This is a genomic window from Streptomyces sp. NPDC107654 (genome assembly GCF_055639035.1).
Genome location: NZ_JBVKBI010000017.1, coordinates 57,672 through 157,254, shown reverse-complemented (window position 1 = coordinate 157,254; position 99,583 = coordinate 57,672). Strand labels below are relative to the sequence as shown.

The 99,583-nt window shown below is 73.0% G+C and carries 93 protein-coding genes, 3 tRNA genes, 3 pseudogenes and 1 riboswitch (1 of these 100 running past the window's edge); of the genes and pseudogenes, 59 read left to right on the top strand and 40 right to left on the bottom strand.

Annotation, left to right across the window (positions count from 1 at the left end):
• The 3 genes from ACZ7N4_RS27220 to ACZ7N4_RS27210 all read left to right on the top strand — a co-directional run.
• A partial coding sequence (locus tag ACZ7N4_RS27220; RefSeq protein WP_471362572.1) for a flavodoxin-dependent (E)-4-hydroxy-3-methylbut-2-enyl-diphosphate synthase occupies positions 1-610 on the top strand: 610 nt, incomplete at its 5' end.
• Between the two features lie 37 nt (positions 611-647).
• Positions 648-2,546 carry a 1-deoxy-D-xylulose-5-phosphate synthase gene (gene dxs, locus ACZ7N4_RS27215; RefSeq protein WP_471362555.1) on the top strand — a complete coding sequence of 633 codons (1,899 nt, stop codon included), beginning with the start codon at positions 648-650 and terminating at the stop codon, positions 2,544-2,546.
• Positions 2,543-3,928, top strand: a complete 1,386-nt coding sequence (locus tag ACZ7N4_RS27210; protein WP_471362553.1) for an aspartate aminotransferase family protein — start codon at positions 2,543-2,545, stop codon at positions 3,926-3,928. Before dxs ends, ACZ7N4_RS27210 begins: the two co-directional genes overlap by 4 nt.
• 9 nt (positions 3,929-3,937) lie before the next feature.
• On the opposite strand, the gene ACZ7N4_RS27205 is transcribed toward ACZ7N4_RS27210, so the two are convergent.
• On the bottom strand, positions 3,938-4,225 hold the full coding sequence (locus tag ACZ7N4_RS27205) for a hypothetical protein (RefSeq protein ID WP_471362550.1): 288 nt from the start codon (positions 4,223-4,225) through the stop codon (positions 3,938-3,940).
• A 177-nt stretch (positions 4,226-4,402) separates the two neighbouring features.
• On the opposite strand from ACZ7N4_RS27205, the gene ACZ7N4_RS27200 reads away from it, so the two are divergent.
• Together ACZ7N4_RS27200 and ACZ7N4_RS27195 are read left to right on the top strand one after the other, a co-directional pair.
• Positions 4,403-5,032 (top strand): helix-turn-helix domain-containing protein, encoded by a 630-nt coding sequence (locus ACZ7N4_RS27200; RefSeq protein ID WP_471362547.1) that lies wholly within the window; start codon positions 4,403-4,405, stop codon positions 5,030-5,032.
• Positions 5,029-5,151 carry a DUF6126 family protein gene (locus ACZ7N4_RS27195; protein ID WP_471362545.1) on the top strand — a complete coding sequence of 41 codons (123 nt, stop codon included), beginning with the start codon at positions 5,029-5,031 and terminating at the stop codon, positions 5,149-5,151. Before ACZ7N4_RS27200 ends, ACZ7N4_RS27195 begins: the two co-directional genes overlap by 4 nt.
• Positions 5,152-5,434: 283 nt before the next feature.
• On the opposite strand, the gene ACZ7N4_RS27190 is transcribed toward ACZ7N4_RS27195, so the two are convergent.
• Positions 5,435-6,232: a tyrosine-protein phosphatase gene (locus ACZ7N4_RS27190; RefSeq protein ID WP_471362542.1), complete on the bottom strand. Its 798-nt coding sequence runs from the start codon at positions 6,230-6,232 to the stop codon at positions 5,435-5,437.
• Between the two features lie 172 nt (positions 6,233-6,404).
• On the opposite strand from ACZ7N4_RS27190, the gene ACZ7N4_RS27185 reads away from it, so the two are divergent.
• The 3 genes and pseudogenes from ACZ7N4_RS27185 (at position 6,405) to ACZ7N4_RS27175 (ending at position 10,332) form a co-directional block, all read left to right on the top strand.
• Complete coding sequence (locus ACZ7N4_RS27185) at positions 6,405-8,477, top strand: alpha-galactosidase (RefSeq protein ID WP_471362593.1); 2,073 nt, start codon at positions 6,405-6,407, stop codon at positions 8,475-8,477.
• A gap of 524 nt (positions 8,478-9,001) precedes the next feature.
• Positions 9,002-9,397, top strand: a pseudogene (locus ACZ7N4_RS27180) (M23 family metallopeptidase); the annotation flags it as partial.
• Between the two features lie 149 nt (positions 9,398-9,546).
• Positions 9,547-10,332 carry an SGNH/GDSL hydrolase family protein gene (locus tag ACZ7N4_RS27175; RefSeq protein WP_471362591.1) on the top strand — a complete coding sequence of 262 codons (786 nt, stop codon included), beginning with the start codon at positions 9,547-9,549 and terminating at the stop codon, positions 10,330-10,332.
• Between the two features lie 66 nt (positions 10,333-10,398).
• Here the strand turns inward: ACZ7N4_RS27175 and ACZ7N4_RS27170 are convergent, their stop codons facing one another.
• Positions 10,399-11,019, bottom strand: a complete 621-nt coding sequence (locus ACZ7N4_RS27170) for a TetR/AcrR family transcriptional regulator (RefSeq protein ID WP_471362539.1) — start codon at positions 11,017-11,019, stop codon at positions 10,399-10,401.
• Between the two features lie 388 nt (positions 11,020-11,407).
• Here ACZ7N4_RS27170 and ACZ7N4_RS27165 point away from each other — a divergent pair, with 388 nt between their 5' ends.
• From ACZ7N4_RS27165 to ACZ7N4_RS27110, 12 genes are all read left to right on the top strand, one after another.
• A complete protein-coding gene (locus ACZ7N4_RS27165) occupies positions 11,408-12,592 on the top strand; it encodes an MBL fold metallo-hydrolase (protein WP_471362536.1) in 1,185 nt (394 codons plus the stop codon).
• Positions 12,593-13,148: 556 nt separating this feature from the next.
• The gene (locus ACZ7N4_RS27160) at positions 13,149-15,605 is read left to right on the top strand and encodes a sensor histidine kinase (protein ID WP_471362534.1); all 2,457 of its coding nucleotides are present in this window, start codon (positions 13,149-13,151) and stop codon (positions 15,603-15,605) included.
• 91 nt (positions 15,606-15,696) lie between these two features.
• Positions 15,697-16,131, top strand: a complete 435-nt coding sequence (locus ACZ7N4_RS27155) for a roadblock/LC7 domain-containing protein (RefSeq protein ID WP_471362532.1) — start codon at positions 15,697-15,699, stop codon at positions 16,129-16,131.
• Positions 16,132-16,133: 2 nt separating this feature from the next.
• On the top strand, positions 16,134-16,505 hold the full coding sequence (locus ACZ7N4_RS27150; protein WP_471362529.1) for a DUF742 domain-containing protein: 372 nt from the start codon (positions 16,134-16,136) through the stop codon (positions 16,503-16,505).
• Entirely contained in the window at positions 16,483-17,082 is a 600-nt protein-coding gene (locus tag ACZ7N4_RS27145) for a GTP-binding protein (protein ID WP_471362526.1), read from the top strand. The genes ACZ7N4_RS27150 and ACZ7N4_RS27145 overlap by 23 nt, the downstream gene beginning before the upstream one ends.
• Positions 17,083-17,143: 61 nt before the next feature.
• Positions 17,144-17,719, top strand: a complete 576-nt coding sequence (locus ACZ7N4_RS27140; protein ID WP_471362523.1) for a GAF domain-containing protein — start codon at positions 17,144-17,146, stop codon at positions 17,717-17,719.
• Between the two features lie 186 nt (positions 17,720-17,905).
• Positions 17,906-18,934, top strand: coding sequence for an L-threonine 3-dehydrogenase (gene tdh, locus ACZ7N4_RS27135; RefSeq protein WP_471362521.1), 1,029 nt, complete (start codon positions 17,906-17,908; stop codon positions 18,932-18,934).
• 45 nt (positions 18,935-18,979) lie between these two features.
• Complete coding sequence (locus tag ACZ7N4_RS27130) at positions 18,980-20,173, top strand: glycine C-acetyltransferase (RefSeq protein WP_471362518.1); 1,194 nt, start codon at positions 18,980-18,982, stop codon at positions 20,171-20,173.
• Positions 20,174-20,203: 30 nt separating this feature from the next.
• Positions 20,204-21,121: a LysR family transcriptional regulator gene (locus tag ACZ7N4_RS27125; RefSeq protein WP_471362515.1), complete on the top strand. Its 918-nt coding sequence runs from the start codon at positions 20,204-20,206 to the stop codon at positions 21,119-21,121.
• Positions 21,122-21,167: 46 nt separating this feature from the next.
• Positions 21,168-21,713: a transcriptional regulator gene (locus ACZ7N4_RS27120; RefSeq protein WP_471362513.1), complete on the top strand. Its 546-nt coding sequence runs from the start codon at positions 21,168-21,170 to the stop codon at positions 21,711-21,713.
• Positions 21,710-22,231 carry a GNAT family N-acetyltransferase gene (locus tag ACZ7N4_RS27115; protein ID WP_471362510.1) on the top strand — a complete coding sequence of 174 codons (522 nt, stop codon included), beginning with the start codon at positions 21,710-21,712 and terminating at the stop codon, positions 22,229-22,231. The genes ACZ7N4_RS27120 and ACZ7N4_RS27115 overlap by 4 nt, the downstream gene beginning before the upstream one ends.
• A 30-nt stretch (positions 22,232-22,261) precedes the next feature.
• Positions 22,262-22,621, top strand: coding sequence for an MmcQ/YjbR family DNA-binding protein (locus ACZ7N4_RS27110; RefSeq protein ID WP_471362507.1), 360 nt, complete (start codon positions 22,262-22,264; stop codon positions 22,619-22,621).
• A gap of 207 nt (positions 22,622-22,828) precedes the next feature.
• Here the strand turns inward: ACZ7N4_RS27110 and ACZ7N4_RS27105 are convergent, their stop codons facing one another.
• Together ACZ7N4_RS27105 and ACZ7N4_RS27100 are read right to left on the bottom strand one after the other, a co-directional pair.
• A complete protein-coding gene (locus tag ACZ7N4_RS27105) occupies positions 22,829-23,752 on the bottom strand; it encodes a transketolase family protein (protein ID WP_471362505.1) in 924 nt (307 codons plus the stop codon).
• 22 nt (positions 23,753-23,774) lie between these two features.
• Positions 23,775-24,482, bottom strand: a complete 708-nt coding sequence (locus ACZ7N4_RS27100; protein WP_471362502.1) for a transketolase — start codon at positions 24,480-24,482, stop codon at positions 23,775-23,777.
• 124 nt (positions 24,483-24,606) lie between these two features.
• Between ACZ7N4_RS27100 and ACZ7N4_RS27095 the strand changes: the two genes are divergently transcribed.
• Positions 24,607-24,680 (top strand) — tRNA-Pro (locus ACZ7N4_RS27095).
• A 120-nt stretch (positions 24,681-24,800) separates the two neighbouring features.
• On the opposite strand, the gene ACZ7N4_RS27090 is transcribed toward ACZ7N4_RS27095, so the two are convergent.
• The 5 genes from ACZ7N4_RS27090 to ACZ7N4_RS27070 all read right to left on the bottom strand — a co-directional run bounded on the left by ACZ7N4_RS27090 (position 24,801) and on the right by ACZ7N4_RS27070 (position 29,729).
• Positions 24,801-25,529 carry a hypothetical protein gene (locus ACZ7N4_RS27090; protein ID WP_471362500.1) on the bottom strand — a complete coding sequence of 243 codons (729 nt, stop codon included), beginning with the start codon at positions 25,527-25,529 and terminating at the stop codon, positions 24,801-24,803.
• 177 nt (positions 25,530-25,706) lie between these two features.
• Entirely contained in the window at positions 25,707-26,234 is a 528-nt protein-coding gene (locus ACZ7N4_RS27085) for an NUDIX hydrolase family protein (RefSeq protein WP_471362589.1), read from the bottom strand.
• Positions 26,235-26,250: 16 nt separating this feature from the next.
• Positions 26,251-27,426: an amidohydrolase family protein gene (locus ACZ7N4_RS27080; RefSeq protein ID WP_471362497.1), complete on the bottom strand. Its 1,176-nt coding sequence runs from the start codon at positions 27,424-27,426 to the stop codon at positions 26,251-26,253.
• Between the two features lies 1 nt (position 27,427).
• Positions 27,428-28,831, bottom strand: a complete 1,404-nt coding sequence (locus tag ACZ7N4_RS27075) for a type I glutamate--ammonia ligase (protein WP_471362494.1) — start codon at positions 28,829-28,831, stop codon at positions 27,428-27,430.
• Positions 28,832-28,916: 85 nt separating this feature from the next.
• A complete protein-coding gene (locus ACZ7N4_RS27070; protein ID WP_471362491.1) occupies positions 28,917-29,729 on the bottom strand; it encodes an SAM-dependent methyltransferase in 813 nt (270 codons plus the stop codon).
• 161 nt (positions 29,730-29,890) lie between these two features.
• Between ACZ7N4_RS27070 and ACZ7N4_RS27065 the strand changes: the two genes are divergently transcribed.
• Positions 29,891-30,757 (top strand): Cof-type HAD-IIB family hydrolase, encoded by an 867-nt coding sequence (locus tag ACZ7N4_RS27065; RefSeq protein WP_471362488.1) that lies wholly within the window; start codon positions 29,891-29,893, stop codon positions 30,755-30,757.
• Between the two features lie 58 nt (positions 30,758-30,815).
• Here ACZ7N4_RS27065 and ACZ7N4_RS27060 read toward each other — a convergent pair whose 3' ends face one another.
• The 5 genes from ACZ7N4_RS27060 to ACZ7N4_RS27040 all read right to left on the bottom strand — a co-directional run bounded on the left by ACZ7N4_RS27060 (position 30,816) and on the right by ACZ7N4_RS27040 (position 34,089).
• A complete protein-coding gene (locus ACZ7N4_RS27060; RefSeq protein ID WP_471362486.1) occupies positions 30,816-31,613 on the bottom strand; it encodes an SAM-dependent methyltransferase in 798 nt (265 codons plus the stop codon).
• Positions 31,614-31,679: 66 nt separating this feature from the next.
• On the bottom strand, positions 31,680-32,327 hold the full coding sequence (locus ACZ7N4_RS27055; RefSeq protein WP_471362483.1) for an HhH-GDP family DNA glycosylase: 648 nt from the start codon (positions 32,325-32,327) through the stop codon (positions 31,680-31,682).
• 12 nt (positions 32,328-32,339) lie between these two features.
• Positions 32,340-32,684, bottom strand: a complete 345-nt coding sequence (locus tag ACZ7N4_RS27050; protein ID WP_471362480.1) for a DUF3140 domain-containing protein — start codon at positions 32,682-32,684, stop codon at positions 32,340-32,342.
• A gap of 21 nt (positions 32,685-32,705) precedes the next feature.
• A complete protein-coding gene (locus ACZ7N4_RS27045) occupies positions 32,706-33,194 on the bottom strand; it encodes a Dps family protein (protein ID WP_471362586.1) in 489 nt (162 codons plus the stop codon).
• 85 nt (positions 33,195-33,279) lie between these two features.
• Entirely contained in the window at positions 33,280-34,089 is an 810-nt protein-coding gene (locus ACZ7N4_RS27040) for an alpha/beta hydrolase (protein WP_471362478.1), read from the bottom strand.
• 145 nt (positions 34,090-34,234) lie between these two features.
• Between ACZ7N4_RS27040 and ACZ7N4_RS27035 the strand changes: the two genes are divergently transcribed.
• From ACZ7N4_RS27035 to ACZ7N4_RS27020, 4 genes are all read left to right on the top strand, one after another.
• On the top strand, positions 34,235-35,422 hold the full coding sequence (locus ACZ7N4_RS27035) for a thiolase family protein (protein ID WP_471362475.1): 1,188 nt from the start codon (positions 34,235-34,237) through the stop codon (positions 35,420-35,422).
• A 76-nt stretch (positions 35,423-35,498) separates the two neighbouring features.
• Complete coding sequence (locus ACZ7N4_RS27030) at positions 35,499-37,010, top strand: long-chain-fatty-acid--CoA ligase (RefSeq protein ID WP_471362472.1); 1,512 nt, start codon at positions 35,499-35,501, stop codon at positions 37,008-37,010.
• A gap of 78 nt (positions 37,011-37,088) precedes the next feature.
• Positions 37,089-37,862: a sulfite exporter TauE/SafE family protein gene (locus tag ACZ7N4_RS27025; RefSeq protein ID WP_471362470.1), complete on the top strand. Its 774-nt coding sequence runs from the start codon at positions 37,089-37,091 to the stop codon at positions 37,860-37,862.
• Positions 37,863-38,221: 359 nt separating this feature from the next.
• Positions 38,222-38,995, top strand: coding sequence for a cobalt-precorrin-6A reductase (locus tag ACZ7N4_RS27020; protein ID WP_471362583.1), 774 nt, complete (start codon positions 38,222-38,224; stop codon positions 38,993-38,995).
• 105 nt (positions 38,996-39,100) lie between these two features.
• Here ACZ7N4_RS27020 and cobF read toward each other — a convergent pair whose 3' ends face one another.
• Entirely contained in the window at positions 39,101-39,892 is a 792-nt protein-coding gene (gene cobF / locus ACZ7N4_RS27015; protein WP_471362467.1) for a precorrin-6A synthase (deacetylating), read from the bottom strand.
• 97 nt (positions 39,893-39,989) lie between these two features.
• Positions 39,990-40,496: a DUF309 domain-containing protein gene (locus tag ACZ7N4_RS27010; protein ID WP_471362464.1), complete on the bottom strand. Its 507-nt coding sequence runs from the start codon at positions 40,494-40,496 to the stop codon at positions 39,990-39,992.
• Between the two features lie 105 nt (positions 40,497-40,601).
• Here ACZ7N4_RS27010 and ACZ7N4_RS27005 point away from each other — a divergent pair.
• Positions 40,602-40,675: transfer RNA gene (locus ACZ7N4_RS27005), tRNA-Pro, on the top strand.
• Between the two features lie 153 nt (positions 40,676-40,828).
• Here ACZ7N4_RS27005 and ACZ7N4_RS27000 read toward each other — a convergent pair.
• Both ACZ7N4_RS27000 and ACZ7N4_RS26995 read right to left on the bottom strand, forming a co-directional pair.
• Positions 40,829-41,509, bottom strand: a pseudogene (locus ACZ7N4_RS27000) (polysaccharide deacetylase family protein); the annotation flags it as partial.
• 65 nt (positions 41,510-41,574) lie between these two features.
• On the bottom strand, positions 41,575-42,270 hold the full coding sequence (locus tag ACZ7N4_RS26995; RefSeq protein ID WP_471362462.1) for a glycoside hydrolase family 11 protein: 696 nt from the start codon (positions 42,268-42,270) through the stop codon (positions 41,575-41,577).
• A 332-nt stretch (positions 42,271-42,602) separates the two neighbouring features.
• On the opposite strand from ACZ7N4_RS26995, the gene ACZ7N4_RS26990 reads away from it, so the two are divergent.
• Together ACZ7N4_RS26990 and ACZ7N4_RS26985 are read left to right on the top strand one after the other, a co-directional pair.
• Positions 42,603-43,679: an endo-1,4-beta-xylanase gene (locus ACZ7N4_RS26990; RefSeq protein ID WP_471362459.1), complete on the top strand. Its 1,077-nt coding sequence runs from the start codon at positions 42,603-42,605 to the stop codon at positions 43,677-43,679.
• Positions 43,680-43,778: 99 nt separating this feature from the next.
• Positions 43,779-44,195 carry an ATP-binding protein gene (locus ACZ7N4_RS26985; protein ID WP_471362456.1) on the top strand — a complete coding sequence of 139 codons (417 nt, stop codon included), beginning with the start codon at positions 43,779-43,781 and terminating at the stop codon, positions 44,193-44,195.
• Positions 44,196-44,416: 221 nt separating this feature from the next.
• On the opposite strand, the gene ACZ7N4_RS26980 is transcribed toward ACZ7N4_RS26985, so the two are convergent.
• Positions 44,417-45,439: a LacI family DNA-binding transcriptional regulator gene (locus ACZ7N4_RS26980; RefSeq protein WP_471362453.1), complete on the bottom strand. Its 1,023-nt coding sequence runs from the start codon at positions 45,437-45,439 to the stop codon at positions 44,417-44,419.
• A gap of 134 nt (positions 45,440-45,573) precedes the next feature.
• Here ACZ7N4_RS26980 and ACZ7N4_RS26975 point away from each other — a divergent pair, with 134 nt between their 5' ends.
• Genes ACZ7N4_RS26975 through ACZ7N4_RS26960 form a run of 4 tightly spaced genes read left to right on the top strand, consistent with a single transcriptional unit; the run spans position 45,574 to position 51,035 of the window.
• The gene (locus tag ACZ7N4_RS26975; protein ID WP_471362451.1) at positions 45,574-46,878 is read left to right on the top strand and encodes an ABC transporter substrate-binding protein; all 1,305 of its coding nucleotides are present in this window, start codon (positions 45,574-45,576) and stop codon (positions 46,876-46,878) included.
• Positions 46,879-46,885: 7 nt separating this feature from the next.
• On the top strand, positions 46,886-47,839 hold the full coding sequence (locus ACZ7N4_RS26970) for a carbohydrate ABC transporter permease (protein WP_471362448.1): 954 nt from the start codon (positions 46,886-46,888) through the stop codon (positions 47,837-47,839).
• Entirely contained in the window at positions 47,836-48,654 is an 819-nt protein-coding gene (locus ACZ7N4_RS26965; protein ID WP_471362446.1) for a carbohydrate ABC transporter permease, read from the top strand. The genes ACZ7N4_RS26970 and ACZ7N4_RS26965 overlap by 4 nt, the downstream gene beginning before the upstream one ends.
• Positions 48,651-51,035, top strand: a complete 2,385-nt coding sequence (locus ACZ7N4_RS26960) for a beta-xylosidase/alpha-l-arabinosidase (RefSeq protein ID WP_471362443.1) — start codon at positions 48,651-48,653, stop codon at positions 51,033-51,035. The genes ACZ7N4_RS26965 and ACZ7N4_RS26960 overlap by 4 nt, the downstream gene beginning before the upstream one ends.
• A gap of 73 nt (positions 51,036-51,108) precedes the next feature.
• On the opposite strand, the gene ACZ7N4_RS26955 is transcribed toward ACZ7N4_RS26960, so the two are convergent.
• The 4 genes from ACZ7N4_RS26955 to ACZ7N4_RS26940 all read right to left on the bottom strand — a co-directional run bounded on the left by ACZ7N4_RS26955 (position 51,109) and on the right by ACZ7N4_RS26940 (position 56,188).
• Complete coding sequence (locus ACZ7N4_RS26955) at positions 51,109-52,476, bottom strand: cellulase family glycosylhydrolase (RefSeq protein WP_471362440.1); 1,368 nt, start codon at positions 52,474-52,476, stop codon at positions 51,109-51,111.
• 525 nt (positions 52,477-53,001) lie between these two features.
• Positions 53,002-53,889: a carbohydrate ABC transporter permease gene (locus ACZ7N4_RS26950; RefSeq protein ID WP_471362437.1), complete on the bottom strand. Its 888-nt coding sequence runs from the start codon at positions 53,887-53,889 to the stop codon at positions 53,002-53,004.
• Positions 53,886-54,866, bottom strand: coding sequence for a carbohydrate ABC transporter permease (locus tag ACZ7N4_RS26945; RefSeq protein ID WP_471362435.1), 981 nt, complete (start codon positions 54,864-54,866; stop codon positions 53,886-53,888). The genes ACZ7N4_RS26950 and ACZ7N4_RS26945 overlap by 4 nt, the downstream gene beginning before the upstream one ends.
• A gap of 8 nt (positions 54,867-54,874) precedes the next feature.
• Positions 54,875-56,188 carry an ABC transporter substrate-binding protein gene (locus ACZ7N4_RS26940; RefSeq protein WP_471362432.1) on the bottom strand — a complete coding sequence of 438 codons (1,314 nt, stop codon included), beginning with the start codon at positions 56,186-56,188 and terminating at the stop codon, positions 54,875-54,877.
• Between the two features lie 455 nt (positions 56,189-56,643).
• Between ACZ7N4_RS26940 and ACZ7N4_RS26935 the strand changes: the two genes are divergently transcribed.
• From ACZ7N4_RS26935 to ACZ7N4_RS26915, 5 genes are all read left to right on the top strand, one after another.
• Positions 56,644-57,663 (top strand): sugar ABC transporter substrate-binding protein, encoded by a 1,020-nt coding sequence (locus ACZ7N4_RS26935; protein WP_471362429.1) that lies wholly within the window; start codon positions 56,644-56,646, stop codon positions 57,661-57,663.
• Complete coding sequence (locus tag ACZ7N4_RS26930) at positions 57,663-58,739, top strand: ABC transporter permease (RefSeq protein WP_471362427.1); 1,077 nt, start codon at positions 57,663-57,665, stop codon at positions 58,737-58,739. The genes ACZ7N4_RS26935 and ACZ7N4_RS26930 overlap by 1 nt, the downstream gene beginning before the upstream one ends.
• A gap of 4 nt (positions 58,740-58,743) precedes the next feature.
• Positions 58,744-59,649: an ATP-binding cassette domain-containing protein gene (locus ACZ7N4_RS26925; RefSeq protein ID WP_471362425.1), complete on the top strand. Its 906-nt coding sequence runs from the start codon at positions 58,744-58,746 to the stop codon at positions 59,647-59,649.
• A 2-nt stretch (positions 59,650-59,651) separates the two neighbouring features.
• Positions 59,652-60,554, top strand: a complete 903-nt coding sequence (locus ACZ7N4_RS26920; protein WP_471362422.1) for a sugar phosphate isomerase/epimerase family protein — start codon at positions 59,652-59,654, stop codon at positions 60,552-60,554.
• Positions 60,555-60,716: 162 nt separating this feature from the next.
• Complete coding sequence (locus tag ACZ7N4_RS26915) at positions 60,717-60,911, top strand: hypothetical protein (protein ID WP_471362419.1); 195 nt, start codon at positions 60,717-60,719, stop codon at positions 60,909-60,911.
• A gap of 47 nt (positions 60,912-60,958) precedes the next feature.
• Here ACZ7N4_RS26915 and ACZ7N4_RS26910 read toward each other — a convergent pair whose 3' ends face one another.
• A complete protein-coding gene (locus ACZ7N4_RS26910; RefSeq protein WP_471362416.1) occupies positions 60,959-61,963 on the bottom strand; it encodes a Gfo/Idh/MocA family protein in 1,005 nt (334 codons plus the stop codon).
• Positions 61,964-62,208: 245 nt separating this feature from the next.
• On the opposite strand from ACZ7N4_RS26910, the gene ACZ7N4_RS26905 reads away from it, so the two are divergent.
• Positions 62,209-63,240 carry a LacI family DNA-binding transcriptional regulator gene (locus tag ACZ7N4_RS26905; RefSeq protein ID WP_471362413.1) on the top strand — a complete coding sequence of 344 codons (1,032 nt, stop codon included), beginning with the start codon at positions 62,209-62,211 and terminating at the stop codon, positions 63,238-63,240.
• 9 nt (positions 63,241-63,249) lie between these two features.
• On the opposite strand, the gene ACZ7N4_RS26900 is transcribed toward ACZ7N4_RS26905, so the two are convergent.
• The gene (locus ACZ7N4_RS26900) at positions 63,250-64,410 is read right to left on the bottom strand and encodes a Gfo/Idh/MocA family protein (protein WP_471362410.1); all 1,161 of its coding nucleotides are present in this window, start codon (positions 64,408-64,410) and stop codon (positions 63,250-63,252) included.
• 162 nt (positions 64,411-64,572) lie between these two features.
• Between ACZ7N4_RS26900 and ACZ7N4_RS26895 the strand changes: the two genes are divergently transcribed.
• Positions 64,573-65,580 carry a LacI family DNA-binding transcriptional regulator gene (locus tag ACZ7N4_RS26895; RefSeq protein ID WP_471362408.1) on the top strand — a complete coding sequence of 336 codons (1,008 nt, stop codon included), beginning with the start codon at positions 64,573-64,575 and terminating at the stop codon, positions 65,578-65,580.
• On the opposite strand, the gene ACZ7N4_RS26890 is transcribed toward ACZ7N4_RS26895, so the two are convergent.
• Complete coding sequence (locus ACZ7N4_RS26890; RefSeq protein ID WP_471362405.1) at positions 65,570-65,914, bottom strand: cupin domain-containing protein; 345 nt, start codon at positions 65,912-65,914, stop codon at positions 65,570-65,572. The genes ACZ7N4_RS26895 and ACZ7N4_RS26890 overlap by 11 nt on opposite strands.
• Before the next feature lie 181 nt (positions 65,915-66,095).
• Between ACZ7N4_RS26890 and ACZ7N4_RS26885 the strand changes: the two genes are divergently transcribed.
• Positions 66,096-66,611 carry a hypothetical protein gene (locus ACZ7N4_RS26885; protein ID WP_471362403.1) on the top strand — a complete coding sequence of 172 codons (516 nt, stop codon included), beginning with the start codon at positions 66,096-66,098 and terminating at the stop codon, positions 66,609-66,611.
• A gap of 10 nt (positions 66,612-66,621) precedes the next feature.
• Here the strand turns inward: ACZ7N4_RS26885 and ACZ7N4_RS26880 are convergent, their stop codons facing one another.
• The gene (locus tag ACZ7N4_RS26880; RefSeq protein ID WP_471362400.1) at positions 66,622-67,200 is read right to left on the bottom strand and encodes a TetR/AcrR family transcriptional regulator; all 579 of its coding nucleotides are present in this window, start codon (positions 67,198-67,200) and stop codon (positions 66,622-66,624) included.
• A 220-nt stretch (positions 67,201-67,420) separates the two neighbouring features.
• Between ACZ7N4_RS26880 and ACZ7N4_RS26875 the strand changes: the two genes are divergently transcribed.
• Both ACZ7N4_RS26875 and ACZ7N4_RS26870 read left to right on the top strand, forming a co-directional pair.
• Entirely contained in the window at positions 67,421-68,851 is a 1,431-nt protein-coding gene (locus ACZ7N4_RS26875; RefSeq protein WP_471362398.1) for an MFS transporter, read from the top strand.
• Positions 68,852-68,894: 43 nt separating this feature from the next.
• Positions 68,895-68,968, top strand: a tRNA-Pro gene (locus ACZ7N4_RS26870).
• A 102-nt stretch (positions 68,969-69,070) separates the two neighbouring features.
• Here the strand turns inward: ACZ7N4_RS26870 and ACZ7N4_RS26865 are convergent.
• On the bottom strand, positions 69,071-69,955 hold the full coding sequence (locus ACZ7N4_RS26865; RefSeq protein WP_471362395.1) for a dienelactone hydrolase family protein: 885 nt from the start codon (positions 69,953-69,955) through the stop codon (positions 69,071-69,073).
• 325 nt (positions 69,956-70,280) lie between these two features.
• Between ACZ7N4_RS26865 and ACZ7N4_RS26860 the strand changes: the two genes are divergently transcribed.
• From ACZ7N4_RS26860 to ACZ7N4_RS26850, 3 genes are read left to right on the top strand one after another with little or no spacing between them, the layout of a single operon-like run.
• The gene (locus ACZ7N4_RS26860) at positions 70,281-70,547 is read left to right on the top strand and encodes a hypothetical protein (protein WP_471362392.1); all 267 of its coding nucleotides are present in this window, start codon (positions 70,281-70,283) and stop codon (positions 70,545-70,547) included.
• Between the two features lie 52 nt (positions 70,548-70,599).
• Positions 70,600-72,366, top strand: coding sequence for a sodium/solute symporter (locus ACZ7N4_RS26855; RefSeq protein WP_471362581.1), 1,767 nt, complete (start codon positions 70,600-70,602; stop codon positions 72,364-72,366).
• Positions 72,367-72,403: 37 nt separating this feature from the next.
• Positions 72,404-73,618, top strand: coding sequence for a sensor histidine kinase (locus tag ACZ7N4_RS26850; protein WP_471362390.1), 1,215 nt, complete (start codon positions 72,404-72,406; stop codon positions 73,616-73,618).
• On the opposite strand, the gene ACZ7N4_RS26845 is transcribed toward ACZ7N4_RS26850, so the two are convergent.
• From ACZ7N4_RS26845 to ACZ7N4_RS26815, 7 genes are all read right to left on the bottom strand, one after another.
• Positions 73,609-75,069: an amino acid permease gene (locus tag ACZ7N4_RS26845; RefSeq protein ID WP_471362388.1), complete on the bottom strand. Its 1,461-nt coding sequence runs from the start codon at positions 75,067-75,069 to the stop codon at positions 73,609-73,611. The genes ACZ7N4_RS26850 and ACZ7N4_RS26845 overlap by 10 nt on opposite strands.
• Before the next feature lie 199 nt (positions 75,070-75,268).
• Positions 75,269-75,967, bottom strand: a complete 699-nt coding sequence (locus tag ACZ7N4_RS26840; protein WP_471362386.1) for a GntR family transcriptional regulator — start codon at positions 75,965-75,967, stop codon at positions 75,269-75,271.
• 33 nt (positions 75,968-76,000) lie between these two features.
• Positions 76,001-77,002, bottom strand: a complete 1,002-nt coding sequence (locus ACZ7N4_RS26835) for a proline racemase family protein (protein ID WP_471362384.1) — start codon at positions 77,000-77,002, stop codon at positions 76,001-76,003.
• 11 nt (positions 77,003-77,013) lie between these two features.
• Positions 77,014-77,910, bottom strand: a complete 897-nt coding sequence (locus ACZ7N4_RS26830; protein WP_471362382.1) for a dihydrodipicolinate synthase family protein — start codon at positions 77,908-77,910, stop codon at positions 77,014-77,016.
• Positions 77,911-78,107: 197 nt separating this feature from the next.
• Complete coding sequence (locus ACZ7N4_RS26825; protein ID WP_471362379.1) at positions 78,108-79,505, bottom strand: FAD-dependent oxidoreductase; 1,398 nt, start codon at positions 79,503-79,505, stop codon at positions 78,108-78,110.
• The gene (locus tag ACZ7N4_RS26820; protein ID WP_471362376.1) at positions 79,498-79,800 is read right to left on the bottom strand and encodes a (2Fe-2S)-binding protein; all 303 of its coding nucleotides are present in this window, start codon (positions 79,798-79,800) and stop codon (positions 79,498-79,500) included. The genes ACZ7N4_RS26825 and ACZ7N4_RS26820 overlap by 8 nt, the downstream gene beginning before the upstream one ends.
• A complete protein-coding gene (locus tag ACZ7N4_RS26815) occupies positions 79,797-80,957 on the bottom strand; it encodes an NAD(P)/FAD-dependent oxidoreductase (protein WP_471362374.1) in 1,161 nt (386 codons plus the stop codon). The genes ACZ7N4_RS26820 and ACZ7N4_RS26815 overlap by 4 nt, the downstream gene beginning before the upstream one ends.
• 210 nt (positions 80,958-81,167) lie before the next feature.
• On the opposite strand from ACZ7N4_RS26815, the gene ACZ7N4_RS26810 reads away from it, so the two are divergent.
• From ACZ7N4_RS26810 to ACZ7N4_RS26770, 9 genes and pseudogenes are all read left to right on the top strand, one after another.
• Complete coding sequence (locus ACZ7N4_RS26810) at positions 81,168-81,290, top strand: putative leader peptide (protein ID WP_471362372.1); 123 nt, start codon at positions 81,168-81,170, stop codon at positions 81,288-81,290.
• 79 nt (positions 81,291-81,369) lie between these two features.
• Positions 81,370-82,299 carry a glutathione S-transferase C-terminal domain-containing protein gene (locus tag ACZ7N4_RS26805; RefSeq protein ID WP_471362370.1) on the top strand — a complete coding sequence of 310 codons (930 nt, stop codon included), beginning with the start codon at positions 81,370-81,372 and terminating at the stop codon, positions 82,297-82,299.
• A 39-nt stretch (positions 82,300-82,338) separates the two neighbouring features.
• Positions 82,339-82,451: riboswitch (SAM riboswitch) on the top strand.
• 356 nt (positions 82,452-82,807) lie between these two features.
• Entirely contained in the window at positions 82,808-83,794 is a 987-nt protein-coding gene (locus ACZ7N4_RS26800) for an amino acid ABC transporter permease (RefSeq protein ID WP_471362367.1), read from the top strand.
• On the top strand, positions 83,791-84,582 hold the full coding sequence (locus ACZ7N4_RS26795) for an amino acid ABC transporter ATP-binding protein (RefSeq protein WP_471362364.1): 792 nt from the start codon (positions 83,791-83,793) through the stop codon (positions 84,580-84,582). Before ACZ7N4_RS26800 ends, ACZ7N4_RS26795 begins: the two co-directional genes overlap by 4 nt.
• A gap of 62 nt (positions 84,583-84,644) precedes the next feature.
• The gene (locus ACZ7N4_RS26790; RefSeq protein ID WP_471362363.1) at positions 84,645-85,664 is read left to right on the top strand and encodes an ABC transporter substrate-binding protein; all 1,020 of its coding nucleotides are present in this window, start codon (positions 84,645-84,647) and stop codon (positions 85,662-85,664) included.
• Positions 85,664-86,475, top strand: a pseudogene (locus ACZ7N4_RS26785) (GNAT family N-acetyltransferase). Before ACZ7N4_RS26790 ends, ACZ7N4_RS26785 begins: the two are co-directional and overlap by 1 nt.
• Positions 86,424-86,603, top strand: coding sequence for a putative leader peptide (locus tag ACZ7N4_RS26780; RefSeq protein ID WP_471362360.1), 180 nt, complete (start codon positions 86,424-86,426; stop codon positions 86,601-86,603). The pseudogene ACZ7N4_RS26785 and the gene ACZ7N4_RS26780 overlap by 52 nt, the downstream one beginning before the upstream one ends.
• A gap of 130 nt (positions 86,604-86,733) precedes the next feature.
• On the top strand, positions 86,734-87,945 hold the full coding sequence (locus tag ACZ7N4_RS26775) for an LLM class flavin-dependent oxidoreductase (RefSeq protein ID WP_471362358.1): 1,212 nt from the start codon (positions 86,734-86,736) through the stop codon (positions 87,943-87,945).
• Between the two features lie 26 nt (positions 87,946-87,971).
• Complete coding sequence (locus ACZ7N4_RS26770; protein WP_471362356.1) at positions 87,972-89,354, top strand: NtaA/DmoA family FMN-dependent monooxygenase; 1,383 nt, start codon at positions 87,972-87,974, stop codon at positions 89,352-89,354.
• A gap of 114 nt (positions 89,355-89,468) precedes the next feature.
• Here ACZ7N4_RS26770 and absR1 read toward each other — a convergent pair whose 3' ends face one another.
• The gene (gene absR1 / locus ACZ7N4_RS26765; RefSeq protein WP_471362353.1) at positions 89,469-90,554 is read right to left on the bottom strand and encodes a beta-glucuronidase AbsR1; all 1,086 of its coding nucleotides are present in this window, start codon (positions 90,552-90,554) and stop codon (positions 89,469-89,471) included.
• Between the two features lie 95 nt (positions 90,555-90,649).
• Here absR1 and ACZ7N4_RS26760 point away from each other — a divergent pair, with 95 nt between their 5' ends.
• Complete coding sequence (locus ACZ7N4_RS26760) at positions 90,650-92,374, top strand: LuxR family transcriptional regulator AbsR2 (RefSeq protein WP_471362351.1); 1,725 nt, start codon at positions 90,650-90,652, stop codon at positions 92,372-92,374.
• A 27-nt stretch (positions 92,375-92,401) separates the two neighbouring features.
• Here the strand turns inward: ACZ7N4_RS26760 and ACZ7N4_RS26755 are convergent, their stop codons facing one another.
• A complete protein-coding gene (locus ACZ7N4_RS26755) occupies positions 92,402-95,005 on the bottom strand; it encodes a CHAT domain-containing protein (RefSeq protein ID WP_471362348.1) in 2,604 nt (867 codons plus the stop codon).
• 85 nt (positions 95,006-95,090) lie between these two features.
• On the opposite strand from ACZ7N4_RS26755, the gene ACZ7N4_RS26750 reads away from it, so the two are divergent.
• Genes ACZ7N4_RS26750 through ACZ7N4_RS26740 form a run of 3 tightly spaced genes read left to right on the top strand, consistent with a single transcriptional unit; the run spans position 95,091 to position 97,620 of the window.
• Positions 95,091-96,518: a S8/S53 family peptidase gene (locus tag ACZ7N4_RS26750; RefSeq protein ID WP_471362346.1), complete on the top strand. Its 1,428-nt coding sequence runs from the start codon at positions 95,091-95,093 to the stop codon at positions 96,516-96,518.
• 59 nt (positions 96,519-96,577) lie between these two features.
• The gene (locus ACZ7N4_RS26745) at positions 96,578-97,153 is read left to right on the top strand and encodes an RNA polymerase sigma factor (protein WP_471362343.1); all 576 of its coding nucleotides are present in this window, start codon (positions 96,578-96,580) and stop codon (positions 97,151-97,153) included.
• A 14-nt stretch (positions 97,154-97,167) separates the two neighbouring features.
• Complete coding sequence (locus ACZ7N4_RS26740) at positions 97,168-97,620, top strand: hypothetical protein (protein ID WP_471362578.1); 453 nt, start codon at positions 97,168-97,170, stop codon at positions 97,618-97,620.
• On the opposite strand, the gene ACZ7N4_RS26735 is transcribed toward ACZ7N4_RS26740, so the two are convergent.
• Positions 97,610-98,407, bottom strand: a complete 798-nt coding sequence (locus ACZ7N4_RS26735; RefSeq protein WP_471362340.1) for an N-formylglutamate amidohydrolase — start codon at positions 98,405-98,407, stop codon at positions 97,610-97,612. The two genes, ACZ7N4_RS26740 and ACZ7N4_RS26735, sit on opposite strands and share 11 nt — an antisense overlap.
• 202 nt (positions 98,408-98,609) lie before the next feature.
• Positions 98,610-99,583 carry the end of an NADP-dependent isocitrate dehydrogenase gene (locus ACZ7N4_RS26730; RefSeq protein WP_471362337.1) on the bottom strand. Its footprint extends 1,246 nt past the window's final position, so only the last 974 of its 2,220 coding nucleotides appear in the window; its start codon lies off the right edge, out of view; the stop codon is at positions 98,610-98,612.

Here is a 99,583-nt window from a genome sequence, read left to right as displayed (position 1 = left end):
CTGGGAGGCGTCCCTCTTCGAGGAGCACGACTTCCGGGACATCAAGATCTCCGTCAAGCACAACGACCCGGTCGTGATGATCGAGGCCTACCGCCGGCTCGCCGAGCAGTGCGACTACCCCCTCCACCTGGGCGTCACGGAGGCCGGCCCCGCCTTCCAGGGCACGATCAAGTCGGCGGTCGCCTTCGGCGCCCTCCTCTCCCAGGGCATCGGCGACACGATCCGTGTCTCGCTGAGCGCCCCGCCCGCCGAGGAGGTCAAGGTCGGCATCCGGATCCTGGAGTCGCTGGGGCTGCGGCAGCGGCGCCTGGAGATCGTCTCCTGCCCGTCCTGCGGCCGGGCCCAGGTGGACGTCTACAAGCTCGCCGAGGAGGTCACCGCGGGCCTGGACGGCATGGAGGTACCGCTGAGGGTCGCGGTGATGGGGTGCGTGGTCAACGGTCCGGGGGAGGCGCGAGAGGCCGACCTCGGCGTCGCCTCCGGCAACGGCAAGGGTCAGATCTTCGTCAAGGGCGAGGTCATCAAGACCGTCCCCGAGTCGAAGATCGTGGAAACCCTCATCGAGGAGGCCATGAAGATCGCCGAGCGGACGACCCCCGCTGACAGTTGAGTTGAGGCAGAGGCACGGACCGAGAGGGGGCCCGAGCGTGACCGTTCTGGAGAACATCCGGGGACCACGCGACCTGAAGGCGCTGTCCGAGGCGGAACTCGGCGTACTGTCCGAGGAGATACGCGAGTTCCTGGTGCACGCGGTGTCGAGGACCGGCGGTCACCTCGGCCCCAACCTGGGCGTGGTGGAACTGACCGTCGCCCTGCACCGGGTCTTCGAGTCGCCGGTCGACCGCATCCTGTGGGACACCGGCCACCAGAGCTATGTGCACAAGCTGCTGACCGGCCGTCAGGACTTCTCGAAGCTTCGCGGCAAGGGCGGACTGTCCGGATACCCCTCGCGCGAGGAGTCCGAGCACGACGTCATCGAGAACAGCCACGCCTCCACCGCGCTCGGCTGGGCCGACGGCCTCGCCAAGGCCCGCCAGGTGCAGGGCGAGAAAGGCCATGTGGTCGCGGTCATCGGCGACGGCGCGCTGACCGGCGGCATGGCCTGGGAGGCGCTCAACAACATCGCCGCGGCCCGGGACCGGCCGCTGATCATCGTCGTCAACGACAACGAGCGCTCCTACGCGCCCACCATCGGCGGCCTCGCCAACCACCTGGCCACGCTGCGCACCACCGACGGCTACGAGAAGGTCCTCGCCTGGGGCAAGGAGGTCCTCCAGCGCACCCCGGTCGTCGGCAGCACCCTCTACGAGTCCCTGCACGGCGCCAAGAAGGGTTTCAAGGACGCCTTCGCGCCGCAGGGCATGTTCGAGGATCTGGGCCTGAAGTACCTGGGCCCGATCGACGGACACGACATCAAGGCCGTCGAGTCCGCGCTGCGCCGCGCGAAACGCCTCCACGGCCCCGTGCTGGTCCACTGCCTCACCGAGAAGGGCCGCGGCTACGAACCCGCCCTCGCGCACGAGGAGGACCACTTCCACAGCGTCGGCGTGATGGACCCGCTCACCTGCGCACCCCTCGTCCCGTCGAACGGCCCCTCCTGGACGTCGGTGTTCGGCGAGGAGATCGTGAGGATCGGGGAGGAGCGCGAGGACGTCGTGGCGATCACGGCGGCCATGCTGCACCCGGTCGGCCTGGGGAGGTTCGCCGAGCGCTTCCCGGACCGGGTGTGGGACGTGGGCATCGCCGAGCAGCACGCGGCCGTCTCCGCGGCGGGCCTCGCCACCGGCGGGCTGCACCCGGTCGTCGCCGTCTACGCCACCTTCCTCAACCGGGCCTTCGACCAGCTGCTGATGGACGTCGCCCTGCACCGCTGCGGGGTCACCTTCGTCCTGGACCGGGCCGGCGTCACCGGCACCGACGGCGCCTCCCACAACGGCATGTGGGACATGTCCGTCCTCCAGGTCGTCCCCGGCCTGAGGATCGCCGCCCCGCGCGACGCCGACCAGCTGCGCGCCCAGCTGCGCGAGGCCGTCGCCGTGGACGACGCGCCCACCCTGGTCCGCTTCCCGAAGGAGACCGCCGGGCCGCGCGTCCCGGCTGTCGACCGGGTCGGCGGCATGGACGTCCTGCAGCGCGCCGAACACCCCGAGGTGCTGCTGGTGGCCGTCGGCGTGATGGCCTCGGTGTGCCTCCAGGCCGCCGAGCTGCTCCAGGCCCGCGGGATCGGCTGCACGGTGGTCGACCCGCGCTGGGTCAAGCCCGTCGACCCCGAGCTGCCCGGCCTGGCGGCCGGACACCGGCTGGTGGCCGTGGTGGAGGACAACAGCCGTGCCGCGGGTGTCGGTTCGGCCGTCGCCCTGGCCCTCGGCGACGCCGACGTGGACGTGCCGGTGCGGCGGTTCGGCATCCCGGAGCAGTTCCTGCCGCACGCCAAGCGCAGCGAGGTGCTGGCCGACATCGGCCTCACGCCCGTCGAGATCGCCGGGCGGATCAGCGCGAGCCTGGCCGTCAAGGACGTCGACGGCACAGCCAAGGAGAGTGAATGACCACCGAGTTCGACCTCGGCGCCCTGCTCGCCGAGCGCGGAGCCGAACGCTACGAGCTGCACGCCCGGCACCTCAACCCGCAGTTGCCGCGCATGCTGCACACCATCGGCTTCGACAAGGTCTACGAGCGTGCCGAGGGGGCGCACTTCTACGACGCGGACGGCAACGACTACCTGGACATGCTCGCCGGGTTCGGGGTGATGGGCCTGGGCCGCCACCACCCGGTCGTCCGCAAGGCGCTGCACGACGTGCTGGACCTGGACCTCGCCGACCTCACCCGCTTCGACTGCCAGCCGCTGCCCGGCCTGCTCGCCGAGCGGCTGCTGGCCCACAGCCCGCACCTGGACCGGGTGTTCTTCGGCAACAGCGGCACCGAGGCGGTGGAGACGGCCCTGAAGTTCGCCCGGTACGCCACCGGCAAGCCGCGCGTCCTCTACTGCGACCACGCCTTCCACGGGCTGACCACCGGCTCGCTGTCGGTCAACGGCGAGCGCGGCTTCCGGGACGGCTTCGCCCCGCTGCTTCCCGACACCGCCGTACCGCTCGGCGATCTCGACGTGCTGGCCCGGGAGTTGGCGAAGGGTGACGTGGCCGCGCTGATCGTGGAGCCGATCCAGGGCAAGGGCGTGCACGAGACGCCGCCCGGCTACCTGCGGGCCGCGCAGGAGCTGCTGCACAAGCACAAGGCGCTGCTCATCGCCGACGAGGTGCAGACCGGCCTCGGCCGTACCGGTGACTTCTACGCCTACCAGCACGAGGACGGCGTAGAGCCTGACCTGGTGTGCGTGGCCAAGGCCCTGTCCGGCGGGTACGTCCCCGTCGGCGCCACCCTCGGCAAGGAGTGGATCTTCAAGAAGGTCTACTCGTCCATGGACCGGGTGCTGGTGCACTCGGCGAGCTTCGGGTCCAACGCCCAGGCGATGGCGTGCGGCCTCGCCGTGCTGTCGGTCATGGAGAACGAGCAGATCGTCGCCGGCGTGCGCCGCACGGGCGAGCGGCTGAAGTCCCGGCTCACCGCGCTGATCGACGAGTACGAGCTGCTCGCCGACGTCCGCGGCCGGGGCCTGATGATCGGCATCGAGTTCGGCAGGCCGTCCTCGCTGAAGCTGCGCGGCCGCTGGACGATGCTCCAGGCGGCGCGCAAGGGCCTGTTCGCGCAGATGGTCGTCGTACCGCTGCTGCAGAAGCACCGGATCCTCACCCAGGTCTCCGGCGATCACCTGGAAGTGATCAAGCTGATCCCGCCGCTGGTCGTCGACGAGGCCGACGTCGACCGGTTCGTGGACGCCTTCACGGCGGTGATGGACGACGCGCACAGCGGCGGCGGCCTGATGTGGGACTTCGGCAAGACCCTGATCAAACAGGCGGTGGCGAACCGCTGAGGACCGGCCCTAGGGGGCCAGAAGGAGCACGAAGGGGAAGAGCAGCCCGGTCGTTCCCAGGACGGTTCCCGTCACCGCGGCCCACATCCGGCCGATGCCACGACGGGCGTAGTGGACGCCCATCAGGCCGAACGTGACGGCGAGCCCTCCGGCGAGGAACATCACCGGAAGCAGCAGGAGCGTGGGCCACGTGCATGCGGCGGCCATGACGCCCAGCACGAGCGCCGTCGGGCCGAGGGCTCCGGCGGGTGTGTCGGCAGGCGTGTGGGCCCGGTCGGGCGTGGTGGGCGCAGGCATGGGACCCCCGCGGTTTGAACGTGTTCAAATCCTGGGGTTGATCGTGACAGGGCCAGGGGAAGGGGCAGCGGCTCGCCACAGGGCCGGGGGAGAGGGCAGCGGCTCGCCGCCGTCACAGGAATTTGCCTCACGGGCAAAAAAATTGCCCCACAGGTAAGGCTGGGGCTCAATGGAGGCATGAACGCCTCAGACGCCGGGCGGCCGGCGGACCCGGCCCCGGACGAGGGCCTGCCCGCCGTCGCGCCACAGCTGCGCGCCCTGCGCCGGCGCGCCGGGCTCACCCTGGAGGCCGCGGCCCGCGGCGCCGGGCTCTCCGCGGCCCATCTGTCCCGCCTGGAGACCGGGCAGCGCCAGCCCTCGCTGCCGATGCTCCTGGCGCTCGCCCGTATCTACGGTACGACCGTCTCCGAGCTGCTCGGCGAGACGGTCGCCGACCGGGACGCGATCGTACGGGCCGCCGACATGGAGCCGACCCGGGCGGGCGGCTGGACGTACGTCCAGGCAGGGTCGCCCGGCCGCGGCATGCAGGCCCTGAGGGTGCGGGTGCCGTACGGCTCGCAGGGCGACATCGTGCGCGTCCACCCCGGCGAGGAGTGGCTGTACGTCCTCAAGGGGCGGCTCCGGCTGCGGCTCGGCGACACCGGCCACCTGCTCGGACCCGGTGACAGCGCGCACTTCGACTCGCTCACCCCGCACCGCCTCGCCGCCGAGGACCACGACGGCGTGGAGCTGCTGTTCGTCCACACCCTGCTGCAGAGCCCCACGGCCGCACTGTGCCTGGGCCCGCTGACCGGAGAGCTGTCATGAGCGACTACGAGACCAGGTTCCCGCGTTCCCTGTGGGTCCGGCTGATCATCTACATCGCGCTCGGGCACGTCCTGGCCGCGTTCCTCTACCTGCTGTTCGCGGTGGGCGGCAAGGGCTGACGCGGCCCCGCGCGCGGCGGGACGGGCGGAAGCCCGAGACGTCCGACCCGGTCACCGCCCACCGGCCGCCGGCCCCGCACGGCCGACCGGCGGCGGGGCCCCGGATCCGTACGACGCCCCCCGAGGCCGACCTCGGACTGTCCAACCTGTGGGCCGGGTTGTGCGCACCGACTACGACCCGTGGGCCGCCGAGGTGTCGGGCCCCCGCGCCGGTCGAGGCTGTGCGCGTGCCCCGAACTCCCTGCACCGTGCGGCCGGAGGGGTGCGAACCGTGCCCGTCCCGTCAGTCCAGCAGGCGTGCGCGCAGGCGCTCGCGGGAGTCGGGGGACAGGCCCAGGCCCCGGGCCAGGTAGGTGTCGGTGTCGCCCCAGGTGTCCTCGATGCTCGCGAAGGCCGCCTCCAGGTACTCGGCGCGCGCGTCGAAGAGCGGATTGAGCAGCTCCATCACCTCGGCGGTGTACGCGGTGTCCGCGCTGCCGCTGCGCCGGACCTTGTAACGGCGGTGCTTGGCGGCCGACTCCAGGTAGTCGGCGATGATCGCGTCCCGTTCCACGCCCAGGGCGAGGAGCGTCACCGCTATCGAGATGCCCGCGCGGTCCTTGCCGGCCGCGCAGTGCATCAGCGCGGGCACGCTGTCCTCGGCGAGCGCGTGCAGCACCCGGGAGTGCTCGGCGGTGCGCTCCGTGACGATCTTCCGGTAGGAGGCGATCATCCGGGCCGCCCCCTTGCCGTCGTCCAGGATCGCGCGCAGCTGGTCGAGGTCGCCGTCGCGGACCATCTGCCAGAACTCGGCGCCGTCCGCCGGGTCGCTCAGCGGGAGGTTCACGTTCCGCACGCCGGGCAGCTCGACGTCGGGTCCCTCCAGCTTCTGGTCGGCCGCGTTGCGGAAGTCGAAGATCGTGTGCAGGCCCAGGGAGGCGAGGAAGGCCGCGTCCTCGTCGGTCGCGTGCGCCAGGTGCCCGCTGCGGAACAGGACGCCGTACCGCACCCGTCGCCCGTCCGTGGTCGGCAGTCCGCCCACGTCACGGAAATTGCGCACTCCGGCCAGCTCCGGCTCGGTCGACGGGACCTGCTGCGTCACGGGGGCTCCTCCCGGTCGTTCCCCGCCGTCGCGGCTCGTCGGCGGGCGCCTCTGACGACCATACGGCATCGATTTCCTAGGGCAATGAGTTGTCCACAGGCATGGACACCGGGTCCGCGGCCCTTGATGATGTTGGCACTTGCGCGGATCTGTTGGCACCTGTGAGGTCTCGATGGTGGACATCGCCGAAGACGGTCGTACCTGGCTCCTGTCGGGCCCCGGCAGCAGTTACGCCCTGCATCTCACCGACGCGGACGAACTGCTCCACCTCCACTGGGGCCCGCGGATCGCCCTCCCCGACGCCGAGGCCCTCGCCGAGCGCCCCCTGCCCGGCTACCGGCCCTTCGAGTCCCCCCTCGACGGCCGCGAGGAGTACCCGGTCGAGGGCGGTGCCCGCTTCGTCCGCCCCGCCCTGTCCGTCCGTACCGACGAGCGGCGCGGCACCGAGTGGCGCTTCGTGTCGTACGACACCGAGGGCGGTGGACTGCGGCTGCGCTTCGACGACGACGGCGTGGGGACCACACTGCACTACCGGATGCGCGGCGACGTGGTCGAGCGGTGGGTGACCGTCGAGAACGGCGGCCACGCGCGCGTGGAGCTGCTGCGGGCCGACGCGGCCACCTGGACCCTGCCCGACCGCGAGGGGTGGCGGCTGTCCCAGCTGCACGGCCGCTGGGCCGCCGAGTCCCGGCTCACCACCGCGCCCCTCACCTACGGCGAGAAGGTCATCGGCAGCCGCCGCGGCCACACCGGACACCAGCACCTGCCCTGGGTCGCCCTCGACACCGACGCCACCGAGGAGCGCGGCGAGGTCTACGGCTGCGCGCTCGGCTGGTCCGGCTCCTGGCGCATCGCCGTCGCCCAACTCCCGGACGCGCGCGTGCAGATCACCGGCGGCGCCGGCTACGACGACTCGGGCCTGCTGCTCCTCGGGCCCGGGGAGTCGTACACCACTCCGGTCTTCGCGGGTCTGTGGAGCGACGGCGGCTTCGGTGGCGCGAGCCGCGCCTGGCACGCCTACCAGCGCGCGTACGTCATCCCGGAGGCCGAGCGGGACCGGCCCGTGCTCTTCAACTCCTGGGAGGCCACGTTCTTCGACATCTCCGAGGAGCAGCAGCTCGCCCTCGCCCGCCGGGCCGCCGAGATCGGGGTCGAGCTGTTCGTGGTGGACGACGGCTGGTTCGGCGCCCGCACCAGCGACCGCGCCGGCCTCGGCGACTGGACGCCCAGCCCGGACCGCTTCCCGCACGGCCTGAAGCCCCTCGCCGACCAGGTGCACGGCCTGGGCATGCGGTTCGGCATCTGGGTGGAGCCCGAGATGGTCAACCCGGACAGCGACCTGTACCGCGCCCACCCCGACTGGGTGCAGTACCAGCCGGGGCGAAAGCGTACGGAGCTGCGCCATCAGCTCGTGCTCAACCTCGCGCGCGAGGACGTCCGGGAGTACCTCCGGGAGCAGCTGGACACCCTGCTCTCCAGCGCCCCGATCGACTACGTGAAGTGGGACTTCAACCGCTGCTTCACCGACGCCGGCTGGCCCGGGGAGCCGTACCCGCAGCGCCTGTGGGTGGACCACGTCCGCGGCCTGTACGCCCTGCTGGACCGGCTGCGCGCGGCTCACCCCCAGGTCGCCTTCGAGTCCTGCTCGGGCGGCGGCGGCCGGATCGACCTCGGGGTGCTGAGCCGCACCGACCAGGTGTGGACCTCCGACAACACCGACCCCCTGGACCGGCTCGCCATCCAGCACGGCTTCACCCACGTCCATCCCGCGCGCGTCATGGCGGCCTGGGTCACGGACAGCCCCAACACCCAGCTCAACGGCCGGGTCAGCTCGCTGCGCTTCCGGTTCGTCAGCGCCATGGCCGGCGTGCTCGGGGTCGGGGGCGACCTGGCGGAGTGGAGCGCGGAGGAACTGGCCGAGGCCCGGCGCTGGGTGGAGCTGTACAAGGAGATCCGCCCGGTCGTGCAGCACGGCGAGCTGTACCGGCTGCGGCCTCCGACGGGCGGCCTGAGTGCCGTCCAGTACCTCCGGGGCGGGGAGGCCGTCGTCCTCGCCTGGCTGCAGGCCCAGGGTTACGGCGAGCCGGTGCCGGCGGTGCGGCTGCGCGGGCTCGACCCGACGGCATCGTACGAATGCCGTGAATCGGGCGAAGTCCACCGAGGTGCCGTTCTGCTGCACCACGGACTGCGCACCGGCCTCGAAGGTGACCTGGACGCGACGGTCATCCGACTGCGTCGCCTCTGACCTTTCTGCCCTGGTTGGGCCTTTCCTCCCATCCTGCCAGGGAAGGAAGGCCTCTGGGGAATCGCGGCGTGAGGAGCGTCATAACCGTGACCGGGCGTCGCGCGTCATGTCCACGTAATGCTCGGGCTGAAGAGGGAAACCGGAAGAACGACGGCGCGGGAATTCACGCTGGGTGACCGCGCATTCCGGCATGGGATCACCCCGAAAAGGAACAACGGGAAGCGGCTGCTTGTTCCGCCGCGCCCCGCTCGCCTACCTTCCGAACCCATCCGGACGGAACGCCGAATCCTGCCGCCGCCCGGAGTCCCCGCACATGACCCGCGTCGGCAGGAGCGGGGGACCCACCAGGCACGACTGCCTGTCCCGGTCTCCGCGACAGGCCAGGGGTGCAGCCGTGCCGCCCACGGCCGGGCAGTGCCAGCCCGAACCCGACAGCCCACCTCGCAGGCGCCGGAGAGGAATTGCGCCATGCCCGCCAAGGGTAGGCACCGACGCCCCAAGACCCCGCGTCCGCCTCCGCCGACTGCATCCTGCCGGTGGCCGGCGCCACCATCGGCACCGGCTACCACGTCGCCGGCGCCATGTGGTCCAGCGGCCACCACGCCGGCGTCGACTTCGTCGTCCCCACCGGCACCCCCCTCAAGGCCGTCGCCGAGGGCACCGTCGTCTCCGCCGGCTGGGGCGGCGCGTACGGCAACCAGGTCGTCCTCAGGCTGAACGACGGCCACTACGCCCACCTCTCGCAGCTCTCCGTCTCGGCCGGCCAGACCGTGACCGCGGGCCGGCAGGTCGGGCTGTCCGGCGCCACGGGCAACGTGACCGGCCCGCACCTGCACTTCGAGATCCGCACCACACCCGACTACGGCTCGGACGTGGACCCGGTCGCCCACCTCCGTGCGCACGGGGTCGCCGTCGGCTGACACCCGCCCTGCCTATTCCTGGATTGGCAAATTATTTAAGAGTGTCTCATCTCACCGTTCGTCAACCCCGGCCTACGGTCGCGTAGGTCACATCGGAAGGTGAATCATGGTCCGACGTGGCAGACGATTCGAAGAATGACGACACATCAGTGATCGGGTCGTACGTGGCGGTGGGGGACAGCTTCACCGAGGGCGTCGGCGACCCCGGGCCCGACGGGGCGTTCGTAGGCTGGGCCGACCGCTTCGCGGTGCTGCTCGCCGACCGGCGCCCCGAGGGCGACTTCCAGTACACCAACCTCGCCGTGCGCGGGAAACTGCTGGACCAGATCGTGGCCCACCAGCTCCCGAAGGCCGTCGAAATGGCCCCGGACCTGGTCTCCTTCTGTGCGGGCGGCAACGACATCATCCGCCCCGGCACCGACCCGGACGAAGTGGCCGAACGCTTCGAACGCGCCGTGTCCCGGCTGGCCGAGGTCGCCGGCACGGTGATGGTGACGACCGGCTTCGACACCCGGGGCGTCCCGGTGCTCAAGCACCTGCGCGGCAAGATCGCCACCTACAACGGACACGTCCGGGCCATCGCCGACCGGTACGGCTGCCCCGTCCTCGACCTGTGGTCCCTGAAGTCCGTGCAGGACCGCAGGGCCTGGGACAGCGACCGGCTGCACCTGTCGCCCGAGGGCCACACGCGCGTGGCGCTGCGCGCCGGGCAGGTCCTCGGTCTCCAGGTGCCGGCCGACCCGGAACAGCCGTGGCCGCCGCTGCCGCCCCGGGGCACCCTGGACATCCGCCGCGACGACGTCCAGTGGGCCCGCGAGTACCTCGTCCCCTGGATCGGGCGCCGGCTGCGCGGCGAGTCCTCCGGTGACCATGTGACCGCCAAGGGCACGCTGTCCCCGCACGACATCAGGATGCGCATCGCCTCCGTGGCCTGACACCGCCGCCCGCGCCCCCGGCCGCGCCGCCCGCCTGCGCGGTCCGGGGCGCGGGCGGGCGCGCGCTCACCGCTCCCGGTCGGTCAACGCCGTCCGGTCCAGGCCGAGTTCCCGAGCGAGGGCCTCGTCCACCCACTCCTGCGCCCGGGACCGGGCCACCGCGCCCGGGTACGACGTCAGCTGCACCGCCAGCCCGTCCAGCAGCGCGGTCAGCCGCAACGCCGTACCCGCCGGGTCGGCGCACGCGAACTCACCGGCCGCGATGCCCTCGGCGATGACCTCCGCGATCACCGCTTTCCACTGCTTGTCCAGCTCACGGGTGACCTCCCGCAGGGCGGGCTCGCGCAGGGCCACGGCCCAGCCCTCGATCCACAGCCGCCAGCCCTTGGCCTGCCCGGTCGGCGCGTACCAGCGCACCGCGGCCCGCAGCCGGCGCAGCGCGGTGGTCCGCCGGCCCACCACCTTGCGCAGGTGCGCGAGGTCGTCCTCGGCCGCGTACGCGAACGCGGCGGCGACCAGCTTCTCCTTGGTCGAGAAGTGGTACAGCACCAGCGCGTTGCTCACCCCGAGCGACGCGGCCACGTCGGCGATCCGCACCGCCGCCACACCCCGCGCCTCGATCTGCTCGATGGCTGCCCGCAGCAGCTCCTCCTGCCGCTCCGCCACGCTCAACCGCACTCTCGCCACGCGCTCACCCTAGTGCTAGTCGATCGCATGCGAGCGGTACCGGTCAGAAGCGGTCCGTCACCGTTATACGCCGAGGCGTTCCGCGATCACCGGGGTCCGGTCGCGGACCGGCTCGCGCGCGGCCGGCGGCGCCCCGCCGACGCGGACGCCGGGGCCCCGCCCGGGAGTTCACCATCATCCGGGCACGGCACCGCGCGGCCGACGGCGTGGTAGCCGCGCCGTGGACGTCGGGCCACCGAGCGGACACCGTGGCCCACCGCTGGTCGGCGGCGCGGGCCGGACACGTCCCGGGGGCCGGCGACGCCGGGCGGTCGGAGGGGCCGACCGCCCGGACCGTCGGAGGGGCCGACCATAATGGAGGGCCTCACCCACTCCACCGGGAGGTACCGTGACCGGTCTGCGTTCTCCGAGCACCGGACTCCGTGCGCTGCGGCCTGCTGCCTTCGGCGCGGACCCGGGCGGTGAGCGCCTGGCACGCATCCGCCGCTCCCCGCACTTCAAGGACGGCGTCTTCCAGAACCCCGGCGGCCCGGCCCGCACCCGGCCGTCCGGCTCCACGATGGACCTCGCCAAGGTCTTCCTGGACAAGGACACCCGCCCGCTGCGCGCCCCCCAGGGCACCGTCCCGGTCCACCCCACGACCTTCGCCGACCTGGCCAAGCCGCCCGCGACGGGGCTGCGGCTGACCTGGATGGGCCACTCCAGCGTGCTCGCCGAGATCGACGGTCACCGGGTCCTGTTCGACCCGGTCTGGGGCGAGCGCTGCTCCCCGTTCCCGTTCGCCGGGCCCAGGCGGCTGCACCCGGTGCCGCTGCCGCTGGCCGCCCTCGGGCCCGTCGACGTCGTCGTCATCTCGCACGACCACTACGACCACCTGGACCTGCCCAGCATCAAGGCGCTGGCCGGCACGGACACCCTGTTCGCCGTCCCGCTCGGCGTCGGCGCCCACCTGGAGCACTGGGGCGTCTCCCCGGACCGGCTGCGCGAACTCGACTGGCACGAGTCCACCCGGATCGGCGGGCTCACCCTCACCGCCACCCCGGCCCGTCACTTCTGCGGCCGCGGGCTCCGCAACACCCAGCACACCCTCTGGGCGTCCTGGACCGTCGCCGGCGACGAACACCGCGTCTACCACAGCGGCGACACGGGCTACTTCGACGGCTTCACGGACATCGGTGCCGCACACGGCCCGTTCGACGCCACGATGATCCAGATCGGCGCGTACAGCGAGTTCTGGCCCGACATCCACATGACCCCCGAGGAGGGCCTGCGCGCCCACCTCGACCTGCAGGGCGGAGCGCCGCACGGCGTGCTCCTGCCGATCCACTGGGGCACCTTCAACCTCGCACCGCACCCGTGGGCCGAGCCGGGGGAGTGGACCAAGGAGGCCGCCGAGGAGTCCGGCCAGGCCGTGGCCCTGCCCCGGCCGGGCGAGCCCTTCGAACCCGCGGGCAAGCTGCCGGCCGAGGCGTGGTGGCGGGACGTGTCCGGGGAGGTCCGGCGCACCTGGCGCTCGGTCGGAGCCTTCGTGGCGGAGCCGCCCGCACGCGGCACGGGCGGCCACGGGCACTGAGCGCCGGCGGGCGCCCGAACCGCGGAACGGGCCGTGGGGTCCTGTGGCCTGTGTGGCCCGACGCTCTGTGCGGCCCGGCGGGTTCGCGCGGGCCGCCCTCAAGCCGAGGCCAATGCGAGCACGCCGAGTAGTGATCGTGCGTGCCGTGCACCGGGGGAGGAACCCCGGGGAGCCGGTCACGAGGGAGTCGCTCGCGCGGGAAACGGGCTCTGCGGTGGTGCGCCCGTCGCACAGAGCCGATCGGTCCGCCGTTCCGTTCGCGACCGCTCCTGACCAGGTCGGATCGGTGTGCTCCGGGGTCCGATCGTATGTCGGACAGCGGTCATCGGACTTTCGTACGACGCCTCATACCAGAGCGGGACGCTGCCCGGGGGACTTTGTCAACTGCCCACCGCACATGATGCTCGGGCAACTACGGTGAGTGTCCGTCGGACGGCGCGCGGCCGGGCCCCGGTCCCGCCGGCCGACGCCGCGATGACGCACGCCCGCATCGACGCATGCCCGCAGCGCGCACCGCGAGAGGACACAGGCCCGACGGACCAGTACGAGGACGCAGATGTCTCACCTCCGAGCACCGGCCACCCGCGCCGACCGCCGCGAGGGCGGCCGGCACGGGCGGCCGGTCGCGCGACCCGCTCCCGCACTGCCCGAAACGCACATACGGCCCCAGCTCATGCGACTCGCCGTGCTGCCGCCCCTCGCGGTCGCGCTCAGCTCCGCCGCCGCGGTGATCTTCAGCGTCCGCTCCACCGGCGCACGCACCGGCCCCCTCCTGTGGGCCGTGCTCGCCGGAGCGGTCACCGTGACCGTCGCCGGCATCCTGATCGCCGCCGTGGCCGCCGACCGCGCCGCCCGCTCCGTCGCCGACCGGGTCGACGCGCTCCGCCGCACCGCCGCACGCGGAGAGGCCGACCTGCACGCCCTGGTCGACGCGCTGCGCCAGGGCGAGGCCCCGCCGCAGCGGGGGCCGCGCCGCCGGCCGCCCGCGGACGCCGACGACTTCGAGCTGCTCGCCGCCGACCTGGCCCGCGCGTACGACGGCGCCGTCACCGCCGTCGTGCGGGCGGCCCAGCTCTCCAGCCAGACCGGCAGCGAACAGAAGCTGGAGGTGTTCGTCAACCTCGCGCGCCGGCTCCAGTCGCTCGTGCACCGGGAGATCTCGATCCTCGACGACCTGGAGAACGAGATCGAGGACCCCGACCTGCTCAAGGGCCTCTTCCACGTGGACCACCTGGCCACCCGCATCCGGCGGCACGCCGAGAACCTCGCCGTGCTCGGCGGGGCCGTCTCCCGCCGCCAGTGGAGCAACCCGGTCAGCATGACCGAGGTGCTGCGCTCCGCCATCGCCGAGGTCGAGCAGTACTCCCGGGTCAAGCTCGTCCCTCCCATCGACGGCGAGCTCCGCGGCCACGCCGTGGCCGACGTCATCCACCTGCTCGCCGAACTCATCGAGAACGCCACCGTGTTCTCCGCCCCGCACACCCAGGTGCTGCTCCGCGCCAACCTCGTCACCTCCGGGCTCGCCGTGGAGGTCGAGGACCGCGGGCTGGGCATGCCCGTCGCCGAGCAGAACCGGATGAACGCCCTGCTCGCCGACCCCGACCAGGTCAACGTCGCCAGCCTGCTGGCCGACGGCCGCATCGGCCTCTACGTCGTCTCCCAGCTCGCCCGCCGGCACAGCATCCACGTGCGGCTGCAGACCAACATCTACGGCGGTGTACAGGCCGTACTCGTGGTCCCGCAGGCGCTGTTGGGCAACACCCCGGGCGGGCCGGAGGCAGCCGCCGGGACCGCCGGGGCCGTTGCGACCACAGTGGCCGCCGGAACCGGCGGGAACGCCGCAACCGCCGCAGCCGCCGTAACAGCCGGGACTTCCGTGCCGCCGTTCGCACAGGCACTGGACAGCGGAGGTGCGCAGGGGGCCGGGGACGCGCCCGCTGCCGCCCTTCCTGCCGCCGGGCCGGGGACCGCGGCCGGACCAGGGAGTGCGACCGGAACACAGGACGCTGCCGCGACCGCAAGCGCGCGTGGCACCGGCGGCACCGGCGCGACCCACAGGACCGGGGACGTCGGCGGAACCGCGGGCTCCGGCGCGGGCGGGGCCGGGACAGGGGGCGACTCCGAGACCGGGACCGGCTCCGGCCGACGGCGGCACGCCCAGCGCGGATCCGGGCGGCGCGGCACCGAGGGCGGCGCGCGCGGACGGCACGGCGCCGCCCCGCCCCCGCTGCCCGTGCGCGGGGCCCAGGAGGCGCGGCCCACCCCCTCCGACGCCGCGCCCGGCGTCAGCGCCGAGGACCGGGCGGTGGTGGAGGCACACGCGGGCGCCCTGCCCACCCCGCGCGTCGGCACGGTCCGCGGCACCATGGACAAGCCCCAACTGCCCCGCCGACGCGCTCAGGAGCACCTCGTGCCCCAACTGCGCGGCGGCCCCGCCCCCCGCCAGGACGCCGGCACCGTCGTCGGACACGATCCCGGTCTGATGGCCGCCTTCCAACGCGGCATCGGCCTCGCCGAGGCCCAGCAGAGCCTGGAGTCCGAGCACCGGGAACCGGGGTACGGGACGTCGTCGGCGTACGACACACCGGCGCACGACACATCGGCGTACGGCATCGCGGGCCATGACTCCTCGGTGTACGACACCCCGGGCTACGGTGCCCACCTTCCGGCCTCCGCGCCCGACACCAGCGAGCCGGTACGCACACGTCCCGAACACGGCGGCGGCACGGAACCTGCCGGCGCCCCACATCAGGACGCGCACCACAGGGGCTCCGACCACATGGACCCCACACCCATGGCCGCTCCTCACATGTCCCGCACGGACATGTCCCGCACGGACATGTCCCGCACGGACATGTCCCGCCCAGACATGTCCCGCACAGACATGTCCGGCACACACATGTCTCACGAAGACATGTCCCCGGCCCCCATATCCGAGACGCACACCCCCGCTCCCGCGTCCGACGGCGTCCGCGGCACAGGCCGGTCCGAGGGGAACACCCCGGCCGGATGACCACCTCGGCCCCCGTACGCCACAGCTCCACCCCCGCCCCCACCCCCGCGCTCCCGCGCGGACCTTCGTACCCCCAAGGAGTCGATCCACCATGGCGAGCGATGCGCCGACCGTCCACGCGACCGACCTCGACTGGCTGCTGAGCGGCCTCGTGCAGCGCGTGCCGCACACCGACAGCGCGGTGCTCCTGTCCTGCGACGGACTGGTGAAGTCCGTGCACGGTCTGGACACCGACAGCGCCGACCACATGGCGGCCCTGGCCTCCGGCCTGTACTCCCTCGGCCGCAGCGCGGGCGCCCGGTTCGGTGACGGCGGCGACGTCCGCCAGGTGGTCGTCGAACTCGACGCGACCCTGCTGTTCGTCACCACCGCCGGCTCCGGCACCTGCCTCGCCGTGCTGGCCGCCCGCGAGGCCGACGCGGCCGTGCTCGGCTACGAGATGGCCATGCTGGTCAAGAGCGTCCGCCCCTACCTGGTGACCGCGCCCCGGCAGCACGCCGTCGAATCCACGGCGACGAGGCCTTGAGCGTGGCCGCAGCCGGCGACGGGCCCTGGCTGGACGACGCGGCGGGGCGGCTGGTGCGGCCGTTCGCGGTCAGCAACGGCCGCACCAAGCCCAGCATCGCCCTCGACCTGATGTCGCAGGTGATGGCCACCGGCGTCACCCCGCTCGGCTACCTCGGCCCCGAGCACGCCCAGGCACTCGGCCTGTGCCGCGCGCCCGTCTCGGTCGCCGAGGTCGCAGCCCAGCTGAAACTGCCCGCCGTGGTCACCAAGGTGCTGCTCTCCGACCTGGTCGACTGCGGCGCGCTGACCACCAAGCCGCCCGTGTACCACCACACTCCCACTGACCGGTCTCTGCTGGAGGCAGTGCTCGATGGACTACGACGACAGCTCTGACCCGTTCCCGACCGCGCTCAAGATCCTGGTCGCGGGCGGGTTCGGGGTCGGCAAGACCACCTTCGTGGGCGCGGTCAGCGAGATCGCGCCGCTCAGCACGGAGGAGCTGCTCACCACGGTCAGTGTCGGCACGGACAGTCTCGACGGCGTCGAGAACAAGATGGAGACCACGGTCGCGATGGACTTCGGCCGGATCACCCTCGACCGGGAACACGTGCTGTACCTGTTCGGCACGCCCGGGCAGGAGCGGTTCTGGTTCATGTGGGACGAGCTGTCCGAGGGCGCGCTCGGGGCGGTGATCCTCGCCGACACCCGGCGGCTCCAGGACTGCTTCGCCGCCGTGGACTTCTTCGAGGAGCGCGGTCTCGCCTTCATCGTCGCCGTCAACGAGTTCGACGGCTCCCACCGCTACGACCCGGAGGAGGTGCGGACCGCCATCGACCTCGACCCGCGGATCCCGGTGGTGCGCTGCGACGCCCGGATCTCCAGCTCCGGCGTCCAGACCCTGCTCGTCCTCGTCCGCCACCTCCTCGCCCACACCCCGGCGACGGCGCCCAGCCACGGCGCCCACATGTGATCCCGTACTACCGCCCACGGAGCCGCTATATGAGGTACGCCCACAGCGACGGAGCCCGGCCATGAGCTACGAGCCGCCCCGGCCGGTCCGGGGCCTGCTGCTCACCCCCGAGGACAAGGAGGCCCCCGCCCGTGTCGACCGGCTGCGCCGACTCGGCCTCGCCGACCGGCCCGACCCCGTGCTCGACGCCTTCGCCGCCCACCTCGCCCAGCTCACCGGCGCGCTCTACGCCATGGTCAACTTCATCGGCGAGGACCACCAGTTCTTCGCGGGCCTGAGCGCCCCCGCCACGGCCCCGGTCGTCCGGGACGACGGCAGCAGGGCCGAGATCGGCCGGGTGCTGCCGCGCGACCACGGCTTCTGCCCCCATGTGGTGGTCCGCCACAAGGCACTGGTTCTGGAGGACGTCCGCGACTATCCCCGGTTCGCGGGCAACCCGGTCGTGGACGAGTACGGCATCCGCTCCTACCTCGGCGCCCCGCTCATCGACCGCTACGGCATGGCTCTGGGCACCGTGTGCGCCGCCGACACGGCGCCCCGCGCCTGGGGCAGACCCGGCCTGGAGACCATCAAGGCGCTCGCCGCCGATCTCGTCGTACGCCTCGAACGGAGTGCGGAGGACGGGTTGCCGCTCTGACACGCCGGGAGGGTGTTTCCGGCGCGCCGGGAAGGCGTGTAGGAAAGCTGAGGCGCCGGTTAAGAAAAGCTCGATGGACCCGGGCCCGCGCATGCGGCAGATTGCAGGGTGATTCCACCCCTCTGACCCGGTGCGGGTTTCTTACGTTTGCCCGCGGGCCGGGCCTCACCCACAGGAGCCGTAGCGTTGAAGGCGCTGGTCAAGCAGAAGGCGGAGCCGGGACTCTGGCTGACGGACGTCCCGGAGCCCGCCATCGGCCCCGGAGACGTCCTGATCAAGGTCATGCGGACCGGTATCTGCGGAACCGATCTGCACATCCGGGCCTGGGACGGCTGGGCCCGGCAGGCCATCCGCACGCCCCTCGTGGTCGGCCACGAGTTCGTCGGGCAGGTGGTCGAGACCGGGCGCGACGTGACCGACATCCGCATCGGCGACCGGGTCAGCGGCGAGGGCCACCTGGTGTGCGGGAAGTGCCGCAACTGCCTGGCCGGCCGCCGCCACCTGTGCCGGGCCACCGTCGGCCTCGGTGTCGGCCGCGACGGCGCGTTCGCCGAGTACGTCGCCCTGCCCGCGTCCAACGTCTGGGTGCACCGCGTCCCCGTCGACCTCGACGTCGCCGCGATCTTCGACCCGTTCGGCAACGCCGTGCACACCGCGCTCTCCTTCCCGCTGGTCGGCGAGGACGTGCTGATCACCGGTGCGGGCCCGATCGGTCTGATGGCCGCCGCCGTCGCCCGGCACGCCGGAGCCCGCAACGTCGTCGTCACCGACGTCAGCGAGGAGCGCCTGGAGATCGCCCGCAAGATAGGGGTGAGCCTCGCCCTGAACGTCGCCGAGTCCACGATCGCCGACGGACAGCGCGAACTGGGCCTGCGCGAGGGCTTCGACATCGGCCTGGAGATGTCCGGCCGCGCCGAGGCCATGCGGGACATGATCGCCAACATGACGCACGGCGGCCGGATCGCCATGCTCGGCCTGCCCGCCGAGGAGTTCCCGGTCGACTGGTCCCGGATCGTCACCTCGATGATCACCATCAAGGGCATCTACGGCCGGGAGATGTTCGAGACCTGGTACGCGATGTCGGTGCTGCTGGAGGGCGGACTGGACCTCGCCCCCGTGATCACCGGCCGCTACGGCTACCGCGACTTCGAGGCGGCCTTCGCCGACGCGGCGAGCGGCAAGGGCGGCAAGGTCATCCTCGACTGGACCGCGTGAGCGACGCACATCCCCTTCCGCGCAAGCACTCTAGGAGCTTCTTCGATGTTCGACACCGTCCGTGACGACCTGCGCGCCACCCTGGACGAGATCCGCGCCGCCGGCCTGCACAAGCCCGAGCGGGTCATCGGCACGCCGCAGTCCGCGACCGTGAACGTCACCGCCGGCGGCCGCCCCGGCGAGGTCCTCAACTTCTGCGCCAACAACTACCTCGGTCTCGCCGACCACCCCGAGGTGATCGCCGCCGCCCACCAGGCCCTGGACCGCTGGGGCTACGGCATGGCCTCCGTGCGCTTCATCTGCGGCACCCAGGAGGTCCACAAGGAGCTGGAGACCCGGCTGTCGGCGTTCCTCGGCCAGGAGGACACGATCCTGTACTCCTCCTGCTTCGACGCCAACGGCGGTGTCTTCGAGACCCTGCTCGGCGAGGAGGACGCGGTGATCTCCGACGCCCTCAACCACGCCTCCATCATCGACGGCATCCGGCTGTCCAAGGCCCGCCGCTTCCGCTACGCCAACCGCGACCTCGCGGACCTGGAGGCGAAGCTGAAGGAGGCGTCCGACGCGCGGCGCCGCCTGATCGTCACCGACGGCGTCTTCTCCATGGACGGCTACGTGGCGCCGCTCGCCGAGATCTGCGACCTCGCCGACCGCTACGACGCGATGGTCATGGTCGACGACTCGCACGCCGTCGGCTTCGTCGGCCCGACCGGCCGCGGCACCCCCGAGCTGCACGGCGTGATGGACCGCGTCGACATCATCACCGGCACCCTCGGCAAGGCCCTCGGCGGCGCCTCCGGCGGCTACGTCGCCGCCCGCGCCGAGATCGTCGCCCTGCTGCGCCAGCGTTCCCGCCCGTACCTGTTCTCCAACACCCTCGCCCCGGTGATCGCCGCCGCCTCCCTGAAGGTCCTCGACCTGCTGGAGTCCGCCGACGACCTGCGGGTGCGGCTCGCCGAGAACACCAAGCTGTTCCGCAGCCGGATGACCGAGGCGGGCTTCGACGTCCTCCCCGGCGACCACGCCATCGCCCCCGTCATGATCGGCGACGCGGCGCAGGCGGCCCGCATGGCCGAGCTGCTGCTGGAGCGCGGGGTCTACGTGATCGGATTCTCCTACCCGGTCGTCCCGCAGGGCCAGGCCCGCATCCGCGTGCAGCTGTCCGCCGCGCACTCGACGGACGACGTCAACCGCGCGGTCGACGCGTTCATCGCGGCGCGTGCCGAGCTGGCGGCCTGACCAGGGCGGACGCCCTGGGATAATGGGGACATGATCGAGGCACGGCGGCTCCACATCCTCCGTGCGGTGGCCGACCACCGCACGGTCACGGCGGCAGCCGCCGCGCTCTACCTCACGCCCTCCGCCGTCTCCCAGCAGCTGACGGCGCTGGAGCAGGAGACCGGCCACCGTCTGGTCGAGCGCGGTGCCAAGGGCGTACGGCTCACCCCGGCCGGCGAGATCCTGCTCAGCCACACCAACGCGGTCCTCGCCCAACTGGAGCGCGCCGAGGCCGAACTGGCCGCCTACGGCTCGGGCGAGGCGGGCACGGTCACCGTGGCGGCCTTCGCGACGGGCATCGCCCAGGTCGTGGCCCCCGCCGTGGCCGGCCTCGCCCGCTCCGCCCCCGGGATAAGGATCCGGGTCCAGGACGCGGAGGGCGACGCGAGCCTGCCCATGGTGCTGGACCGGCAGGTCGACGTCGCGGTCGCCGTCGAGTACCGGGGCGCGCCGCCGGCCGACGACCCCCGGCTGACCCACGTACCGCTCTACGCCGAGCCGTTCGACGCCGTCGTACCCCTCGGCCACCGCCTGGCCGACGCTCCCGAGGTGCCCCTCGGCGAACTGGCCAAGGACCCCTGGATCGGCCCGTACCCCGGCAACCCCTGCCACGACGTGGTGGTGCTCGCCTGCGAGAGCGCCGGCTTCCAGCCCCGCCTCGAACACTCCTCCGACGACTTCCGCGCCGTCGTCGCCCTCGCCTCGGCCGACGTCGGGGTGGCGCTCGTCCCGCGCTCCGCGCTGCGCGGTGTGGACCTCACCGGTGTGGTCGTACGCCCCGTGGACGGTGTCGCGCCGACCCGCCGGGTCTTCGCCGCCGTCCGGCGCGGTGCCGAGGGGCACCCGCTGATCCGCCCGGTGCTCCAGGCGCTCGGCGAGGCCGCGCTCGGTGAGGCGGCGCGGGCGTGAGACGTCCGTAACCGCGCCGTCTCCTCTCAGGGATAGCGTCCCGGACATGAGAAACGAGGATGCCGTCGCTCTCCTCATCGGCGCCCGGCACCGCTGGTCCCCGGGCGAGCCGGCGGAGCGCGGCGGGGGCAGCCGGTCCACCCTGTCCCGCGCCGAACGCGCGGAGTCCAGACCCACCGCCGCCCCGTCGAACCGGCTCCGCCGTGTGTACGGCCGCACCATGTCCCACCTGCTGAGCGAGGTGGAGGCGGCACCGGTCCCGCTGGTCCGGGCCGCCGAGCAGCGGGTGTGGGAGGACCGCGCCTCCGGCCTCGTCCGCCGCCCGGTGTCCCCGCCGCACACCGGACTGCGCGGCGACCTGGTCCAGGGCCGGCTCACCCCGGGCGCGGACATCGGCTACGACCGCCCTCCCGTGCCCGGTCTCGAACAGCACCCGTGGCTGCCGGCCGGAGCCTCGGAGGTGACCGTCGGCGAACAGGTCCACCGGCTCGACGCGGGCGCCTGCCTGCGGATGCGCGTCACCGGCGCGAGCGGCTTTCGCTGCCCCGGCCCGCACGAGGCCCGCTACGTCCAGGCGGTGGTACGGCCATGAGGGTGGAGCGCTGGACCGGCACCCACGTGCGCGAGCGGGCCGGGGACCTGGCGGAGCTGCTCGTCGACACCGTGGCCTCGGGAGCCTCCGTCGGCTTCCTCGCACCGCTCGGGCACGCGGAGGCCCTCGCCTGGTGGCGGGAGCGGGCGGCGGCCGCGTCGGCGGGCGGCGTCGCCGTCTGGGCGGCCATGGATCCCGCGGGCCGGGTCACCGGCACCGTCGGCCTCGTCTTCCCCGACGAGCCGAACAGCGGCCACCGCGCGGAGCTGGTCAAGCTGATGGTGCACCGCTCGGCGCGCGGGCAGGGCCTCGGCCGCCTCCTGCTCACCACCGCCGAACAGGCCGCCGCGGCCGTCGGCCGCACCCTGCTCCACCTCGACACCGAGACCGGCAGTCCCGCCGAGCACCTGTACCGCTCGGCCGGCTGGACCGCGGCCGGCACCATCCCCGACTACGCGGCCGCTCCCACGGGGGCGCTGCGGCCGACGACGCTGTACTACAAGCGGCTCGGAGGGTGACTGTCGGTGGCAGGGGCTACCTTGCCTGGCATGCCGGATGCAGAAGACGTACGCCGAATCGCCCTGTCCCTGCCGGACACCACGGAGAAGACCGCCTGGAGCATGCCCACGTTCCGGGTCGCCGGGAAGATGTTCGCGACCCTGCCCGAGGACGAGACGTCCATCGCCGTGCGCTGTCCCAAGGAGGAGCGCGACGAACTGGCGCTGGCCGAGCCGGAGAAGTTCTGGATCGCCGACCACGAGGCGCAGTTCGCCTGGGTGAGAGCGAGACTCGCCGCGCTGGAGGACGAGGAGGAGCTGCGGGACATCCTGGCCGACTCCTGGCGCCAGGCCGCCCCGCCCGGACTCCTCGACGCCCACCCGGAGGTGGGGCTGCCGCCCGGGACCTGACGAACCCGGTGGGGGAGCGGCCCACGGGGTGGCCCGATCCCATGAGCTCACCGGGCCGGTGGCCGGCGCCTGCCCGAAGCCGGGGGAAGCGACCGGCGCCTGCCCGGAGCCGGCGGTGCCGCCGTGCCGCTCGTGCAGGGCGGGCGATGGCGGCGGGCACCCGGGCCGGCGCGCCGCCACCGCCCGCCGCTCACCGGGCCGCGGGGCTCACCGGTGGCCCGTGGTCGGCTGTCCGGCGCCCAGGAAGTGGCCGATGCGTTCCCGCAGGGAGGCCGGGTCCAGGCCGTGGGCGGCGACGTGCTCCTCGATCGTGCCGTAGCGGCGCAGCTCGCGGCGGGCGACGCCGAGGCCGAGCGTCCGGTGCGGCGCGTCGGCCAGCGCCTCGTTCACGGCGGCGGTGGAGGTTCCCGCCAGGTACGGCTCGACCAGCACGACGTCCGTGCCCGCCGCCTCCGTCGCCCGGCGCAGCCCGGCCGCGTCGAAGGGGCGTACGGTCGTCGCGTACAGCACGGTCACGTCCAGGCCCTCCGTGGCGGCGAGGACCGCGTCCAGCGTCGGGCCGACGGCGACGACCACACCCGAGCGGCCCTCGCGGACCGTGGTGAAGTGCTGCCCGTCGATCACCCGGCCCTGCCGGTTCGACTGCACCGACAGCCGCACGTACACCTTCTCGTCACCCGCGGCGACCGCGTGGTGCAGCAGCGCGTCGGCCTCGTCGGGATGCCCGGGCACGTGCACGGTCCAGCCGTCCAGCGTGTCGAGGAGGGCCACGTCCCCCGGAGCCATGTGGGTGACCCCGCCGGCCGGCCAGTCGAAGGAGGCGGCGGCGCTCACCAGCACCGCTCCGGCGTCCTGGTGCCCCAGGTCCAGCTTGAGCTGCTCGAACGGCCGCTCCACGAGGAAGCTGGCGAAGGTGTGCACGACCGGCCGCAGCCCGGTGAGCGCAAGCCCCGCCGCCGCCCCGACCAGCAGCTGCTCGCGGATGCCGACGTTGATCACCCGGTCGGGATGCCGGCTCATGGCGTCCCGGAAGCCGTCGACACCGATCTCGGCGAGGACGACCGCGACCCGCGGGTCCTCGTCCAGCAGCCGGGAGACGACGGGGGCGAAACGCTCACGCATGGTGTCCATCGATGAGACCCTTTCCGGGAAGTCAGGCGTTCTTGGGCTCGACGCGGGCCACGACCACGTGCGGCCGGCCCGGATGCGGCGCGGTGAACGCGGCGTGCAGCGCCTCGTGGTCGCGTCCGTCGACGGTCACCGCGGACCAGCCCGCGGCCTCGAACCGGGCGGCGATCCCGCCGGGCAGCGCATGGCTGGCGGAGGAGTTGTCGATCACGACCGTGTGCAGCCGGTCCAGTCCCGCGGGCCCGGCGAAGGCGATCGCCTCGTGGTTGCTGCCCTCGTCCAGCTCGGCGTCCCCGATCAGCACCCACACCGCCGGATCCGGCCGGCCCTGGGCCCGCAGCCCGAGCGCGGTGCCCACGGCGATCGGCAGCCCGTGCCCGAGCGACCCGCTGCCGATCTCGGCCCCCGGCACCAGCACCCGGTCCGGGTGGTGCCCGAGCGGGGAGTCGTACGACCCGAACCCCGGCAGCCAGTCCACCGGCACGAACCCCTTCGCGGCGAGCACGGCGTAGTAGGCCATGGGGCCGTGCCCCTTGCTCAGCAGGAACCGGTCCCGGGCCGGGTCGTCCCGCCGCTCCGGAGTCACCCGGAGCACCCGGTCGTACAGCACCCACAGCACGTCGAGCGTGGAGGTGGCCGCCGGTCCGTGCTTCTCGTCGCCGGTCATCAGCCCCATCAGGCGGGGCAGGTCGTCGTAGCCGTACGTGCGGCTCTGGTCCGTTGTGAGCGTCATGCCGACGATCGTGCAACCTCAAGCAAACTTGAGGTCAACAGCGGAAGGGGCGCGCGATCAACGGGCCGAGTGCGGTATTGTTTCCCTGCGCGTTCGGCCGGGGAAATCCCAGGTCAAACGGCACCGGGACGTGGCGCAGCTTGGTAGCGCACTTGACTGGGGGTCAAGGGGTCGCAGGTTCAAATCCTGTCGTCCCGACTTGTGAGAGTCGGCGGTGAGGGCCGGTTCCGGAGACATCCGGAACCGGCCCTCACGCGTTCGGTGAGATGTCCGTCACGCCGCCGCGCGGGCGTGCGCCGTGCGGAGCCTCCCGACGGGTCAGGAAGCCGTCTTGTTCTTCTTGGTGCCGTCGACCACCTGTCCGGCCGGCGGAGGCGTCGCCTTGACCGGCTTCTCGTAGTCCGAGAAGACGACCGTGCCGGGATTCTCACCGCCGGACTGGTCGAGCTTGAGAATGTACGGCTTTCCCTCCGTGGCGACGTACATGGTGATGGTTTCGCCGCCCTTCCTCTTCTTCAGCGGGATCGCCTTGCGGCCGTTCACCGTGGTGACGTCGCCCTTCGTCATTCCCTTGCGCTCGGACTTGTCGCTGTCCATGTCGGCCAGGAATCCCTGCTTGTCGCACAGTCCCGTCGTGCGGGAGTCGCCGACCGGTACCTTCACCCAGCGGCCGGTCAGCGCCCGGGCCTCCTTCTGCCCGCCGGCCGAGCCCTTGGCTGCGTTCGCCCAGAACTCCTCGTCACCCTTGACGTAGGTCGCCTGGCCCGCGTGGATGACGTCGGCCGAGCCCTGTTCCATGGCCATCCGGCCCTTGCAGTTCTTCTGGGTGTCGACGTGGAAGTCGACCGTCAGGGGCTGCCCGTCCGCGGAGACCTTGCCGGCCATGCGCAGTGACGCGGCGTTCCGGGTGGCGGTCACCGCCTTGGCGGCCACCTGGTCCGCGCTCTGCCCCTTGAAAGGCTCGTCCGACGATCCGTCGTCCGAACATCCCGCGGCGCCCACGGCGGCGGTCACGCAGATCACGGATGCGGCTAACGTGCGGCTCACAGACATGGAAAACCCTTCCCGGGAAATCTGGTGCTTTTCCTGGGCGGCCGCGCTCTCACCTCGTGGCGGCCGCCGTGGAAGTCCGGTTTCCCCGGGATCATGGAATAGTCGCTTCCTCTTCCGTGCGAAGGGCGCGGGACAAGCACGCTTCGCACGGACAAGGCGGCGTCGAAGCGGTCAGAGGGCCAGCCCCACGTGCGCGAGCGCCTGCTTCAGCAGCACCCCGTGCCCGCCCGGCATCTCGCTCTGCACCGCCGGCGACGCGGCCTCCTGCGGACTGAACCAGACGAGGTCCAGGGCGTCCTGGCGGGGCCGGCAGTCGCCGGTCACCGGCACGACGTAGGCGAGGGAGACCGCGTGCTGGCGCGGGTCGTGGTACGGCGTGACGCCCGCCGTCGGGAAGTACTCCGCGACCGTGAACGGCTGCAGCGAGGCGGGGACGCGCGGCAGGGCGACCGGTCCGAGGTCCTTCTCCAGGTGGCGCAGCAGCGCGTCCCGGACGCGTTCGTGGTGCAGGACCCGGCCGGAGACCAGGGTCCGGCTGACCGTGCCGTCCGGGCCGATGCGCAGCAGCAGCCCGATGCTGGTGACTTCACCGCTGTCGTCCACGCGCACGGGCACGGCCTCGACGTACAGGATCGGCATCCGGGCCCTGGCCATCTCCAGCTCGTCCGTGGTCAGCCAGCCGGGCGTGGTTTCGGTCATGTCAGACATTGCTTGATCATACTTTCCGGGTGGGGCGCCCGCAGGAATCGCGGGCCGGTTCGGATACGGGCGGTCCGTACAGTCGGCGGGCGTTGTCGCGGCCCGTCCAGGCGGCGATCCGCAGGGCGTCGGCCAGGCTCAACTCGTCGGCGTCCACGCGGTCCTGCAGCAGAGCGGCGAGGCCCTGCCGGAAGCACAGCGCGCCCAGGTGGTGGAACTCGGCCACACCGTAGGCGTCGGAGCTGTACAGCAGTTTGCGGAACGGGGTGATCTCCAGCGCCTCCTCCAGCACCGCGCGACAGCGCGCCGGGCCCGTGTGGTGCAGGGCGAGACCGACGTCCAGGTGCACGTGCTCGAACACCGCGGCCAGGTAGGCGGCCTGGCGGTGGTACGGCCAGCAGTGCAGCAGCAGCACCGGGACCGTGCCGGTGGTCCGGCGCAGCCAGTCGGTGAGCAGGGCGGGGTCGGCGCGGTGCAGCCGCAGGTCCGCGTCACCGAAGCCGGTGTGCAGTTGCAGCGGCAGTCCCAGCTCGACGGCGGTCCACAGCAGGTGCCGTACCAGCACCGGGTCGGCGAGGCGTCCGCCTTGGGCCAGCCAGCGCCCGGCCGCCGCCGTCACCTCGGCCGCGCCCGGGCGCTCGGGGTCCAGCGCGAAACCCGTGCGGTACGCCGCGACCGACTTCACCGCCACCACGCCCGGCCGGTGTACGGCCTCCTCGGCGGCGGCCCGGAACGCGGCCGCGTACGCGCCCGCCGCGACACCCCGCGCCGCCACCGACTCGGCGATCCGCTCCAGCCGTACGACCTCGCAGGCGGCGGCGCCGGCCGCGGCGGCCAGTTCGGCGGGCGTGGTGAGCGGGTGCGCGGTGTAGCCGGTGTCCACGCAGAACACCCCGGCTCCGGCGGCCGTCAGGAAACGGCGGTTGACCTCCCGCCAGCCGAGTGCCGAGCGCCGGGCCACGTAGTCGGCGGGCGGCGCGTGCCGGGGCAGGTCCAGCAGGGGCGCGCAGTGCCGGCGCACGGCCACGCCGACGGGGCTGTCGAAGGGGGAGACGTCCGGCCAGGCCGCGCCCTCGGTGAGCAGGGACGCGAACTCCCCGGCGCTCAGGTCGGCCGTGACCGCGCCGTGGCAGTGGTGGTCCACCAGCGGCAGCGCGGCGAGCGCCTCGTGGACCGGTCCCGGGGCGGTCACGTCAGTACACCCAGCGGTAGGCCGCGGCCACCCGGTCGGGGCCGAGTCCGTCGACGGCCGCCGCCTCGCCGAGCCGTACGGCGGTCACCGCGTCGGCGAGGACCGGGCCCAGCGCCTCCCGCAGCACCTGGTCCGCGCGGAACTCCTCGACGGCCTCGGGCAGCGACCGCGGCAGCCGCCGTACGCCCCGGGCCACCGCCTCCTCGGGCCCGTAGCGGGCGGGGTCGCCGGTGATCTCGTCGGGCAGGGTCCGGGCCGCCGCGATGCCGTCGAGCCCGGCCGCGATCACGCAGCCGAGGGCCAGATAGGGGTTGGCGGCCAGGTCCACGGGCTTGACCTCCATGTTGGCGTCCTGGTCGTGGCGGCCGGCCGTGCCCGTGACCAGCCGCAGCGCGGCCTCGCGCGTCTCGCGTCCCCAGGCGGTGAAGACCCCGGCCCACTGGGAGGGCCGCAGCCGCAGGTGGCTGGCCGGGCTGGGCGCGGTGACCGCCGTCAGCGCCGGGAGGCGGGCGAGGACCCCGGCCGCGAAGGACTCCGCCTCGGCCGTCATGCCGTACCGGCGCTCGCCGCCCGCGTGCAGGTTCACTCCGTCACGCCAGCAGGACAGGTGCAGATGGCCGCCGTTGCCGACGCCCTCCGCGGACACCGCGGGGGAGAACGACACCCGCAGGCCGTGCCGCTGGGCCACCGCCCGGATGGTCTGGCGGACCAGCACACTGCGGTCCGCCGCGGCCACCGGGTCCTGCGCGCCCACCGAGATCTCGAACTGCCCGGGCGCGTACTCGGGATGCAGCTGGTCGACCTCCACGCCCTGCGCGGCGCACGCGGCGAGCAGATCGGCGCCGTAGTCGCTCAGCTCGACCTGCCGGACCGCGCCGTACGCCGGGCCGGAGACCGCCGGCACGAACTCCCCGGCCGGCGCCGAGCCGAGCCCTACGACCCACTCGATCTCGATCGCCGCCTTGAAGGCGAGGCGGTGCCGTCCGGCGGCACCGGCGACGATCCGGCGCAGGAAGGTCCGGGCGCAGCCGGGGTGCCGGGCGCCCTCCTGGGTGATCCGGTCCACCGGCGCCCAGGCCCAGCCGGGCTGTCCGGCCAGGACCACCAGCCGGTCCAGGTCCGGGTAGAGCCTCAGGTCGCCGTCGGGGGAGCCGAGGACGTCGGTGCGCACGGCGGAGTCGTCGGCGAGGAAGGTGTCGAACACCGGGGACATCCCGACGCCCCAGGACACGGCCGCCTCCAGCCGGGCCGTGGGGATCGTCTTCACCCGGCCGACGCCCGCCGTGTCGACGTACGCCAGCACGATCCCGTGGACACCCCGCGCCGACAGGTCGGCGGTGAGGGCGGCGACCCGGCGCAGATCCCCGGGCCGGCCGCCGGGCACGGGGTCGGCGAGCGTCGTCATACGTCCTCCTGGGCGGACTCTGCGGACTCGGCGGCCCGGCTGACGCGGAGTGCCCGGCCCGGCCCGGCGGTGCGTGCGGCCTGGCTCACGGTTTCACGGCGACCGCGCCGAACTGCGGCACCGGCGCGGCGGACGCCGACTCCGGGCGCCACCGGGAGCAGGGCACCAGGCCCGGCTCGACCAGCTCCAGGCCGTCCAGGAAGCCGGCGATCTCGTCCCGGCCGCGCGCGGTGATCGGCGGGGTGGCGTGGGCGTTCCAGAACTCCATGGCGGCCACGTTCCCCTCGCCGCCCACGTCGGGGTCGTACGTCGGATGGGTGAGGACGAGAGGGCTGCCGGGGGGCACCGCCGCCATCAGCCGCCGTACGATCTCGCGGGCCTCGGCGGTGTCCGGTACGAAGTTGAGGACGCCGAGCAGCAGCACCGCGACCGGCCGGGTCAGGTCCAGGGTCCCGGCGGCGCGCCGCACGATGCCGTCCGGGTCGCGGACATCGGCGTCGAGGTAGTCCGTGACGCCCTCGGGGGAGCTGGTGAGCAGGGCGCGGGCGTGCGCGAGCACGATCGGGTCGTTGTCGACGTACACGATCCGGGACTCGGGGGCGGTCCTCTGCGCGATCTCGTGCGTGTTCTCGGCGGTCGGCAGGCCCGTGCCGATGTCCAGGAACTGCCGGATCCCCCGCTCGGCGGCCAGCAGGCGCACCGCCCGCCCCAGGAACTCCCGGTCCGCCCGGGCCACCTCCCGGATCACCGGGAACATCCCGGCGACCCGCTCGCCCACCTGCCGGTCCACCTCGTAGTGGTCCTTGCCGCCGAGCCAGTGGTTCCAGACCCGTGCGTTGTGTGCCACGCCGGTGTCCAGCCGGGCCGGTCCGGCCGCCGGGGAACGACCCTCGCTCACCTGTCCGCCCTTCTCCCGTGCGGTGCTCCGTCGTCATTGTGCCCTCGGGTGATCGCGCTGTCCCGGGAAACGGGCAGGCTGGGCGGTTCCGGGCGCGCGGAGCGGGTGGGGAACACTGGGCCGGTATCCCCGCCCCCGACCGGAAGCAGGACCCGCCCGTCATGCCGACGTCCCTCCTCGACCCCTCCCACCTGTCCGCCGGCCGCGCCGACATCCGGCTGGTCGTCACCGACATGGACGGCACGCTGCTGGACGACGACAAGCGGATTCCCGGCGGGCTGTGGCCGATGCTCGCCGAACTGCGCCGCCGCGGGGTGCTGTTCAGCCCGGCGAGCGGCCGCCAGTACGCGACGCTGCACCGGCAGTTCGCGGAGGTCGCCGAGGGCATGGTGTTCATCGCGGAGAACGGCACGTACGTGGTCCGCGACGGCGCGGAGATCAGCTCGGACCCGCTCGACCGGGCCGTCGCCGCCGGGGTCGCCCGGACCGTACGGCGGCTGGTCGCGGGCGGCGCCGACGTCGGCGCCGTGGTCTGCGGCAAGCGGGCGGCGTACGTGGAGCGGACCGACGAGGCGTTCCTCGCGGAGGTGCGCAGGTACTACGCCGAGCACCGGATCGTGCAGGACGTCACCGCCGTCGAGGACGACGTGATCAAGGTGGCCCTCTTCGACTTCGGCCCCGCCGAGCGCACCACCGCCCCGGCCCTCGCGGAGTTCGCCGCCACCCACCAGGTCGTCGTCTCCGGCGAGCACTGGGTGGACGTGATGAACCGGACCGTCAACAAGGGCACCGCCCTGCGCGGGCTCCAGCGGGCGCTCGGCATCACGCCCGCGCAGACCATGGTGTTCGGCGACTACCTGAACGACCTGGAGATGCTGGACGCCGCCGAGTGGTCCTTCGCGATGGCGGGCGCCCACCCCGAGGTGATCCGCAGGGCCCGCCACCTGGCCCCGTCCAACAACGACGACGGCGTACTGCGGACCGTGGCCCGGGTGCTCGATCTCCCCTACGACGGGGAGAGGGGCTGAGGGTCTGGGCCTGGGCGCCGGGGTTCAGGGGGCAGGGCTCCGGGGGCGAGGCATGAGGTCAGGGTTTGATCGCGACCCCGCCGTACAGCGAGATCGGTCCGTCGGGCTCGCCCTCGGGCCGCCACTCGGCCACCGAGACGATCCCGGGCTCCAGCAGCCGAAGTCCCTCGAAGAAGGTGCCCACTTCGGAGTGCGAGCGCGCCACCAGCGTCACCCCGCCCGCCGCGTAGGCGGCGATCCCCCGCTGCACGTTCCCCGGTTCGAAGTCCGCGGTCATCGTGGACAGGACCAGTGCGCTGCCCGGTGCCAGCGCGCCGGTCAGGGTGTCCACCAGGTCGTGGGCGCCGTCCTCGTCGGCGATGAAGTGGAGCAGGGCGATGAGGGAGAGGGCCACCGGGCGGTCGAAGTCCAGGATGCCGGCGGCCTGTCGCAGGATGGCGTGCGGATCGCGGGCGTCGGCCTGCACGTACTCCGTCACGCCCTGCGGTGTGCCGCGCAGCAGCGCGTTCGCGTGGGCCAGCACGATGGGGTCGTTGTCGACGTAGACGACACGGGCGTCCGGGACCACGGACTGGGCGATCTGGTGCAGGTTCGGCTCGGTCGGTATGCCGGTGCCGATGTCCAGGAACTGGCGGATCCCCGATTCCGCGGCGAGCGCCCGCGTGGCACGGCGCATGAACGCCCGGTTGGCGCGGGCGGCCTTGGGGGCGCCTCCGTCGATCGCCGCGATCCTGCGGCCCAGTTCCTCGTCGACCGGGTAGTTGTCCTTGCCGCCGAGGAACCAGTCGTACACCCGGGCCGGGTGCGGCCGGCTCGTGTCGATGATCTGCTGGGTCTCCGGGCCGTTCCCCGTCACGCGCCGCTCCTCACCGCCTGGGGTCCCGGTGGTCGGTCCGGGACGTGCGGGAGCAGTCTGACACGATCACGCGGCGCGGCGCAGACAGTCTTCGGCCACCTCCTTGTCGAGTGCCGCACGCACCAACGCGGCGGCCAGCACGGCCGGGTGGGTGTCCCCGGCCAGCTCGGCCAGCTTGCCGGGGTCCTTCGGCAGGCCGAGCCGCTCCGCGCCGGACAGGGCCTTGGCGTCCAGGTAGGGGGCGACATCCGGCCACACCCGCTGTGCCTCGCGCAGGAAGATGTCGGCGCCGGCCGGTCCGATGCCCGGTTCCTCCTGGAGCAGTTCCCTGAGCGTGCCGACGTCACCCTCCGCCTCCCGGTGCAACCGGCGCAGGTCGCCGCCCCAGCGCTCGGCCAACAGTTCGGCGCCGTCGCCGAGCTGGGTGGCCGTACGTTCGTCGTAACGGCGGTAGCCGCCGCGGCCGAGCGCGTCCACCCGCTGCTGCCAGTCGGCCTCGGCCATCCGGCGGGGGCTGTCCAGGTGGTCCTCGTGCAGCGCCCGGGCGGCGGCCACCGCCACCGAGGCCCGGATCCGGGCACTCAGCAGCAGCGACAGCACCAGCAGCCGGTACAGCGGCTGCGGGGTGTCCTTCAGACGGATGCCCGCCTCCTCGGCGTACGTCCGCCCGTACGCGGACACCAGCTCGTGCACGACCCGTTCGTCCCGGTTCACGGTGGGCTCCGGTCAGGGCTTGAGCGGGTCGTGGCCCAGCGTCATCAGACGGTGCCGGCGGCGGGTGTCCTCCGGCGTCCGTTCCGGCTCGGGCTCGTTGTCCATGTCGACCAGGTCCCCGACGGTGTCCACGATCTCGTGCATGATCCGGACGTCGTCGTCGGTGAGGTCGGTACGGCGCTTCTGCAAGATGGCGAGGACGTGTTTCCCGGTGGGCGTCCCCGCCTGCTCCGGCAGCGGTTCCGTCTCCTCGTCGGCGTCCCGGACCTTCAGCCAGGCCGAGAGCTCCGCCGAGGTCATGTTCACCACGCGGTGGAAGTCCTCCCACAGCGCCTCGGTCTCCCGGGAGTCGGCCACGGGTCTCCCCTCTCCGGTGTGCTAGTCGGCGTCGCCGCGCGGGTGGTTCTCGGCCTCGAACATCCAGCGCTGCTTCTCCAGGTCGGCCGTGACCGAGATCAGGAGGTCCTGGGTGACCGGGTCGGCCTTCTCGGTCGCCTCGATGCGCTCGCGCAGCCGTCCGACGGCCGCCTCCAGCGAGGAGACCATCAGCTCCACCACCTCGGTGTCGCGCAGCCAGCCGTCCTTGGTGCCGGGCAGCGCGAAGGTCGCCGCGATGGTCTCCGGCCGGCCGTCCGGCGGTACGCCCAGCGTGGCGGCCCGCTCGGCCACGGTGTCCGAGTGGGCCCGGGCCATGGCGACCAGCTCGTCCAGCTGGAGGTGGATGGACCGGAACCGCGGGCCCACGATGTTCCAGTGCGCCTGCTTGCCGATCAACGACAGCCCGAGCAGATCGGTCAGGGTCTCCTGCAGGGCGGTCCCGGTGACACCGAGCGCCTCCTCGGGCAGCGTGCTCTTGACCACGGTCATGGTGCGCGTATCCCCTTTCGTCATGTCTCCACGGTCATGTCCGAAAGGGCGGGTGCCCGTGCGGCGGGGGGAGCAAACCGGCTGATCAGCCGGGCAGCACCCGGTCCAGGAAGGCCCGTACCTCCGCGAAGACCTCCGCCCTGCACGTCTCGTGGAACACCTCGTGCCGGGCCCCGGCGAAGATCCGCTCGGTCAGCGCCCCGCCGCTCAGCCGCTCCACCCCGGTCCGGCTGCCGGCCGGCGGCACCAGCCGGTCGTCGCCGCCGTGCAGCCAGAGCAGCGGCAGCCGGCCGACGTCTCCGCCCCGGTCGACGGTCTCCAGGGTCCGGGCGAACGCCTCCACCGTCGGCCGCTTCATCGGCCCGTGCCAGACCAGCGGGTCGGCCGCGTACGCGGCGCGCACGGCCGGGTCCCGGGAGAGCGCGGAGGGGCTGACGGGGATGTCCGGGATCTCGTCCAGGGCCAGCAGCCGCCCCGGCAGCTCCCAGGCGCCGATCACCGGGCCGGACAGGACCAGCGCGCTCGGCCCGCCGCCGTACCGCTGGGCGTAGCGGGCCGCGACGAGCCCGCCCATCGAGTGGCCGACCAGGACCAGCGGCAGGCCGGGGCGGGCGGTCCGGGCCAGCTCCGCCACGGCGTGCACGTCCGTGACCACGTCCTCGAAGTCCTCGATCAGCACCCGCTCCCCGGCCGAGCGGCCGTGGCCGGCGTGATCGGGTGCGTACACGGCGGCGCCGTGCCCGGTGAGCACGGCGGCCAGCTCCTCGTACCGGCCGGCGTGCTCGCCGTACCCGTGCACCACGACGGTCAGGAAACGGGGTGCCGGGTGTGGCCACTCGTGGACGGCGAGGGGGCCGTGCGTACCGTCGAGGACGTGTGCGCGGGCGTGTGGCATCTCTCCTCCAGCTGCCTCGGTGAAGGTCCTGGGGGATCTTCCCAGCGGGGCGGTCGGGGGTCTATAGTCCAAAACTAGCAGTGCTAATTAAGAGTGCTGCGCAGGCCAGTCCGATCCACAGCGTCGTAGGTCAGGAGTCCCAGCCGTGCGTCCCGTCCATTTCGCGGCCGCCCGCCGCACCCCCATCGGCAAGCTGCGCGGAGCCCTCTCCTCCGTCCGCCCCGACGACCTGGCCGCGACCGTGATCCGCCACCTGGTGGCCGGCGTGCCCGCGCTCGACCCCGCCCGGATCGACGACGTCTACTGGGGCGCCGCGAACCAGGCGGGCGAGGACAACCGCAACGTCGCCCGCATGGCCGCCCTGCTCGCCGGGCTGCCCGACTCCGTGCCCGGCGCCACCGTCAACCGGCTGTGCGCCTCCGGACTCGAAGCGGTCACCGCCGCCGCCCGCACCATTGCCGCCGGGGAGGCCGACATCCTGGTCGCCGGCGGCTCCGAGTCGATGAGCCGCGCCCCCTTCGTGCTGCCCCGCCCCGACGAGGCACTGCCGCAGCGCATCGAGACCCACGACACCCGGCTCGGCTGGCGGCTGGTCAACCCCGCCATGAGGGAACTGCACGGCCTGCTCTCCATGGGGGAGACCGCCGAGGAGGTCGCCGCCCGGCACGGCATCTCCCGTGCCCGCCAGGACGAGTTCGCCCTGCGCAGCCACCAACTCGCCGCCGCCGCGCGCAAGAACGGCCACTTCGACGACGAACTGCTGCCCGTCGAGCGCCCCGACGGCATCGTGGTCGAGCAAGACGAGTGCGTCCGCGAGGACACCTCGCTGGAGAAGCTGTCCCGGCTGAAGCCCGTCTTCCGCGCGGAGGGCACCGTGACCGCCGGGAACGCCTCGCCGATGAACGACGGCGCGGCCGGCCTCCTCCTGGTCAGCGAGGAGGCGCTGAACGAGCTGGGCCTGGAGTCCCTCGGACGCTACGTCGCGGGCGCCTCCGCCGGCGTCCACCCCGACGTGATGGGCCTCGGCCCGGTCCCCGCCACCCGCAAGGTGCTGGCCCGGGCCGGCTGGGAGACCGGCGACCTCCAGGAGGCCGAGTTCAACGAGGCGTTCGCCGCCCAGGCACTCGCCTGCGTCGACCAGCTCGGCATCGACCCCGACCTGGTCAACCCCACAGGCGGCGCCATCGCCCTCGGCCACCCCCTCGGCTGCTCCGGCGCCCGCATCCTCACCACGCTGCTGCACCGGATGCGGCGCACGGGCGCGGAGCGCGGGCTCGCGACCATGTGCGTCGGCGTGGGGCAGGGGACGGCGGTGCTGGTCGAGAGGCCATAGAGCGTCACCGACGGGGGCTTACGACAAGGGAATTCGCAACACGAGCCGCAGCAGCAAGGAAACGGAGCAGCACTCCATGGCCACCCTGTCCGTCGCCACCATCCTCGCCGAGAACGCCCGGCGCCGCCCCGGCAAGGCCGCCCTCGTCGAAGGTGATCTGCGGCTCACCTTCGCCGAGGTCTGGCAGCGCGCGCTGGCCCAGGCGGGCGCGCTCACCGGGCTCGGCGTCCGGCCCGGCGACCGGGTCGCCCTCATGGCGCCCAACACCGCGGAGTTCCCGGTCGCCTACTACGCGATCGCGGCGGCGGGCGGGGTCGTCGTCCCCGTGCACCTGCTGCTGTCGTCCGGCGAGGTCGAGCACGTCCTGCGGGACAGCGGGGCCACCCTGCTGCTCGTCCACCCGGGACAGGCGGAGACCGGCCGCACCGCGGCCGAGGCGGCCGGCGTCCGCGTCGTCACGCTGGGCGGCGAGTTCGACAAGCTCGCGGCCGGCGCCGAGCCCCTCCCGTCGTACGTCACCCGGGCCGTCGACGACCCGGCGGTCATCTTCTACACCAGCGGTACGACCGGTGTCCCCAAGGGCGCCGTCCTCAGCCACTTCAACCTGGTGATGAACGCGACCGTCAACGCCTTCGACGCCAACGACATCCGCGCCGACGACGTCGCCCTCGGCGCGCTGCCGCTGTTCCACGCCTTCGGCCAGACGGTGTCGCTGAACTCCACCTGGCGGGCCGGTGCCACGCTCGTGCTGCTGCCCCGCTTCGACGCGGCCCGGGCCATCGAGCTGATGGTGCAGGAGGGCGTCAACACCTTCCACGGCGTGCCGACCATGTTCGTCGCGCTCGCGGCGGCCGCGGCCGACGCCGCCCGGCTCCCCGCGCTGCGGGTGTGCGTCTCCGGCGGGGCCTCGCTCCCGGTCGCCGTCCTGGAGCGGTTCGAGGCCGCGTTCGGGGCGAAGATCTACGAGGGGTACGGGCTGTCGGAGACCTCGCCGACCGCCACCGTCAACCAGCCGGTGTTCGGCACCAAGGCCGGCACCATCGGCCACCCCCTGTGGGGGGTCGACGTGGAGATCGCCCGCGCCGAGCTGGAGGGCCGGATCGAGCTGCTGCCGCCCGGGGAGCTGGGCGAGGTCGTCATCCGCGGCCACAACGTCTTCTCCGGCTACCTCGGCCGCCCCGAAGCCACCGCCGAGGCCCTGGTGGACGGCTGGTTCCGCACCGGTGACCTCGGCACCAAGGACGACGAGGGCTTCCTGCGGATCGTCGACCGCAAGAAGGACGTCATCATCCGGGGCGGCTACAACGTCTACCCGCGGGAGGTCGAGGAGGTGCTGATGCGCCACCCGGAGATCGCCCAGGTCGCCGTCATCGGCCTGCCCGACGACCTGCACGGCGAGGAGGTGTGCGCCGTCGTCGTCCCGGCGCGGGGCACCACGCCGGACGCCGCCGCGCTCACCGGGTGGTGCAAGGAGCACCTCGGCAAGCACAAGTACCCGCGGCGCGTGGAGTTCACGGACGCGCTGCCGCTCGGGCCGAGCATGAAGGTGCTGAAGCGGGAGCTGCGGGCGCGGTACACGGGCCGGTAGGCGGGCCGCCGCTTCCGGGCCGGTCGGCGGGACGCTGATGACGCCGGACGGATGCGTGCGCATAGCATCGGTCACTCCATGAACACGATGACGCTCTGGCACGTATCCGGCTGGGGGTTCGCGGCGCTCGCCTTCGCGGCCCTGCTCGTCGGCTTCTCCAAGACGGCGGTCAGCGGGGCCAACACGGTCAGCCTCGCGATCTTCGCGGCGGTGCTGCCCGCCCGCGCCTCCACCGGCGTGCTGCTGCCGGTGCTGATCGCCGGCGACGTGCTCGCCGTCCTCACCTACCGGCGGCACGCGCACTGGCCCACGCTGTGGCGGCTGTTCCCGGCCGTGGCGGCGGGCGTGGTGGCCGGCACGCTGTTCCTGGTGTGGGCGGACGACGGGATCGTACGGACCTCGATCGGCGCGATCCTGCTGCTGATGGCCGGCGTGACGGTGTGGCGCCGGCGGGCGGCCGAGGCCCCGGGGGAACCGGACGCGGTCGGCACCCGAGCGGGCCGGATGAAGGCCCGCTCGTACGGCGTGCTCGGTGGTTTCACGACGATGGTCGCCAACGCGGGCGGCCCGGTGATGTCGCTGTACCTGCTCTCCGCGGGTTTCCGGAAGCTCGGCTTCCTCGGTACCTCCGCCTTCTTCTTCCTCATCGTGAACGTCTCGAAGGTGCCGTTCAGCGCGGGTCTGGGCCTGATCGACCGGCGCTCCCTGCTCCTTGACGCCGCGCTCGCGGTGTTCGTCGTGCCCGGTGCGTTGTTCGGCAAGTGGGCTGTGAACCGGATCAACCAGCGTCTCTTCGAACAGCTGGTGATCGCGGCGACGGTCGTGGGCGGACTGGAACTGCTGCTCCGCTAGCCCCACCGCCGCGGCACGTCCGCGAAGGAGTCCACCAGGCGTGATCCGGGGTGCCGTTCGCCCGCTCGCCCGCTCGTGCGTCTCCGGGGCCGGCACCGGGCCCGACCGTAGCGACCCGGGCACCGCACCGCACGACACGACCTCGTACGCTCACCCGTATGCCCGCCACCCCCGCGCAGACAGACGGCCCGGCGCCCGCCGCCGCCCCGGTGCCGTCCGCCCCCGTGCCGGCCGGCGGCCCGCTGCCCTCCGCCCCTGAGTCCTCCGCGCCCGGGCCCTCCGCCCCCGTGCCCGCCGACGGCCCCGCACCCGTCGGACCTGCACCCGCCGTTCCCGCATCCGTGCCCGCACCCGCCGCCGTGCCCGCGCACGTCCTCGTCCTCGGTGGCACCACCGAGGGCCGCCGTCTCGCCGCCGACCTCGCCGCGCGGCCGGGTGTCCGCGTCACCACCTCGCTCGCCGGCCGGGTCACCCGGCCAGCGGCGCTGCCCGGCACGGTACGGACCGGCGGTTTCGGCGGGCCGGAGGGGCTCGCCGACTGGCTGCGCGTCCACCGCGTGGACGCCCTGGTGGACGCCACCCACCCCTTCGCCGCGTCGATCACGGCCCACTCGGCCCTGGCGGCGCGCGCCACGGGCGTCCCCGCCGTCGTCCTGCGGCGTCCCGGCTGGCAGCCGGGCCCCGGAGACCGCTGGTACGACGTCCCGTCCCTGGCCGGGGCCGCCGAGGCCCTGCCCGGACTCGGCCGACGGGTGTTCCTCAGCACCGGGCGCCTCGGTCTCGCCGCCTTCGCCGGGCTGACCGGCCTGCACTTCCTCGTCCGGTCGGTGGAGCCGCCCGAGCCGCCCCTGCCGCCGGACACCGACGTCCTCCTGGCCCGCGGCCCGTTCACGGTCGCCGACGAGACCGAACTCCTGCGCGCCCACCGGATCGACGTCCTGGTCACCAAGGACAGCGGAGGCGAGGCCACGGCCGCGAAACTGACCGCCGCGCGCGATCTCGGTCTGCCGGTGGTCGTGGTCCGCCGGCCCCCGCTCCCGGAGGGCGTGCGGGCCGAGCCGGACGTGCCGAGCGTGCTGGCCCGGCTGGGCTTCGCGGGGACCGCGGCACGGGGGGTCCGGCCTGACTCCTGACCATCGCGCCTCGGTACCGCGACGAGGGTCCCGAGCAGCACCTCCGCACCCCGGCCGGGCTCTTGACCGAGCACGGACCTTCGCGCCCTGGCGGTACCCGGCCGGTCAGCCCTCCCGGGCCGGCCGGTCCCGTCCGGGATGCCGGCGCAGCAGGTACGTGTCCATGATCCACCCCTTCCGTTCCCGCGCCTCCGCCCGGACCCGCTCGATGCGCGGACCGGCCTCGGCGATCGGCCCCGAGACCAGGATCTCGTCCGGCGTGCCGATGTACGCGCCCCAGTAGATGTCCATGTCCTCCTCGGCGTACCGCCGGAAGGCCTGGTGCGCGTCCAGCATCACGACCACGTCGTCGACGCCGTCCGGGAAGCCCTCGGCCAGCCGCCGCCCGGTGGTGATCTGCACCGGCCGGGCGACCCGGTTCAGCCCCGTGCGATGCCGGGCGACCAGCGCGGAGACACTGCTGATGCCGGGCACCACGTCGTACTCGAACGGCACCGCCCCGCGCTCCAGCACCTCCTCCAGGATCGCCAGCGTGCTGTCGTACAGCGCCGGATCCCCCCACACCAGGAAGGCACCGGTGCCGTCCTCGTCCAGTTCGTCCGCCATCAGCCGCTCGTAGATCCCGGCGCGGGCACTGCGCCAGTCGCCGACGGCCGGCGAGTAGGCGGCCCCGCCCGCCGCCCGGTCCCGCTCCGGGTCCCGGGCTTCCACCACCCGGTACGACCCCTCGGGCAGATGCGCGTCCAGCATGTCCCGGCGGAGCCGGGTGAGATCGCTCTTCACCTCGCCCTTGTCGAGCAGGAAGAACACATCCGTGCTCCGCAGCGCCTTGACCGCCTGGAGGGTCAGCTGGTCGGGGTCGCCCGCGCCGATACCGATGACATGAATCTTTCGCACGCCCCGAGTCTGCCGCATGCCACTGACAGCGCGTCCACCGCCTCCGCACGCACCGCGACGCCCACCGGTCAGGGGCGTCGGGCTCGCGTGTGCCCGGTCAGGGACCCAGCCGGGGCGCCTCGGCGCACGGGTCCACCGGCCCCGGCCCCTGCTCCACCCGCCCGGCCAGCTCCCGCGCCCACCGGCTGAGGCCCGGCAGGTCCAGCCCGTACGGCCGGTCCTCGCCCCGCCCGACCGCCCACTCCTCGACCGCGCCCGCACCCCGCCGCAGCAGCCGCGCACCGCCGACCGCGTTCCCGCGGGCCGCGTGGGTGAGCCCCACCGCCAGCTGGGCCAGCCCCCGCCACAGCGCGCGCTCGTCCTCCGGGCCCGCCTTCCACGCGTCCTCGAACACCTCGTGCGCGTGGAACGGCCGCCCTGCGGCCAGCAGCTCCTGCGCCTCGGCAACCGTCTCCTGCGGCGCCCGCAGAACACCCTCCGGCTGCCGGGGGACGCCCTCGGCGCCGTACGGCAGCGGGCGCCCCAGCCCGTCCCGGGGCCGCGCGTTCCGGGCCCGCCCGGTCAGGTCCCGGTCCCTGGCATCCGATTCGCCCGTGTTCGTCATACCGCCGATTGTCCCTCGGCCCACCCGGACCTTCCTCGGCGCACCCCCGGACGTGGGGTAAAGTTCTGTTCGCACGAACACGCGGGGCACCGCGAGTGAGAGCAACGGGACGTGGCGCAGCTTGGTAGCGCACTTGACTGGGGGTCAAGGGGTCGCAGGTTCAAATCCTGTCGTCCCGACTTGTGAGAGTCGTGGGTCAGGGGCCGTTTCAGAGCAATCCGAAACGGCCCCTTGATCATTTTCTGACTGCAGCATGGGCGGTGACGGACCGACCCGTTGTCGCGGGCCGCCGTCCCCGGCGGCCCGCTCGCCTCGGCGGGAGCGCACCGTCAGGGGGCCACGGCGCGACCGGTCTGCGGGGAGATGCGGCCGGCGCACAGGCCCTTGCCCGCCAGTGTCCGGGCGATGCGCGGAACGGCGGCGAGGGTGTTGGCCGGCCATTCGTGCATGAGGATGATCTGGCCGTTGGTCAGCCGGGACACGGCCTGCACGATCGCGTCGGTGCTCGCGCCGTTCCAGTCCTGGGAGTCGACGTCCCAGATGATCTGTTTCAGCCCGTACTTGGCCTCCACAGCCTGGACGGTGGCGTTGGTCTCGCCGTACGGCGGGCGGAACAGCTGCGGCGTACCGCCGCCGGCCGCGGCGATCGCCTGCTGGGTGCGGGAGACCTCGGAGTCGGTCTGCGCCTGGCTCAGCTGGGTCAGATGGGGGTGGGTGTAGCTGTGGTTGCCGATCCACATGCCGGCGCTCACCTCGGCCCGGACCTGGGCCGGATAGGCGGCTGCGAACTGGCCCTCGTTGAACATCGTGGCCCGCAGGCCGTTCTGCCTCAGGGCGTTGAGCAGGGCCGGGGTGTGGTCGGCCGAGGGGCCGTCGTCGAAGGTGAGGCCGACGTAGCCGGTGCAGGCGGCTGCGTGTGCCGGGACGGCGTCGACGGCGGCGGTGACGGTGCCGGCCAGGGCTGTCGCGGCGACGGCCAGGCCGGTCAGCAGGGAGCGGGGTGCGGCGCGCATGCGGGTGGGTCCTCCTCGGGGGCGGGCGTGGCCGCGCTGGGGGGTGATGGGACGGGACGGGAGGGTCACCCGTTCACGGTGATGGTGGAGCTGCCGCTGCTCTGGTATCCCTCGGTGGCCAGGATCATGTAGTAGCTGAAGCTGCCGAGGGGCATGCCGGCGCGGGCCCAGGCGTCGAAGTGGTTGCCGGTGGTGATGGTGCCGCCGGTGCGCTTGGACTGGCGGACGCTCCAGTACTGGTTGAAGGTCCTGGTGCCCTCGACGGACGGGGCGTTGTACCGGGTGGTCTGATAGATGTCGTACGTGCCGCCGTCGCTGGTGACCGTGCCCTTGTAGGTGCCGGTGGGCCGGTAGGTGCCCCAGTTGTCGACGATGTAGTACTCCACCAGCGGGTTGGAGGTCCACCCGTACAGGGCCAGGTAGGCGTTGCCGGACGGGCTGAAACCGCCCGAGTAGGAAACGGTCCTGCGTCCGCCGTTGCTCCAGCCCTTGCCCGCGACGAAGTTGCCGGTGTTGCGCCACGAGGTGCTGTAGTTGCCGCCGGAGTTCAGGGTCATGGACACCGTGCCCGGCGCGTCGGTCCAGAAGGAGTAGAAGAAGCCGTTGTTGGTGCCGGTCTGGTTGGTGGTGATGGTCGTGGCGGCGTGGGCGGTGCCGGGCAGCAGCAGCCCGGACGCGGACGTGGCCAGCGCCAGGGCGCCGGCACGGTTGATGAAGCCCCTGCGGCTCATCGGGCGGGAAAGGGCGTGGTCGATCTCCATGTCGTCCTCCTGGATGGGAGCGCTCGACGCTGATTGTCATGATCGCGTCATGCGGGTCACGAGGGTCGTCCCCCACGGGGGCGGGCTCGATTGCTGGAGAGTATGCGGCCGCCTCGAAACGACGGTCAATGCGTCTGTTTCCGAAACTTCATCGAAACTTGACGGGCTATCGCGCAAGCGAGAATGCGAAAGTTTCGACCCGCGCCGGCACGCGCTGAATCGGTCGAGGAAAGGGGTGCCGCGCACGGTGGTGACGCGCGAGTGTCGCCTGCCTACCGTTACGCAACGCTCGTAAGGCATCTCGAAACTTTCGACACGTCCCGGGAGTGTTCGTGAACCTGCCCCGCCTCGTCGCGGCGACCTGCTGCCTCGCTCTGCTTCCGCTCGCCGCCGCGAGCCCCGCCGCCGCGTCCGGCGGACCCGCGGTGCCCGACCGTCCGCTGCGGCAGCTCGCCGCCCACGACCACCTGCGGGTCGGTACCGCCGTGGACGTCTCCGCGCTCACCGACGACACCGGCTACCGTCGGCTCACGGGCTCCGAGTTCTCCACCGTCACCCCGGAGAACGTGATGAAGTGGGAGTCCCTCGAACCCCGGCAGGGCGGGTACGACTGGACCGCCGCCGACCGCCTGGTCGACTTCGCACGCCGGCACGGCCAGAAGGTGCGCGGCCATGTCCTGGTCTGGCACAACCAGTTGCCGTCCTGGCTCACCTCGGACGACCTCGACGCCGATCAGCTGCGCGCCGTCCTGCACCGGCACATCACCGACACCGTGCGGCACTTCGAGGGCCGGGTCTGGCAGTGGGACGTCGTCAACGAGGCGTTCGACGAGGACGGGACGCTGCGCGACACCCTGTGGCTGCGCAAGCTCGGTCCCGGCTACATCGCCGACGCCTTCCGCTGGGCGCACGAGGCCGACCCGCACGCCCTGCTCTTCTACAACGACTACAACACCGAGTGGACAGGGCCGAAGAGCGACGCCGTCTACGACCTGCTCCGCGGCCTGCGCGCCACGGGCGTGCCCGTCGACGGCGTCGGCTTCCAGGGACACCTGAGCACCCGGTACGACCTGCCCACCGGCATGGCGGCCAACTTCGCCCGCTTCGACCGGCTCGGTCTGGCCACCGCCGTGACGGAGGCGGACGTCCGCATGCCGGTGCCGGCCGACTCCGGCAAGCTCGCCACCCAGGCCGAGGGCTACCGGCGGCTGCTCGACGCGTGCCTGGCCACCCGCCGCTGCATCTCGTTCACCGTCTGGGGCTTCACCGACCGGTACTCCTGGGTCCCGGACACCTTCCCCGGCGAGGGCGCGGCCAACCTGTTCGACGAGGACTACCGCCCGAAGCCGGCGTACCGCGCTCTCCAGGCCGAGCTGGCGGGCCGGGCACGGACCGGGGCGGCCGGATAGGGACGGGCGCCCGCCCGGGAACCAAGTCGTAGCCGTACCGGAGCCGTGCGCGGGTAACCGGAAGGGCGGAAACGGTCCGGTCGGCACAGAAGGAGGAACGTGGACGGACGTTCGCTTCGCGCGGTGGGCTGGGCACGCTCACTGCCGCTCAACAGTCAGGTCAAGACGGCACGCGACTGGGCCCGGTCCCATCTGGCCGAGCTGGGCTGGACCCGCACGGCCCCCGAGACGGTGGACGACGTGCTGCTGGTGGTGTCCGAACTGGTCACCAACGCGCACGTGCACGCGCACAGCACCGCCCAGCTGGTGATGTCCTGGGACAACGACTGCCTGCACATCGCGGTGCACGACACCTCCTCGACGCTGCCCGTGCCCCGGCAGCCCGGGGCGCTCCAGCCCGGCGGACGCGGCATGCTGCTGATGGACGCCCTGGCCGACCGCTGGGAGGCCCGGCCCTGCCCGCACGGCAAGACCGTCATCGCCTGTTTCCGGCCGCCCGCCCGGGTGAACGACTGACGCGGCACACGGGTCCGGCAGCAGGAGACTCTGCCGGTCCCGTGCCACCCTCCCCACACCGGCCGGAGCGGCCCCGGTGCCGCGCCGTCCGCCCGAGGGGCGGACGCCTGTCGACGGCGGGTGAGACCCTGTGCCGCTCCGGTCCGTGCGGCCGGCGCGGTGCGGCCGACACCGTGCGGCCGACGCCGCGCGCCCGCAACGCTCCTGCCCCGGCTGGGGGTTCAGCCGAGGGCGGGCGGCGCGGTGCTCTGTCGTACCACCAGGTGGGTGGCGAGTTCGATGCGCAGCGCGGTCTTCCTGGGATCGGTGGGGCGCAGCAGCATCCGTGCCGCCTCCTCGGCCATGCGCTGGAGCGGCTGCTGCACGGTGGTCAGGGGCGGGCTCGACCACCGGGCCGGCGGTACGTCGTCGTACCCCACCACCGACAGCTGCCCGGGCACGCTCAGGCCCAGTACCCGTGCCGCCTCGAGGACGCCCAGCGCCTGCAGGTCGCTCCCGGCGAAGATCGCCGTCGGGCGGTCCGGGCGCCGCAGGAGGTCCATGGCGTGTTCGAAGCCGCCCTGGACGTGGAAGTCACCGAAACGCACCAGCCGCGGGTCCGGTGCGCAGCCCGCCATCGCCATCGCAGAGCGGTATCCGTCCAGCCGGGCCAGTGAGCACATCAGGTCCTCGGGACCGGTGATGATGGCGACGCGCTCGTGTCCCTGGTCGGTGAGGTGGCGGGTGGCGGCCACGCCTCCTGCCCAGTTGGCGGAGCCGACGGAGGGCACGTCGGGGTCGGGGTCGCCCGCCGGGTCCACGATCACGAACGGGATGGCCCGGGACCGCAGTTGCCTCTTCACGTCCTCCGGCACGGTGGAGAAGACCAGCAGCACGCCGAGGGGCCGGCGGCGCAGCACGCCCCCGATCCACTCCGGCCCGGGAGCCTGCCGTGTCCCGCTCTCGGTGAGCGCGACGGTCGCGTCGTTCCGCTTGGCGACGTTCTCCACACCGCGGATCAGTTCCATCGCCCAGACGCTCTCCAGTTCGTGGAAGACGATCTCGATAAGGGGGGCCTGCGGTGGCCCGGCGGTCCGTCGGCGGTAGCCGTGGATCTCCAGAAGACGCTCCACCTTGGCTCTGGTCGTGGGCGAGACATCCGAACGACCGTTGAGAACCTTCGAAACTGTCGGAAGCGAGACGCCGGCCTCTCTGGCCACGGCTGCCAAGGTAACTCTGCGACCGACCTGGGCTTCTTCGCGCATGGGCGCAGCATAGGCCACGGCGCGGGTAACGGTTTGGCTGCGTACGTGCACGACCGTTGACCATTTCTTCTTCCGCCTCCTACTGTCCAGCCGCAGGACTTTCGGCTGAAAATTCGAAACTTTCGGAAGGTTGGATGGCCATGCGTACACGGATGCCCCGGGTGCTCGCCTGCGGAGCGACGCTCGCCCTGGCGGCGAGTCTCGCCGCGTGCGGGAACGGAAGCGGCGGGGGTTCCTCGGACGACGGCAGGATCCACGTGCTGGTCTACGGGGACGCGAGCAACAAGGTCGAGAAGCGGATCGTCGACACCTTCAACAGGACGTCGAAGGTCAAAGCCGTCCTCGACACCATTCCAGGCGCGGACTACCAGCAGAAGCTGCAGACGATCATCAACACCCCCCAGGCGCCGGACATCTTCTTCAACTGGGGCGGCGGCAGCATCCAGCCGTTCGTCAAGGCCGGACTGCTGATGCCGCTGGACGACTTCGTCAAGAAGGACCCGAACCTCGACGACAAGTTCCTGCCCAGCGTCTACAACAGCGCGGTCGTCGACGGGAAGCCGTACGGCATCCCCATGCGCGGCACCCAGCCGGTGCTGCTGTTCGACAACAAGGAGGTGCTCGACAAAGCGGGCGTCAAGCAGCCGGCGACCTGGGACCAACTGCTCGACGCCGTCAGGAAACTCAAGTCCGACGGCGTCACACCGATCGCCCTGGGCGGCGGCGACCAGTGGCCGACGCTGATGTGGTTCGAGTACGTCTACGACCGCGTCGCCGGGCCGGAGCTGTTCCAGAAGGCCCTGAGCGGCGACAAGGACGCCTGGGCGAGCGCGGACAGCAAGAAGGCGCTCGGACTGCTCAAGGAACTGGTCGACACCGGCGCCTTCGGCAAGAACTACGACTCGGTGAAGTACACCAACGGCGCCTCGCCCGCACTGGTGGCCCAGGGCAAGGCCGGCTTCGAGCTGATGGGGTCCTGGTACTACGCGCAGCAGCAGCAGGACGCGAAGGACTTCGCCGCCAAGGGCCTCGGCTACGGCACGTTCCCGACGGTCCCCGGCGGCAAGGGCGACCCGTCCGACGTCGTCGGCAACACCAACAACTTCTACTCGGTGCTGAAGAAGACCAAGCACCCCGAGGCGGTCGCCGAGTTCCTGAAGCTCATGTACTCCGACGAGTTCGTCAAGGCCCAGTTGGCCATAGGCAACCTGCCCACCACCACCAACACCCCGAAGTTCCTCGACACCTCGGCCAGCCCCGCGTACTCCCGCTACCAGTACGACCTCGTCGCCAAGGCCAGGTCCTTCCAGCTCTCCTGGGACCAGGCCTTCCCGCCGTCGGCCATGACACCGATCCACCAGGCCGTCCAGCAGTTCTTCAACGGACAGCTCGACACGGACGGCTTCGTCAAGGCCATGCAGGCCCTCCCGACCGAATGATCCGCTCATGACGACACAGCTCACGAGCGCTCCGCCCACCGCCGTGGCCGGCAAGGCCCGGCGGCGGCCGCAGGAGTCCTCCACCGCACGCGGTACGCGCCCCGGCTTCCTCTGGGCCCTGCCCGCCACCCTGTTCTTCGCCCTCTTCGCCCTCGCACCGCTGATCATGGTGGCGGTGCTGTCCTTCATGAGCTGGAACGGCCTGGGGTCACCGCGGTTCGTCGGGACGGACAACTGGGAACGCATCCTCGACGACCCCGTGATGATCAAGAGCATCTGGCTCACCCTCCTGCTCACCGCCCTGGGCGTGGTCGTCCAGACCCCGCTGAGCATCGTGCTCGGCGTCTGGGCCGCCGGACGCCAGCGCAACCGCGCCGTCCTCTCGGCGATCTACTTCGTCCCGCTGCTGCTGTCCGCCACCGCGGTCTCGGTGCTCTGGCGCGCGCTGCTCGACCCGAACTTCGGCATCCCCGCGCGGATGACCTGGCTGTTCGGGGACGGCAACCTGTTCGGCGAACAGTCCACGGCCATCGGGGTGCTGGCCTTCGTCAGCACCTGGCAGTTCACCCCGTTCCACACCCTGATCTACCAGGGTGCCGCCCGGGCGGTCCCGCCGGTGCTGTACCAGGCGGCCGCGATCGACGGCGCGGGGCGCTACCGCCAGTTCTTCCACATCACGCTGCCGCAGCTGCGCAACTCGGTCATCACCTCGATGATCCTGATGATCGTGGGCGGGCTGACCACCTTCGAGACCGTGCTCATCCTCACCCAGGGCGGACCGGGCACCGACACGACGATCAGCGCCTATTACATGTACCAGAAGGCCTTCAAGGGCTTCGACTTCGGAGCGGGCTCGGCCATCGCCCTCTGCCTGGTCGTCGCCGCCACGGTCGTCTCGCTGGTCGTGGTCCGCGTCTCCGGCTACGACAAGATGCGCAGCGACATGGAGGGGGTGTCATGAGGCACCGCCCCAACTACCCGGCCGGAGCCGGCTCCATCGTCTGGCTCGTCCTGGTGGGCCTTCCGCTGTACGTGATGCTCGCCGCGACCCTGCGCACACGGCAGGACTACGCCAAGCACGGCCCGGTGTCCTTCCCCCGCGACTTCACCCTCGACAACTACACCGGGGCGTTCGACTCGGGCTTCGGCCGGTACTTCCTCAACACCATCGTCGTCACGCTCTGCGTCGTCGGCGTGGTGCTGCTGCTCGTACCGCCCCTGGCGTACGCCATCGTGCGCAGCCGCAGCCGGGTCACCTCGCAGATCTTCCGGCTGTTCCTGCTGGGCCTCGCCATCCCCGCCCAGGCCGTCATCGTGCCGATGTTCTACCTGATCAGCGAGGCGGGCCTGTACGACAACCTGCTCGGGGTCATCCTGCCCACCGCCGCGTTCTGCCTGCCGATGTCGGCGCTCATCCTCAGCGGGGCCATGCGCGACATCCAGCCGGAGCTGTTCGAGGCCATGACGATGGACGGCGCGAGCCCCCTGCGGATGTTCTTCCGGCTCGTCGTCCCGCTCTCGCGCGGCGGCCTGTCCACGATCGTGGTGTTCTCCGCGCTCCAGGCCTGGAACGGCTTCCTGTTCCCGCTCGTCCTGACCCAGTCCGACTCGACCAAGGTCATCACTCTGGGTCTGTACAACTTCCAGACCGAACACGGCGTCGACATCCCCGGTCTGCTGGGAGCCGTGACGCTGTCCATGGTGCCCGTCCTGCTCGTCTACCTGTTCGCCCGCCGAGCCCTGGTCCAGGGCCTGATGGGCATGGGAGGAAAGTGACCGCCAACGTGGCCGTAGAGACCACCCCCGAAGTCCCCCTCTGGAACGACCCGACCCAGGACATCGGCACGCGCGTGTCCGCGCTCATCGACGCGATGACCCTGGAGGAGAAGACCGCCCAGCTGTACGGCGTGTGGGTCGGCGCGTCCGACGAGGGCGGCGAAGTGGCCCCGCACCAGCACGACATGGAGGAGGCCGTCGACCTCGACGCCCTGCTGCCCGCCGGCCTCGGCCAGCTGACCCGCCCCTTCGGCACGGCGCCCGTCGACCCGGCGCTCGGCGCGCTGTCCCTGCTGCGCACCCAGACGCGGATCGCCGCCGCGAACCGCTTCGGCATCCCCGCACTGGCCCACGAGGAGTGCCTGGCGGGATTCGCCACCTGGGGTGCCACCGCCTACCCCGTCCCGCTGTCCTGGGGCGCCACCTTCCACCCCGGCCTGATCCGCCGGATGGCCGCCGCCATCGGCCGCGACCTGCGGTCCGTGGGAGTCCACCAGGGCCTCGCGCCCGTCCTCGACGTGGTGCGCGACGCGCGCTGGGGCCGCGTCGAGGAGACCATCGGCGAGGACCCCTACCTCGTCGGCACCATCGGCACCGCCTACGTCCAGGGCCTGCGGTCCGCCGGGGTCGTCGCCACCCTGAAGCACTTCGCCGGATACTCCGCCTCCCGCGCGGGCCGCAACCTGGCACCCGTCGGGATGGGCCCGCGCGAACGGGCGGACGTCGTCCTGCCCCCGTTCGAGATGGCCGTACGCGAGGGCGGGGCCGACTCCGTCATGCACGCCTACACCGACACCGACGGGATGCCCTCGGCCGCCGACGAAGAACTGCTCACGGGACTGCTGCGGGAGACCTGGGGCTTCGACGGCACCGTCGTCGCCGACTACTTCGGCATCGCCTTCCTGAAGACCCTGCACGGTGTCGCCGGTGACTGGGCCCAGGCCGCGGCCACGGCCCTGCGCGCGGGAGTCGACGTGGAACTGCCCACCGTGAAGACGTTCGGCGCGCCGCTCGCCGAGGCCGTCGCCGCGGGCCGGGTACCGGAGGCGCTCATCGACCGGGCGCTGCGCCGGGTGCTCGTCCAGAAGGCCCGGCTCGGCCTGCTCGACGCGGACTGGAACCCGGTGCCGGCCGCCCTCGCGGGAGCGGACCTGGAGAACCCCGACGCCCTGCGCGGCACCGTCGACCTCGACACCGCCGAGAACCGGGAACTGGCCCGTACCGTGGCGGAGGAAGCGGTCGTCCTGCTGGCCAACGACGGCACCCTGCCGTTGGCCCGGCCCCGCGGCATCGCCCTGATCGGCCCCAACGCGGCCGCTCCGACAGCCGTGCTGGGCTGCTACTCGTTCCCCCAGCACGTCGGCGTGCACCACCCGCGGACACCGCCCGGCATCGACCTGCCCACCCTGGAGGACGCCCTCCGGCGGGAGTTCCCCGACGCGGAGGTCACCGTCGTCACGGGCACCGGCGTCGACGACGGTGACATCTTCGGCATCGCCGAGGCCGTCGACGCCGCGCGTCAGGCCGACGTCGTCGTCGCGGCCCTCGGCGACCGCGCCGGCCTCTTCGGCCGGGGGACCAGCGGCGAGGGCTGCGACGCGGAGTCCCTGGCCCTGCCCGGCGCCCAGCAGCGACTGCTCGACGCGCTGCTCGACACGGGCACGCCCGTGGTGACGGTCCTGCTCGCCGGCCGGCCCTACGCCCTCGGCCGCGCGGCCGACGAGGCCGCCGCGATCGTGCAGTCCTTCTTCCCCGGGACAGAGGGCACCACCGCCATCGCGGGTGTGCTCAGCGGCCGGATCAACCCGTCCGGGCGGCTGCCCGTCAGCGTGCCCCGCGACACCGGCGGCCAGCCGGCCACCTACCTGGGGGCCCGGCTCGCCCAGGCCAGCGACGTGTCCAGCATCGATCCCACGGCGGCCTTCCCGTTCGGGCACGGCCTGTCCTACACGTCCTTCGCCTGGGACGGCCTGACCGTCGACCGGCCCGAGGCGGACACCGGCGGCGAGTTCTCCCTCGCCTTCACCGTACGCAACACGGGGGAGCGGGCCGGGACCGAAGTCGTCCAGCTCTACCTGCACGATCCGGTAGCCTCCGTCGTCCAGCCGGTGCAGCGTCTCGTCGGCTACACCCGGGTGGCGCTCGCCGCGGGCGAGGCGCACCGGCTGCGGGTGACCGTGCCGGCCGACCTGGCGTCCTTCACCGGCCGGGACGGACGGCGGGTGGTCGAACCGGGCGAGCTGCACCTGCGTCTGGCGGCGTCCAGCACCGACGCCCGCCTGACGGCGACGGTGACCCTGACCGGCCCGGAACGCCGCGTGGACCACAACCGCCGGTTCCACGCGCGCTTCGAGCGGGAGACGCAGCCGGGGACACCCTGACCCGCACTCCGCCGTGGCCCGCGCCCGCGCCGAGGGGGGCCGGCCACGGCACGCGGCCGGCACCCGTCCTCGGTCAGCCGCGCCGTACGGTGACGTTCACCAGGCCGTCCCGGCCGGCCAGGATCCGGGCCCGGCCGTCCGTGACGCGGACGACGGACGCGCCGCCGTCGGCCGTGACCCGCCAGGTGCCGGGCGGAAGGGACAGGGTGGTCACCCGGGGCCCGGCGGAAGCCGCGCGGTAGGACAGCCGGTACACGCCCGACGCGGAGTCGTACCCGGCGGAGCGGACCGTGCCCGCCACGGTCTCCGCGTACGGCTCGACGGTCAGCGCCTTGTTGGGGCGGAAGGCGCCGGTGTCGTCCACCGCGCAGTACCCGCCGCCGTAGCACCAGACGTAGCCCGCCCAGCCGGAGGCGTAGCGGCCCAGGGAGGCCATCGCGTCGCGGTAGAAGCGGTTCATGTGCGGCAGGCCGCTGTCCGGCGGACCCCACTCGCCCACCACCACCGGGACCCCGTACCGCTTCGGGTACGCGGTGACGGCCCGCTCGTACGCCTCGATCCAGCCGGCGCCGGGATCGTAGTCGGCGCCCGCCTCCATGGCGGTGTCGTAGAAGTGTGGCGCGTACACGACCCGGGGATCCGCCACGCGCCCCAGGCCGGTGGGCACGCCCTCGCCCACGATCGGGGTCGGTTCGACGAACAGCCAGGCGTCCCGGTCGGCCGTACGGACCGCGTCCGCGAGGCGGTTGTACATCGGCGTGAGCTGGTCGCGTTCGATGCGGCGCGCGGCGGTCGGGAGGTCCTCTCCCGGTCTCTGCTCGCCCATCGGCTCGTTGACGAGGTCGTAACCGAGCACGGCCGGATGGCGGGCGAAGCGGGCGGCCAGTGTCCGCCACATCGCGGCCTGGGCGCGCCGGAGGTCCGCGTCCTCGTAGAGATGGGTGAAGGCCCGCTGCACGGCGGGCTCGAAGTACTCGGCGAACCAGTCGTCCGGGTGCGGGGTGAACGGCAGTCCGTCGGTCCTGGTCGCCCACTCGGGTATGCCGCGGTGGCCGAAGGCGGGGCCGAAGACGTCCTGGTGGGCGTCGATCACCACTCTCAGGTGGTACTTCGCGGCCCAGTCCAGGACGCGTTCGACCTTGCGGAGGTAACCGCGGCTGTACTGCCCGGGTTCCGGCTCCAGGTCGTCCCAGAAGACCAGCAGCCGGGCGAAGTCGAAGCCCCGGGCCCGCATGTCGCGCAAGTGGCGTTCGGTGATGCCGGTGAGGGCCGCCTCGCCCCGGTGCGTCTTGTCCTCGATGTTCCAGCCGTGCAGGGTGAGCACCCGCCCCTGCCGGTCGGTGAGCGGCGGGATGCCCGGCCCGGCCTCCTCGGCGTGGGCGGCGGCGGGGGCCAGCAGGGCGGCGACGGCCGCCCCCGCCGTCAGGATCGCTCGCAGCACGGAGAACCTCCCGGACCGATGGGGCAGGTGTTGCCGCGCATCCCACCAGCCACGGCACGAACCTTCAAGTCCCGTGCCGTAAAAGGAGCTTCGCCGGACGTGCGGCTCCCGCGCCACGGCCACCCCACCCGGTGCGACCCGGGCCGTGCCCGCAGTGTCTCCGCTCGTCGGCAGCTCCGTCGAGCCGGGCGCGACGGGGAGTTCGGCGCCCTGGCCGGTGTGGTCGTTCACGAACAGGAAGTCCGCCTCAGTGCCGCGCCGGCGGACCACCTCCACACCGGCTGGGGCCGTGCGGACCGGCTCCACGCCCGCCTTCGCGTGGACGCGGTGCAGCAGCGCGGCCGGCGTGGCCGGGTCCGGCGGGGCGGCCGGGTACCCGGCGCGGTTCCGGCGACCGTCTCGGTGCCCGCCGCCCGCAGCGGCTCCGGCCACAGCGTCCCCGTCGCCCCGTCCGGCACCGTGCCGGTCAGCCCGACCGACTCCCCGGGCGGCAGCGGGAACGGTTCTCTTCCTCGTGCGGGCGCCTCAGCCCTTGCTGGAGCCCAGGGTCAGGCCGCTGACGAACTGGCGCTGGAGCGCGAAGTAGACGGCCAGGGTCGGGATCGCGGTCAGCAGGGAGCCGGCGGCGACCAGGTTGGGGTCGGTGAAGTACTGGCCGGAGAGGTTGTTCAGCGCGGAGGTGATCGGCATGTTCTCGCCCGTCGAGATCAGCACGAGGGCCCAGAAGAAGTCGTTGTAGATCCAGATGGACAGCAGCGTCGCCAGGGCCGCCATCGCCGGCTTGCACAGCGGCAGCGTGATCTGCCAGTACAGCCGCCACACCGAGGCGCCGTCGACCAGCGCGGCCTCGGTCAGCTCGTGCGGCAGCGAGCGCATGTAGTTGCTCAGCACGAAGGCGCAGAACCCGGACTGGAACGCCACGTGGATCAGCACCAGGCCCAGTGCGGAGTCGTACAGCTTGCCGCTCGCGGTGATGCCCGGCAGGTCGGTGAGCAGGTACAGCCGGTACAGCGGGGTGATGACGACCTGTTGCGGCAGCAGGTTGCCGGCCGTGAAGACCAGCAGCAGGGCGAGGTTGAGGCGGAAGTCGAACCGGCTGACGTAGAAGGCGACGCAGGAGGACAGGAACAGCGTCAGCAGCACCGCCGGGACCGCGATGACCAGCGTGTTGCCGAAGTAGTGCAGCATGTCCGACTGCTGGAAGGCGTGTCTGAAGTTGTCGAGGTTCAGCGTGTCCGGCCAGGACACGTAGCCCTTGGCGCTGGTCTCGCTGTACGGGCGCAGGGCCGAGAAGACCGCCCAGAGCAGGGGCGCCAGCCAGGCCAGGGCGGTGCCGGCGAGGAAGACGTGCAGCAGGACCCGGGCCGGCCGGATCGGGGCACGCCTCCTCCCGGGCGCGCTCACGGTGCTCATGCGCGCCGCTCCTTCCGGAAGGTGGCGATCAGATACGGGATGATCACGGCGAGGGAGATCACCAGCAGGACGACGGCGATGGCCGAGCCGTAACCGATGCGGCTGGACTCGCCGATGATGTTGTTGGTGACCAGGATCGACAGCAACTCGGTGCCCTGGGCGCCCTTGTTGAAGACGAAGACCAGGTCGAAGGCGCGCAGGGCCTCGATGATGGTGACAACCAGGACGACCGTGTTGGTCGGGCGCAGGGTCGGGAAGATGACGTGCTTGAACGTCTGCCACTCGCCCGCGCCGTCCAGGGCGGAGGCCTCGCGCAGCGAGGGGTCGACGCTCTTCAGACCGGCCAGGTACAGGATCATCATGTAGCCGGTGTGCCGCCAGGACGCGGCGACCAGGACGGCCCACAGGTTGAGGTCGGGGTCGCCGATCCAGTCGATGTAGTGGCCGGGTTCGTTGGCGCCGAGGACGCTGTTGATCAGACCGGTGTCCGGGTTGTAGACCAGCTGCCAGACGAACCCGATGCACGCCATCGAGATGACGACGGGCAGGAAGAACGCGGTCTGGTAGACCCGGCTGAACCGGATCCGCTTGTCCAGCTGGACGGCGAGGAACAGGCCGAACGGCGTCGGGATCAGGATCAGTACGACGAACCAGACGACGTTGTGCTGGACGGCCGGCCAGAACTGCGGGTTGTCGGTGAAGAGCTGCCGGAAGTTGTCCGGGCCGACCCACCTGATCGAGTCGAACCCGATGCCGTCCCAGGTGGTGAAGGCGAGGAGGATCGAGGCGAGGGCGGTGACCCAGACGAGGATCACGTGCAGGACCGTGGGCACACCCGCCATCACGGCGAGGGTGAACCGGTCACGGCGGGTCAGCAGGCGTCGGTGGCCCGCCGTGACCCGCTTCTTCCCGGGCGTGGCCCCCGGAGCCGGCACGGCGGCCGGCTCCGGGGTCTTCGTCGTCGTGTCGGTGGTCATCGGGCCGCTCACGAGGACGCGAAGATCTGCTTCTTCTGGCGTTCGACGGACGACAGCAGACTGTCCACGCCCTTGGGGTTCTGCAGGAACTTCTGCAGGCCCGGCTGCATCACCGTGGAGGTGAAGTCGGGGCGGCTGTCGCGGTCCATGAACTGGGTGAGGCTCTTGGCGCCGCCGATCATGTCGAACGCCTTCTTCTGCAGCGGCGAGTAGGCGGAGGTGTCGGCCTTGCCGGAGGCGGCCACCACGCTGGGGTCGGTCTTGAGGTACAGCTCCTCGGCCGCCGGGCTGCCCAGGTACTCCAGCAGCTTGACGACACCCGCGTGGTTCTTCGGGGACTTGCTGACCATGAACCCGTCGGTGGGCGCCTCGACGGTGTCCTGGCCGTACGCCGGGTTGATCTCCGGGAAGGGGAAGAAGTCGAGGTCGTCCAGGTCCGCCTTGTCGGTGAACTGCTGGGCCACGAAGGAGCCGAGGAGGTACATGCCGGCCTTCTTCGCCACCAGGGTCTGCGCGGCGTCCTGCCATGTACGGCCCATGAAGCCGTCCTGGTGGTAGGGGAGGATCTCGGCCCAGTGGTCGAAGACGTCCTTCACCTTGGCGTCGGTCCAGGACGCCTTGCCCGCCATCAGCCGCACGTGGAAGTCGTAGCCGTTGAGACGGAAGTTGATCTGGTCGAAGGTGCCCATCGCCGGCCAGGCGTCCTTGTCGCCGAAGGCGATGGGCACCAGACCGTCCTTCTTCATCCGCTTGCACAGGGCGACGAGGTCGTCCCAGGTGGCGGGGATCGTGTAACCGTGCTGCCGGAACACGCTCTTGCGGTAGAAGACCGCCCACGGGTACGTCGTCATCGGCACGAAGTAGTACGTGCCGTCCTCGCCCTTGCTGAGCTTCTTCATCGCCTCGGGGAAGTTGTCCCCGATCTTCGCCCACACCTCGTCGATCGGCGTGGCCAGCTTCTTCGCCGCGAAGAACTGCATGCGGTAACCGGCGAACCAGTTGAACACGTCGTCCGGGGTGCCCTGCAGGTACGAGTTGATCTGCTCCTGGAAGGTGTTGTGGTCCTTGGTGTTCACATCGACGGTGAGGCCCGACTGCTTCCCGAAGGCCGCGTAGACACTCTCGAACGCCTTCTTGGGCACCGCGTCCGAGGCGTTCGAACCGACGGTGACGGTCTTCGGGTCGGAACCGGAGCCGCTGCCTCCGCAGGCGGACAGCAGGGGGGTGCCGGCCCCGGCGAGCAGGGCGGCGCCGCCGGCTCCACGGAGCAGGGAGCGTCGGCTGGGACCCGGGGCGGAAAGGCCGGAGGGGGAGAGGCGCATGGCGGCTCCTGAGGAATACAGGGTTCGGCCAAGGGGATGAGTTGATCACCGAAAGATCTCCGAAACCGATCAGAAACCAACTCGACCGAACAGCGTGGGCGTAATAACAGCCCCATGTCCGCTCATGCGTCAATAGCTCCGGTCGCAACAGCGGCTCTCTTGCCTGAAACGTGATCCTCTCCGCCGCCTGGGCCGTTCCGCGGGACGTCCTCCCCGGTGCCGGCGGACGCGCCCGCCCGGTGCCGTTCGCCGCGGGGTGCGGTGTACTGGGCTCAAGCCTCGCGGGCGGAGGCCGCACGCGAGGGAAGCGTCCCTTGTTTGTACTTACATTCGGACCACCGCGTGAAATGATGTCTTGACAAAGTATTGACAGCGGGCCCGGCAGAGGCTTGTATCCCGTCCCAACGCACTCCGCGTCCCTTGCCCCGTCGCACGCACAGTGAGGTGCAGGAAAGATGGACCGCTCTTCTCGACCCCGCTCCCGCAGAACGGCCCCCCTCCTGGCCGTGGCCGCTGCGGCCGCCCTCACCCTGGCCGGCTGCTCCAGCAGTTCCGGCGGCAAGAAGGCCGAGGAGGAAGCGGCGAACGCCTCAGCCGGCAAGGCGGACACCCCGCGCATGACCGTCGCCCTCGTCACCCACCAGGCGCCCGGTGACACCTTCTGGGACACCGTCCGCAAGGGCGCCGAGGCCGCCGCGGCCAAGGACAACGTCAAGCTCGTCTACTCAGCCGACCCCAGCGCGGGCAACCAGGCCACCTACGTGCAGAACGCTATCGACCAGAAGGTCGACGGCATCGCGGTCACCCTGGCCAAGCCCGACGCGATGAAGGGCGTGATCGGCAAGGCCGGGCAGGCCGGCATACCCGTGGTCGGCCTCAACTCGGGACTGAGCGACTGGAAGAAGCTCGGCCTGCTGGAGTTCTTCGGGCAGGACGAGAGCGTGGCGGGCGAGGCCTTCGGCAGGAAGCTGAACACCACCGGCGCCAAGAAGATCGTCTGCGTGATCCAGGAACAGGGCAACGTGGGCCTCACCCAGCGCTGCGACGGCGTGAAGAAGACCTTCTCCGGCACCACGGAGACCCTGTACGTGAACGGCACCGACATGCCGTCCGTGAAGTCGACCATCACGGCCAAGCTGAAGCAGGACAAGGACGTCGACACGGTCGTCACCCTCGGCGCCCCCTTCGCCCTCACCGCGGTGCAGTCGCTGGGCGACGCGGGCAGCAAGGCCAAGGTGGCCACCTTCGACCTCAACAAGGACCTGGTCAAGGCGGTGCAGAACGGGACCGTCGAGTTCGCCGTCGACCAGCAGCCCTACCTCCAGGGCTACCTGGCGGTCGACTCGCTGTGGCTCTACAAGAACAACGGCAACTACAGCGGCGGCGGGGAGGAGCCGGTGCTGACCGGCCCGGCCTTCGTCGACAAATCCAACGTCGACAAGGTCGCCGAGTACGCCGCGAAGGGCACCCGGTGATGAGCATGACCCAGCAGGCTGAGCCGGCGGTGGACAGGCCGCCGGCGTCCGGTCCGAAGCAGACCGACGGCCGCACCGCCCGGCGCTCGCCGGTCCTCAGGCTGCTGGCCCGGCCGGAGGTGGGTGTCTTCCTCGGTGCCGTCGCCGTCCTGGTCTTCTTCCTGATCACGGCTCCGCCGGTGCGCGACGGCAGCTCGATGGCGAACATCCTCTACCAGTCCTCGACCATCGGCATCATGGCCCTCCCGGTGGCCCTGCTGATGATCGGCGGCGAGTTCGACCTCTCCTCCGGTGTCGCCGTGCTCTCCTCGGCGCTCACCGCGAGCATGCTCGGCTACCAGCTGACCCTGAACGTGTGGACCGGTGTGATCGTCGCCCTGGTCGTGTCCCTCGCGATCGGCGCCTTCAACGGCTGGATGGTGGTGAAGACCGGGCTGCCCAGCTTCCTCGTCACCCTCGGCACCTTCCTGATCCTCCAGGGCGCCAACCTCGCCGTGACCAAACTGGTCACCGGCAACGTCGCCACCGACGACATCAGCGACATGGACGGCTTCGACCAGGCCAAGGCGATCTTCGCCTCCACCTTCGACGTCGGCGGGGTCCAGGTGAAGATCACCATCGTCTGGTGGCTGGTCTTCGCGGCCCTCGCCACCTGGGTGCTGCTGCGCACCAGGTACGGGAACTGGATCTTCGCCGTCGGCGGCAACAAGGACAGCGCCCGCGCGGTCGGCGTCCCGGTGAGGTTCACGAAGATCTCGCTGTTCATGCTGGTCGGCCTCGGCGCCTGGTTCGTCGGCATGCACAACCTGTTCTCGTTCAACACCGTGCAGTCCGGCGAGGGCGTCGGCCAGGAGCTGATCTACATCGCCGCGGCCGTCATCGGCGGCTGCCTGCTCACCGGCGGCTACGGCTCCGCGATCGGCCCGGTCTTCGGCGCCTTCATGTTCGGCATGGTGCAGCAGGGCATCGTCTACGCCGGCTGGAACCCCGACTGGTTCAAGGCCTTCCTCGGCGTGATGCTCCTCGGCGCCGTCCTGATCAATCTGTGGGTCCAGCGCACTGCGACCCGGAGGTGAAACGATGACCGACGACACCACCCACGGCACCGTCCTGAAGGACACCCCGCCCGCCGACGGCGGCCCTCTCGTCGAACTGCGCGGCGCCGGCAAGTCCTACGGCAACGTCCGCGCCCTGCACGGCGTCGACCTGACGGTCCACGCCGGCCAGGTCACCTGCGTGCTCGGCGACAACGGCGCCGGCAAGTCCACCCTCATCAAGATCATCTCGGGGCTGCACCAGCACACCGAGGGCGAGTTCCTCGTGGACGGCACCCCGGTGCGCTTCGCCACCCCGCGCGAGGCCCTCGACCGGGGCATCGCCACCGTCTACCAGGACCTCGCCACCGTCCCGCTGATGCCGGTGTGGCGGAACTTCTTCCTCGGCTCCGAGCTGACCAGGGGCCCCTGGCCGCTGCGCCGCCTCGACATCGCCCGCATGAAGGAGACCGCCGACCAGGAACTGCGCAACATGGGCATCGTCCTGGACGACCTGGAACAGCCCATCGGCACGCTCTCCGGCGGCCAGCGCCAGTGCGTGGCCATCGCCCGCGCCGTCTACTTCGGCGCCCGCGTCCTCATCCTGGACGAGCCGACCGCCGCCCTCGGCGTCAAGCAGTCCGGCGTGGTCCTGAAGTACATCGCCGCCGCCCGCGACCGCGGCCTCGGCGTCATCTTCATCACCCACAACCCCCACCACGCCTACATGGTCGGCGACCACTTCAGCGTCCTGCGCCTCGGCACCCTCGAACTGAGTGCCGAACGCAGCGGGATCACCCTCGAAGAACTCACCAACCACATGGCCGGCGGAGCCGAACTCGCCTCCCTCAAGCACGAACTGGCCCAGGTGCGCGGCGTCGACACCGAGGAGCTGCCCGAGGAGGCCGACCTCACCGCACCCGTGGCGACCACCCCCGAAGGGACCTCCTGACCATGGCCCACGCCCTCGACCGCATCCGGGTCGGCTCCGCCCCCGACTCCTGGGGCGTCTGGTTCCCCGACGACCCGCAGCAGGTGCCCTGGGAACGCTTCCTGGACGAGGTCGCCGAGGCCGGCTACGACTGGATCGAACTGGGCCCGTACGGCTACCTGCCCACCGACCCCGCCCGGCTCACCGACGAGGTGGCCAGGCGGAACCTGAAGGTCTCGGCGGGCACGGTCTTCACCGGCATGCACCGCGGCCCCGCCGTCTGGGAGGAGACCTGGGCGCACGTCAGCCAGGTCGCCGCGCTCACCCGGGCGACGGGCGCGAAGCACCTGGTGGTGATCCCCTCCTTCTGGCGGGACGACAAGACCGCCGAGATCCTGGAGCCGCCCGAGCTGACCACCGGGCAGTGGGCGCACCTGACCAAGGGCATGGAACGGCTCGGCCACGAGGTCAGGGAGAGCTACGGCCTGGACATCGTGGTGCACCCGCACGCCGACACCCACATCGACACCGAGGAGCATGTCGAGCGCTTCCTGGACTCGACCGACTCCGAGCTGGTCAACCTGTGCCTGGACACCGGGCACTACGCCTACTGCGGCGGGGACAGCGTCAAGCTGATCGAGACCTACGGCGAGCGCATCGGGTACCTGCACCTCAAGCAGGTCGACCCGGACATCCTCGCCGACGTCGTCGCGGGCGGCGTGCCGTTCGGCCCCGCGGTGCGGCGCGGCGTGATGTGCGAACCGCCCTCCGGGATCCCGGAACTCGGGCCGGTGCTCCAGGCGGCGCAGCGGCTGGGCGTGGAGCTGTTCGCGATCGTCGAGCAGGACATGTACCCCTGCGAGCCGGACAGGCCGCTGCCGATCGCCGTACGCACCCGGCGCTTCCTGCGCTCCTGCGGGGCTTGAGGAGCCGGCCGGCCGGACGGACGGAACCGGGCCGCGGTGAGGACCGCGGCCCGGTTCCTTCGCTGTTGCTGGGGATTCGGTCACCGGGTGGCCGGGAACCAACGGGGGCACGCGGGCGTTCCGACAGACAACGGGGAACGCCCGCGCAGACGGGAGGACGAGATGACACACCGTACGGAAGCTCGCAGCACCCCCCAGGAGCCGCCCGACGCCGCGGCCCTGCGCCGTGACCGCTTCGGCGCGCTGCCCGAGCGGATACGCCCCGAGGACACGGTGGAGACGAGGCCGGCGACGGTGCCGGACCCGGCGCGGGACACCTACAACCCGGACGAGTGGCTGATCCGGTACTGCGGCTGACCGGCGCCGGGCGGCGCCGGGCGGGTGCCCGGCGCCGTCTTCCCGGCTCAGCCCTGCCGGACCTCCGCTGGTGTCACCGGCCGGTGCTCGTGCAGGGACAGCGTGCAGGCCTCGGCGATCCAGCCGGCCTCCAGGGCGTCCTCGACGGTGCACGGGGAGGGCCGGGTGCCGGCCACGACCTCGGTGAACGCGGTCAGTTCGGCGCGGTAGGCGTCGGCGAAGCGGTCCATGAAGAAGTCGTGCGGGGGGCCGGACGGAAAGCTCACACCGGGCTCGACCGAGCGCAGCGGCAGCTTGTCGTCCAGACCGACGGCGATGGAGTCGGCGAAGCCGTGCAGTTCCATGCGGACGTCGTAACCACGCTTGTTGTGCCGGGAGTTGGACACCACCGCGATGGTGCCGTCGTCCAGGGTCAGGATCGCCCCGGTGGTGTCCGCGTCGCCCGCCGCCCTGATGTAGCCGGCGCCCCGGTTGCCGCCCACCGCGTACACCTCGGCGACCTCACGGCCCGTCACCCAGCGGATGATGTCGAAGTCGTGCACCGAGCAGTCGCGGAAGATGCCGCCGGACGCGGCGACGTACGCGGCCGGCGGCGGCGCCGGGTCCAGGGTCGTGGACCGGACGGTGTGCAGCGTGCCCAGCTCGCCGGCCTGTACGGCGGCTCGCGCGGCGGCGAAGCCCGCGTCGAAACGCCGGTTGAAGCCGATCTGGATCGGCACGTCGCCGCCCCGGACGGCCCTCAGGACCTCGACGCCCTCGTACATCGTCCTGGCGACGGGCTTCTCGCAGAAGACCGGGACGCCGGCCTCGACTCCGGCCAGGATCAGGGCGGGGTGGGCATCGGTGGCCGCCGCGACGACGAGGCCGTCCACGCCGGCCGCGAGGAGGGCCTGCGGCGAGTCCGCGACCTCGGCCCCGAACCGCTCGGCGGCGGCCTCGGCCGCGTCCGCGAACGGGTCGGCGACGACGAGCGACTCGACGGCGTCGAGGCCGGAGAGGGTCTCGGCGTGAAAGGCGCCGATACGGCCGAGGCCGAGGATTCCGATACGCATGCGGTGCTGCTCCTAGGGTGGGTGCGGAGGTGAAGTCGGAGATGTCGTCCGGCCGGCCCCTCGTCGTCCGGTAGAAGTCCCATGCCCCGCCTCGGCTCCCCGGCGTTCCGGCGCCGTCCGTGGTGCCCACCGGAGCGCTTTCGGCCAGGAGGGCGGCGCGGCCCTGTCATTCTTGTCAGTACAAACCCCTCGAACAACCAGCAGCAAGCCATCAAAAACCCCTCACACAGCGGAGGAGCCGGTCCATGGGCCACCCGTTCCCGATCCGGGAGATCGCACGTCAGGCCGGTCTCAGCGAGGCCACCGTGGACCGGGTGCTGAACGGCAGGGGAGGGGTGCGGGACAGCACCGCGCGCGAGGTGCACCGGGCCATCGCCGACCTCGACCGCCAGCGCACCCAGGTCCGGCTGGTCGGCCGTACCTTCATGGTCGACATCGTGGCGCAGGCGCCCGAGCGGTTCACCACCGCGGTCCGCGCCGCCCTGGAGGCCGAACTGCCCGGCCTGCACCCGGCAGTCGTCCGCTCCCGCTTCCACTTCCGCGAGACCGGCCCGGTGCGGGAACTGGTCGGCACGCTGGACCGGACAGCCCGGCGCGGGTCGCAGGGCGTGATCCTCAAGGCGCCGGACGTCCCCGAGGTCACCGCGGCCGTGAGCCGGCTCGCCGCCGCCGGCGTCCCGGTCGTCACCCTCGTCACCGACCTGCCCGCGAGCGGACGCGTCGGCTACGTCGGCATCGACAACCGGGCGGCCGGCGCGACCGCCGCCTACCTGACGGGCCAGTGGCTCGGCGACCGGCCCGGCAACGTCCTCACCAGCCTCAGCAGCGGCTTCTTCCGCAACGAGGAGGAGCGCGAGATGGGCTTCCGCAGCGTGATGCGGGTACGGCACCCGCAGCGCGCGCTGGTGGAGATCGCCGGGGGACAGGGCCTGGACGCCACGCAGTACGACCTGGTCCGCGCCGCCCTCGAACGCGACCCGGAGATCCGGGCGGTGTACTCCATCGGCGGCGGCAACAACGCCACCCTGCGGGCCTTCGCCGACCTCGGCCGCGACTGCGCGGTGTTCGTCGCGCACGACCTGGACCATGACAACACCCGCCTGCTGCGCGAACACCGCCTGTCCGCCGTGCTCCACCACGACCTGCGGCACGATCTGCGCGAGGCCTGCCACGAGGTGATGCGCTTCCACGGTGCCCTGCCGCCGGCCGGACCGGTCCCGCCGTCCGCGATCCAGGTGGTCACGCCGTACAACATGCCGACGAACCCGGCAGGCTGAACACCGTGCCTACGACCCCGGCAGGCTGACCCACCGGCCGCTCGCCGCCGACTCCGCCATCGCGTCGAGCACGGTGGCGGCCCGCACCGCGTCCGCCAGGGTGGTGCCGTACGGCCTGCCCTCGGCGATGGAGCGGACGAAGCGGTAGGCCTCGATCACCTTCAGGTCGTCGTAGCCCATCGCGTTGGCCGCGCCCGGCTGGAACGCGGCGAACTCGCCGGCGCCGGGGCCGACGTACACCGTGCTCACCGGCTGGTCCTGGTACGTCGTACCCCGGCTCACCCGCAGTTCGTTCATCCGGCGGAAGTCCCAGAACACGGCGCCCCGGGTGCCGTGCACCTCGAAGCCGTAGGCGTTCTGTTCGCCGACCGAGACCCGGCAGGCCTCCAGGACGCCGCGGGCGCCGGAGGCGAAGCGGAACAGGCAGCCGACGTAGTCCTCGTTCTCGACCGGACCCGGCTCGCCACCGGAGGCCAGGGCGTGACCGGCCGTGGCGCCGCTCGGACGGGCGCGTTCCGGGACGAAGACCGCCGTGTCGGCGGTGAGCGAGGCGATGTCGCCGAGCAGGAAACGGGCCAGGTCGGTGCCGTGCGAGGCGAGGTCGCCGAGCACCCCGCTGCCACCGCGCTCACGCTCGTACCGCCAGGTCAGGGCGGACTCCGGGTGGGCGGCGTAGTCGCTGAAGAGGCGGATGCGCACATGTGTGACGGTGCCGATCTCGCCGGAGGAGATCAGCTCGCGGGCGGCCTCCACGGCGGGCGCGTTGCGGTAGTTGAAGCCGACCGTGCCCTGGACGCCGGCCTCCGCGACCGCGTCGGCGACCGCGCGGGCGTCCCCGGCGGTCAGGCCCACCGGCTTCTCGATCCACAGGTGCTTGCCGGCCTCGGCCATCGCCACACCGATCTCCCGGTGCAGGAAGTTCGGCGCGGTGACGCTCACGGCCCGGACGCGCGGGTCGGCGGCCACCTCGCGCCAGTCGCGGGTCGCCGAGACGAACCCGAACCGCTCGGCGGCCTCCTCCGCCCGCCCCGGCACCTCCTCGGCGACCGTGACCAGCCGGGGCCGCAGCGGGAGCCTCGGATAGTGGTGCGGGAGGCGGGCGTAGGCCTGGGTGTGCACCCGGCCCATCCAGCCGAAACCGATGACCGCGACACCGAGCGCATCCACCATGACAGCCCTCTCTCTGGCCTGTTTGGACCGGTCCATCTCCCTCGCGGGCCACCTTTGTTCGGACATGGCCTGGGTGTCAACCCTTTGACAGCGCGGCACGCCGCGTGGAACGGTCCATGCCGTGAGGTCCCTGCCAACGTCCCTGCCGGTGAGACGCCTGCCGTGAGACCGCCGACCATCCGCGACGTGGCCGAACGCGCCGGCGTGTCCAAGTCGCTCGTGTCCCTGGTGCTGCGCGGGTCCGGCCCGGTGCGGCCCGAGAAGCGGGAGGCCGTCCTGCGGGCCGTGCGCGAGCTGGGCTACCGGCCGAACGCGGCGGCCCGCAGCCTCAGCGAGCGGCGCACCCGCACCGTGGGCGTCCTCCTGGACGACCTGCGCAACCCCTGGTTCGTGGAACTGCTCGACGGGCTCAACGCCCCGCTGCGCGCGGCCGGTCTGCACATGCTGCTCGCCGACGCCCGGCTGAACCGCCGGATGGGCCACGACCTCGCCGAACCCTTCCTGGACGTCGGCGTCGACGGCCTGGTGGTCGTCGGCACGGTCCCGGACGCGGGTGCGCTCGGGGCGCTCGCGCGGCGGATGCCGGTGGTGGTGGCGGGTGCGCGCGAGGAGCAGCCGCCGGAGGTGGACGTCGTCGCCGGTGACGACGAACGGGGCGCCCGGCTCGCCACCGAGCACCTCCTCGGGCTCGGCCACCGCCGGATCGCGCACCTCGCCGGCCACGGCGCCGTCGGCGCACTGCGCCGGCGGGGCTACGAGGCGGCGATGCGGCAGCATGGCGCCCCGCCGCTGGTCGAGCCCGGCGACCTGACCGAGGAGGGCGGCTACCGCGGGACCGTACGCCTGCTCAGCCGCCCCGAGCGGCCCACCGCGCTGCTCGCCGTCAACGACATGGCCGCGGTGGGCGCGCTGTCGGCGGCCGGGGAGCTGGGGCTGCGGGTGCCCCGCGACCTGTCGGTGACCGGGTACGACAACACCGGCATCTCCCGGCTCCGGCACGTCTGGCTGACCACCGTCGACACCTCGCCGCACGAGATGGGCCGACGCGCCGCCCGCTGCCTGCTGGACCGGATGGACGCGCCGGCGGGCGAGGGGCGGGTGCGGCTGGCCGCGCCGGCCCTGGAGATCCGGGGGACGACGGGGCCGCCCGGGGACGGCCTCACAGGGTGATGGCGTAGGCCTTGCGCAGCGTCTCGTGCACGGTCCACGTCGTACGGTCGCCCGCGCGGAGCACGGCCATGTCGCCGGGTCCCACCGTCAGCGTCGGCCCGTCCGCCACCTCGATCGTCGCCGAGCCGCGGATCACCACGAACAGCTCGTCCGCCTCCGTGTCGGTGACCACACCCGGGGTGATCTGCCAGATCCCGCGGACCTGCCGGCCGTCGGCCGACTCCCAGACCACCTTCCCGGTCACCTCCGGGCTCCCGGAGACGATCTGCTCGGGGTCCAGGGGCTCGGGTTCGAGGTCGGCGTCGGGGATGTGGAGCGCGAAACTGTGCGTCATGGGGCCGACCCTAGTGGGGGTGCGAGCCGCGCCGCCGTGGACAGTGTGTGGGGCGTCGGGCCTGGTGGGAGGACACTTCGTCGTGCATGGCGAGGCGGGACCGGGTGGAGCGGGGGGCGCGGGGTACGGGCAGGGGCCGGGCGGAGTGGCGGGGGTGCGGGGCGCGGGTGATCGTGGGGAGATGGCTGACTCCACGGCGGCCGGTACGGCACCGCCCCGGCAGCACGACACCCGTGAGATCGTCCTCTTCGGCGGGGTGTACGGCGCCGTCCTCGCCAGTTCGATGGTCGCGGCGCTCACGCAGTACGGGCACACCTCCGCCGAGGTCCGCGGCTACGACGCCGCCTGGGTGCTGGTGACCGCGTTCGCCTCCGCCCTCGCCCACGGCTACGCCCACTACATCGCCGAGCGCACCCCGCACCGCCGCGGGGACGCGCTGCTCGCGATGCGCAACGAGTGGCCGCTCGTCACGGCCGTGCTGCCCACGGTCTTCCTGCTGGCGGGCGCGCGCTGGGGGTGGTGGCCGGCGAAGGGCGTCGAGTACGCCGCGTTCGTCCTCAACATCGTGATCCTCTTCGTGCTCGGCCTGGTCACCGCCCGCTGGTCGGCACGGAGCTGGCCGGTCGCCGTCCTGGTGGGAACGGGAGACGCGCTGCTGGGGCTGGTCGTGGTGGTGGCGAACGCGTTGATCAAGTAGCCGGGCGCCCTCAGCGGGTGGTGCGGACCCCGTCCAGGGCGATCGACAGGACCCGGTCGCGCTGGGCGTCGTTCTCGAAGGCCGTCGCCGTGATCCCGGCGACCATCCGCAGCAGGTCCCCGAAATCCATGTCGGCCCGGGCGACGCCGGCCCGCTGGGCGCGCTCCAGCAGCGGGCCGCCGGCCTCGTACATGGAGTCGCGGCAGGACTGGAAGATGTCCGACTCGCCGTCGAGGGCCTCGCGGACGGCGCGCTTGGTGACCATGTACCCCGCGAACCGGTTCAGCCAGGCCGTCAGCGCCTCCCACGGCTCCCGCCCGGCCGGCTCGACGGCCGCCTGGCACAGGGTGTTGACCTCGTCGGCGTAGACGCTCTCGAACAGGTCGCGGCGGGTGGGGAAGTTGCGGTACAGGGTGCCGATGCCGACGCCCGCGCGCCGGGCGATGTCCTCCAGGGAGGCGTCCGAGCCGTGCGCCGCGAACGCCTCGCGGGCCGCGGTGAGCAGGGCGTCGTAGTTGCGGGCGGCGTCCTTACGGTGCGGCCGGCGAGCCGCCACGATCTCGCTGACGGGGAACGGCGTGGCCGTCACTGCTGCCTCCCGGGGAGGGGGATCGACTGGAACCGGAGGGGTGCCTCCGCTAGAGTGGAGGGGTACCTCCACTTTAGCAGTGCGGGGTCGGCTCCGCCGTGGCCGGACGCGGCCCGCCCGGCCGGCTCCACACCTCCGCGGCACGGCCCGTACGACCGTGCTCCTCGGCTTTCCGATGCTCCGCGTCCACGATCCGTCCCCCTCCGGGAGAGGCTTCTCCATGCCCCGCGCGTCAACCCGCGTCACCTTCACGGTCCTCGCGACCGGTGCCGGCGTGTTCTCCATGCTGCAGTCGCTGATCGCGCCGGCCCTGCCGACCGTCCAGCATGCCCTGCACACCTCCCAGTCCACCGCGACCTGGGTGATGACGGCCTACCTGCTGTCCGCCTCGGTCTTCACCCCGATCCTCGGCCGGGTCGGCGACCTCGCCGGCAAGAAACGCACCCTCGTCGCCGTCCTGCTGACCGTCCTCGCGGGCTGCCTCATCGCCGCGCTCGCCCCGAACATCGGCGTGCTCATCGTCGCCCGGGTCGTCCAGGGGGTCGGCGGCGCCCTGTTCCCGCTCTCCTTCGGCATCATCCGGGACGAGTTCGCACCACGCGAGGTCGGCGGGAGCATCAGCAACCTCTCCGCCGTGATCGCCGCCGGCGGCGGGGTCGGCATGGTGGCCGCCGGGCCGATCGTGTCCGCGCTCGACTACCGCTGGCTGTTCTGGATCCCGGTGGTCATCGTCGCCGCGACGGTGCTGATCGCCCTGCGCTACGTCCCCGAGTCGCCCAAGCGGGCCGAGGGCAAGGTCGGTTGGCGCGGCGCGCTGCTGCTCTCCGGCTGGCTGGTCACCCTGCTGCTGCCGCTGAGCCAGGCCGGGCAGTGGGGCTGGGGCTCGGCGAAGGTGCTCGGCCTGTTCGCCGCCGCCGTCGTGCTGTTCGCCGTGTGGCTGACGACCGAGGCCCGCTCGCGCACCCCGCTCATCGACCTGCGCGTGCTGCGGCTGCCCGCGGTGTGGACGACCAACGCGGCGGCCCTGCTGTTCGGCGCCGGCATGTACTCGATCTGGGCCTTCCTGCCCGGCTTCGTCCAGACGCCGTCCGCGGCCGGCTACGGCTTCGGGGCCGGCGTCACCGCGTCCGGTCTGCTCATGCTGCCGATGCTGGTCGCGATGTTCCTGTCCGGCGTACTGTCGGGCCGCCTGGAGCCGCGCGTCGGCGCCAAGGCGCTGCTCACCACGGGTGCCGCCCTCGGCGCGCTGGCCTGCGGACTCCTCACGCTGTGGCATGACGCGCAGTGGCAGATAGCCGTCGTGGCCGGTCTCTTCGGCCTCGGCACCGGACTCGCCTTCGCCTCGATGGCCAACCTCATCGTGGGCAGCGTCCCGGCGGAGCAGACGGGCGCCGCGACCGGCATGAACGCCAACATCCGCACCATCGGCGGCTCGATCGGCGCCGCGCTCACCAGCGTCCTGGTCACCGGGCGGCTCCAGCCCTCGGGCCTGCCGTACGGCTCCGGCTACACCCACGGCTGGGCCCTGCTCGCCCTCCTCTGCCTCGCCGCGGCCGGCGCCGCACTCCTGGTCCCGGTCCGCCGCGCGCCCCACCCCGCCACGACGGCCCCCGCACCGGCACCGACACGGGCACCCGCCCGGGTGCGGTAGTGTTGACCTGCGTGATCACGCGGAACACCGCGTGAGACCGCAACGGGACGTGGCGCAGCTTGGTAGCGCACTTGACTGGGGGTCAAGGGGTCGCAGGTTCAAATCCTGTCGTCCCGACGGGAGCAATGCTCCGAGGTCGCAGACAAGGGTCCTGCCTCACCGCGGTGAGGCAGGACCCTTGGCCGTCCCCAGGGGATGTCCACGCACGGTGTCGCCGCTCTACGGCGGGCCCGGCACGTACGGGCACCTGGTCCGCGACCTGAAGACGTTGCCGGGGTCCGCCGGCGAGGGGCAGAGCAACCGGGTGTAGCGGGTGTCCTCGTCGATGAAGATCTTCAGCCAGGGGATCACGCGGCGCGTCACGTCCGGGTTCGCCCGTGTGGGGAAGCCGTGGCCGCCGCCGGTGAGTTCGATGAAGGCGCTCTGCGTACCGGGCGGCATACCGGCGTAGAGGCCGTCGAGGTAGGGCGGGGTGACGGTGCTGTCGTCCCGCGCGCCCATGATCATCGTCGGTACCCTCAGGGTGGACAGGTTCTGCGACGGCGAGAAGGGCGCGAGCGGCACGGCGGCCCTGAGCGACGGCCGCCGTTCGGCCGCGCTGACGGCACCGCCGCCGCCCATGGAGTGGCCGATCACTCCCAGGCGGTCGGGATCGACGCGGTCGCGCACCGGGCTCTTGTGGGTGAGGTAGTCCAGTGCGGCGAGGAGCTGGGTCCCGCGAGCGGTGTCCCAGTCCGTGGGACTGTTGGTGTCGATGCCGATGACGACGAACCCGAAGGACGCGAGCCAGTGCCCCATCCAGGCGCCTTCGGCGTCGAACCGGGCGGTGTAGCCCGGCACGATCGCCACCGCGCCCCAGGTGCCCAGGCTGCCGTCCGTCGGGTAGTAGATCCGCCCTCCGCCGAAGCCGTTCCCGGGCCGCACTCTGGTCTGAGCCGTGGCGAAGGTGCCCCGCTGGGCGGCGACACTGCTCACCGTGGGATCCGGGCCCCGCTGGTACGGGTTGTCCTGAGCCGAAGCCGGGGGCGTCGACACCGGCGCGGCGGTCAGGCCGATCACGACCGCGACGACGACCGCCCTCATACGTGCGACAAGGGGGAGCATTCCTCTGTTTCCTCCGCATTCTCCCGCATTCCCCGGCATTCCATGCATTCTCATGCATTCTCACCCATGCTTGTCGTAGGTCAGGCAGGCTGTGGCGGGCCCGCTCCGTGCCGGCGTGCCACCTGCCCGAGACGCGCGGCGAGGGGTCGCGTAGGGGGAGCTGTTGCTTTGGTTGGGGCGTGCGTACACTCCACTGCGAAGTGTGATCATCGCGGTCGGAGGACGCGGCATGGATGCACCTGGGACTCCTCGGCGTGAAGTGGTCACGGGGGTCCCGCGCGGCGGCCGTGTGGGCCGGGCAGGGCCTACGGGACCCGGCCCCGTTGTGGACCCGCTCGCCCTGCGCCTCCTGATGCGACGTCAACTCCGCCTCGGCCTCACGGCCTTCGGCGTGCTCGTCGCCCTGCTCGGGCTGCTGCCCCTCGCCTTCACGGCCCTGCCCGACCCGGTGGACTCGCCCGGCGGCGCGCTGATCGTGTGGGCCGTCCTCGGTGTCGCCGCCTACCCCGCCCTCGTCGTCATCGGCCGGTGGTACGTCGTACGCGCCGAACGCAACGAACGGGACGCCGCGGACCGTTTTGAAGGGGCCTGACGGTGACCGGTGTCCGGCTCGACCGGTGCGGGCGCGCGTCCGGGGCGGCCGGGTGAACCAGGCGTACGGCGTCGTGGCCGTGTCGGTGGCGGTCGTCGCGACCCTGGTGATCGGCTCGACGGGACTGCGCATCTCCCGCACCACCTCCGACTTCTACGTCGCCTCCCGTACCGTCCCGCCGTACCTCAACGCCATGGCCATCAGCGGCGAGTACCTCTCCGCGGCCTCGTTCCTCGGCGTCGCGGGGCTCGTCGCCGCCCAGGGCGTCGAGATGCTCTGGTTCCCCGTCGGCTACGCCGCCGGTCATCTCGTCCTGCTGCTGTTCGTCGCCGCCCCGCTGCGCCGCTCCGGGGCCTACACGCTGCCCGACTTCGCCGACTCACGGCTGGAGTCCCGGGCCGCCCGGCGCGTGGCCGGAGCGCTCGTCGTCGGTGTCGGCTGGCTGTATCTGCTGCCCCAGCTCCAGGGCGCCGGCCTGACCCTCGGACTGGTCACCGGCGCACCGCACTGGTTCGGCGGGGTCCTCGTCGCCGTCGTCGTCACCCTGGCCGTGGCCGCCGGCGGCATGCGCGGCATCACCTTCGTCCAGGCCTTCCAGTACTGCCTGAAACTGACCGCGCTCCTGGTGCCCGCCGTCTTCCTGGTCCTCGCCTGGCACGGCGATCCGCGGCCCGCGGGCGCCCTCGACGAACCGCCCACCTTCCGCCGGCACACCCAGGTCACCGTCGAGACCACCGTCCGGATCCGGATCGCGGCGCCGCTGCCGGCCGTCGTGACCGGTGCCGTGGACGGACAGGGGTACGACGACGGCCGCCTGGTGCTGGACGCCGGCGTGCACGAGGTACGGGGCGGGACGACGCTCCGGTTCGCGCCCGGCACGCCCGTGCCCGAGCGGGAGAGCGCGGACGGCCGGCGGGACGGCGCCTCCAGCTGGGCGGCGCCGCTGTCGGGCGGCCGGGACGATCATCCGCTGTACACGACGTACGGGCTGATCTTCGCCACCTTCCTCGGCACCATGGGGCTGCCCCACGTCCTCGTCCGCTTCTACACCAACCCCGACGGCCGCGCCGCCCGCCGCACCACCGTGATCGTGCTCGCCCTGGTCGGCGGCTTCTACCTGCTGCCGCCCCTGTACGGCCTGCTCGGCCGGATCTACGCCCCCGACCTGCTGCTCACCGGCACCACGGACGCCGCCGTGCTCGTCCTGCCCGAACGTCTCGTCGGCGGCCTCGGCGGCGACCTGCTCGGCGCCCTCGTCGCCGCCGGCGCCTGCGCCGCCTTCCTGTCCACCGCCTCCGGGCTCACCCTGTCCGTCGCGGGCGTGCTCAGCCAGGACGTGCTGCCCTCGCTCGGCGTCCACCGCTTCCGGCCGGCGACACTCCTCGCGGTCGCCGTACCCGTCACGGTCAGCGTGGCCGCCGGCAAACTCCCCGTCGCCAACGCCGTGGGACTCGCCTTCGCGGTGGCCGCCTCCTCCTTCTGCCCGCTGCTGCTCCTCGGCATCTGGTGGCGCGGCCTCACCCCGCCCGGCGCGATCGCGGGACTGCTCACCGGCGGCGGCAGCGCCCTCACCGCGGTCACCCTGACCATCGCCGGGCCTCTGACCGGCCCCCTGTCCGACGGCTGGGCGCACACCCTGCTCGCCTGGCCGGCCGTGTGGTCCGTACCGCTCGGCTTCCTGACCATGATCCTGGTCTCGCTCGCCACCCGGGACCGGATCCCGGCCGGCACCGAGGCCGTCATGGCCCGCCTCCACCTGCCCGAACGCGTCGCCGGCCACGACGCGCCCGCCACCCGCCGAGGAGTGACCGCCCCATGACGATCCGCCGCCGGCCCGCCGACACCGGGGCCCCCGCGTGAACGGGCTCGTCCTCCTCGCCGCCGGAGCCCCCGTGCTGTTCGCCGCCGGCCTCGGCGCCGGCCGTCTCCTGGCCCGCGGGACCGACCCGGACGGCACGGACCACGGCACCCCCGTGGAACGCGCCACCTTCCACACCCTGCACACCGCGTCCATGGCCGCGCCCCCGCTGCGCGCCGGACTCACCGGGGACGCGGCCCGCAAAGCGGTACGACGGCTCCGGCCGCTGTTCGCCACGGCCGCGCTCGGCCTCACCGCCGAGGACCGGCTGCTGGCCTGGGACGGACCGGGCCGGCACCACGCGGACACCGCCCTGGACCGGGTCCGCCAGGTGCTGGACACCGGCCGCGCCCAGACCTTCACCGTCGGCTGCCCGGACCCGGACTGCCCGGTACGCCGGGGCGCCGTCGCCCCCCTCACCGTCGACGGACGGGTGCTCGGCGCGCTCGTCGTGCTGGGCGCCGGGGGATCGCAGTCCGTGGGCCGGGCCACCGAGGAGGTGGCGCGCTGGGTCTCCGTACAGCTCGAACTCGCCGAACTCGACCGGACCCGCACGGGCCTGATCGAGGCGGAGATCCGGGCGCTGCGCGCGCAGATCTCACCGCACTTCGTCTACAACTCGCTGGCGGCGATCGCCTCGTTCGTGCGGACCGACCCCGAGCGGGCCCGGGAACTCCTGCTGGAGTTCGCCGACTTCACCCGCTACTCCTTCCGCCGGCACGGTGAGTTCACCACGCTGGCCGAGGAGCTGCGCTCCATCGAGCAGTTCCTCGAGCTGGTCCGCGCCCGGTTCGGACAGCGGCTGCGGGTCACCCTGCAGATCGCCCCCGAGGTGCTGCCCGTGGCGGTGCCGTTCCTGTGCCTCCAGCCCCTGGTGGAGAACGCGGTCAAGCACGGGCTGGAGGAGAGCGGTGAGTGCAGCCGCATCGCCATCACCGCACAGGACGAGGGGGCGACGGCCCGGATCGTCATCGAGGACAACGGGGTCGGCATGGAACCGGACCGGCTGCGCCGCATCCTGCGCGGCGAGGGCAGTCCCTCGGCCGGCATCGGGCTGCGCAACGTGGACGAACGGCTGCGCCAGGTCTACGGCGACGAGCACGGACTGGTCATCGAGACCGGTGTCGGCGCCGGAATGAAGATCACGATGCGCGTCCCCAAGTACCGCGGGGCAGCGCCACGGTCCTCACGTCACCGGGCCGCTCACGGATGACCGGCGGACCCGCCCGACGGGAGGCCGGCCCCGCCGTCCGGGGCCTGCTTCCGCTGCCGCCGCGCCGCCATCACCGCGTAGACGATGATGCCGGCGAACAGGAACAGCACGCCCTGGTACACCGCCGCGTAACCCGCGCCCGCCATCAGCCAGACGGAGAAGGCGGCGGCCACCGCGGTGACCACCGAGTCCCGGACCAGCCGTGCCCGGTCCACCGTCCCGCCGCGGCCGGAGACCAGGTGGAAGATCTGCGCGGCGGCGGCCAGCAGGTACGGGACCGTCGCGGTGAACGTGGTCACCAGGACGAGGACCTCGAAGACCCTGCCCGAGCCGGAGGCGTAGTTGTAGACGGTGAGCAGCGAGGCGAGCACGACCGTCACGCCGACACCGACCGTGGGCACACCCCGCCGGCGGCGCGTGAACGCGCTCGGGAACAGGCCGTCGCGGGCCGCCGCGTACGGCGTCTGGGCGCTCAGCAGGGTCCAGCCGTTGAGGCAGCCGGTCATCGACACCAGGGCGGCGAGCGCCACCGCCGTACCGCCCCAGCTGCCCCCGAACATCGTGTTCACGGCGTCCGAGAACGGCGCGGTGGAGGTCACCAGACGGTCGTGCGCGACCGTGCCGAACACGGACAGCGTGCCCAGCAGGTAGACGAGCGCGGCGCCCGCGGTGCCGATCACGGTGGCGCGCCCCACGTTGCGGCGGGCGTTCCTGACCTCGCCCGCGCTGACGGCGGCGGACTCCACCCCGAGGTACGAGAAGAGGAGCAGGGCGGCGGAGGCGGACACCGCGCCGACCGCGCCCTGGCCGCTGGTGTTGAACGGCCCCAGCCGGTCCGGGTCGAAGAAGAACAGCCCGCCGACCGCGACGAGCAGCAGCGGCACGAACTTCAGCACCGTCGACACCAGCTGGACGGCGCCGACGTACCGGGTGCCCGCGAAGTTGGCGAGCGCGGGCAGCCACTGCAGGGCCAGCGCGGCCAGGCAGGCGGTCCAGCGGTGCCCGTTCACCGGGATCAGCACGTCGAGGTAGCCGACGGCGGCCACGGCGAGCGCGGCGTTCGACACCCACGTGGTGATCCAGTACGACCAGGCGGCGAGGAAACCCGCGAAGTCGCCGAACGCCTCGCGGGCGTAGACGTAGGGCCCGCCGGTGCGCGGGTCGCGCGCCGCGAGCCGGCCGAAGACCAGCGCGAGCGCGATGGCACCGACGGTCAGCACGCCGAAGGCGACCAGGCTGACCGTGCCGTACGGGGCGATGGAGGCGGGGAGCAGGAAGATGCCGCCGCCGATGATGTTGCCCATGACCAGCGCGGTGGCGACGGGCAGGCCGAACCGGCGGGCATGCCTGCCGGTGTCGCCGTGCGGGTCCTCGGCGGGGAGCCCGGGGGACGCGGCGGGGACCCCCGCGGGGGCCGGAGCCGACTGCGGGACGGTTCCGGTGCTGTGCATCGGTGGTGCGCCTCTCATGGAACTGACGTTCCCGGGATCGCCGGGACGGGCCCATGGTCGGGGATGCACCGATGTGGCTCAAAATCGCCGTTTGTTGTTCTGTCCGGGCCGCCTGATCACGGAAAAAGCGTCGTGACGCGGCCCCCGCGCCGCCAGATGTCCGGCGTCTCCCGCGGAGCGATCCGGAGGCCGGTTGCGCTCAGTCCGGTGCCGCCCAGAGGCTCCGTACATGCCCCAGGTGCCGGGTCATGATCGCGTGCACGGCCTTCTCGTCGCGCTCCAGCAGCGCGTCCAGCAGCTCCAGGTGCTCCTCGGCGGAGGCGAGCAGCCGGCCCGCCTCCACCAGCGCGGTCAGCCCGTAGAGGCGGGAGCGTTTGCGCAGGTCGGCGACGACCTCGACCAGGTGGGCGTTGCCGGCCAGGGCGAGCAGCCCCAGGTGGAAGCGGGTGTCGGCCTCGACGTAGCCGATCAGGTCGCCCGCCGCCGCGGCGGCGACGATCTCCCGGGCCGCCGGGCGCAGCGCCTCCAGGGAGACACGGTCGGCGGTGCGGGCCAGCTCCACCACGGTGGGGATCTCGATCAGCGCCCGGACGTGCGTGTACTCGTCCAGCTGCCGGTCGGAGACGACGGTGACCCGGAAACCCTTGTTGGGCACGGTGTCGACCAGCCCCTCCTTGGCCAGGTCGAGCATCGCCTCCCGTACCGGTGTCGCCGAGACGCCGAACCGGGTGGCCAGCGAGGGCGCCGAGTACACCTCGCCCGGCCGCAGCTCGCCCGCGATCAGAGCGGCGCGCAGCGCGTCCGCGACCCGCTCGCGGTAGCTGCTCCGCCGGCCGCCCAGCCGGGGGAGGGCGGGCAGCTCCGCGTTCCGCGCGCCCTGAGCCGTGTTCTGTGCCATGTCACGCATCACCGGGTGAGTCTAGAGGACCCCCTAGAGCACGAAGCCCTCAGGGAACGGGTCGGTCGGGTCCAGCAGGTACTGAGCGGTGCCCGTGATCCACGCGCGCCCGGTGAAGCTGGGCAGCACGGCCGGCACCCCGGCGACCTCCGTCGCCTCCAGCAGCCGGCCGGTGAACCGGGTGCCGATGAACGACTCGTTCACGAACTCGGTGTGCAGCGGCAGTTCACCGCGCGCGTGCAGCTGTGCCATCCGCGCACTGGTGCCGGTGCCGCACGGGGAGCGGTCGAACCAGCCGGGGTGGATGACCATGGCGTGCCGGGAGTGCCGGGCCGTGGCACCGGGCGCGTACAGGTGGACGTGGTGGCAGCCGTGGATGGAAGGGTCCTCCGGATGCACCGGCTCCGCCTGCTCGTTGATCGCCTCCATCAGGGACAGCCCGGCCGCCAGGATGTCGTCCTTGCGGGCCCGGTCGAAGGGCAGCCCGAAGGTGTCGAGCGGCAGGATCGCGTAGAAGTTGCCGCCGTAGGCCAGGTCGTAGGTGACGGTACGGCCGTCGGGCAGGGTGACCTCGCGGTCCAGGCCGGCCGCGAACGAGGGGACGTTGCGCAGCGTCACGCCGCGTGCGGCCCCGTCCTCCACCGCGACCTCGGCGACCACGAGCCCCGCCGGGGTGTCGAGCCGGATGACGGTGACCGGCTCGGTGACCTCCACCATGCCGGTCTCGACCAGCACGGTGGCCACCCCGATCGTGCCGTGCCCGCACATCGGCAGATAACCGGAGACCTCGATGTAGACCACGCCCCAGTCGCAGTCGGGGCGGGTGGGCGGCTGCAGGATCGCGCCGCTCATGGCGGAGTGGCCGCGCGGCTCGTTCATCAGCAACCGCTTGACGGCGTCGCGGTGTTCACGGAACCACAGCCGCCGTTCGTTCATGGTCGCGCCCGGGATGGTGCCGATCCCGCCGGTGATCACCCGGGTCGGCATGCCCTCGGTGTGCGAGTCGACGGCGTGCAGGACGAGTGTGCTGCGCATGTCCGGCTCCCTTACGCGAGGCCCGCGGCGACGGCCTTCTCGGTGGCCGCGCGGACCGCGGCCTCCTGCTCGGGCAGCAGCGGCACCCGCGGCGGGCGCACCGGGCCGCCGTACCGCCCGACGACGTCCATGGACAGCTTGATCGCCTGCACGAACTCCACCTTCGAGTCCCAGCGCAGCAGCGGGTGCAGCTGCCGGTACAGGGGGAGCGCGGTGGTGAGGTCACCGGCCAGCGCGGCGCGGTACAGCTCCGCCGAGGCCCGCGGGAGCGCGTTCGGGTAGCCGGCCACCCAGCCCTTGGCGCCGGCCACCGCCAGCTCCAGCAGCACGTCGTCGGCGCCGATCAACAGGTCCAGTTCCGGGGCCAGTTCGGCGATGCGGTAGGCGCGGCGGACGTCACCGGAGAACTCCTTGACGGCCTGCACGAGTCCCTCGCCGTGCAGCCGGGCGAGGAGTTCGGGCACCAGGTCGACCTTGGTGTCGATCGGGTTGTTGTACGCCACCACGGGCAGGCCCGCCTTCGCGACCTCCGCGTAGTGCGCGAGCACCGACCGTTCGTCGGCGCGGTAGGCGTTGGGCGGCAGCAGCATCACCGCCCCGCAGCCGGCCTCGCCCGCCTGCTCGGCCCAGCGGCGGGCCTCGACCGCGCCGTAGGCGGCGACCCCCGGCATCACCCGCTCGCCGCCGACCGCGGCCACGGCCGTCTCCACCACCCGGGCCCGCTCCTGCGGGGTGAGCACCTGGTACTCGCCGAGCGAACCGTTGGGTACGACGCCGTCGCAGCCGTTCGCCACGAGCCAGGCGCAGTGCTCGGCGTAGCGGTCGTGGTCGACCGAGAGGTCGGCGCGCAGGGGGAGGGCGGTGGCGACGAGGATGCCGCGCCAGGGACGGTGCTGTGCCTCGGACATGGGTGATCCCTCATTCGTAGCGTGTGACATATTACTCGGCTGTCGGCTGTCGGCTGTCGGCTGTCGGCTGTCGGCTGTCGGCTGTCAGCTGCTGGGTGCCGGGTGCCGGTCTGGGCCGTCGGGGTGCGGGGCTGTGTCGTCGGGTGTGCGGGGCCGGGCTGTCAGGGTGCGGGGCTGTGTCGTCGGGCGTGCCGGGCTCACTCCTTCTCCGGCAGGGCGGCCAGGACGCCCAGCGGTACCGGCCGGGCGAACGGCCGGCGTCCGGCGGTGAGCGGGCAGCCGGCCAGCCCCGCCACCGCTGGTCCGCACATCCGGCCCTGGCACCAGCCCATCCCGGCCCGGGTGAGCAGCTTCACCGTGCGCAGGTCCCCGGCACCGAGCGCGCCGGCGGACTCCCGCACCTGTCCGGCGGTGACCTCCTCGCAGCGGCACACCACCGTGTCGTCCGGGACCCGGTCCGCCCAGCCGGCCGGCGGGGCGTACACGTCGTCCAGGGCCGTGACGAACTTCCGCAACCGGGTCCTGGCCCGGTCGGCGGCGGCCCAGCGGCGCGGGTCGGGGACGGTGCCGTGCAGCCGGGCGGCGGCCGAGCTCCCGGCGATGTGCCCCTCGGCGAGCGCCAGCGCCGCGCCGCCGACGCCGGTGGCCTCCCCGGCGGCCCAGACACCGGGCACGTCGGTGCGCTGCTCGGCGTCGACCCGTACGGCGGTGCCGGACAGGGTGCAGCCGAGGGTCTCGGCGAGGTCGGTGTGCGGCAGCATGCCGTGGCCGACGGCGAGGGTGTCGCAGGGGATGCGCCGGGCGCTGCCGGGCCGGAGCCGGCCGTCCCGGTCGAGCGCGGCCACCGTCACCGCCTCCAGCCGGCCGGTGCCGTGCGCCGCGACGACGGTGTGCCGGGTCAGGGTGCGCACGCCGTGCCGGAGCAGCCGGGCCGCGTACCCGGCGCCCTCGGCGAGTTTGCCGGGCTGCGCGGCCAGGGCGGGCGCCCGGCGCGGCAGCGCGGCCGGATCGGCGGACTCGACCAGCGCGGCGACCCGGGCGCCGGCCGCGGCGAGCCCGGTGGCCACCGGCAGCAGCAGCGGCCCGGTCCCGGCCACCACCACCCTCCGGCCGGGCAGCACCAGGCCGCCCTTGAGCATGGCCTGCGCGCCGCCCGCCGTGACGACCCCGGGCAACGTCCAGCCGGGGAAGGGCAGCACCCGCTCGTACCCGCCGGTGGCGAGCAGCACGGCGTCGGCCCGGACGGTGACGCCCTCCTGCTGTGCCGGGCCGCGCAGGGCGTGCACGGCGACCGTCCCGGAGCCCTGCTCCCTTTCCACGCACCAGACATGATGATCGGTCAGATGGATGATCCGGCCGGCCGCCCGGTGCCGGGCCAGCGCGTCCCGCAGCCGCTCCCAGGTGCGCCACTGGTGGTGCAGGGCCTGCGGCCGGCGTGCGCCGAGGGCGGGGGCGGGCTGCCGGTAGAACTGCCCGCCGGCCTGCTCGGCCGCGTCGACCAGGGTCACGCGGACCCCTCGTGCCGCTGCCGCCAGTGCCCCGGCGAGACCCGCGGGGCCCGCGCCGACGACGGTGAGTCGCGGTGGTTCAGTCATCGACGGGGCCCGTCCCCTCCTGTGTGCGGATCACGTCTCCCGGGCGCACCGGCACCAGGCAGGCCCGTTGGTTCGGGCGGCCGTTGACGGTCACCAGACAGTCGAAGCACACCCCGATCCCGCAGAACACACCGCGCGGCTCGCCGGTGCCGCGTGTCCTGCGCCAGGCCGTCACGCCCGCCGCCCACAGCGCCGCCGCGACCGTCTGGCCCGGCAGCGCGGGCAGGGGCCGGCCGTCGAAGGTGACGGTGCGGGCCTCGCCCGGGCGGGCGCGGGTCAGCTTCAGCGGATTCACCGTACGTCGCCTCCCTCGGTGTCGAACCGCTCCGGACGGAACGGCCTGAGATCCAGCTCGGGTGTCTTCCCGGTGAGCGCCTGGGCGATCAACTGCCCGGTGCCGGGGGCGAGTCCGATGCCGGCGCCCTCGTGCCCGCAGGCGTGGAACAGGCCCGGCGCCCGCGGGTCGGGGCCGATCGCCGGCAGGTGGTCGGGCAGGTACGGCCGGAAGCCCGCGTACGTCCGCAGCGCGCGGACCCGCTCCAGGAAGGGGAACAGCCCGACCGCCCCGGCCGCGAGCGCCCGCACCGCGTCCAGCGACAGCGAGCGGTCGAAGCCCACCCGCTCCCGCGTGGCGCCGATCAGCACCGGACCGGCGGCCGTGCCCTCCACCACCGGCGAACTGCGCAGGCCGGCCGAGTCGCTGGCCACGTCGGCCACGTAGTCCGCGGCGTACACCTTGTGCCGGACCATCCGCGGCAGCGGCTCGGTGACCAGCACGAAGCCGCGCCGCGGCAGGACCGGCAACCGGACGCCGGCGAGCGCGGCGAGGTCGCCGCCCCAGGTGCCGGCCGCGTTCACCACCGCGGGTGCGTGTATCTCGCCGCGGTCGGTACGGACGCCGTACACCGTGCCGCCCGCCGTCCGCAGCACCCCGGTCACGGCCTGCCCGGTGTGCAGGGCGGCACCGGAGGCGCGGGCCAGGTGGGCGGCGGCCAGGGCGGGCATGACCTGCGCGTCCTGCGGATAGTGCACGCCGCCCGCCATGCCCGGCGCCAAGTGCGGTTCCAGCTCGGCGAGTCGGCCGCCGTCGACGGGTACGGCGGTGACGCCGGCGTCGCGCTGGCCCGCCGCGAAGTCCCGCAGGGCGTCCAGGGCCCGGGGAGTGGAGGCGACCACGAGGCCGCCCTTGGGCTCGTACTCGATCGCGGCGCCGTGCTCCCGTGCCAGCCCGGCCCACAACCGGGACGACAGCAGGGCGAGTTCGAGTTCCGGGCCCGGCTCCTTGTCGGAGACGAGCAGGTTGCCCTCGCCGGCGCCGGTGGTGCCGCCCGACACCGGGCCCCGGTCCACGAGGCGCACGTCGAGTCCGGCGCGCACGGCGTACCAGGCGCAGGCGGCGCCCACCATTCCGGCCCCGACTACCACGACATCGCAGGTCAGTCGCTTCGTCACGCCAGTACTATGTCACATGTTCCTCTGTCTGAGGAGTCCCCCGTGCCGACCTCGACTCCCGGTCGCGCCCCCCCTTTCCCGGTCGGCCCCGAGCCCCGGCCGGCCCGTGTCCCGACCGAGCCCGAGTCCCGGGCGTGGACGCCCCCTTGACGTCGTACCAGCCCGGATCGACACTCCAGGGAGGGAATCCTAGTGAACAGGTAGGGAATCATGGCGCGTCTCGCGACGGGCACCGGCCGTACGGGCCGGACGCCGTCGCGCGCCCTCCTGTTGACCTCCCGCCGTCACGTCGACCTGCAGCGCGTCTGCAGCGCGATCAGCCGCCACCGCTGACCCGGGCACCCTCACCGCCACCCACCGGCCCCGTCCGCGCCGGTGCGCCCGTCCGCACACCCGCCATCCGGGGAGACGCATGTCCATCACTCCGCTCACCGCCGTCCCGACCGCCGCACCTCGCCCCGCCCCCGCCTTCCGGGGCCGGATCGGGCAGGACGCGCGCAGCGGCCACTACGCCGTGCCGCACCGCTACCGGCTCCATCTGTCCACCGCCTGTCCCGACGGGCTGCGCCTCGCCGTCGGCCACAGCCTGCTCGGCCTGGACGACGGCTGTCCGGTCACCCTCCTGCCCGCCGTCCCGGACCGTCCCGACGGCGGCCACTCGGCCCTGCGCCCCCTGTACGAGGCCGGCGCCCACCACCACACCGGACCGGCGCTCGGGCCCGTGCTCGGCGACGACTGGTCCGGACGCATCGTCAGCACCCACACGCCCGACATCCTGCGCGACCTGGACCGGTTCCGTCCGGGCGGCGGCGCCCGCCTGTACCCCTCCGGGCTGGAGTCCGTGATCGAGGCCGTCGAGCGGATGTGCGCCGAGGGCATCGAGGAGGCCGCGCAGCGCGCGGGACGGGCCGGTGCCGACCCGGCGGAGCGGGCCGCCGCCCTCGACGTGCTGCTCGACACCCTGGGCCGGCTGGAGCGAGGGCTGGGCGGGGAGTCGTACCTCGCCGACGACCGGCCCACCGCCGCCGACATCGAGCTGTGGGTGACCCTCGTCCGGCTCGACACCGTCCACCGCTGCCACCTCGACGCCTCCGCCGTGCACCGCATCGCCGGCCACCGCGCCCTGTGGGCGTACGCCCGCCGGCTGGCCGCGCACCCCGCGTTCGGCCGCCACCTCGACCTCGACGGCATCGCCCGCCGCCACCACGGCCGCTGCCAGGGCCTGGAAGCCGCCGGAGCCGCTGTCCAGATCCTGGACTGGGCGGCCCACGCCGCGGAAACCCACGACGCTTCCCGCAGGTGGGAGCGGGCCCCCGATGTCCCGGGGGCGGACGGCCGTTGACAATCGAACGGCCAACTGCCTTACTTACGGCTCAAGAACGGTCATGAGCGTCAGCGCCAAGCCCTGGCTCGCTGACCGGCAACCCTCGCACCGCGGTGGGGTGCCCCAGGTGACGACCGGACCGGATGACTCTTTTTCGGTAAGCGCGAGGCCCTCCGGGGCCCGGAACAGTGACAGGTGACGCCATGTACGCAGTTCCCAGGACGGCCGTGAGCCGCCCCCAGGGCTGCGTACCGTCGTACGCCGGTCTCCTCGTCGCCGACCGCGTCGTCGACCTGCTCCGTGTGAACAGCGCACTGTGTACCGCACCGGGCTCTGCCCGCTGTCAGGGCTGACGTCTCCTCCCAGCCCCCGCGTTCCCGCCGCACACCGTCCCCGTGGTGTGCCGCCGTCCGCCCAGCCCCCGGTCCCGTGCCTGTCCGTGCGCCGCCCCGTGCCGTAGTGCCGTCGCGGCCCACGCCCGCCCGTGCGCGGCACCCGGGGGTGTCCGACTCCGCCGGAGCCTGCCATGAGTGAACCGCCGGGCGCCGCCGTCTCGCTGGCCGAGGCGCCGCCCACGCCGACCGACACTCCGTCAAAAGCTTTTGTTGCCCAGCGCGTTCAGCCGCTGCGTCGGCCCGGCCGGTGGATCGTCACCGCCGTCGTCCTCGTGCTGGTCGCGCAGGTCCTGCACGGACTGGTCACCAACCCCTTCTACCAGTGGGACCGCTTCCGCTACTGGTTCCTGCGCCCCGCCGTCCTCGACGGCCTCCTCGTCACCCTGGAAGTCGCCGCGCTCAGCGCCGTCCTGGGACTCCTCGGCGGGGTCCTGCTGGCCCTCGGCCGGCTCTCCGGCAGCCCGGTGCTGCGCGCGGTCAGCTGGACGTACACCTGGCTGTTCCGCTCCGTACCGCTGATCGTGGTGCTGATCTTCCTCTACAACTTCAGTGCCCTGTACAAGACGTTGAGTCTCGGCGTGCCCTTCGGCCCCGCCTTCCTCACCTTCGACGAGTCGAAGCCGGCCACCGACATGACGATCGCCGTCATCGGTCTCAGCCTCAACGAGGCGGCGTACGCCGCCGAGGTGGTGCGCGGCGGCATCCTCTCCGTCGACCAGGGACAGCACGAGGCGGCCGCCGCGCTCGGCCTGCCCAAGGGCTACCAGTTCCGCCGGATCGTCTTCCCGCAGGCCCTGAGATCCATCACCCCGAACTACGTCAACCAGCTGATCGGACTCGTCAAGAGCACGTCCCTGGTCTTCTACGTCTCCCTGCTCGACATCTTCGGCACCGTCCAGTCGATGAGCAGCACCTATCCCGGTGACGTCGTGCCGCTGCTGATGGTCGCCACCGTCTGGTACCTGATCCTCACCAGCGCCGTGTCCGTCGTCCAGTTCCAGGTCGAGCGGTACCACGCCCGGGGCGCCACCCGCACCCCGCCGCCGACACCCCTGCGGAAGGCGCGGGCCGGCCTGGCCTTCCTGCGCGACCGGCTGCGCCGGGAGGCCGCCGTATGAGCACCGCGCAGACCCTCCCGACGACCGCCCCCGCCGCGCTCGAGGTGCACGGCGTCCACAAGTGGTACGGCACCCACCGCGTCCTCGACGGCATCGACCTGACCGTCCGCCCCGGCGAGGTCACGGTGATCCTGGGGCCCTCCGGCTCCGGCAAGTCGACGCTGCTCAGAGTGATCAACCACCTGGAGAAGCCCGAGACCGGTCACGTCAGCGTCGGCGGCGAGCTGATCGGGGTGAAGCGGCACGGGGACCGGCTGAAGGAACTCAGCGAGCGCGCCCTCCTCGCCCAGCGCGGCCGGATCGGCTTCGTCTTCCAGAACTTCAACCTCTTCCCGCACCTGACCGTCCTCGACAACGTCGCCGCCGCCCCCGTCGCCACGCGCCGGCTGACCAAGGCCGCGGCGGTGGAACTGGCCCGCGAACTCCTCGACCGCGTGGGCCTCGGCGACAAGGCCGGCGCCCGTCCCCGGCAGTTGTCCGGCGGCCAGCAGCAGCGCGTCGCCATCGCCCGGGCCCTCGCCCTGCGGCCCGGGATCATCCTCTTCGACGAGCCGACCTCGGCACTCGACCCCGAACTCGTCGGCGAGGTCCTGGCCGTCATCAAGGACCTGGCGACCAGCGGCACCACCCTCGTCATCGTCACCCACGAGATCGGCTTCGCCCGCGAGGTCGCCGACCGGATCGTCTTCATCGACGGCGGCCGGATCGTGGAACAGGGCCCGCCCGCACAGGTGCTGGACCACCCGCGGCACCAGCGGACCCGGGACTTCCTCGGCAAGGTGCTCTGACCCGCACCGGCCCGGAACCCGAACGCGCCATCCCGACGACTCTGCGAACGACAAGGACAGCCATGCCCAGCCACCTCTCCCGACGCGGCCTCCTGCGCGGCCTCACCGCGGCCACCGCCGCCTTCTTTCTCGCCGGAGGGCTCACCGCCTGCGGTGGTGACAGCGAGGCCGCCGCCACGACCGACACCACGGGCACGGTGACCGTGGGGCGGCTGTCCAACGGAGCCGCCACCCAGACCGCGCTGAAGGTCTCCGAGGTGAAGTCCATCAGCGCCCACCTGCCCGCCTCCGTCCGCAGGAGAGGCAAGCTCGTCATCGGCGTCGGCGCCCTGCCCTCGGGATCCGCGCCGCTGACCTTCCTGGGCAGCGACCAGAAGACCCTCACCGGCTCCGAACCCGACCTCGGCCGCCTGGTCGCCGCGGTGCTCGGCCTCCGACCCGAGGTCCGCAACTCCACCTGGGAGAACCTCTTCGTCGGCGTCGACAGCGGGAAGGTCGACGTCGCCTTCTCCAACGTCACCGTCACCGAGGAGCGCAAGAAGAAGTACGACTTCGCCTCCTACCGCAAGGACGACCTGGCCTTCGAGGTGCTGAAGAAGAACCCGTGGAACTTCGACGGCCGGTACCAGGACCTCGCCGGCAAGACGGTCAGCGTGAGCTCCGGAACCAACCAGGAGAAGATCCTGCTGGAGTGGAAGGGCAGGCTCGCCAAGGAGGGAAAGAAGCTCACCGTCAAGTACTTCCCCGACCAGAACGCCATCGACCTGGCCCTCAGAAGCGGCAAGATCGACGCCTACTTCGGCCCCAACCCCACGATCTCCTACCGTGTCCGGCAGACCGCGAAGACCCCCGAGCCGACCCGCGACGCGGGCACCTTCTCCGGCGCCGGCGCCACGCTCCAGGGCCTGATCGCCGCCACCGCCAAGAAGGACAGCCACCTCGCCGAGCCGGTCGCCGAGGCCGTCAACTACCTGGTCGAGCACGGGCAGTACGGCAAGCTGCTGGCCGCCTACAACCTCTCCAACGAGTCCCTGGCGAAGTCGGAGGTCAACCCGCCCGGGCTGCCGCTGGACAACTCCTGATGCGCGGTCACGTGCCCGGCGCGGGCCCCTTCCTGCCCGAGGCCCCCGCTCTCGACAACGCCGTCCGGGCCGCCCTCGACGGCCCGCACGCCCACCTCGCGCAGCGGTTCGGGCGCGCGGCCCGCTTCCGGCCGGGGACCTACGCCTTCGCGGCTGTCGCCGACCCGGCCGACCCCGCGGCCCGGGACGACCTGCGCACGCTCGTCGGACCGGGAACCACCGTACGGGTCGAGCCGGTCGAGCGGGTCCCCGACGGGTGGGAGACGCTCGGGGACGGCGAGGGCGTCCAGCTCGTCGACACCGCGCCACGCTCCGAACCGGACCCGGAGGCGGTGCGCCTGGGGCCCGGGGACGTCCCCGAGGTCCTCGACCTGGTCGCCCGCACCCGGCCCGGGCCGTTCCTGCGACGGACCGTCGAGCGGGGCACCCACCTCGGCATCAGGCACCACGGCAGGCTCGTCGCCATGGTGGGAGAGAGACTGCGGCTGCCCGGCCGGACCGAGGCCAGCGCGGTGTGCACCGACCCCGCGTACCGCGGCCGGGGGCCGGCGGCCCGGCTGGTGCGCGCGGTCGCGGCGGGGATCCGGGAGCGCGGGACACCAAGTTCCTGGACGCCGCCGCCGACCACACGTCCGCCGTCCGGCTCTACGAGTCGATCGGGTTCACTCTGCGCCGCCGTTCCCCCGTCGTGCAGGTGCGCAGTCCGGGAACAACCGGCGCCGGCCGGGCGTTGAGTGTCACGACGGGATCCGATACGAGATGCGGAAGGCGGCCGTCGGCCCGGCCCGCCGTGTCCGGCGCAGGGAGGTGACGGCAGTGACCCGGGTGCCCCGGCAGACACGCCCGTCGCGCTCCGTGCCCCCGTACCGCTCCGTCCGCCTGCACTCCCGGCCGCACATAGACCTCCAGCGCGTGTCCGCCGCGCTCTGTCGCCCCTGACCTTCCCCCGGCCCTCCTCCCGGCCCGGGTCTTCTCCCGCCGCGCTCGCCCGTGGCCGACGCCGTCCGCCCCGGCCGCCGTCGGCACCGCGAGCCGGTGTTCTCGTACGGACATCAAGGAAGGCACCGACGTGTCCTCGACCTCCCCCGCACCCCTGCATCTGGCCGTCGCCCTGGACGGCACCGGCTGGCACCCGGCGTCCTGGCGCGAGCCGGACGCCCGCCCCCGGGACCTGTTCACCGCCGGCTACTGGACCGACCTGATCACCGAGGCCGAACGCGGTCTCCTCGACTTCGTCACCATCGAGGACGGCCTCGGCCCGCAGTCCTCCCTGCCCTTCGCGCCCGACGAGCGCACCGACCAGGTCCGCGGCCGGCTCGACGCGGTCCTCATCGCCTCCCGCGTCGCCCCGCTCACCCGCCGCATAGGCCTGGTGCCGACCGTCGTGACCACCCACACCGAGCCGTTCCACATCTCCAAGGCGATCGCCACCCTCGACCACGTCAGCGCCGGACGCGCGGGTCTGCGCGTGCGGACCACCCTCCGCCCCGACGAGGCCGCGCACTTCGGCCGGCGCACCGTCCCCCGGATCGACGGTTCCGACGGCCTCGACGGCCCGGACGCGCGGGAGGCGCTCACCGACCTGTTCGACGAGGCCGCCGACCACGTGGAAGTGGTCCGCCGGCTCTGGGACAGCTGGGAGGACGACGCCGAGATCCGGGACGCGGCGACCGGCCGCTTCATCGACCGGGACAAACTGCACTACATCGACTTCGAGGGCCGCTTCTTCAGCGTCAGGGGCCCTTCCATCACGCCCCGCCCCCCGCAGGGCCAGCCCCTGGTCACCGCCCTCGCCCACCGGACCGTCGCGTACCGGCTCGTCGCCCGCCAGGCCGACATCGGCTACGTCACCCCACGGGACGCCGACCATGCCCGGGCGATCGTCGCCGAGATCCGCGCCGAGCAGGAGGCGGCGGGCCGCGCGGGGGAGACCCTGCACGTCTTCGGCGACCTCGTCGTCCTCCTGGACGACAGCCGGGCCGGGGCGGAGGACCGCCGGGACCGCCTCGACACGCTCGCGGGCGAGCCGTACACCAGCGACGCCCGGATCTTCACCGGCACGGCCGCCCAACTCGCCGACCTGCTGGAGGAGCTGGCGTCCGGGGGGCTGAGCGGATTCCGGCTGCGGCCCGCGGCCGCCTGCCACGACCTGCCGCGGATCACCCGGGACCTGGTCCCCGAGCTGCGGCGCCGCCGCCGCTTCCGGGACGCCTACGAGGCCGGCACCCTGCGCGGCCTCCTCGGCCTCAGCCGCCCCGCCAACCGCTACGCAGCAGCCTGAGACGCCGGAGAGGACGACCGCACGCCATGAGCAAGCCGCTGAAGCAGATCCACCTGGCCGCCCACTTCCCCGGAGTCAACAACACCACCGTGTGGAGCGACCCGGCCGCCGGCAGCCACATCGAGTTCAGCTCCTTCGTCCACTTCGCGCGGACCGCCGAGCGCGCCAAGTTCGACTTCCTGTTCCTCGCCGAGGGGCTCAGGCTCCGCGAACAGGGCGGCGAGATCTACGACCTGGACGTCGTCGGCCGCCCCGACACCTTCACCGTGCTGGCCGCGCTGGCCGCCGTCACCGACCGGCTCGGCCTGACCGGCACCATCAACTCCACCTTCAACGAGCCGTACGAGGTGGCCCGCCAGTTCGCCAGCCTCGACCACCTCTCCGACGGCCGGTCCGCGTGGAACGTGGTCACCTCCTGGGACGCCTTCACCGGCGAGAACTTCCGGCGCGGCGGCTTCCTGCCGCAGGAGGAGCGCTACTCCCGCGCCAAGGAGTTCCTCGCCACCGCGCACGAGCTGTTCGACTCCTGGCGCGGCGACGAGATCCTCGCCGACCAGGCCACCGGCACCTTCCTCGGGGACGCCCGGGCCGGCGCCTTCGTGCACCAGGGGCAGCACTTCGACATCCACGGCCGGTTCAACGTCCCGCGCTCCCCGCAGGGCCGCCCGGTCGTCTTCCAGGCCGGCGACTCGGAGGAGGGCCGCGAGTTCGCCGCCGCCGGCGCCGACGCGATCTTCAGCCGGTACGCCACGCTGAAGGAGGGCCAGGCCTTCTACACGGACGTCAAGTCCCGCCTCGCCCGGTACGGCCGCCGCCCCGACCAGCTCCTGATCCTGCCCGCCGCGACCTTCGTCCTCGGCGACACCGACCAGGAGGCCGCCGAACTCGCCCGGGAGGTCCGCCGGCAGCAGGTCAGCGGCGCCACCGCCATCAAGCACCTGGAGTTCGTCTGGAACCGGGACCTGTCGGCGTACGACCCGGAGGGCCCGCTGCCCGACGTCGACCCGGTGGTGAGCGAGGAGCACATATCCCGGGGCCGCGCCCAGGTGCGGATGTACCGGGACCCGGTCGCCATCGCCCGCGAGTGGCGGCAGCTCGCCGAGGCCAACAAGTGGTCCATCCGCGACCTGGTCATCAACACCGGCAACCGGCAGACCTTCGTCGGCGCCCCGGCCACCGTCGCACGGACCGTGAACGACTTCGTGCAGGCCGACGCCTCCGACGGCTTCATCCTCGTCCCGCACATCACCCCCGGCGGACTCGACCCGTTCGCCGACAAGGTCGTCCCGCTGCTCCAGGAACAGGGCGTCTTCCGCACCGACTACGCGGGCACCACCCTGCGCGACCACCTGGGCCTCGCCCACCCCGACGCCGGCGCCGGTGCCGCGCCCGAGCGGGCCGCGTCCTGAAGTCCCCGCGCCCACGGAGCCGACGGCGTGGGCGTGGACGTCACCTCCCCCGTAGGTGACGTCCACGCCCGTTCCCCCGGCGCCGGACCGTGGCTCCCCGCCGTCCGTGTGCTGTCACCAGCACATGACCGCTGTCTCTCCCGACCCCCACGTGGAGTACAGGCGGACCCGGACGACGTAGCGGCGGCCCTTGACGAGCCGGACCCGGACGGCGGCGGTGTCCGGCCCGCCGCCGTCGTCGTGGCCCGCGAGGAAGCGCGGCTCCCCGTCGCGCTCCTCGAAGACCACGAGCACGGTGTCGGCGTCGCCGAAGGTGCCCACGGTGTACGCGCGGGTCTCCGGCGGCTCGACGGTGAAGTCGGCCTGCTCGCCCGGTCCGAGACCGAGCGGAGCGGATCGGAACGGCACCAGCGCGGCCGGCCCGGAGGGCGCGGCGGGCGGGTACCAGCGGAGCACGAACTCCTTGTCCGCCGGGGAGGGGGCGCCGGACGGCCGCAGCCCCCCGCGGTACTGCTCCGGCTCCAGCACCAGCCCCGGCCCGAACGGCAGCGTCATGACCGACTGCGGGTCCCACACCGAGCCCCCCGCCTCGCAGGCGTCCAGCGGGCGCAGCACGTTCGTGTACGTCGTCTCCCGGCTCCAGAAGTTCGGCGGGCCCGCCAGCTCGGCGTACACGGCCTCGTCGTCCCAGTGCAGCCCGGCGAACGGACTCTGGTGCTCGTGCGCCATCCCGAGCGCGTGCCCGATCTGGTGCAGGACGGTCCCGCGCTCCCCGGGCGCGGTCACGTCCCAGCCGAGGTTCGTGGTGCGCTCGCCCCGGCCGACGGACAGCGCGTCCCGGCCCACCGCCGACCAGGACCCGGCACCCGCCTGGAACCCGATCCGCAGCTCCGCCTCGTGACGGTCGCCGACCTCGGCGAAGGTGACGCCGATGCCGAGGTCCTGCCACTCGCGCAGGCACCCGCGGACCACGTCCCGCTGCTCCTCGCCGCCCGCCCACGGCACCCGGCGCAGTTCCCCGGTCCCGGGGACCGCGATGACCGAGGCGTCGGTGGGGGCGTCCAGGAAGCAGTAGTGCAGCACCGTGCCGTTGACCCACATCCGCCGCCCGGCGAGCAGCGCGCCCAGCCGCTCGGCGGTCAGCCCCGGTGCGAACGACGGGGCCGGCTGCCGCGGGAGCGAGCAGAGGCGTCGGGTCATGCGGCCAGCGTGCCGCCCGTCCCGCCCCGACCGCCTGAGTCGGGGGCTACTCAAGTCGCCCTGTATCAAACCTGAGCACGCGCGCTCTGTCTGGTGTGAGGACCTACGGACAGGACGCGAAGACCCTGGAGCTGCCGTGGCCGTTCACCGGCCGCGCGGACGAACTGGAGCTGGTGCGCGGTGCGCTGAGCGCCGGCCGGCCCGGCGTCGTGGTGACCGGACCGGCGGGCCGCGGCAAGACCCGGCTGATCACGGAGGCGGTCAGGGGCACGGACCACGCCCGGGTGACCGGCACGCCCGAGGCCCGGGACCTGCCCCTCGCCGCCTTCGCGCACCTGCTCCCCGACACCGTCTCGCTGCACCGCGCGGTCCGCGCGCTCTCCGGCGTACGGCTCCTCGTCGTGGACGACGCCCAGCTGCTGGACGAGACCTCCGCCGCCCTGGTCCACCAGCTGGCCGTGCGGGGCCGCACCCGTCTGATCGTGGCCGCGGCGGACGGTACGCCCGCGCCGGGCGCGGTGTCCCGGCTGTGGACCGGGGAGCTGCTGCCCCGGCTGGCCCTCGATCCGCTGCCCCGCGAGGACACCGCCCACCTCCTCGCCGGGGCCGGCCTGGAACCGCTCACCGCGGGCCGGCTGCACCAGGCCTGCCGGGGCGATCTGCGGCTGCTGCGCGACCTGGTGACCGCGCTCATCCGGTCCGGCCGGCTGACGCCCGTCCCCGGCACCGGGGAGCGGGCCTGGCGGGGCGCGCTGCCGGTCACCCCGGCCGTCCGCGAGCGGCTCGCCCCCGCCCTGGAGCGGACCGGGCCCGGGGAACGGGACGCCCTGGAACGCCTCGCCTTCGCCGAACCCCTGCCGCTGCCGGCGGACGAGCTGGACCTGGACGCCCTCGAACGCCTGGAGGCGGACGGCCTGGTCGACGTCGACGAGCAAGGGGGCGTCACCCTCGCCCACCCCCTGCACGGGACCGCGCTGCGCGCCACGGCCGGCCGGCTGCGAGCCCGGCGGCTGGCCCGCGCGCCCTTCGCCCACGGCCCGGCGCTCGCCGCCGAACTGCGCACCCTGGCGCGGCGGACGGAACAGCTCGACGTCCGGCCGGTGCCCACGCCGGCGGGGGACTGGCTGCTCACGGAGGGCGGCCCGGTGCCGGCCCGGTACGCCGAGGCCCGCGCCCGCTTCGCCCGCCTGCGCGGAGAGGCGCGGGAGGCGGCGGCCTGGGCGCGGGAGGGACTGCGGGAGGCGCCGGATGACACCGGCTGCCGGCGTGAACTGGAGCGGGCCGACGGGCAGCCCCGCGAAGGGGACGACCCGGACGACGTCCTCGCGCCCTACGCGGCCGTCCGCCTCGGCGAGCCCGGGCGGGCCGTGGGGCGGCTGCCGGCCGGGAGTGTGCTCGCGCGGCACGCGGACGCGCTCGCGCGCGGGGACGGGGACGCGCTGGACCGGGCCGCACAGGCGCTGGCGGAGCGCGGGTTCGCGCTGTACGCGGCGGAGGCGCACGCGCAGGCCGCGCGGGTGCACCGGGATCCGCGGGCCGCGCGGCTCTCGCGCACCCGGGCCGCCGCTCTGGCCCGCCGCTGCCAGGGCGCGCGTACGCCGGTGCTGGCCGGGCTGGTTCTCGGCGAACTCACCGCCCGGCAGCGGCAGATCGTGGAACTGGCGGCGGCGGGGCTGAGCAACCGGGAGATCGCCGAGAAGCTGACGCTGTCCGTGCGGACGGTCGGGAACCATCTCTACAGCGCCTACACCCGGCTGGGCACGGGGGACCGGGGGGCGCTGCCCTGGCTGGTGGACACGACCGAGAGGGAGACGGCGTAGAAGGCACCGCGCACGCCGCCCCGGGTCTCACGCCGCCCCGAACGCCGCGAACGCCCACCCCGTCGCCTGGTGCACCGCGTCGCCCGGCAGGGCCGCCCGGGCGTCGCGGAGGGACTCGGCCAGGGACAGGCCCGAGCCGAGGCCCTTGTGCAGGGCCAGCATCAGCGGGACCACCGCCGCGTCGTTGACCGGTGCGCTGCTCGCCACCACGCCGGCCGTGCCCAGCGGCAGCAACGCGGTGACCACGCCGAGCAGTTCGTCGGCGCCGACCGAGGCGAGACGGGCGGTGTCACAGCTGGAGAGGATGATCCGGTACGGGCTGCGGGCCAGGCGTTCGAAGTCGTGGACGATCAGCGGGCCGTCGGCCATCCGGAGCGCCGAGAACAGCGGGCTGTCGGCGCGGAACGTGCCGTGCGCCGCGAGGTGGGCCAGGCACGCGCCGTCGAGCTCCGCCAGCACCCGCGGCACCTGGGCGGCGTCGTCCTCCAGGACCGTCGCCGTGCCGTACCGGTCCGCCAGTTCGGGGACCTCCGCGCCGCCCGTCGCGAGGCCGGGGCCGCGCACCAGCACCGGCGGGCCGTCCGGCGGCGCCGGGGTCTCGCGGGCGCGAAGCCAGCTGCCCGCCGACGGCGACACGCTGAGCACGCGCTCCCGCAGCGCCGGCAGCAGCGCCCACGGCACCCGGTGCAGCGAACCCGGCGGCACGATCACCACCTCGCCCGAGCCGAGATGCGGCACCGCCCCCGCCAGCAGCAGTTCCTCCAGGCGCCGGCCCGCGGCCTCCACCAGCGGCAGCCGTGCCTCGGCCCCGGGGTGCGCGAGCCGCCGCAGTCCGGCCTGCACATGCTCGGCCTCGGCCACCGCCTCCGCCAGCGCACCGCCGGCGAACCGCCGTACCCGGCCCTGCCCGCACAGCAGGACGTGCACCCGGCCGTCCACCACGGCGAGTTCCACCAGCCGCCCGTCACCGAGCCGCTCCAGCAGCCGGCCCACGTCGAACCGGTCGCCCGCGTCGGCGGCCGCCCCGCCCATGTGGCGGGTGCGGGAGCGGATCTCCCGTTCCAGGCGCCGCCTCTCGCGCTCCAGCGCCGGCACCGGGCGGCCCTCCATCCGGGCGGCCTCCGCGCGGGCCGCGATCTCCCGGTAGGCGGTCAGCCCGCTCAGCAGCGCCGGATCCTCCGGCGGCCGGGCCGGCGGCGTGGACAGCACGGTCGCCCGCCACCGCTCGCTCCACTCCAGCAGCCGCCGCGCACTGCCCTGGGCGAGGGCCACCTCCTGCGCCAGCGCGGCCAGTTCGGCGCCCTGGGCGGTCGCGTGGGCGCGCAGCTCCGAGGCGCCCAGCGTCATCCGGTGGTCGTCCAGCACGTCCAGGCCGCGCCGGCACGCCTCCACCACACCGCGCCGGGAACCGGCCGCCCGCGCCCGCAGCGCCTGCGCCGCCCAGCCCGTCATCCGGGCGGGCGGCGGACCGCCGTGCCGGCTGCGCGCGGCCACCGCCAGGTGCCGCTCCGCGTCCGCCGTCCAGCCCAGCACCAGCGCGATCCGGCCCGCCAGCAGCGAGGCCTGCGGTGCGGCGGGCGAGCCGAACGAGGCCAGCCGCTCGGCGACCGCCGCCGCGTCCGCGACCATCCGCCCCGACCGGCGCCCGGCCGCCACCCGCGCCTCCAGCAGCACCAGCCGGGCGTGCGTCTCCCACCACGTCCGGCGCTGCGCCGTGAACAGCCGTACGGCCACGGCGGCGCGGGCCACGGCGGTGTGCGCGTCGCCCGCCGAGCGGGCCGCCCACGAGGCGGCGAGGAGCAGCTCGGCCTTGCGCGTGGACTGCCCGCCGATCCGGTCCAGCAGCGCGATCGCCGCGTCCGCCTCGACCAAGGCCTCCGGGGCGAGCCCCGCCGCCATCAGCACCTCGCAGCGCCGGATCGACAGGTTGTACGTCGGGGTGCCCAGCTTGGCGTAGCGCTCCTCGGCCTCGTCCAGCAGCCGCAGCGCCGCCGGGACGTCCCCGGACCGGAACGCGGCCAGCCCCCGGCTCTCCACCGCGTCCGCCTTGTCGTGCTCCTGGCCGGTGGTGTCCCACAGCCGCTCCGCCGCAGTGAAGTCCGCGACGGCCCGCTCCACCGCGCCCAGCGCCAGGTGCACGGTGGCCCGCAGGGTCAGCGCCCGCGCGGTCCAGATGTCGTCGGCGGCCTGCCGGAGGACGGGAAGGGCCCGCCGTACGTCCTCCAGGGCCTCCCGGTGGCGTCCCAGCACCCACCACACGTAGGCCCGCCGGTACAGCACCCGGGCCCGGGTGTGTCCGCCGCCGCGGGCGACACCCCGCTCGAAGGACGCGAGCCCCTGCCGTGTGCGCCCCGCGTGCACCAGTGCGACCCCCAGCGTCGCCAGGACATCGGCCTCCCGGTCGGCCGACTCGGCGCGCGCGGCCAGGTCCCGGGCCCGCCGCAGGTGCCGGAGCGCGATCCGCAGATCGCCGAAGTCCCGCTGCCAGATGCCCAGCACCTGGTGGGCCACGCTGGCGTGCAGCGGCGGTGGACCGGCTCCCAGGACCTGTTCGGCGCGCGCCCGGGCCTCGCCGGGGTCGGCGAACACCAAGGGCAGCAGTTCGAGAACCGACTCGCTTCCCGCTGTCACGTCTCGCATGGTAGTGGCCTGCTGTATCAGACGGTGGTCCGGCGACTCTCACTGTCGGACACCGTCTTGAGGGGGAGGACACCACATGGCACCACAGCGATTCCACGAGCAGTTCCACCACATCCAGCGCTCCCTGCCGGACGTACCCCTGACCATGGGGCCGGACGACTCGGCCGGACACTTCTACGAGAAGGGCGTCGTCCTGGTCCGGGACGGCGAGGAGGCCCGGTTCGTCGAGGACGCCGTGCGCGCCCACTTCACCGAGACCCGGGGCCTCGTCCCCGATCATGTGCGCCGCGTCGGCCCCCGGGCGGGCCGCACCGGCGTCACCCGGATCCGGGTCGGCGACCCGGCCGGGGGCGAGGACACCGTGCCGCACGCACTGCGCGCGGTGCGGGAGGCCGAGGAGCGCCAGGGCCGCCGACTCGCCGGCCGCAACCATGTGGTGCACATCGCGGTCAACGCCTGCCCCGGCGACGAGCCGGTGCCCGTGGCACGCACCGAGGCCGCCAACCCCGCCGCCGCCGAGGGAAGGTACGACCCGGCCACCGCGGTCGGCGTGCTCGTGGTCGACACCGGTCTGGTGCACGACCACCGTTCCTACCCGCTGCTCTCCCACACCACCGGCGACGCCCAGCTGACCGAGACCGACGGCGACGGCGTGCTCCGCCAGTACGTCGGCCACGGCACGTTCATCGCCGGGGTCCTCGCAGCCGTCGCGCCCAACACCGACATCACCGTGCGCGGCACACTCAACGACGCCGGGGCCGTGCTGGAGTCCGAGTTCGGCGGGCTGCTCTTCGAGGCCGTCGACCGGGACGGCTGGCCGGACATCCTCAGCCTCTCCGCGGGCACGCCCAGCACGGACCCGGACGGTCTGATCGGCCTGGACGCGTTCATGCGGGAACTGCGCGAGCAGCGCACCCTGCTGGTGGCCGCCGCCGGCAACAACGGCAGCGACACCCCGTTCTGGCCCGCCGCCTACGCCGCCCTGCCCGAGTACGCGGACTGCGTGCTCTCGGTCGGCGCCCTGCGCGCGGACGGCGAGTCGGGTGCCTGCTTCACCAACCACGGATCCTGGGTGCGTGTCCACGCCCCCGGCGAGCGCCTCACCAGCGCCCTCACCGGCTTCACCACCCCCGTGCCCTACGTCTACCAGCACTCCACCTTCGACTCCTGCCGTTACGGCGTCACCGACTACCCCTGCACCTGCCGGTTCCCGCGCCACACCGGCGTGCTGAGCGAGGGCCGGGAGAACACGGGCGCCAAGCCGGACCAGGTGATGTTCGACGGCCTCGCGCAGTGGAGCGGCACCTCCTTCGCCGCCCCGGTGGCCGCGGGACTCGTCGCCGCGCGGATGACGGCGTACCGGGAGCGCGACCCGAGGGCGGCCGGCGCCGCGCTGCTGGCGTCCGCCACGGACCGGGCAGAGGTGCGCGGGGCGCACGTACCGGCGCTCCGCCCGCCCACCTGGCGCCCCGTCCCGGCCGGGGTCCCGGCCGTGCCCGCGTGAGGGCCGGAACGCTCCGCTCCACGGCGTACGATGACAGGCCGTACACAAGGGGTGGAGCCGTGGACCGAGCAGAGGTCGGCGCGTTGGTCCAGTCCGCCGTCGACGGGGACGCCGCGGCCTGGAAGGCGCTGGTGGAAGGGCTGAGTCCGCTGGTGTGGTCGGTGGTGCGCGCGCACCGGCTGTCGGACGCCGACGGGCACGAGGTCTTCCAGACCACCTGGTTCCGCTTCGCCCAGCACCTGGGCCGGATCCGGGAACCCGACAAGGCCGGTGCCTGGCTGGCCAGTACGGCCCGGCACGAGTGCCTGAAGGTGCTCAAGGGCCTGGCGCGGCTGACCCTGACCGACGACCCGCGGGTGCTGGACCGGGCCAGCGAGGACCGCACGCCCGAGGAGACGCTGATCGATTCGGAGGAGGAGGCGGACCGGGCGGAGCGGGTCCGCCGCCTCTGGCAGGAGCTGGACGGACTGGGCGAGCGCTGCCGGCAGTTGCTGCGTGTGCTGATGGCCTCGCCGCCGCCCAGCTACGGGGAGATCTCGGCCGCGCTCGGTATCGCGGTCGGCAGCATCGGCCCGCTGCGCCAGCGCTGTCTGCGCCGGCTGCGGGCCCGGATGAAAGCGCGGGGTGCGCTGTGAACGGCGACGACCACATGCCCGAGGGGCCGGAGGAGTTCGCGGACGCCGTGCTGGAGGAGGAGCTGCGCCAGGCCGCCGCCGTGCTGGACCCGGTCCCGGCCGAGCTGCTCCAGACGGCCCTGGACGCCTTCGCGCTGCACGACCTGGACGCCCGGCTGGCCGAGCTGACCTTCGACTCGCTCGTGGACGCGCTGCCGGTCAGGGGGGCCGTGGACGCGCCGCGCATGCTGACGTTCCGCGCGGGCGGCACGACCGTCGACGTGGAGGTCACCGATGACGGTCTGATCGGCCAGCTGCTGCCACCGCAGCCGGCCCGCATCGAGGTTCTCGGCGGCCCCCAGGCCGTCCGCCCGCTCACCGCCGACCCCCTCGGCCGCTTCACCGGCGACACCCCGCCGTCCGGCCCGTTCGCCCTGCGGCTGCGGACCGGCGCGGAGCTGATCGTCACGGAGTGGCTCACGGCCTGAGGGCGTCCACGAGCGCCGCCAGCGCGGTGGCGAGCCGGTCCAGGCCGGGGCCGGCGGGGCCGCCCGGTTCCGTCATGTACGTGTCCCGGCGGATCTCCACCATCAGCGCGCCGACCCGGGCGTCCGTGCCGTAGAAGTCCAGCGGTACGTACGTGCCCGCGAACGGGCTGTCCAGGCCGGTCCCGCCGCAGGCGGCGAACGCCTCGCGGGCGGACTCGGCCAGGCCGGGCGGGGTGTGGAAGCCGTCCGTGCCCAGGCACACCGGCGGACGCGGACCGCTCCCGTGCAGCTCGTACGGGAGCGGTTCGGCCGGGTACGAGTGGACGTCGATGATCACGGCCCGGCCGGTCGCGGCCAGCCGCCCGGCCACCGCCCGTGTCATGGCCGCCGCGTAGGGCCGGAAGTACCGGGCGAGCAGGGGCTCGGGGTCGGTGTCCGCGGGGCGCAGCTCGGTCCGGTGCGTGGTCCGCGTGTACACCGCGCCCATGCCGACGGCCGTCATCTCCTCCCGCTCGTCCGGGAACCGCTCCGGGTCCACCACCAGCCGCGACAGCCGGTTCACGAACCGCCAGGGGCGGAGCCCGGCGAGCGCGGCGGCCCGCTCGGCGATCTCGGCGGTGTGCGCGTCCGTGATGTGGTCCAGCTCCCGCTCCAGCGCGGCGTCGTCCAGCACGATGCCGGCCCGCACGTCGTCCGGTATCGCCCGCGCGGAATGCGGCACGTGCAGCAGCACCGGCGAGTCGGCGGCACCGGGGAGGAGGTCGAACGAGGGGGCGTCGTGGGACACCGGCTGCTCCTGAGGTCCTGGGTGGTCGGGGCGTGCAGGAGCGAGGCACCTGCGTGATCAAGGTGCCACACGGCACTGACAACGGCCCCCGCCCCGGCTCCCGGCACGCCTCCGCCCCGGCCGGGGGTTCCCGACCGGGGCGGAGGGCACGTCACCGCGGCGGCTCAGGCGCCGCGAGGCACCGGCTCGGGCGCCGCGGGCACTAGCCCAGGGACGCCAGCGCCTCGTTCCAGGTGGCCGACGGGCGCATGACCGCGTCCGCCTTGGCCTTGTCGACCTGGTAGTAGCCGCCGATGTCGGCCGGGGAGCCCTGGACCGCGTTCAGCTCCTCGACGATCTTCTGCTCGTTCGCGGCGAGGGTCTCGGCGAACGGCGCGAAGGCCTTGGCCAGGTCGGCGTCGTCGGTCTGCCGCGCCAGCTCCTGCGCCCAGTACAGGGACAGGTAGAAGTGGCTGCCGCGGTTGTCGATGCCGCCGACACGCCGGGTCGGGGACTTGTCCTCGTTGAGGAAGGTCGCCGTGGCACGGTCGAGGGTGTCGGCGAGGACCTTGGCGCGGGTGTTGCCGGTGGCCTCGGCGTACTGCTCGAAGGACGGGACCAGCGCGAAGAACTCACCGAGGGAGTCCCAGCGCAGGTAGTTCTCCTTGACCAGCTGCTGGACGTGCTTCGGCGCGGAGCCGCCGGCGCCCGTCTCGAACAGGCCGCCGCCCGCCATCAGCGGGACGACCGACAGCATCTTGGCGCTGGTGCCCAGCTCCAGGATGGGGAACAGGTCGGTCAGGTAGTCGCGCAGCACGTTGCCGGTCACCGAGATGGTGTTCTCGCCGCGGCGGATGCGCTCCACCGACAGCTTGGTGGCCTCGACCGGGGACAGGATGCGGATGTCCAGGCCCTCGGTGTCGTGCTCGGGCAGGTACTGCTTGACCTTGGCGATCAGCCGGGCGTCGTGGGCGCGGTTCTCGTCCAGCCAGAACACCGCCGGGTCGCCGGTGGCGCGGGCGCGGGTGACGGCCAGCTTGACCCAGTCGCGGATCGGGTCGTCCTTGGTCTGGCAGGCGCGGAAGATGTCGCCCTGCGCGACCGGCTGCTCGATCAGCACGTTGCCGGCCTGGTCGGTCAGGCGGACCGTGCCGGCGGCCGCGATCTCGAAGGTCTTGTCGTGGGAGCCGTACTCCT

What these genes read in the sequence shown, in the direction of transcription:
- ACZ7N4_RS26780 (WP_471362360.1), top strand. Translation starts at nt 86,424, where the DNA reads ATGCGGAAGGCGGCCGTCGGCCCGGCCCGCCGTGTCCGGCGCAGGGAG.
- ACZ7N4_RS27185 (WP_471362593.1), top strand. Translation starts at nt 6,405, where the DNA reads ATGGTGGACATCGCCGAAGACGGTCGTACCTGGCTCCTGTCGGGCCCC.
- ACZ7N4_RS27210 (WP_471362553.1), top strand. Translation starts at nt 2,543, where the DNA reads ATGACCACCGAGTTCGACCTCGGCGCCCTGCTCGCCGAGCGCGGAGCC.
- ACZ7N4_RS26875 (WP_471362398.1), top strand. Translation starts at nt 67,421, where the DNA reads ATGCCCCGCGCGTCAACCCGCGTCACCTTCACGGTCCTCGCGACCGGT.
- ACZ7N4_RS26750 (WP_471362346.1), top strand. Translation starts at nt 95,091, where the DNA reads ATGGCACCACAGCGATTCCACGAGCAGTTCCACCACATCCAGCGCTCC.
- ACZ7N4_RS27125 (WP_471362515.1), top strand. Translation starts at nt 20,204, where the DNA reads ATGATCGAGGCACGGCGGCTCCACATCCTCCGTGCGGTGGCCGACCAC.
- ACZ7N4_RS27040 (WP_471362478.1), bottom strand. Translation starts at nt 34,089, where the DNA reads ATGCCACACGCCCGCGCACACGTCCTCGACGGTACGCACGGCCCCCTC.
- ACZ7N4_RS26950 (WP_471362437.1), bottom strand. Translation starts at nt 53,889, where the DNA reads ATGAGCACCGTGAGCGCGCCCGGGAGGAGGCGTGCCCCGATCCGGCCG.
- ACZ7N4_RS26940 (WP_471362432.1), bottom strand. Translation starts at nt 56,188, where the DNA reads ATGCGCCTCTCCCCCTCCGGCCTTTCCGCCCCGGGTCCCAGCCGACGC.
- ACZ7N4_RS27155 (WP_471362532.1), top strand. Translation starts at nt 15,697, where the DNA reads ATGGCGAGCGATGCGCCGACCGTCCACGCGACCGACCTCGACTGGCTG.
- ACZ7N4_RS26810 (WP_471362372.1), top strand. Translation starts at nt 81,168, where the DNA reads ATGGCGCGTCTCGCGACGGGCACCGGCCGTACGGGCCGGACGCCGTCG.
- ACZ7N4_RS27065 (WP_471362488.1), top strand. Translation starts at nt 29,891, where the DNA reads ATGCCGACGTCCCTCCTCGACCCCTCCCACCTGTCCGCCGGCCGCGCC.
- ACZ7N4_RS27205 (WP_471362550.1), bottom strand. Translation starts at nt 4,225, where the DNA reads ATGCCTGCGCCCACCACGCCCGACCGGGCCCACACGCCTGCCGACACA.
- ACZ7N4_RS27120 (WP_471362513.1), top strand. Translation starts at nt 21,168, where the DNA reads ATGAGAAACGAGGATGCCGTCGCTCTCCTCATCGGCGCCCGGCACCGC.
- ACZ7N4_RS27200 (WP_471362547.1), top strand. Translation starts at nt 4,403, where the DNA reads ATGAACGCCTCAGACGCCGGGCGGCCGGCGGACCCGGCCCCGGACGAG.
- ACZ7N4_RS27100 (WP_471362502.1), bottom strand. Translation starts at nt 24,482, where the DNA reads ATGACGCTCACAACGGACCAGAGCCGCACGTACGGCTACGACGACCTG.
- ACZ7N4_RS26790 (WP_471362363.1), top strand. Translation starts at nt 84,645, where the DNA reads ATGCCCAGCCACCTCTCCCGACGCGGCCTCCTGCGCGGCCTCACCGCG.
- ACZ7N4_RS27195 (WP_471362545.1), top strand. Translation starts at nt 5,029, where the DNA reads ATGAGCGACTACGAGACCAGGTTCCCGCGTTCCCTGTGGGTCCGGCTG.
- ACZ7N4_RS27105 (WP_471362505.1), bottom strand. Translation starts at nt 23,752, where the DNA reads ATGGACACCATGCGTGAGCGTTTCGCCCCCGTCGTCTCCCGGCTGCTG.
- ACZ7N4_RS26740 (WP_471362578.1), top strand. Translation starts at nt 97,168, where the DNA reads ATGCCCGAGGGGCCGGAGGAGTTCGCGGACGCCGTGCTGGAGGAGGAG.
- ACZ7N4_RS26770 (WP_471362356.1), top strand. Translation starts at nt 87,972, where the DNA reads ATGAGCAAGCCGCTGAAGCAGATCCACCTGGCCGCCCACTTCCCCGGA.
- ACZ7N4_RS26910 (WP_471362416.1), bottom strand. Translation starts at nt 61,963, where the DNA reads ATGCGTATCGGAATCCTCGGCCTCGGCCGTATCGGCGCCTTTCACGCC.
- ACZ7N4_RS26865 (WP_471362395.1), bottom strand. Translation starts at nt 69,955, where the DNA reads ATGCTCCCCCTTGTCGCACGTATGAGGGCGGTCGTCGTCGCGGTCGTG.
- ACZ7N4_RS26835 (WP_471362384.1), bottom strand. Translation starts at nt 77,002, where the DNA reads ATGCGCAGCACACTCGTCCTGCACGCCGTCGACTCGCACACCGAGGGC.
- ACZ7N4_RS27130 (WP_471362518.1), top strand. Translation starts at nt 18,980, where the DNA reads ATGTTCGACACCGTCCGTGACGACCTGCGCGCCACCCTGGACGAGATC.
- ACZ7N4_RS26890 (WP_471362405.1), bottom strand. Translation starts at nt 65,914, where the DNA reads ATGACGCACAGTTTCGCGCTCCACATCCCCGACGCCGACCTCGAACCC.
- ACZ7N4_RS26900 (WP_471362410.1), bottom strand. Translation starts at nt 64,410, where the DNA reads ATGGTGGATGCGCTCGGTGTCGCGGTCATCGGTTTCGGCTGGATGGGC.
- ACZ7N4_RS27075 (WP_471362494.1), bottom strand. Translation starts at nt 28,831, where the DNA reads ATGACGACGCTCGCCGACCCCGTGCCCGGCGGCCGGCCCGGGGATCTG.
- ACZ7N4_RS27025 (WP_471362470.1), top strand. Translation starts at nt 37,089, where the DNA reads ATGAACACGATGACGCTCTGGCACGTATCCGGCTGGGGGTTCGCGGCG.
- ACZ7N4_RS27110 (WP_471362507.1), top strand. Translation starts at nt 22,262, where the DNA reads ATGCCGGATGCAGAAGACGTACGCCGAATCGCCCTGTCCCTGCCGGAC.
- ACZ7N4_RS26845 (WP_471362388.1), bottom strand. Translation starts at nt 75,069, where the DNA reads ATGCACAGCACCGGAACCGTCCCGCAGTCGGCTCCGGCCCCCGCGGGG.
- ACZ7N4_RS26970 (WP_471362448.1), top strand. Translation starts at nt 46,886, where the DNA reads ATGACGACACAGCTCACGAGCGCTCCGCCCACCGCCGTGGCCGGCAAG.
- ACZ7N4_RS26975 (WP_471362451.1), top strand. Translation starts at nt 45,574, where the DNA reads ATGGCCATGCGTACACGGATGCCCCGGGTGCTCGCCTGCGGAGCGACG.
- ACZ7N4_RS27030 (WP_471362472.1), top strand. Translation starts at nt 35,499, where the DNA reads ATGGCCACCCTGTCCGTCGCCACCATCCTCGCCGAGAACGCCCGGCGC.
- ACZ7N4_RS26965 (WP_471362446.1), top strand. Translation starts at nt 47,836, where the DNA reads ATGAGGCACCGCCCCAACTACCCGGCCGGAGCCGGCTCCATCGTCTGG.
- ACZ7N4_RS26915 (WP_471362419.1), top strand. Translation starts at nt 60,717, where the DNA reads ATGACACACCGTACGGAAGCTCGCAGCACCCCCCAGGAGCCGCCCGAC.
- ACZ7N4_RS26905 (WP_471362413.1), top strand. Translation starts at nt 62,209, where the DNA reads ATGGGCCACCCGTTCCCGATCCGGGAGATCGCACGTCAGGCCGGTCTC.
- ACZ7N4_RS26800 (WP_471362367.1), top strand. Translation starts at nt 82,808, where the DNA reads ATGAGTGAACCGCCGGGCGCCGCCGTCTCGCTGGCCGAGGCGCCGCCC.
- ACZ7N4_RS26830 (WP_471362382.1), bottom strand. Translation starts at nt 77,910, where the DNA reads ATGTCCGAGGCACAGCACCGTCCCTGGCGCGGCATCCTCGTCGCCACC.
- ACZ7N4_RS26920 (WP_471362422.1), top strand. Translation starts at nt 59,652, where the DNA reads ATGGCCCACGCCCTCGACCGCATCCGGGTCGGCTCCGCCCCCGACTCC.
- ACZ7N4_RS27140 (WP_471362523.1), top strand. Translation starts at nt 17,144, where the DNA reads ATGAGCTACGAGCCGCCCCGGCCGGTCCGGGGCCTGCTGCTCACCCCC.
- ACZ7N4_RS27010 (WP_471362464.1), bottom strand. Translation starts at nt 40,496, where the DNA reads ATGACGAACACGGGCGAATCGGATGCCAGGGACCGGGACCTGACCGGG.
- ACZ7N4_RS26885 (WP_471362403.1), top strand. Translation starts at nt 66,096, where the DNA reads ATGGCTGACTCCACGGCGGCCGGTACGGCACCGCCCCGGCAGCACGAC.
- ACZ7N4_RS26805 (WP_471362370.1), top strand. Translation starts at nt 81,370, where the DNA reads ATGTCCATCACTCCGCTCACCGCCGTCCCGACCGCCGCACCTCGCCCC.
- ACZ7N4_RS26980 (WP_471362453.1), bottom strand. Translation starts at nt 45,439, where the DNA reads ATGCGCGAAGAAGCCCAGGTCGGTCGCAGAGTTACCTTGGCAGCCGTG.
- ACZ7N4_RS26930 (WP_471362427.1), top strand. Translation starts at nt 57,663, where the DNA reads ATGAGCATGACCCAGCAGGCTGAGCCGGCGGTGGACAGGCCGCCGGCG.
- ACZ7N4_RS27045 (WP_471362586.1), bottom strand. Translation starts at nt 33,194, where the DNA reads ATGACCGTGGTCAAGAGCACGCTGCCCGAGGAGGCGCTCGGTGTCACC.
- ACZ7N4_RS26945 (WP_471362435.1), bottom strand. Translation starts at nt 54,866, where the DNA reads ATGACCACCGACACGACGACGAAGACCCCGGAGCCGGCCGCCGTGCCG.
- ACZ7N4_RS26825 (WP_471362379.1), bottom strand. Translation starts at nt 79,505, where the DNA reads ATGACTGAACCACCGCGACTCACCGTCGTCGGCGCGGGCCCCGCGGGT.
- ACZ7N4_RS26935 (WP_471362429.1), top strand. Translation starts at nt 56,644, where the DNA reads ATGGACCGCTCTTCTCGACCCCGCTCCCGCAGAACGGCCCCCCTCCTG.
- ACZ7N4_RS27160 (WP_471362534.1), top strand. Translation starts at nt 13,149, where the DNA reads ATGTCTCACCTCCGAGCACCGGCCACCCGCGCCGACCGCCGCGAGGGC.
- ACZ7N4_RS27145 (WP_471362526.1), top strand. Translation starts at nt 16,483, where the DNA reads ATGGACTACGACGACAGCTCTGACCCGTTCCCGACCGCGCTCAAGATC.
- ACZ7N4_RS26995 (WP_471362462.1), bottom strand. Translation starts at nt 42,270, where the DNA reads ATGGAGATCGACCACGCCCTTTCCCGCCCGATGAGCCGCAGGGGCTTC.
- absR1 (WP_471362353.1), bottom strand. Translation starts at nt 90,554, where the DNA reads ATGACCCGACGCCTCTGCTCGCTCCCGCGGCAGCCGGCCCCGTCGTTC.
- ACZ7N4_RS26925 (WP_471362425.1), top strand. Translation starts at nt 58,744, where the DNA reads ATGACCGACGACACCACCCACGGCACCGTCCTGAAGGACACCCCGCCC.
- ACZ7N4_RS27085 (WP_471362589.1), bottom strand. Translation starts at nt 26,234, where the DNA reads ATGACCGAAACCACGCCCGGCTGGCTGACCACGGACGAGCTGGAGATG.
- ACZ7N4_RS26840 (WP_471362386.1), bottom strand. Translation starts at nt 75,967, where the DNA reads ATGGCACAGAACACGGCTCAGGGCGCGCGGAACGCGGAGCTGCCCGCC.
- ACZ7N4_RS26795 (WP_471362364.1), top strand. Translation starts at nt 83,791, where the DNA reads ATGAGCACCGCGCAGACCCTCCCGACGACCGCCCCCGCCGCGCTCGAG.
- ACZ7N4_RS27115 (WP_471362510.1), top strand. Translation starts at nt 21,710, where the DNA reads ATGAGGGTGGAGCGCTGGACCGGCACCCACGTGCGCGAGCGGGCCGGG.